This is a genomic window from Pseudonocardia cypriaca (assembly GCF_006717045.1).
GTDB lineage: Bacteria > Actinomycetota > Actinomycetes > Mycobacteriales > Pseudonocardiaceae > Pseudonocardia > Pseudonocardia cypriaca.
In genome coordinates this window covers 511,871-627,213 of sequence record NZ_VFPH01000003.1, presented here as the reverse complement: position 1 = coordinate 627,213, position 115,343 = coordinate 511,871, and the positions used below count along the sequence as shown (strand labels likewise).

The following is a 115,343-nucleotide window of genomic DNA, read 5'->3' as shown; positions in this document are numbered from 1 at the left end:
GGCGCGCATCGCGATGCCCCAGTTCGTGAACCGGAAGGCCAGGAAGAACGCCGTGATCAGCACCAACCCGACGACCAGCGCCACCAGTTGGGTGCTGAAGAGCGTGACGCCCCCCAGCTGGATCGGCTGGGCGTCCCACGGGGCGCCCAGGTACGGCACGGTGGTGCCGAGCCTGCGGAAGATGTCCTCGACGATCACGACGTCGACGCCGATCGTGAGCAGCGCGAGGCTGTCGGGGGTGGCGAACCGGCTGCGCGAGAGCAGCAACCGCTCCATCAGCAGGGCTGCGAGTCCTGCGCCGAGGATCCCGAGCGCGGCGGCCAGCGGGAATCCGAGCGTGTCGACGGTGACGGCGACGAGGTAGCCGCCGATCAGGGCCAGCGAACCGTGCGCGAAGTTGATCACCTCGGTGGCCTTGTAGATCACCACGAAGCCCAGCGCGAGCAGCGCGTACACCGCGCCCTTGCCCAGGCCGTTCACGAGGAGCTGGACGAAGGTGCTCACCGGGGCTCCTCCTCGTCGGCGGCGCCGAGGTAGGCGCGGACGACCTCGGGATCGCGCTGCACGGCCGCCGGCTCGCCGTCGGCGATGAGCCGGCCGAAGTCGAGCACGCTGACGCGGTCGGCGATGCCCATGACCAGGCCCATGTCGTGTTCGACCAGCAGCACCGATATGCCCAGCGCGTCGCGCAGGGCGCGGATGGTGCTCGCCATGACGGCGGTCTCCACCGCGTTGAGGCCGGCGGCGGGCTCGTCGAGCAGCAGCACGCGCGGCTCGACGGCCAGCGCGCGGGCGACGTCCACGAGCTTCGCCACGCCGTACGGCAGGGCGGACACGGGCGTGTGCAGCCGGTCGGCGATGCCCAGGAACTCGCAGATATCGGCTGCGCGCCGCGTGTGCACCCGCTCCTGCCGGGCGACCCACGGCAACCGCAGGCCGCCCGACAGGAACCCGCCGCGGGTGAGCGAGTGGCGACCCAGCAGGACGTTGTCCAGCACGGTCGAGTGTTGGGACAGCGCGATGTTCTGGAACGAGCGACCGATGCCCAGCCGGGCCATGCGGTGCGGAGGCATCCCGGTCAGGACGCTGTCACCGAGCCGGACCCGGCCGGCCGTCGGCCGGTAGACCCCGCAGATCACGTTGAAGCAACTCGACTTGCCCGCACCGTTCGGCCCGATCAGGGCGTGGACGGTGCCGGGGCGCACGGTGAACGACACGTCGTCGAGGGCGGTCACACCGGCGAAGCGCAGGCTCACCCCCTCGACCCGCAGCTCCGGGACGTCAGCGCGGTCGGTCAGCGGCTCCGTGCCGGCGCGAGCCGTGTCTGCTGTCATGACGGTGCCTCGCCGCTCGGCGGAGCGAAATGGAGGCGGTCCAGCACCGTCATGAGGTCCACCGCGCCAGCGTCCGTCCGGACAGCTGCCGCTCCGCCTCGCGTGCCTCGGCCGCCGCCTGCTCGGCCGACTCGGCATGCCCGCCGAGGTAGAGCCGCTGCACCTCGTCGCTCGCAGCCAGCTCCGAAGCCGGCCCGGCGAGCGCGACGCGCCCCACCTCCAGCGCAACGGCGTGGTCGGCCACCTGCAGGGCCATCGTCGCGTTCTGCTCGACGAGCACGACCGCCGTGCCCTGGGCGTGGATGTCGCGGACGATGGCCGCGATGCGTGCCACCATCTGCGGCGCGAGCCCGAGCGACGGCTCGTCGAGCAGGAGCAGCCGGGGCCCGGACATCAGGGCCCTGCCGATCGCGAGCATCTGCTGCTCGCCGCCGGACAGCAGACCGGCGCGCTGGCGTGCCCGCTCCACGAGCACCGGGAAGAGCTCGTGCACGCGCGCGCGGGCGGACGCGCGGGCGGCAGCCGACCTGGCACCGAGGCCGCCCGCGCGCAGGTTCTCCTCCACCGTCATCCGGGCGAAGACCTGCCTGCCCTCGGGGACCGCGACCACCCCGCGGCGGACGATGGCGGCCGGGTCCATCTGATCGACCCGCGTGCCGTCGACGAGGACCTCGCCCGAGGTGACGGCCCCGCCGTGCATCCGGACCGTTCCCGAGACGGTCCGCAGCAGCGTCGACTTCCCCGCCCCGTTGCCGCCCAGCACCGCGAGCACGCCGTTGCCGACCTCGACGTCCACGTCCTCGAGGGCGCGCACGGAGCGCCCGTAGCGCACCGACAGCCCGCGCACGTTCAGCATCGCGACCACACCCGCCGCGCGTGTGCCGCACCTCGTCGTAGCGCCACCCAAGGCCCCTTCGCCTCCGGCCGCCCTGTGGCGGCCGCCACATCGTGGTGTGGACGTTCCGGGCGAACCACCCCCACGTGGAGAGGGGTGGCCGGATGTTGACGACACGTTATCGACGAGTCGCGCACCGCACACGAGGAGCCACGCACCGTGCCGGCGCGCCCACCGGATCGCTTCGCCACCACAACGCCACAGCAGCCGCGTTCCGCGGAACGCCCCGCAACTCAGCTACAGGAGACCCGCCTCGCTCGCCTTGCCGATCGCCTCCACCCGGTTGCGGGCGCCCAGCTTGTGCAGCGCGGACTGCAGGTAGGTCTTCACCGTGTTGCGCGCCAGGCCGGTGGTCTCGGCGATCTCCGGGTTGGTCCGGCCCTGCGCGGCGAGGCGCAGCACCTCGTACTCGCGCCGGGTGAGCCCGCTGCGCGCCACGGCGGATCGGCTGGCGTCCTCGTCCCGCACCATCCGCGGGTCGCAGACCCGCTCGCCGCGCAGCACGCGGCGCAGTGCCGCCACGAGGTCGGTGACGGCGGCGTCCTTGAGCAAGGCGCCGTGCGCCCCGGCGTCGAGAGCTGCCTGCACGCCGTGGTGGTCGCCGTGCGCGGTGAAGACCACCACCCGTGCTGCCGGTACCGCCGCGCGCAGCCCCGACACCACCTCGGGCGCGAGCATGTCGGGCAGCCGCAGGTCGAGCAGCACCAGGTCGGGGCGCAGCGCCGCGGCCCGTTCGAGTGCCGCGCGCCCGCTCTCGGCCGACCCGACGACGACCAGCGCCGGCTCGTTGCGCAGCAGCAGCGCAACGCCGTCGCGGACGACCGGGTGGTCGTCCACCACCATGACCCGAGCCGGGCTCATCGCACGGCCTCGCCGACGCTCGGCCTGGGACACCGGTTCGCCGGCTCACGCTCGCTCATCGCGGCGGGCCCGGCACGAGCAGCCGAAGGGTCGTGCCGCCGTCCTCGTCGTGCACGAGGCTGGCCCGGCCACCGAGCCGGGCCGCCTTCTCCGCCAGCAGCCGGATCCCCAGGCCGCTGCCTTCCTCCGGCTCGGTCCCTTCGGCGTTGCGGGCGACGCCGTCGTCGGCCACCGCGACCTGGATCCCGCCGTCCACCTCGCCGAGGCTGACCACGACGGTTGCGGCGTCGGCGTGCTTCTCGACGTTGAGCAGGCCCTCCCGGACGGCGCTGATCAGGAGTGTCGTGCGTTCGGCGTCCAGGGGCGGGACGGGCCCGAGCTGCACGAACCGCGCCGGCACGCCGGTGCGTGCCTCGAAGCTGCGGCAGTGCTCCGCGATCTCGATCGGCAGGGCGCGCTCCGGGCTCGACTCGGCGAGGGCGAGCAGCGCCTCCCGGAGCGCGAGAGACGCAGCCGAGATGTCGGACTCCAGCCGGCCCAGCCGGGAACGCAGGACCGGGTTGTCCGGCAGCGTCGAGCGCAGGTCGCGGACCTGGGCGCCGATCGAGAAGAGCATCGCCCCGACCGAGTCGTGCAGGGCCGCCTGCATCCGCTGCCGTTCCGCGGCCACCGCGGTGGCACGGACCAGCGCTGCCCGGTCCGCGAGGCGCAGCGCGCGGGCCGCGTCGGCGGCCACCGCCTGCACCGCCCGGACGGCGTCGTCACCGAACTCGCCGGGGCCCCGCAGAGCCGCGTACGCCACCGCGACCGTGCGCGTGCTCCCCGGGCGGTCGTCCAGGACCGGCACCGCGAGCATCGCCGACATGTCCTCGCGGCTCACGAGCCCGTCGAACTGGTGGGTGATGCTGCGCGCCGTGACGTAGTCGCTGACCCGAACCGGGCGGCCCAGCGCCAGTACCCGGCCGCCGACGCCCTGCCCGCTCGGCACGGCGAGGTCCTGCAGGGAGTCGGTGCGGTTGCCGGCGAGCCACCTGATGACGGCCTGGGACGTGCCCTCGACCTCGGCGACGAACCCCGCTTCCGCCCCCGCGGCATCGCGGATCAACCGGGCGGTGCCGTGCAGCGCGAGCACCCGGTCGAGCACCGACAGCAGCCCGTCGCGCTCGGCCAGCAGCGTGTTGAGAAGGTGCTCCTGCCCGAGGACCCGCTCCGCCGCGGCTTCATCCCTCGACGCCATCCGCGGACGATGACACAGGTCACGGGCCTCCGACAGCCCCGAATGCAGAGGGGGTCATGCGGTCATGACCGTCGCCTGCCCCACCCGGGCACCCGGCGCGAGGACGCGTGCCTCCCGGTGCTCTTGTCGGGCACCGGAGGTGGGACGGGCGCGGGGGGAACCTGGCGGTCGCGCTCCCGGACGACCCGCCCGACGAGCACGCCTACGAGCGTGGCGACGGCGAGCCAGGCCGCGGCCACCACGATGATCCAGCCGAGTGTGCTGATGACCGCTCCCTGGGCGTGGGCGCCGTCAGTGTCCTACCTGTACGGACTTCCTGCACACCTAGGACACCGGACCGGGTGACCCAGATACGCGTACTCCGCCCGTTCAGCTCACGTCCGGCACAGCGGGTCCGAGCAGATCGTCGGCGTCGACGATCCGGTAGGCGTAACCCTGTTCCGCGAGGAACCGCTGCCGGTGCGCTGCGTAGTCGGTGTCGAGCGTGTCGCGCGAGACCACCGAGTAGAAGTGCGCCTGCCGGCCGTCGGCCTTGGGTCGCAGCAGCCTGCCGAGCCGCTGCGCCTCCTCCTGGCGCGACCCGAAGGTGCCGGAGACCTGGATGGCGACGCTCGCCTCCGGCAGGTCGATGGAGAAGTTGGCCACCTTGCTCACGACCAGCACCGGCAGCTCGCCGCGGCGGAAGGAGTCGTACAGCGCCTCCCGCTCCCGGTTCTTCGTGGAGCCCTGGATCACGGGGGCGTCGAGCACCTGCCCCAGCTCCTCCAGCTGCTCGAGGTACGCCCCGATGACGAGCGCGGGCTCGCCGGGGTGGCGGTCGAGGATGCCCTTCACGACGGCGAGCTTCGTGTGCGCCGTGGACGCCACGCGGTAGCGCTCCTCGGCCTCGGTGACCGCGTAGCCCATCCGCTCGTTGTCGGTGAGCGTGACCCGCACCTCGGTGCACTCCGCCGGTGCGATCCAGCCCTGCTGCTCGATGTCGCGCCACGGCGCGTCGTAGCGCTTCGGGCCGATGAGGGAGAAGACGTCGCCCTCGCGCCCGTCCTCGCGGACGAGGGTGGCCGTGAGGCCGAGGCGCCGCCGCGACTGCAGGTCGGCCGTCATCCGGAAGACCGGGGCCGGCAGCAGGTGCACCTCGTCGTAGATGATCAACCCCCAGTCCCGGGAGTCGAACAGGTCGAGGTGCTTGTACTCGCCCTTGCTCTTGCGCGTCATCACCTGGTAGGTCGCGATCGTGACCGGGCGGATCTCCTTGCGCTCGCCGGAGTACTCGCCGATCTCCTCCTCGGTGAGGCTGGTGCGCGCCACGAGCTCGCGCTTCCACTGCCGGCCGGCCACCGTGTTGGTGACGAGGATCAGCGTGGTGGCCTGGGCCTCCGCCATCGCCGCCGCGCCCACGAGCGTCTTGCCGGCCCCGCAGGGCAGCACGACGACACCGGAGCCGCCCGCCCAGAACCCCTCGACGGCCTCGCGCTGGTAACCGCGCAACGACCAGCCGTCCTCGGCCAGTGCGATCGGGTGCGCCTCGCCGTCGACGTAGCCGGCGAGGTCCTCGGCCGGCCAGCCGATCTTGAGCAGCGCCTGCTTGAGGTGGCCGCGCTCCGAGGGGTGCACGATCACCGTGTCGTCGTCGATGCGGGCGCCGAGCAGCGGCGCGATCTTCTTCTGCCGCAGCACCTCCTCGAGCACCGCCCGGTCGAGCGCGACCATGACGAGACCGTGGACGGGGGAGTGGGTGAGCTGCAGGCGCCCGTAGCGGCCCATCGTGTCGACGACGTCGACGAGCAGGGGCTGCGGGACCGCGTAGCGCGAGTAGCGGACCAGCGCGTCGACGACCTGCTCGGCGTCGTGGCCCGCTGCACGGGCGTTCCACAGGGCGAGCGGGGTGACCCGGTAGGTGTGGACGTGCTCCGGGGCGCGCTCGAGCTCGGCGAAGGGCGCGATCGCGCCGCGCGCCGCCGGGGCGTCGGGGTGGTCGACCTCGAGCAACAACGTCTTGTCGGACTGGACGATGAGCGGCCCATCGGTCATGAGCGGTGGTACTCCTTGCAGGCGAATGGTGCCCCCGGTGACGCTACTCAGCGTGCTTCGCAGGTCCATTCGGGGGAACGAATCGGCAATGGCCGACCTCGACGGATGGGGGCCCTCTGAACTCGGGCTATACTTCCCGGGCTCTGTCCGAGAGCACACGTGCGCCACCGCGATCGTACCGGGTCCGGTAGGTCAACACCCTTCCCCAGAGGGTGCGTGTCGGATCGGAGCGCGCACGATGCGGGCCGGGACACCCGACCGGTCCGCCCCCGACCTAAGGCGCGACGGATCGATCCGATGCTCTTGTTGCCCGGGCATCACGCCCGAACCCGGCCACCCACCGACCAGGGGCTGCAGCTCGTCCGGCCCGCACTCGCGAATACTTGCGTGTGCGTGCCAGAGTGCGGCAGATCGTCGCCGGCAATCCACAGGGGGACGTTGACGTGACCAGCACCGAGACCAGGCAACCCTGGTCCGAGCGGCTGAACCCGCGCAACTGGACGCTGACCGTCAAGCTTGTGGTTGTCGGGATAGTTCCCGCACTGCTCGCTCTGGTCCTCGGCGTCCTGCGCGTCTCCGACCAGGCGGGGGTAGCTGCCGAGCTCGGGCAGAGCACCCAGCTGCTCGACGTACGGGAGCGGGTGGCGAGCACCGCCGACGCCCTCCGCGAGGAACGGGACGAGTCCACGCTGTTCGTGGCGGGTGAGCGCAAGGGCGACCGCGGCGTCCTCGAGATCGGCTTCAACAAGAGCGAGGCCGAGGCCGAGGAGATGCTCACCGCACTGGAGGGTGCCGAGGGCCTCGAGTCCACGAGCCTCTCCGCGCTCGCGCAGACCAAGGTGCAGATCGGCCAGCTGCAGAACCTGCGGGCCGACGTCACCGACAACCCGGGCATCGGGGCCAGGCAGATCCTCGACCGCTACGGCGAGGTGGTCACGAGCCTCGACGTCCTCGACCGCGCCATGCTGCGCGAGGTGCGGACGCCGGGCACCGCAGGCCTCGCCGACGCGCTCAACGCCGTCAACGCCGCCCGCGAGCAGCTCGCCGAGCAGCACACGATCCTCGGCGCCGGCATCCGCGCGGGCAACCTGTCGCCCGCCGACGCCAACGAGGTCGCAACCGACACCGAGCTCGACGGGGCGTTCCGCGACTACCGCGCCGCGCTCACGGCAGAGCAGCTCGCCCGCTTCGGCAACTTCCTCGACGACGCCGCCAACGCCCAGCGCGAGCGGATCGAGGCGGCCATCGTCGCCACCCCGCCGAACCAGCCGATCGCGGTGCCTGCCTACGAGTGGGACACCGCCTACCACGGCTCCCGCGCCGCCGTCGACCGCGCAGGCGACCTCCTGCGGAACGAGCTGGTCGCGGCGAGCGTCGCGACCGAGGAGCAGGCCAGCAACCTCGCGGGCGTCAACGCCGTGGTCCTGATGCTCGGCCTCCTGGCGGGCATCGCGGTCGCCGTGCTCCTCGCCCGCGCCCTGATCCGGTCGCTGCGCGTGCTGCGCTCCTCCGCCCTCGACGTCGCCGAGCGGCGGCTCCCCGAGGCCGTCGAGCGCATGCGCGCGGGGCAGACCCCGGACGTCACCGTCGACCCGGTGCCGCTCGTCGGCCGCGACGAGGTCGGCCAGGTGGCCCGCGCGTTCGACGCGGTGCACGGACAGGCCGTCCGCCTCGCCGCCGAGCAGGCCTCCCTGCAGGCCGGCGTCAGCGCGATGTTCGTCAACCTCTCCCGCCGCAGCCAGGCGCTCGTCGAACGCCAGCTGCAGCTGATCGAGCAGCTGGAGAGCAACGAGCAGGACTCCGACCAGCTGGCGAACCTCTTCCAGCTCGACCACCTCGCCACCCGTATGCGGCGCAACAGCGAGAACCTGCTGGTCCTCGCGGGCACCGACCTCGCCAAGCGCAACATCGCGCCGGTGCCGATGGTCGACGTGCTGCGGGCCGCCGTGTCGGAGGTCGAGTCGTACCAGCGGATCGTCGTGCAGACCCCGCCCACGGCCACGGTCGCCGGGCGCGCGGCCTCCGACGTCGTCCACCTGCTCGCCGAGCTGCTGGACAACGCCACCAACTTCTCCCCGCCCGACTCCCAGGTGGTCATGAGCACCACCCGGGCCACCGACGGCTCCATCGTGGTCGAGATCGCCGACCGTGGCGTGGGCATGGCCGAGCACGAGCTGGCCGACGCCAACCAGCGCCTCGGCGGGCCGGCATCCGTCGACGTGTCCGCGTCGCGGCGCATGGGCCTGTTCGTGGTCGGTCGACTTGCGGCTCGCCACGGCATCAACGTCCGGTTGAGCAGCTCCACGGGCGGCCAGGGGTCGGGTCTCACCGCACTGGTCTCGGTCCCGGCGCACCTCATCCCGTCCATCGAGCCGGTCGAGTCGAGCCGCACCGCGGGTCTCCCGCTGGTCGCGGGTGCCGCGGGCGGGCGTCCCACGGTGCCACCGCAGCGCGGGGCCAACGGCACCGCGCGCAGCGGTGGGCTATCCGCGCTGATCGCGGGCACCGACGGCACCGCCAACCCCACCGGTGTCTTCGACACCCCGGTGGGCGGCGACGGCCAGCTGTTCACCCCGCCACCCAGCCAGGGCGGCAGCACGCCGCCCTCCCTGCCCAGCAGGCGCCCGGGATCCACCCTCCGCCCGGGCAGCCCGTCCGGGCCGGAGAGTGGCGAGAGCGGCTCCGACCCCGCGGACGAGCAGGCTCGCGAGGTGGCTGCGCAGGCCCGTCGCGACCAGGAGGCCGCGGCGGCACGGGCCGCGGCGGCGCGCGCCGAGGAACAGGCCGGCACGAAGCAGGAGCAGGCCGGCGCCGAGTCCCGCAACGGCCACCCCGTCGGCCTCACCGGCAGCCCCGACCAGCTCGGCGGCGCCGGGCAGGCCACCGGCGCCGAGCGCGACGCGCAGGCGGAGAAGCCGGTGAACGGGCACGGCGTGTCGCCCCTCGCGCCTTCCACCGGCTCCGAGCTGCCGCGACGCAGGCCGAGCCGGGGGCTGTCGCCGCAGCCCGCGGCGGAGCAGACCCCGTCCCAGCAGCCGGCCCAGCAGCAGCCCGCCCAGCAGCAGCCGGCGCAGCAGCAGCCGGCTGCCGAGGCGGGCCAGGCTCAGCCCACTGCCGCCCAGCCGCCTGCCGTCCAGTCCCGGCCGGGGCCGTCGCCCCGGCAGGCCGAGGCGGAGCAGCGGGCCGCGGCCGAGTGGGCCGCGCCGTCCCACCGGGAGCGGGAGAAGCCGGAGCAGCAGTTCGGGCGCGAGCGCCGCAGCGACGACGCGAACGCCGCGGTGTCCCCGCCCACGATGCCGATGCCCGTGGTGCGCCGTGGGCCGGCGGAGTCGCAGCAGACCCCGTCGCAACAGCCCGAGGCCCGGCCCACCGAGTCGCAGCAGCCAGCACCGCAGGAGGAGTCCGCGGCGGCAGAGGCGGCGCCCCAGCCCGCCGCACAGCCGGAGGACCTGGCGCCCCGGCAGCGGGACGTCCAGCAGCCCGTGGCTCAGCAGCCGGCTCCGCGGCCCACACCGCGGCCCACACCGCGGCCGTTCGCCCAGGCCGGCTCGGCGCCGGCCCATGAGCAGGCGCTGTCCAACCAGCCGGAGCGGCCGCCGGCGGACGCCGACGCGTTGTTCGCGCCCAACGTGCCGGTCATCTCGGAGCCGAACGGCCGTGGTCTCGGTGGCCGCCCGGAGGGCAGCGGGTTCGACCTCGGCGAGACCACGCCGATCTTCGAGGAGATCGCCTCTGCGTGGTTCCGCTCGAACCGGCAGATCCCGGTCGAGTACGAGCAGCAGCAGAACGGCACCCAGCAGCAGAACGGGCCTGCCCAGCCGAGCGAGTCCGCTCTGCCGAACCGCGCCGGCCGGCCCGAGACGGCGGCGGCGCCGACGCCGCCCCCTGCTCCGCCGGTCGCACCGCCTCAGCCCGCGCCGCAGCCCGTGCCCCAGCCCGCGCCCCAGCGCCTGCCGCGGCCCGCGCCGTCCCCCCGGCCGGCCCCGCCCCCGGTGCCGGCACCGCCGCCGCCGCCCACGGAGGAGGTGCCGATCACCCCGGCGCCCGAGCCTGAGCCCGTCGAGCAGGAGTTCGCGAGCTTGGCCGACGAGGGGTGGCGAGCAGCCAGCGGCGCGCTCGCGGAGCGCCAGGAAGAGCTCACTTCGGCCGGGCTGCCCAAGCGCCGGCCACGTGCGCGGCTGGTGCCCGGCAGTGCAGGATCTTCCGTACTGGCACCTCCCGCAGGTTCCATGCGCAGCGCGGAGAGCATCCGCGGCCGTCTCGCGAGCTACCAGCAGGGCGTTCGTCAGGGCCGCGAGAGCAGGATGCGCGGCGATCAGCAGCACAACGGTGGTACGGATCCCGCCAACGCGGGTGGTAATCACGACGAGGAGTCCTCATGACGGCGCCACAGATCCAGCCGAGCCGGTTCGGATGGCTGGTCACGAACTTCGCGGAGCGGGTGCCCGGCGTGGCACACGCCATCGTCGTGTCCGCAGACGGCCTTCTGCTCACCGCATCCGACCGGCTTCCACGGGACCGAGCCGACCAGCTCGCCGCGGTGGCGTCGGGTCTGGTCAGCCTCACCCAGGGTGCGGCGCGCTGCTTCGACGCAGGCGGTGTGGTCCAGACGGTCGTCGAGATGGACCGCGGCATCGTGCTCCTGATGTCGATCAGCGACGGTTCCTGCCTCGCGGTGCTGGCGTCACCCAGCTGTGACATCGGCCTGATCGGATATGAGATGACGTTGTTGGTCGACCGGGTGGGTCAGCTGCTCACGCCCGAGCTGCGCGCCGAACTGCAGGGCACGTTCGGCCGCTGAGCGCACCTGGTTGACCACTCGTCGCAGCCACCGATCGGCAGGAAGCAGGTGAATGTTCTTGTGAGCGAGCTTGCGAGCGAATCAATGTCACTGCGCCTGCGCGAAGCGCTGCCTGAGTATCGGGGGATGGCGGCCGGCGGAGCCGGCGGGGCGGGTACGCACAGAGAGGCCATGCGATGAGCTCGGGTCCCGATGACGAGCGCCGGCAACCTCCGGAGCCGACTTTCGCCGACGTGATGAACGGCTTCAGCTTCGACGCCGGTCGTTCATCGCGCCGACGGCGATGGGGTCGTAAACGGGGTGCCGACGTCGACGCTCCTGACAGCGCCGTTGCCGACGCTTCCGCTTCAGCGGCAATGGCCCTGCCGCAGCCCGCGCCGGTCCAGCAGGCACCGACGGGGCAGTCGCCCACCGCGCCGATCGATCTGCGCGGGGTCCCGGTGGAGCAGGGCGGGGTGGAGGCCGGAGCCTCGGCCGTCCGGCCGTACGCGTGGACCCGTGGCCGCACGAAGTCCGGCCTCGACCTGGCCATCGAGGCGCTCGTCTCCACCAGCCAGCGAGCCAAGGACCAGATGGGCCTGCTGCAGATGGAGCACCGGGCCGTCGCGGAGCTCTGCGAGCAGACGCGATCGGTCGCAGAGGTCGCGGCGCTCCTGTCGATCCCGCTCGGCGTGGCCCGGGTGGTGCTGGGTGACATGGTCGGGCTCAACCTGGTGACCGTGCACCAGACCGCGAGCAGCGCCGGCAACGAACCGGACCTCGCACTGATGGAAAGGGTGTTGAGTGGACTCCGTCGGCTCTAGTTACCCCAGCCGGCCTCCGATCGCGACCGCGGCCACGATCTCCGCCAAGATCGTGGTGGCAGGCGGCTTCGGTGTCGGCAAGACGACGTTCGTCGGCTCGGTGTCCGAGATCATGCCGCTCACCACCGAGGCCGTGATGACCGAGGCCAGTGCGGGCGTGGACGACCTCGCTGCCACGCCGAACAAGCAGACCACCACGGTGGCGATGGACTTCGGTCGTGTCTCCCTCGACGCCGACCTGATCCTGTACCTGTTCGGCACGCCCGGACAGCACCGTTTCTGGTTCATGTGGGACGACCTCGTGCGCGGGGCGATCGGCGCGGTCGTGCTGGTCGACACCCGCCGGCTCGCCGACTCCTTCGCGGCGATCGACTTCTTCGAGGACCGTGGGCTGCCGTACATCGTCGGCCTGAACTGCTTCGACGGGCTGCTCCAGCACCGCATCGAGGACGTGCGGGAAGCGATGTCGATCGACCACAACATCCCGATCGTCAGCTGCGACGCGCGCAACCGGCAGTCCACGAAGCAGACGCTGATCACGTTGGTGGAGCACGCCATGCACCACCGCATGCACGCAGGCGCTCGCTAATCCAGATCGGCTCTCACGCTCGAGAGCACTGCTCTTGACGGGCAACACCGCGTGGGAGAGACTGCTCTCATTCGAGAGCACTGCTCTCCCGCGCTGAGGAGCCCGCATGACCGTCCGGACCACCCCTGTCGTCGGCGACCGGTCGAGAACGGCGGGCGCCGGCGGGGCCTTCGTGGCCGCGGGGTCCCTGTTGTTGCTCTACCCGGCGCTGCGTCCGTGGGCGGACGTCACCGCCGAAGGGACGCCGGCGGCGTTCACCTCACCGGCCTGGGTCCCGGCTCACCTCGCGGCGGTCGTGGGGTTCGCCCTCATCGCGTTCGCCCTGTTCGTGGTGCAGGCCGCCCTGGCCGGTAGCGGCGGCGCTCGCGTGGCGAGGTGGGCCGCGGTGCTGTGGGCCGCGGGTGCGACGTTCGTGCTGCCGTACTACGGCGGGGAGGCGTTCGTGCTGCCCGTCATCGGCGAGCGCATCGTCCGCACCGGCGACACCTCGCTGCTCGAGCTGGCCGAGGGGTTCCGGATGGGACCGTGGCCCGCCACGACGTTCGTCGCCGGGTTGCTGCTGCTCGCCGCCGCCGGCGTGCTCGTCGCGGTTGCGGTGGCCCGCTCCGGCGCTTTCCCGCGCTGGGCAGGCGTTCCGTTCGCGCTCGCGTTCGCGCTGTACCTCCCCCAGTTCTTCGGGCCGCCCGCGCTGCGGATCGGGCACGGTGTCCTCGTGGCGGCCGGCTGCCTGGTCCTCGCGGTCGCGGTGCGCCGCTCAGCCGTCCTCGACCAGCGCGATGCTGGTGATGCGGTGTAGCGGCACGCGATGCACGTCGCCGCTCACCGTGTCCCGGCCCTCCACCACGCCCGCTCCGACGGAATGGGGCGCCAGCACGCGCTCGCTCGCCACGCCGTGGGCGTCGACGAACCCGATCCAGACGCTGCGGTGTGCCGCAGCCGCCGAGCGGAGCAGGTCGAGGGTCGAGCCGTTGGCGGCCGCGGCCCCTCGGCGGACACCCGCCATCGCGTCACCCGCGCGCATCCGCGACACCAGGGCCGCGAGCTGCTCGGCGTCCGGTTCGGGCGGGCCGCTGCGGCCCGTGGCGCGGCGGCGGGGGGACGTGCGGCGGCCGCGGTCGGTCAGGTCCAGCACGGCCCCACCGGTGTCCTCCGCCGCCGGGCTGAAGCCGGCGGCCCGCAGCCCGTCCAGCACCTCGACGAGCGGTAGCGAGGAGACGAGCACGGTCGGGGCGATGCGCCGCAGCTCGAGCGCGCCCGTGCTGGGGTGGGCGAGCACCTCGGAGACGAGCACCTCGTCGTCGGAGCGCAGGAACGACGATGCAACGCCGCCGCGGAGCTGCCCGTGCCGGCGTGCCACGTCGTCGACGAGATAGGTGAGGCCCTGCGGCACGGGGGTGGCCGAGCGCTTCGCGAACAGCTCGTGCAGGTCGGCGGCCGAGCGCCCGGCGTCGAGCGCGCGGCGGATCGTGGCTTCGGTGAAGCGGTACACGGTGGCCCCGCCCGCCGACTCGACGTCGGCCACCAGGTCCAGCTCGCGCGCCAGCGCGGTTTCCAGCGGGCCGGGGGCCACGGCCGTGAGGTCGGCCTGCAGGAGGACGTGGTCGACCGGTTCGGGCAGCGTGACGCGCAGGGCGGCCACGAGCCGGTCCGGGTCGGTGAGCAGAGCGCGGCCCGGCCCGGTGATGGCGTCGAGGGCGACCACCCCCAGCACAGTGGCCTCCGCAAGCACCCATGCGACGAGCTCGTCGCGCAACCGTCCACCGCGCCGGGGGGCCCGCCAGGCGAGCAGGTCGGCGAGCGCCGCGGCCGACGCGGGTGCGGTGCCGGGCGGGAGCTCTGCGAGGCCGGCGAGCACCCGGCGCCGGTCGCGGGGCGCGAGCGGGCGGCGGACGCCGTCGGAGAGCGCCGAGATCGCGCGGCCGGCATCGTCCTTGCGGCCGATGAGGCCCGGCAGCCGCGGCAGGTCGAGCCAGGTGCGCGCGATGGTGGACCAGCGGATCTCCGGTCCGCCGGCGGCCCACACGTCCGCGGTGGTGGTGGGCACCCAGTCGGGAGCCACCCCGTCGCTCTCGCCCACGAGGTCGGCGCCGAGGGCGAGCTCGACGAACAGGGCCGCGGTGGCCTCGTCGGTGTCCATCTCACGTGCGGCCCGGCGCAGCTCGCGCACGCCGAGGCCGCCGGAACGCAGCACGGGTGGCGGTGTGTGGGCCCAGAAGGCGATGAGCAGGTCGAGCCGGCGCAGCACCTCGAGCGCGGCGCCACCGGCCGTGCGGTCGACCAGGTCGGCGCGGCGGTCGATGGCGCCGATGTCCGGGGGCGCGACCGGGATCTGCCCCATGGGGCGCTCGCCGCGCAGCGCGAGGCCCACCTGGCGGGGCAGCTCGACGGTCTCGGAGTCGACGCGCAGCAGCAGCCCGCGGGCGAGCAGCCGCCCGACCGGGCTGTCCGGGTCGGTGCCCGACCGGCTGCGCCCGATCGGCGGGCCGGTGGCGAGCGCCTCCAGGACGCGCCGCTCCTCGGGCGTGACGGCGGCGAGCAGCTCAGGCAGCGCGGACGACCCGGCCGGCCCGGAGGCGGGCCGGCCGAGGCCGCCGGGATGCCGCGGCACCACCTCGCGAGCGGCCGGCACGAGCGAGAGCTCGCCATCGGGGCCCCAGAGCAGTGCGCGGTCGCGCAGCGCCCGGAGCGCCCCGTCGAGCGTGGCGGCGGGCAGGTCGGGGCCGAGGAGGCGGGACAGCTCGGTGGCGGCGACGGGCGCGGTGTCCGCGTCGGCCACGACGGCGGCCTCCAGGACGGCCAGCGTGACGCTGTCGAGGTCGTCGCAGGCGCGGTGCACGGAGGCGCGGACGCCTGCGCGGGTGGCGAGCACGACGAGGTCCGCCGGCGGCGGCACCGACAGGTCGGGGCGCAGCCGCAACAGCGTGGAGAGCATCTCGTCGTCCTGGGCGCGCAACCAGTCGACCAACGGCACGGGCATCGCTTCCACGGTAGTCCGCGACGGCGCGGCGATCGGTACGGGATACTGCTGATGACCACCGATAACGAGGAGGACACCGTGGCCGAGCGCTCGCGCCGGATCGACCCGACGTGGCCGGACCTTCCCGACGGCGCGCACCCCGTCTCCGAGCTCGCCAGCCCGGTGCAGGGCTCGCTCTCCCCGTTCGGGGACGTGGAGTTCCCCCTCGACGAGGTGCCCTACGTCCACCCCCAGACGGAGATCAACCGATAGCCCCCGCCGGGCTTCTGCTGGCCGCGGGCGCCGGGCGCCGGATGGGCCGGCCGAAGGCGCTCGTCCCGCTCGGCGGCGAGCCGCTGGTTCGGCGGTCCGTCCGCGTGCTCGACGACGGGGGCTGCGCGCCGCTCGTCGTGGTGCTCGGAGCGGCCGCCGATGACGTCCGGGCGCTGCTGCCCCCCAGCACGCACGCGGTGGTGGCCGCGGACTGGGCCGAGGGCATGGGTGCCTCCCTGCGTGCCGGGCTCGCCGCCGTCGACCGGCTCGACCCGGTGCCGGACGCCGTGCTCGTGCACCTGGTGGACCTGCCCGGCGTCACCGCGGCGGCCGTGGCGCGGCTCGCCGCCCTCGCCGAACCCGCCGCGCTCGTCCGAGCCGCGTACGGCGGGCGGCCGGCCCACCCGGTGTTGCTCGGACGCGACCACTGGCCGGGCGTCCGCTCCGCGGCCACCGGCGACTCCGGGGCACGCAGCTACCTCGCCGGCCACCCGGATCTCGCGCTCGTGGAGTGCGGCGACCTCGCCGCCCCCGACGACGTCGACACGCCCGAGCAGCTGGCCCGCTACGAGCGGACCTGACTCCCGGCACATCGGATCTCGTCCGCTGTCACATCTTGTCGGCCAGCTCGTCGGCGGCTTCGACGGCGATGTCGATGGCTCGGGCCGCGAGTGGCGATCGCGTGCGATGGGCGGGCCAGTGCAGGTACAAGGTGCGGGCGGGCGATGGCTGCAGCTGGTGGATGCTGAGCCGGTCGTCGGACCACACGTCGGCCCCGTGGAGGGCGAGCCACGGCAGCACCGCCGAGCCGATGCCCGCCCGCACCATCGACAGGATGGCTTCGTGGCCGGTGGTCCGGAACACGATCCGTGGCCGCGCACCGTCGCCGGCGAGCGCCCGCTCCAACCATCTCTGGTGGAAGGTGGGAGGCCAGGCGACCATCGGAGCACCGTCGAGCAGTTCGACCCCCACCGGGCCATCGGGGTACGCGCCGATGCCTGCCACCAGGAGGTACGGCTCGTCGAGCAGCTCGACGTGCTCGACGTCGCCTTCGATCCGGCCGTCGTAGAACAAGAGGTCGAGATCTCCGATCTGCGGCTCCTCCGGTGCCACCTCGAAAAGCCTGATGTCGCAGCCGGGGTGCTCGTCCAGCAGCCGGCGCACGACGGCCGGCAGGATCAGGTTGGTCACGCCCTGGAAGGTGCCGATGTCGATCCGGCCGCTACCCGCCCTGAAGCGATCGACGGCGTCGGCCAGCGCCGCTGCCTTCGTGAGCAGATCGCGCCCGTGGGCCAGGACCACCTCGCCGAGGGGAGTGATCCGCACCGGCCTCGGGCCTCCGGGCCGGTCGAAGACGGCACCACCGACCGCCTTCTCCAGCGCGGCGATCTGCTGGCTCACCGACGACTGGGTGTAACCGAGCCGGGTGGCCGCTCGCCCGAACGTTCCTTCCTCGGCGATGGCGGCCATCGTCCTGAGGTGGCGCAGCTCGACGTCGCCCATGGCAGCAGAGCATAGCCGATAGCGATCGACTCGATCGGAAACGATCGCTTTTCCAGATGCACTTGCGGTCCTATGGTCATCGACATGACGACCTACGGCACAGCGGGGACATCGGTGGAGCGCCACAAGCAGTTCGTCCAGGTCAACGGGGTCGACCTGTGCGCCGAGACGTTCGGGGACCCGGCCGATCCGGCGATCCTGCTCATCATGGGCGGCGGAGCCTCGATGGACTGGTGGGAGGACGAGTTCTGCGAGCGGCTGGCGGCGGGGCCGCGATTCGTCATCCGGTACGACCACCGTGACACCGGCCAGTCGGTCGGCTACGAGCCCGGCTCCCCCGGGTACACGGGCCGGGACCTCGTCACCGACGCGGTCGGGCTGCTCGACGCCTTCGGCCTGGACCGCGCCCACATCGTCGGTCTGTCGATGGGCGGTGGGATCGCCCAGGCCATGGCCGTCGACCACCCCGGCCGGGCGGCGTCGCTCACCTTGATGTCGACGAGCGCGGGCGGCGATGATCTCCCGCCGATGTCCGCGGAGCTCCAGGCGGCCTTCTCCGGGGCCGTGGCCGAGCCCGACTGGACCGACCGGGCGGCCGTGATCGACTACCTGGTCGAGGACGCCCGTCTGTACGCGGCCCCGTCGCGCACCTTCGAGGAGGAGGCCATGCGCGCACTCCTGAGCCGGGTCTACGACCGCACCGCCAACATGGCCTCGGCCATGAACCACTTCATGGTCGACGGCGCCGGCGGGTCGCGGGAGGATCTCGCTGCGGTGACCGCTCCGACCCTCGTGTTGCACGGCACCGAGGACCCCTTGTTTCCGTCCGAGCACGGGCGTGCACTGGCGAAGGCCATCCCGGGCGCTCGGCTGGTGCTTCTCGAACGGACCGGCCACGAGATCCCCGAGGTGGCCTGGGACACCGCGATCCCCGAGATCCTGCGGCACACCGCCGGCTAGAGCGTGTCGGCCGTTCGTCCCTCGTCCAGGACGGTCACCTGCTCCGGGACGACGTCAGCACGCACGCGGCCGAGCGGTCCCGGAGCAGGGGTGGGTCAGAGGCTGAGCCGCTGGCCCGGGACGAGGGAGTTCGGGTTGCCCTTCAGCGCCGGGTTCTTCTCGACGAGCGCCTTCCAGCCGCCGGCGACCTTGTTGGCCGACGCGATCCGGCCGAGCGTGTCGCCGCGCTTGACGACGTAGTCGCCGGTCGTCTTGGTCTCCTGGGCCGCCAGGCGGATCTGCTCGCCGGAGTCGCCCGACTTGCGGGCGGGGGCGGCGTCGCGCTGGGTGGAGGACAGGCCGCGCACGCCCGTCTTGCGGGAGCAGGTCGGCCATGCGTCCCAGCCCTGCTTGGCGAGCACCCTCTCGGCGACGACGATCTGCTGCTCGCGCGAGGCCTGGTGGGCGCTGGAAGCGAACTCCTTGCCGCCGAAGCCCCGCCACGTGGACGGGGTGAACTGCAGCCCACCGTAGAAGCCGTTGCCGGTGTTGATGTTCCACCGGCTGCCGCTCTCGCACTGCGCGAGCTTGTCCCACGCCGAGTCGGGAGCGGCGTTGGCCGGAGCAGCGACGAGCAACGGGGCGCCTGCGACGGCGCCTGCGACGGCGGTACGGGCGAGGGTTCGACCGGTCCTGCTCGGGGCACGGTGTCGGCCGCGGTAGCGGGCCATTGGGCAACTCCGCGCGCTGCGCATCCGGACGACGACCGCCGGGGAGCTGGCGGTGCGGCCTGCTTCGACCGCGGTCCGTTTCCTGTCCCACGCTTCGTGTGGGGGCGGGGGCCGGGATCGCCGGACAGGGGAGCGCTGCGATTCCCGGGGTCCGTCCGGATCTGGGGCACCCGGCCGAACCGAGGAGGGACGTTACGTCCGGTTCCGCGGATCTGAAACCCCCGCGGCCGGCTCCCAGATGGTGGGACCGGTGCATGAACGGACGCTGAACACGCGATCAGCGCAGGTCAGTCCGGACACCGGCATCAACGTCCAAGATATTTTCAGGTTGTCAAGTAGTGACGCAGATCACCTCTCGGGCCGGTCTCGGCCCGGTCACGTTCAAGGTCGTAGGGTGCCTGTCGTGGACCTGACCCACGTCGACGCAGCCGGTGCGGCCCGCATGGTCGACGTCACCGGCAAGGAGGCCACCGCGCGCACCGCCGTGGCCACCGGACGGCTGCGCACCACCGCCGAGGTGGTGGACCTGCTGCGCCGCGACGGGTTGCCGAAGGGCGATGCGCTCGCCACCGCCCGGATCGCCGGGATCATGGGCGCCAAGCGCACGCCCGACCTCGTCCCGCTGTGCCACCCGATCGCGCTGAGCGGCGTGGTGGTCGACCTCGAGGCAGATGGTGACGAGGTCCGGATCCGGGCCACCGTGCGCACCACCGACCGCACGGGCGTCGAGATGGAGGCGCTGACGGCCGTCGCCGTCGCCGGTCTCACGCTGCACGACATGGTGAAGGCCGTGGACCCGGCGGCCGTCCTCGACGCGGTTCGCGTCGAGCGCAAGGAGGGCGGCAAGACCGGCACCTGGACCCGTCCCGAGGACCGGTCGTGACCCCGGAACGGCGGGCGCGGGTGATCACGGCATCCAACCGGGCGGCGGCAGGTGTCTACGCCGACCGCGGCGGCCCGGTGATCGTCGAGTGGCTGCGGGAACACGGGTACGCCGCCTCGGACCCCACGGTCGTGCCGGACGGCGAACCCGTGGGCGATGCGCTGCGCGCAGCCGTCGCCGACGGCGTGGACGTCGTGATCACGACCGGCGGCACCGGCATCTCGCCGACCGATGCCACACCGGAGGTCACGCGGGCCGTGCTCGACTACGAGGTGCCGGGACTGGCCGACGCGATCCGGGCCGCGGGTGCCCCCGCGGTGCCGACGGCGGTGCTGTCGCGCGGGTTGGCCGGCGTCGCCGGGCGCACACTGGTCGTGAACCTGCCCGGATCGACAGGTGGAGTTCGGGACGGCCTCGCCGTGCTGGCCGGGGTCCTCGACCACGCCGTCGACCAGCTGCGAGGAGGGGACCACTGATGACCGGAACCGGAACCGGGGCAGCCGTGCTGCGCGCCGAGGTCGGAGAGGCCCCGCTCGACGTCGCGGAGCACGCGGCGCTCGTCGACCAGGCCGCCGCGGGGGCGGTGGTCACGTTCGCCGGGGTGGTGCGCGACCACGACGGCGGACGGGCCGTGCGCGGCCTGGAGTACAGCGCCCACCCGACGGCCGGGAAGATCGTCGCCGACGTCGCGGCGGACGTCGCGGCCAGGTCAGCCGGGGTGCGGGCGATCGCGGTGAGCCACCGGATCGGCCCGCTGGTGATCGGCGACGTGGCGCTGGCCTGCGCCGTCGCCGCCGATCACCGGAAGGAGGCCTTCGCGGCCTGTGCCGAGCTGGTGGACGAGGTCAAGCGACTGCTGCCCGTCTGGAAGCACCAGCTGTTCGCCGACGGCACCGACGAATGGGTCGGATCTGCCTGAGCGGCGTCGTCGGCACGATCAGTCGCGGCCCCGCAGGCCGAGCTTCTTCGAGCAGGACGGCCAGGCCTTCCAGCCCTGGTTCGCGAGGACGCGCTCCGCGACCGCGATCTGCTGGGCCTTGCTGGCCTGGTGCGCCATGCCCTTGCCGCCGTGAGCGCGCCAGGTGCGGTGGTTGAACTGCAGTCCACCGTAGTAGCCGTTCCCGGTGTTGATCTTCCAGTTACCACCGCTCTCGCACTTGGCGAGCTTGTCCCACGTCGAACTCGGGGCCGCGTTCGCGGTCCCGGCGACGGCGATGGGGGCGCCGACCGCAACTGCACCGACGATGGCCAGACGCAGCAGCTTTCGGCCCAGGCGGGAATCGGGTCGAGAAGTCATTTCGGTGTCTCCTGATCGCACCGTCCGAGACGAACGTGCTCGTCAGCGGGCCGTGCGGAGCTCGCTGATCACGTCCTGGCGATCATGAATGGCCCGGGGGGAAACCATCATGAATGCCGTGCTCGGTCCAGTCCCGCCTTTGCTCGACGGACCGGAACCGCGGGACTGGGGGTGGTGCGACGGTTCCGGATGCATTTTTCGATCGAACCTTCCGGCTCGACCGGTCGTTGACGCTACGAGCCGGGTCCCGGAAATCGTCAAACGCTACGAGCGTGAGCAACGTCACGTTAACTTCGCGATTGGGTGAACGGGGATCGGATATGCCCTGGTCAGGACTAGTCTGATCACGGCCCGATCACGGCGAAAGTATTATCTCCAAACCGGAAGTATTACCGATTACGTCACGTCTTCTGGTGACTCACCGTGATCGTCGTGTGACTGAACGAGCATGACCGGGCTCACCAGTAGTGGCTGGCCGCCGGTCCGTCCGTCATGCTGGAACCGTGACAGAACGCCCCTCGAATCCCGCGGGGTCGCCCGCGGAGCTGGCGGCGGCGCTGCGCTCCACCGGCTACCTCGCCGACGACGGACTCGCCACCGCCGCTTACCTCGCCATGCAGATGAACCGTCCGCTGTTCTGCGAGGGGGAACCGGGCACGGGCAAGACCGCGCTGGCGCAAGCCCTCGCCCAGGTGCTGGGCGCCGAGCTGATCCGGCTGCAGTGCCACGACGGCATCGACGCCTCCCAGGCGCTATACGACTGGGACTTCCCCCGGCAGCTGCTGCACCTGCGCGCCCTGGAGGCCGCCGCGTCGGCCACGGGCGAGACCCTCGACGCCGACTCGGTCGAGGCGTCGCTCTACGACCCCCGCTTCCTGCTCGCCCGCCCGATCCTGCGGGCCCTGCAGACCAGCCCGAGCGTGCTGCTGATCGACGAGGTCGACCGCGCCGACGACGAGTTCGAGGCGTTCCTCCTCGAGGTGCTCACCGAGCACGCCGTCTCGATCCCGGAGGTGGGTGAGGTCAGGGCGAAGGAGCCACCGCTCGTCGTACTGACGTCCAACCGCACGCGCGAGGTGCACGACGCGCTCAAGCGGCGCTGCCTCTACCTCTGGCTGGACCACCCGGACCTGCAGCGCGAGATCCAGATCCTGCACTCGCGGCTGCCCGGTCTGCCCGAGCGGCTCGCCGCCCAGGTGGCGGGCGCTGTCCGGAAGCTGCGGCAGTCGGACCTGCTCAAGCCGCCCGGCGTCGCGGAGACGATCGACTGGGCGCGGGCGTTGCAGCTGGTCGGCGCCCGCCACCTCGACGTCGACTCCGCGGCCGCCACGCTCGGCGCCGTCCTCAAGTACCGCGAGGACGCCGACCGCATCCGCGTCCAGCTGGACACCCTCCTCGCGTCCTGAGAATGGGACCCACGGTCACGCCGCAGCCCACGGACCCGCTCCCCGGGCTCGTGGGGTTCACGGTCGTCCTCCGCAACGCGGGGCTCGCCGTCACCACCGACCGGGTGGCGGCCTTCCTCTCCGCGCTCGACGCACTCGACGTCACCGACCGGGCGCAGACGTACTGGGCCGGCCGGCTCACCCTCTGCTCCGACCCGGACGACCTGCCGCGCTACGACCAGGCGTTCGCAGGCTGGTTCGAACCGGGGCGGGGTGGTCGCACCCAGGTGCGCGACGAGCGACCGCCCCCGCCCCCGCGGCTGGCCGCGCTGACGCCGGAGGACTCGGGGAGCGGCGACGAGGGTTCGGACTCCCCGCAGATCCACGCCAAGGCGAGCGGCACCGAGATCCTGCGCCACCGCGACCTCGGTGAGCTCACCCCGGCCGAGCGCGAGCACCTTCGCCGGCTGATGGCGCTCCTGCGACCGGAGATGCCCCAGCGGGTGTCCCGGCGGCTGCGCCCGTCCAAACACGGTGGCACCGATCCGGGACGCACCCTCCGGGCCGCCCTGCGCAACCACGGTGAGCTGCGTGAGCTGCGCAGGCGCGACCGGTCCCGGCGCTCTCGCCGGGTCGTCCTGCTGCTCGACGTCTCCGGCTCGATGGAGCCCTACGCCGACTCGCTGCTGCGCTTCGCGCACGTGATGGTCCGGCGCGCCCCCGGGGCGGTGGAGGCCTTCACCCTCGGCACCCGGCTCACCCGCGTCACCCGCGAGCTGCGGATGCGCGACCCGGAGCGGGCGCTCGCCGCCGCGGCGAAGGCGATCCCCGACTGGTCGGGCGGCACCCGGCTCGGCGAGGTGCTGCGCGCGTTCGTCGACCGGTGGGGGCAGCGCGGGGCGGCGCGGCGGGCCGTGATCGTCGTGTTCTCCGACGGCTGGGAGCGCGGCGAGACCGACGTGCTGCGCGAACAGATGAGCCGGCTCAGCCGGTTGGCCCACCGCGTGGTGTGGGTGAACCCGCACGTCGGCAAGGACGGCTACGCGCCCGTGCAGGGTGGAATAGTCGCCGCCCTGCCGTTCTTGGACGACTTGTTGGCGGGCCACAGCCTGGCCACCCTGGAACGACTGCTCGAGGTGGTACGAGATGCGTGATGTCGTTGATCAGCTCGAGGGCTGGTGGAAGAACGGGCAGACCGCGGCCCTCGCCACCGTCGTCGGGACCTACAGCTCCGCACCGCGCCAACCGGGCGCATCGATGCTCGTCGGGCCGGGCGGTGAGGCCGTCGGGAGCGTCTCGGGCGGATGCGTCGAGGGCGCGGTGTACGAGCTCGGCCAGCAGGTGCTCGGGGACGGCCGTCCGGTGCTGCAGCGCTACGGCGTGTCCGACGACGACGCGTTCGCCGTCGGCCTCACCTGCGGCGGGATCATCGACATCTTCGTCGAGAAGATCGACCGCACCACGTACGACCAGCTCGGCACCGTGGCCGACGCGATCCGCTCCGGCTCGCCGGTGGCCGTCGCCACCGTCGTCGCCGGGCCGGCGGAGCGGCTCGGCAAGCGGCTCGTGATCTGGCCGGACCGCTCCGAGGGCGGCACCGGCTCCGACCGCCTCGACGACGCCGTCCGCGACGACGCCCGCGGCCTGCTCGACGCGGGCCGCAACGCGATGCTGCACTACGGCGTCGACGGCCAGCGCCGCGGAGAGGGCCTCGACGTGTTCGTCGAGTCGTTCGCCCCGCCACCCCGCATGATCGTGTTCGGGGCCATCGACTTCGCCGCAGCCGTCGCCAAGATCGGCAGCTTCCTCGGCTTCCGGGTCACCGTCTGCGACGCCCGGCCCGTGTTCGCCACCGCCTCCCGGTTCCCCGGCGCCAACGAGGTGGTCGTCGAGTGGCCGCACCGCTACCTGAAGGCCGAGGCGGAGGCGGGCCGGATCGACCGGCGCACCGCTCTCTGCGTGCTCACCCACGACCCCAAGTTCGACGTCCCGCTGCTGGAGGTCGCGCTGCGGCTGCCCGAGGTGGGCTACATCGGGGCGATGGGCTCGCGGCGCACCCACGACGACCGCATCGCGCGGCTCCGCGAGGCCGGGGTGACCGACGAGGAGATCGCGCGCATGTCCTCCCCGATCGGCCTCGACCTCGGCGCCCGCACCCCGGAGGAGACGGCCGTCTCCATCGCGGCGGAGATGATCGCGCTGCACTGGGGCGGCGCGGGGTCCCGGCTCGCCGAGCGCGAGGGTCCCATCCACACGAGCTGAGCCACACCGATACCGCGACTCGCGCGCACCCAGACCGCGACTCGCGCCTTGGGCCGCCGGAACACCTGCCGCCCGGCCCGCGTTCTCCTCGTGCACGCAAGACGTGCAACGCTGTAATCGCGAGGAGGTCGTCATGGACGAGCTCGACTCCTACTCCCGAACCGTGAGTGCCGTGGCGGCCGAGCTCACCGGGCGCGTCGCCGCGGTCCGCACCGGCCGCGGAAGCGGGTCGGCCGTCGTGGTGCCGGGTGAGGGGATCCTCGTCACGAACGCCCACGTGGTCGGCGAGGCACGCAGCGGTCGCGCGGACTTCATCGACGGCACCCAGACGCCCGTCACCGTCGTCGGCACCGACCCGCTCTCCGACCTGGCGGTCCTGCGGGCCGACCGCCCGGGCGACCTCCCGCCGCCCGTCCGGCTCGGCGACGCCGACCGGCTCGTCGTCGGCCAGCTCGTCGTGGCCGTCGGCAACCCGCTCGGCCTCGCCGGTTCGGTGACGGCAGGCGTCGTGAGCGCGCTCGGCAGGGCGCTGCCCACCCGCAGCGGCAGCGCCGGACGGGTGGTCGAGGACGTGATCCAGACCGACGCCGCGCTCAACCCGGGCAACTCCGGCGGCGCGCTCGCCGACTCGCACGCCCGGGTGGTCGGCATCAACACCGCGGTCGCGGGGGTCGGGCTGGGACTCGCGGTACCGGTCAACGCCACCACCCGCCGGATCGTGGAGACGCTGCTCGCCCACGGCCGGGTGCGGCGGGCCTACCTCGGCGTGGTCGGGAGCCCGGCGCCGGTGCCCGCGTCGGTGGCGGAGAAGTACGGGCGCAAGAACGGGCTGCGGCTCGCCGAGGTGATCGGCGGCAGCCCCGCTGCTCGGGCCGGGCTGCGGGCGGGCGACCTCGTGCTGGACGTCGGCCGCACGCCCGTCCAGGACGCCCAGGGCATCCAGCGCCAGCTGTTCGGCGACGCGATCGGTGTGCCGCTCCCGGTCACGGTGCTCCGCAACGGGGCGATGGTCGACGTCGTCGCGGTGCCGACCGAGCTCGGCTGACCGTGTCAGCGAACCTGGCCGTGCTCCCACGCCCAGGCGGCGATCTCGACGCGGTTGCGAGCGGAGAGCTTGGTCTGGATGTTCGTCAGGTGGGTCTTCACGGTCGAGAGCGAGACGAACAGCTCCGCCGCGATCTCGGCGTTGGTGCGGCCGCGGGCCACGGCGCGCACGACGTCCAGCTCGCGCGGTGAGAGCGGGTCGGGCAGCTGCGGCGTGCGCGCGACCGGACGGGCGGCCAGGTGTTCGAGCAGCCGCACCGTGACCGACGGGGAGACGAGCGCGTCACCCGCCGCCGCGGCCCGCACGGCCTCGACGAGCAGCCGAGGTCCGGCGTCCTTGAGCAGGAAGCCGCACGCCCCTGCGCGGAGCGCGCCGTAGACGTACTCGTCGAGGTCGAACGTCGTGACGACGACGATGCGCGGCGGCTCCGGGTCTGCGGTGAGCACGCGCGTGGCTTCCAGGCCGTCGAGCTGCGGCATGCGGATGTCCATCAGCACGACGTCCGGGCGCAGCTCCCGGGCGAGCGTGACGGCGTCGACGCCGGTGCCGGCCTCGCCGACCACATCCACCCCCGGCTCGGCGGAGAGGATCAGCCGGAAGCCGGTTCGCACCATCTCCTGGTCGTCGGCGAGCAGGACCTGGATCACCGGGCCCCTCGCAGCGGGAGCCGCACCGACACCGTCCAGACGCCGGGCGCGGTCGGGCCCGCGGAGAGCGTGCCGTCGAGGGCGGCGACCCGTTCGCCCATCCCCACCAGCCCGAAACCGCCGCCGGGCCGCCCGCTCCCGGGAGCGGTGGAAACACCGTCGTTGCGCACCGACACCAGCAGGGCCTCCTCGCGGATCCGGACGTCCACCTCGACCGTCTCGGCCTCGGGCGCGTGCTTGCGGACGTTGGTGAGAGCTTCCTGCACGACCCGGTAGCCGGTGGCGGCCACCCCGGGAGGCAGCACGGCGTGCTCCAGCCCGGGGTCGGTGGTGAGCCGCACCAGACGGCCGTCGGGGTCGAAGCGGTGCGCGAGCATGCGCACCTCGGCCAGCTCGGCACCGGGGGTGCGCGCGCCTTCGGCGTCCTGCCCGCGCAGGACACCGACCATCCGCCGCATCGCGGTCAGGGCGTCGGTGCCGGCGTGCTCGATCGCGGCGAGCGCGCGGTCGACGTCGTCGGGGGAGGTCCGGGCGACCACCGCCGCGGCCTGCGCCGCCACGACGATGCCCGTGACGTGGTGCGCCACGACGTCGTGCAGCTCGCGGGCGAGCTCCATCCGCTCCGTCGAGCGGACGTCCTCGACAGCGGCCCGCCTGCGGGTGTCGATCTCCCGCAGCACCAGCCCGATCGTGACGGCGCCGCCCCATCCGAGCGCGGACAGCACGCCGTAGCCGGTGGTGGCGGAGTCGGTCACCCGCATGATCGGCGAGCCCACGATCGCCACCGCCGCGGCCGCGGTGAGCACGAGGGCCAGGCGAAGCGGGCACCGCTGCAGGACGGTGATGACGAGGACGGCGAGCGCGAGCTGCTCGGTGAACGCCAGGTCGGATGTCGCTTGCGGGACGGCCGGGAACAGCGCGTGCTGCGCCGCGCAGAGCAGTGAGATCGCGAGCGACAGGCTGATGGCGATCGAGGCGGTGGGTACCAGCCGGGCGCCGGGCCGCCTGCGCAGCAGCACGACGAGCGGCACGCCGACGGCTGCGACGAGGGTGCCGTACGGGCCGGCGATCAGGGCCACCGCGAGGTCGATCATCAGCCAGAAGCCGTACGCGGCCAGCTCGGCGACCAGGCCGGCGTGCCGCCGGATCCAGCGGAGCAGGCGGATCACGGAACCGAGCCTATTTGCCGCTGTCGCCGATCTCCCTCGGCCGGAAGTACGAGCCACCCGCGCGGACTTCCGTCCTGCGGCCGAGGCGCCGATCCGTGCCGTCCCGAGATCGTGTCGGCATGGCACAGATGATCGTGGCGTTCCTCGGAACGGCGGCATGGGTGAGCGGGGTGCTCGTCCTCGTGGTGATGGCGGTGCTCCCGTTCCTCGAGAACCTCGCCGACGGGAGCCGGCGGTGAGCCCACCCGCGCTGCGCGGGATCCGGCTCACGCACGGCTTCGGCGCGACGCCCGTGCTGCGGGGCGCCGATCTCGTGGTGCACCGGGGTGAGGTCGTCGCCGTGACCGGGCCGTCCGGATCCGGCAAGTCGACGCTCCTGCACTGCCTCGCCGGCATCCTGCGCCCGGACGACGGGGAGGTCTGGCTGGGTGCCGACCGCATCGACGGGTGGTCCGAGGCGCGGCGCACGGCCCTGCGGGGATCCCGCCTCGGCTTCGTGTTCCAGTTCGGGCAGCTGCTGCCGGAGCTGCCCGCTGTCGAGAACGTGGCGCTTCCGTTGATGCTCGGCGGGGTTCGGCGCGGCGACGCCGTGGCCAGGGCCGCGGCCTGGTTCCCCGCGCTCGGCCTCGACGGGCTCGAGCAGCGCAGGCCCGGGCAGCTGTCCGGCGGCCAGGAGCAGCGGGTGGCGATCGCCAGGGCACTGGTCACGGACCCGGAGGTCGTGTTCGCCGACGAGCCGACAGGGGCGCTCGACACCGAGACGGGGCGCGTCCTCGTCGACCTCCTCATCGGGCTCGCCGCCCGGACCGGCACCGGCTTGGTGATCGTCACCCACGATGCCGATGTCGCCGCCCGCTGCCACCGGGTGATCGTCCTGCGCGACGGCCGCACCGACCCGGCGGCCGTCCACGCCGTCGTGACCGGTGGTCCGCGGTGATCGCGCTCTCGATGCGGCTGCTCCGGCTCGGCGGACGCCGCGCCGTGGCATCGGCGGCGCTGGTCGGGATCGGGATCGCCATGGGCACGGCCCTGCTCGCCGTCGCGCTCGGCGCCGTGCACGGCTGGGATGCCCGGGAGGAGCGCGCGGGGTGGCGCACCGGGGACGTCGTGGCGGGAGCCGGTGCGCCGGTGGCGTTGCTGCGGACGACCCTCGACGCGGCGGCCGGCCGGGTCGTGCAGCGGGTGGACGTCGCGGCGCTCACCCCGGACGCCCCGGCCCCACCGGGCCTGCCCCGGATCCCCGGGCCCGGCGAGGTGTGGTTCTCACCCGCGCTCGCCACGCTCGCCCGCGAGCTCCCACCGGACCAGCTCGCCGCCCGGTTCCCCGCGCCGGCCGGGACGATCGGCGACGCCGGCCTGACGGGGCCGGGCGAGCTGGTCGCCGTGGTCGGCCGCACACCCGCCGAGATACCGGACGCCGTGCCCGTCACCGCGTTCGGCGCCTCCGCATCCGACCTGCTGATGGTCTACCGCCAGCTCACGTACGTGGCGGCGGCGCTGCTCGTCTTCCCGGTGGCGAGCCTGCTCGGCGCGTCGGCGCGGCTGACCGCGGCGCGGCGCGCCGAGCGGCTGGCGACGCTGCGCCTGCTGGGCGCGTCCACGGGGCAGGTGACGGTGGCCGCCGTCGCCGAGGTCACGCTGATCGCGGCCGCGGCGGCGGTGGCGGGGATCGGGCTCCAGTGGGTGGCCGCGCCCGCGCTGACGGCGATCGATCTCGGCGGGAGCGAGTGGTTCGCCGCCGACCTTCGCCCCGGACCCGCCACGGTCACCGGGATCGTGGCGGGCGTGGCGGTCCTCGCGATGCTGTCCGCGCTGGGCGGCATGCGCGAGGTCGTGATCGGACCGCTCGGCGTCGCGCGCAGGCAGCGCCCCGGCTCGGCGCGGCTCCTGCGGTTGCTCGGCCTCGCCGCCGGTGTGGTCGTGTTCGCGGCCGCGAACGGCGCCCGCCAGGTGGCGCCTGCCGCGATCGTCGGGCTCGTCTTCGGCGTCGGCGTCCTCGCGATGTTCGGCGCGGTCTCGCTGATCGGGCCGCTCGTGGTGCGGCTGCTCGGCTCCGGGATGGTGCGCTCGGCACGCACCCCGGCCGCGTTGCTCGCCGGCCGCAGACTGCTCGACGACCCGCGCGGCGCGTTCCGGCCCGTCGCCGGCGTGACGATGGCCGTGTTCGTGGCGGGGTTCCTCGCTCCGCTGACGGCCTCCGTGCCGGAGGCCGCCTACGGGGACGACGATGCCCTGCGCGTCGTCTCGTCCCGACCGGTCGCCGACCTCGAGGCCGCGGTCCGGCAACAGCTCGCCGAGCGCGGGCTCCCGGCCGAGGTCGGGCCGGCCGACGTCCACGCGGACGCCGGCGTCGTCGTCATACCGACCCCGCCTGCTGACCGCGACGCCGTGCGGACCGCGCTCTCGTCGCTCGCCGACCGACCCGTCCTGACCGAGCGGGAGGCGGATGCCGCGGGCGTGCAGCTCGTGGCCGATCTGCGGACGGGCGCGCTGGTGGTGCTCGCCGGAACGTTCCTCATCGCGGCCACCGCGACGGGCACCACGGCCGCCGCCCGCGTGCTGGACCACCGGCGCGGCCTGCGCCTGCTGCGTCTCGCCGGCACCCCCCTCGCGGTGCTCGACGCCGCCCGCCGGGCGGAGACGGTGCGCCCGCTGCTCGTGCTCGGTGGCATCGCGCTCTCGATGGGGCTGCTGTGCGCGTCCCCGTTCGCGGCGGCGTCCGGCGTGCTGGAACCGTCGGGGCTCGCCGTCCTCGCCGCGACTATCGCCGGGGGCATCGGGCTCGTGGTGGCGGCGTCGGCGGCGTCCCGCCCGCTGCTACGCAGCGTGACGACCGAGGCCGGTCGCGAGGACTAGATGTACTGACCACAGACGTTGGTCGAGGGCGTGTGACGACACGAGTTGACTGATCTTGAACGGCGAGGACCTCCTGCGGAGGGTGTGGAGCTGTCTCACGGCATCCGCACCACGACCACAGGAGGTCCCCGTGGTTCACGCTAACGCTCCGCTGACCGAGAAGCACCGGCTACGCCTGGCCCAACTCATCGTCGATGACGGCATGCCGGTCGCGCATGCCGCCGTGCGGTTCCAGGTGGCCTGGCCGACCGCGAACCGGTGGGCCGAGCGCTACCGCGAGCACGGCGAGGCCGGGATGGCAGATCGGTCCAGCCGCCCGCACCACAGTCCGACCCGCACAGCCCCGGCACAGGTCCGTGCGATCGTCCGGGACCGGATGCGGCTGCACCTGGGACCGATCGAGATCGGCGCCCGCCGCGGCATTCCGGCCTCCACGGTGCACCGGGTGCTGACCCGCTGCGGGCTACACCGCCTCACTCACCTCGACCGGGTCACCGGCGAACCCGTCCGTCGCTACGAACACCCCCACCCCGGCGACCTGCTCCACGTCGATGTCAAGAAGCTGGGCAACATCCCCGACGGCGGCGGCTGGCGCTACGTGGGCCGCGCCCAGGGCAAACGGCATCGCGCCGCGACACCGGGCAAGCCCTGCAGCGCGCATGGCAGCAAGAAGATGGGCACCGCGTATGTCCACACCGTGCTCGACGACCACTCCCGCCTCGCCTACGCCGAGGTCCACGACGACGAGAAAGCTGTCACCGCTGCCGCGGTCCTGACACGGGCCACCACCTGGTTCGCACAACGAGGTGTCACCGTCCGGCGCGTGTTGTCCGACAACGGCGCGGCCTACCGTTCCCACGCCTGGCGCGACACCTGCCGCGACCTCGGCATCACCCCGAAACGGACCCGGCCCTACCGGCCCCAGACCAACGGCAAGATCGAACGGTTCCACCGCACTCTGTCCAACCGCTGGGCCTTCGCCCGCCACTACACCGGCGAGTCGCAGCGCCGAGACGCGCTACCCGGCTGGCTGCACGAGTACAACCATCACAGGCCCCACACCGCCGTCGGACGTCGAGCGCCGATCAGCCGCTTGACCAACGTCCCTGGGCAGTACAACTAGATCTTCAGCCGCGGTCGCGGTTCACTTCCGCCATCCGGCCGATCGAGAAGAACCACGACCGGTCGTGCGCGTGCGCGAGATCGGCGAACAGCGCCTCGGTCTCCGGATGGCCGCGGCCGAGGAGCGCCGCCGCGTCCGCGGTGGCGCGCTGGAGCTCGGCGGTCGCCTCAGCGGGCCTGCCGAGGAGGGCGAGGCAGCCGGCGAGGTTCGCGCGCAGGGCGATGACATGTTCGTGGCGCGGGCCGTACCTCCGCTCCGCGTCGTGCAGAGCCGCGGCGAGGAGAGCGAGCGCCGGCTCGACATCCCCGGACGCGGCGCGCGCGAGCGCATGCCCGAGCCGGGAGGTCAAGGTGTCGGGGTGGCTGGGGCCGAGGGTCTCGCTGCGCGCGGCGGCCACGCGCTCCGACAGTTCGACCGCCTCGTCGATCCGGCCCACCACCCGGTAGGCGGTGGCGAGCGCGTCGACGGCCGTGAGCGTGCGGGGGTCGGACGGGCCGAACGTTCGGGTGCGGTCGCCGACGCTCGCCGCCAGCAGATCGAGACCTCTCTGCCACGCGCCTGCCGAGAAGCAGATCGCGCCGAGGTTCCCGGCGACCGTCAGCGTGGCGGGATCGCTTTCCCCCAGTCCGACGAGGCAGCCTTCGAGGGCCTCCTCGATGAGGGGCACCGCCTCCTCGGCGCGCCCCGCGCGCCAGAGGTCGACGCCTGCGGCGTGGCGGGCAGCGATTTCGGGTGCGCCTTCGCGCACCTGGCCTGAGCCTCGGCGACTACGCGTCCAGGGCGGCATCCGTCGTCCTCCTCTCCTCCACCCGATCACGACCCCGAGACGGGCGCAACGCCGGGGGTGCTTCGCCGCCCATTCCCGCGCTCCATCCGTCGGCACGAGCCATATCGGTGACGCGCCCGGCGGTGGGCGGTCGGTGCGGCAACGACGGATGTTCACCGATTCTTGCGCATCCGGTTGAAATCGTTCCGCCCTCCTCGGGGAGGAGGGTGGTATATGCCCCTCCCTGCGTGAACACGGGCGCCTCGATGGCATCGCACGGAACGAGCCGGCGCCCTTCCCGTGGTCGCTCGTTCGGCCCCCGCCACACCCCGGCAGGTCCGCGCGCGTCCGGCCAGCACGATGCCGCGCGTCGCGCCTCCTCCTGCATTCCGGTTCCAGACCCGGCGGCCGGAAATTCCCCTCGGGACTCGCGCGGATCCACGCGCTCGTCCCGGCGCGCTCGTGCGGCGAACCCCGTCGCGGGCTACGAGGCGGGCGGGCCGCCGAGCCCGCGATCCCCACACGGGAGAGGCCGTCCCGGGCCGAGCCGGAGCTGCGGCGAGATGCTCGAGGGCGAAGTCAAGACTTGGGGCTCGACGAAGTTGATGAACGTCTGGTAGCGTCCGCATGACTTCCTCCTATGGGGGAGGTTGCGATCGTGGATCTGCTTGTTGCTGACGTTGCGCGACGGGCGGGCCGGGGTCGTAGGGCACTGCCGGGCGTGAGTTCCTCCGTCTGGTCGTGGGTCGCTGCCTCAGGCGCGACGTGCGTGATCTGCTTGTTGCTGTGTGTCTTCTTCCGGTCTGTGGCCCTTGCGCCGCGGGCTTGATCCCCCTCAGCAGTTGGTTCGTCACCCCAACCCCTTGGAGTCGTAGCTCATGTCCCGGTACTCCGCGTACGACGGTGAGGCCGCCGGCCTCCCCGTGTGCGCTGGTGCCGTGCGGCTGCGGCTCTCCGCGATGGACCGCCTCCTGTGGATCATGCGGTGGGTGTTCGGGGTGGCCGGCGCCACGGTGGTGCTGTGGATCGGTGCGGCGTTCCTCGCGACGCCCGCGTCTGCGGCGGCGGTGGTGCCGGCGATGGCCGTCCAGCAGAGCCTGATGAAGGGAGGTGCAAGCAGCAGGCAGGGTGGCGACGGCGATGGCGACTCGGGCGGCGGGTCGGACAAGAAGTCCGGCAAGAGCGAGAAGAAGTCCGAGAAGTCGGAGAAGAAGTCCGATAAGAGTGAGAAGAAGTCGGACGACAAGTCCGAGAAGAAGTCGGGCAAGAAGGAAGAGAAGTCCGACAAGAAGGACGACAATAAGTCCGAGAAGTCGGAGAAGAAGTCCGACAAGGATGAGAAGAATTCCGAGAAGAAGGACGAGAAGTCCGAGAAGAAGTCGGACAAGTCCGAGGAGAAGTCCGGCAAGGACGAGGAGAAGTCGGACAAGAAGTCCGATGAGAAGCCGGGCAAGGGCGAGAAGGCTGAGAAGTCGGAGAAGCCCGGGAAGTCCGAGAAGAAGAAGGACCGCGAGGAGTCCGACCGGCCGCGTGAGCGTGCGGAGTCGGGGGAGCGCGACGCCGGCGAGAAGGACGAGGCCGAGGCGCGCTCGGGTTCGGAACGCGACGAGGGCGAGCGCGGGACGAGCCGCGAGCGGGACGACTCGGCCGACCAGGAACAGACGAAGCGCGAGGAGCGCGGCGAGACCGCACGCGACGGCGAGGGCTCCAAGCGGGACCGCTCCGGGCGTGCCGACGCCGACGGGTCGACCGCGGAGCGGGCCCGTGCCGACGCGGACGAGCGCGCCGGGAGCCGCGACGCCGACGGCGAGGACGACGACAAGGCCGGCAAGCGCGCGCGCGGCGGAGCCGGCTCGAAGGACGACGAAGAGGCCGAGCGCGGCGACGGCAAGGGTGTCGGCGAGGGCGTGCGCGAGGCCGTCCGGGAGCGGGTGCGCGAGGCGCTGGGTGAGGCGCGGGACAAGTCCGAGAAGGCCGGGGAGAAGGCTCGGAAGGCGGCCGAGCACGCCGTCGAGGATGCCCTCGGCGACGGCGACGAGGCCCGCGCGCGCACCGCTGACCGCGAGGACGGCGACGGCAAGAAGGACGCGCGCGAGAAGAAGGACGGCCGCGCAGTGGCCGACGGCGACGAGGACGCCGGCGCTGACGGTGCGGGCGCCGATGAGGCGCGGCGGTTGGCGAAGGAGCTTCGCGGCCGGGCGTCGAAGGCCGGCGACGACATCGAGGGCGCGGTACGGCGCCTGGCGAAGGATCTTGCCGGGAAGGCCGAGGACGCGCGGTCGGAGCGGGACCGTGACGGCGACGAGGCCGGTGAAGGCAAGCGCGCGGCGAAGAAGGGCGACACCGGGGAGCGGCTACGCAACGTAGTCAAGGAGCTGTCCGAGCGGGCCCGCGAGCGCGGGGGCGAGAAGGCGGAGTCCGGCCGCCGGGAGGCGCTGGCGGAGCTCGTGGAGCGCGCCGCTGGTTCGGGCAAGGACGACGACGGCCGTGCCGATCGTGGTGATCGCGCCGAGGGTGTGGCTCGGTGGGCGCACGATCTGGTGGAGAAGGCACGGGCCGGGGAGCGGTCGGAGAAGAAGAAGTCCGGTTCGGGGGAGCGCGCCGAGGAGTGGGCGGAGCTGGCCGGTGAGATCGCCGAGAAGGTCGGCTCGCGTCGTGGCGACGGCTCGGATGAGGCGGTCTCGGAGAAGGTCGGCAAGAAGGCGGAGCGGGTCTCGTCGGAGTTGCGGCGTGCGGTGTCGGAGCGGATCGAGTCCGCGCTGGCCGGCGACGACAAGAACAAGGGCAAGAAGGATCGGCGCGGCGATGTGCGGCGGCTGGTCGAGCGGGCCGGTGAGCTGGCCCGCGATGTCGCGGAGGGCAAGGTCGACGGGGATGTCGGCAAGACGGTCAAGGGCCTGGTGCGGGACGCCGCTGAGCACGCGGGCGTCTCGAAGCAGGACGTGGAGCGGGTCGAGGGTGAGGTCCGCAAGGCCATCGCCCGCGGCGCCAAGACCGAGGCAAAGGATGGGAAGGCCGCGGCGAAGCTGTTGGCGTCGGGTGATGAGGGTCAGGTGAAGAAGGCCCTGGCCGGGTTGGACGCCGACGAGCGCGAGCAGTTGTGCGGCGGGGATGGTTGCTCGTCGCGTGAGGTGTCGAAGCTGTCGTCGCGGGAGTTGTCCGACACCCGTTCCCGCGCGCCCCCACGCGATGAGGATGACGAGGACGGGTGGGAGTCCGAGGATTCGTCGGAGCGGACCGAGCGGGTGCTCGAGGACCGGATCAAGGTCGACAGCAGTGAGAAGAAGCTCGAGCAGACGAAGAAGGATGTCGCGTCGGGCAAGGCCAGCAAGGCTGACTACGACAAGCAGGTCGCCGCGCACCAGAAGTTGCAGCAGCAGTACGAGTCGGAGCGCGCGGAGCTGTCGCAGGACCGGGCGGAGTTGGTCGACGAGGTCGTCGATGGGCACAAGAAGCTCGATGACGGTGAGAAGAAGCTGAAGGCCGAGGAGCAGAAGGTCGCCTCGGGTGAGGTGAGTGCGGCTGCGCACAAGAAGAACGTGAAGGCGTTCGAGAAGCAGCGTGATGAGGTTTACGAGTCGACCGACGAGTTGATGGATGCCACCGACCGGCACGTGGAGACGGTGTCGGAGGACGACCTGGACGGTGAGGGTGCCGCTGCGGGTTGTGGTTCGGATGGGGCGTTCACCGCGTGCGGGTCGGCCAGTGAGTCCGCGGATGGGAAGCGGGACTCGGAGCGGAAGGTGTGCCTGTCGGGGGTGTCCTCGGGGTGTGGCGCGTCCTCGTCGGCAGGTGACTCGAAGGCCGAGGCGTCCTGTGACACCACTGGCTGTGGCAGCAACGCGTCCAGCCGTGGCGCCGACGGCGAGATCACCAAGGCGTCCGCCAGGTGCGACGGCGACCCGGGCGCGTGTGGCCAGTCCAGTCGGGCTGATCGGGATGGTGCGTCGGCGGAGTGTGAGTCCGGCGGCGGAGGCTGTCGTACGGATTCGTCCGGGCCGGCCCGTGAAGGGGCGGCTCCGGGCGGGGCGGAGCGGCGGACGGCCGCGCAGGCGGCGTGCACCGGTGCGTGTGGCACCGACTCCTACGCCGACCGCGAGGGCGCCGAGGCCGGCTGTGACACCGCGGGTGGCAGCTGTGACAGCAGCAGCACCGGGTCCGGTAGCGAGCGCCCGGCGGCGCAGGCGGCCTCCGCCGCCGCGGAGGACAACGACCAGGCGCGCCGGCAGGGCAGCAGCACCGCGCACTGCGAAGGCGCGGGTGGGTGCGGCACGCGCAGCAGCGTGGACCTTGGTGACGAGGACTCCACCGACGAGGTCGTTGCCGATGCCGGGGTGGACTGCACGGGCAAGTGCACCGGGTCGGCGAGCAGCACCACCGACGCCGGCCACAAGACCGGTACCGACACCACGGCCGCGGGCAAGGCGGCGGCTACGGCTGCCAAGCAGGGTGGGCCGGAGTCGGCCACCAACGGTAAGGCGGAGTGCACGGTCTCTGGTGGCGGCTGCTCGACCCGTAGCCAGTCCGGCGCCGACGACGAGGACTCGGCCGGTAGCGCGGGCCGCAGTGACGCGGTGGTCGAGGTCGACTGCGGCGCCGGGTGCAGCGGCACCGGCACCACCAGCACCGCGGGCAGCGGCCGTGGGGTGGCGGCGGGGGCGGAGCGCAAGAGCTCGGGTACGGCGTCGTGTGAGTCGGCGGGCAGCGGCTGCCAGGCCTTCAGCAGCACCGAGGTGGACAGCCAGGCCGGCGAGCAGGACGACTGGCGGGCAAGCCTGTCCGGCACGGTGCGGCCCGCGTCGCTGACCGACGGCGATGCCACCGCGTCCAGCTCGGCCGGCGCGAACCTGGACTGCGACACCGCGGGCTGCAGCGGGAAGGCGTCCAGCGCCACCACCGGCACCGTGACCGGCACCCCGGCGACCGCGGGTGCGGGTGCGCCGGTGCGCACCACCAAGGCTTCCTCCTCCTGTGAGGCGAAGGCCGGCGGCTGTGGGGTCGAGTCGAACTCGCAGGTGTCGGATCGGACCGGGGAGGCCTCGTGGGACGAGCTGACCGGCACCGTGAAGCCGACCACCCGGGAGTTGACCGCCGCCAGCACGGCCGGGGCCGAGACCGTGTGCGCGGCCGCCAGCTGTGTGGCGTCGGGTAAGAGCAGCACCTCCGGTGGCGCCTCGGGTGATGTGAAGGGTGTGCGGGACTCCACCGGCACCTCGTCGTGCACCGCGCACGGCGCCGGCGGGAGCTGCTCGACCGCGGCGGACACCACGGTCGCCGACCGGGACCCGGCCGAGGCCGACCCGGCGTCCGGGGTGGCGGTGGTGTCGGGTCCGGTGAGCGTGTCCCACGCGACCGGCTCGGTGCACTGCTCCGGTGCGGCCACCGAGTGCGGCGGCAGCGCGAGCTCCTCGACCAGTGCCCGGGACACCGGTGTCTCGCCGCACGCCCGCGGCACCTCCGCGACCACTGAGTGCACGGTGACCGCAGGTGGCTGTGCCGGGGAGACTTCCTCGGCCGCCTCCAGCGCGCCGGACTTCGTTGCGGTGGACCCGAACACGGGCAAGCCGCTGCCGGGCCAGTCCCTGTCGGGTCCGTCGTCGACCTCCACCTCGTCGGCGAGCCTGGCCTGCGACGCGGGCACGGCGTGTTCGGGTTCGGTGCGCACCACCACCACAGCGTGGGATGGTGCGGTGGCGAACGGGACGCCGCGCACGTCGGAGGGCAAGGCCTCGTGCACTGGTGGCACGGGTGGTTGCCAGGTGCAGTCGGTGTCCACGGCGTCGAGTGGTCCGGGTGCGGCGCTGGCCCTTGCGGGGGCGCCGGCCGAGGGCACAGCGCAGCAGGTCAACACCGCCCGGATGCCGGCGGGTCCCTCGGCGGCGTCGGCCGCGGGTGCCTCCCTGCTCTGCGAGGGGCAGGTGGCCTGCACGGGCAAGGTGGCCAGCTCGGCGTCGGCGACCGACCCGTCGGTGTCGCCGGATGCGCGCGGTTCCCGTTCCGAGGGATCGTGTGAGGGTGTCTCGGGTGGGGTGTGCCAGGCGGTCACCAACTCCGGTGCCTCGTCCGGTCCGGATGCGAATGTGATCGCGCCGTTGGTGCAGGCCCGTTCGACGGCGAACGCGACGGTTTCCTCGGAGACCACGGGTGACCAGGCTCCGGCGGAGGAGCAGAAGGCGCCGGCGGGTCAGGACCAGCCGGTGACCCCGCCCGCGCCGACCGCGCCGGGTTCGTCCGCGAACTCGGGTGGGCCGACGGTTCCGGGTGCGTCGAGCTGGTCGATGGCCTCGGCCACGATGGACTGCGCCGGTGGCACGGTGTGCAGCGGCACCGCGCGGACCTCGGCCACCGGTGAGGACGGACCGGCCGCGATGAACGGTCAGGGTGGGGCGCGTGGTCCTCCGGGGACCGGAACCTCCACCTCCAGCGGCAGCTGCACCAGCACGCAGAGCGGCTGCCACGTCCAGACCGACTCCTCCGCAGGCTCCGGCCAGGTCGTGGCCGACATGGTCGCGGAGCAGCAGAACGACGCAGCGAAGCAGGCTGAGACGCAGGCCACCGAGGCCGAGCGGCTCGCCGCGCAGGCTGCGAAGGTCGCCGCCCGCCCGGGTGCGACCGCCGCACAGAAGAAGACCGCCGCCGACGCCGCCAAGAACGCGGCCGAGGCACGCAAGACCGCCACCGAGGCCGCGAAGCTGGCCGCTAAGCCGGTGACCGACGCGCCGGCAACGCTGTCGCAGTCGAGCGCGATCGGTCAGTGCGCCGGTGCCGGCTGCACCGCCGCCACCACGGGTGGCACGAGCGGCGCGCCGGGTCGTACGCACACCGCGGGCAGCTGCACCGCCGCCGCGAACGGGTGCCTCGTGGCGAGTGACGCCGCAGCGTCCACCTTCCGCGACTCCGGCCAGACCACCGGAAGCGGCAAGGACGCCAAGAAGGTCCCGGGCTCCTCCGGAACCGCCCATGCCAGCTCCCAGCTCGTGTGCCCCGAGGCCGGTTGCACCGGCAAGGTCACCGGGAACGTCAAGGCCGTCGCGGGTCCCGAGGGTCAGCGCAGCACCAGTACCGCTGACGGTTCGACCGGCTGCGACGGCACGGCCGCGTGCCAGGCTCAGATCAGTGTCGCCTCAGCCACCGCCGTCACCGCGCCGGGAGCCAAGGCCGAGCAGCGGTTCGCCACCACAACCGCTTCGGTGGCCGCCGCCTGTGACAACGGCACCAAGGCCGGCTGTGCCACGCGCACGACGTCCGAGACGAACGCGGTCAGCAGCGGCGAGATCCGGGGCAGCGCCACGGCCACCTGCAAGGCCGCCGGCAGCTGCCAGGCCGTGACGGGCGGACTCGTTGCCGAGAATGCCGCTCAGGTGACCGCTCAGTGCACGGGTACCGGCTGCAAGACCCACACCGAAGGCGCCGCCCGTGCCGCGGTGCCGGGCGGCACGAGCTCGGCGGTCTCGCGCAGCGACTGCACCGCTGCCGCCGACGGCGGATGCACCGGCTCCAGCCTGGTCGGTGCGAGCAAGGACGGCGGTGCGCAGGCGTCCGCCACCTGCGAGGGCAGCGAGGGCTCCGCATGCTCCTACTCCGCTCGCAGCGAAGCCCACGCCGCGACCGGGGGGAACACGGCAGTCGCGAAGGCCACGTGCGGCGACAACGCCGGCGGCGGCTGCACGACCACCGCTGCCGCCCAGACGACCGACGAGGTGGCGGTGGCCGCCGCGGGCTGCGAGGGCAGCAAGGGATCCGGCTGCCGCTACTCCTACCGTGCGCACAGTGCGGCCTCGGCCACCGGCCCGGGAACCAGCGCGAACGCATCGGCGACCGGCCATGGTGCCGGCACCTTCGGCGGCGGCCAGGCGATGACGACCGCGACGGCGCAGGCGGGTCCCGGCTCCGCGGCCGCGTCGGCGTCCTGCACGGGCACCGCCGGCACGAACTGCACGCACTCGTTCTCGGCGACCGCGTCGGCGTCGGCCTCGGCGCCCGGAGCTTCGGCGAATGCCTACGCTCGCGGTTCCGGCGGTGGCGGCATGGGTGGCGGCGGCGTCATGGTGTCGGCGTCTGCGCAGGCCAGCGCGGGTTCTGCGTCGGCTTCGGCGTCGTGCATGGGCTCGGCGGGCACGAACTGCACGCACTCGTTCTCGGCGACCGCGTCGGCGTCGGCCTCGGCGCCCGGAGCTTCGGCGAATGCCTACGCTCGCGGTTCCGGCGGTGGCGGCATGGGTGGCGGCGGCGTCATGGTGTCGGCGTCTGCGCAGGCCAGCGCGGGTTCTGCGTCGGCTTCGGCGTCGTGCATGGGCTCGGCGGGCACGAACTGCACCCACTCGTACTCGGCGACCGCGTCGGCGTCGGACTCGCACCCGTCCGGGTCGTGGGCCAAGGCGTACGCCCACGGCTCCGGCGGTGGCGGCATGGGTGGCGGCGGCGTCGGTGTGATGGCCTACGCCGTCGCAGGCGACGGCTTCGCCAACGCAGGTGCGTCCTGCTCCGGAGCGGCGAACTGCACCGCTACCTACTCCGCGCACGCCGAGGCGTACGACGAACTGAACACGCCGTACGGCAAGTACATCGCGGAGAAGTGGGCGACCTGCTCCGGCTCCGGCAACGGCGGCTGTGGCGCCTGGGCAGTGGCCATCGCCGGCCCCGACGGTGTCGCCGAGGCCGGATGCAGCGGGGATGGCTCGTGCTCCACGGGCGGACGCGGCGCCGACTTCATCCCGGCCAAGCCGGTCGACACCAGCGGGCTCGGCATGGCCGTGGACAAGAACGGCAAGCCGATCAAGATCGAGGACGTCGACCCGAACCACGACGCCGTCGAGGTCACGCCCGGCGAGAACGGCCAGATCGTCATCAAGATCAAGCCGAAGGGCCAGGACGAGCCCACGACATACACCTGCCAGGCCCCGTGCAGCAAGACCATCGACGGGATCACCGGCGGCAACGACAACGGCCAGAGGAACCCCCACGGGGACTACTACGGGTCGATGCCCGTGGCGGGTCGCCCGAACAAGCGGCACGAGGTGCGCGGCGAGAACGGCGTCGGGATGGCCCAGGACGCCGAGGGCAACGCCGAGGCGTGGGCGCGCGGCAAGGGTATGGCCGTCGACGGGCGCAGCGGCGACAAGATGATCTTCACTCGCAAGGCCGCTGCCGAGGAGGGACAGAACAACGTCCGGTTCTCGAACACGAAGGGTTCTCCGTTCACGTCCACGTGCAACGGCGGCTGCGAGTGGACCTCCCCGACCGGTGAGCACCTGACGATCGACGGCAAGTGGGGTCAGGTCCAGGCGCAGGACGCCAACGGCAGCCCGGCGCAGATCAAGTTCATCGGGCCGGGCCACTTCACCAACAAGCAGGGCGACATCGTCCACGCGGACAACAAGGGCGCGAACGTCGGCGTCACCGACATCATCGGCCGCTCGCGCGACGGAAGCCCCGGGATCTACTCGGTGAAGAACACCACCGGCTACATACAGTACGTGGACCCCAACTACAAGGGCGAGGACGGCAAGAACGTCTACAAGATCCAGATCACCGGCGGCGACCTGAGCCAGGGGATCAAGGGGACCACTCCGGACAAGGACGGCAAGGGCGGCTCCCTCTGGTGCGAGGGCGACTGCGTCCGCACCATGCCGGGCTCGTTCAACGACGGCGCGAACGGCAAGCCCATCTACGACCCGGTGACGGCGTGCAAGAACTGCCGCATCACCGAGCAGCTGCCGACCGGCACCGGCCGCTTCCCGAACGGCTACGGCAGCGTCGAGCTGTTCGACGACAGCAACGGCGGTCCGGTCTCGCGCTACACCCCGTGGGGCGACAAGCAATCCTGCACGGCCGGTGACTACTGCGGGTTCACGCAGTACAACCGCAGTGCCGACGGCCAGGGCGGCGGCGCGATCTGCAACGCGTCCGGCGCAGGCGGTGGCTGCTACGGCTTCAACAAGGAAGGCGACATCCAGAACGCCACCGTCAAGGTCGACAAGGACGGCAAGCCGTACACGGACGCCGAGGGCAACCCGATCGGTGTTCGCACCGGGCTGCTCTACCGCGACAAGGACGGGAAGCACGCCGGCCGCTTCTGCGCGGAGGGGGGCGACTGCAGCGGCTCGGGCTCCGAGTTGATCGAGACCCCGAAGGCGACCATCGCGTCGATGGTCGCGGTGCTCGACCCCAGCCTGAAGGTCACCGACGAGACCGCGAAGGACCTCTCCGAGGTCACCGGCCCGGACGGGCAGAAGTTGCTGGACCGCAAGCCGGATGACCGGCGGCCGCTGAGCCAGAACGAGATCGACCAGCTCAAGGCGGCCGGTCGCGAGGACCTGATCACGGCCCACAACCGGGACATCGGCGAGCTGTCCCGGACCCAGCTCGACGGCGCCCAGATGTCCATCCTGGACGACACCGTGACCCAGAAGGACATGGGTCCGAAGTACAAGGAGCTCGAGCCGAAGATCGACAAGCTGGCCGGGCTGACCGAGAACGCACTCGAGGGCGACAACCACATCGACGCAGGCGAGTGGGCCGAGATCGATCCCCTCCGCAAGGAGATCGATGACAAGGCACCGGGCATGCTGGAGAAGTGGCTGCCGGCGCAGGGCCGGCTGCAGGCGATGCGTCACGCGTCCTGGTCGATGGACGACTTCACCGCCGCCAACCAGGCCGTGGGCAACAACCGCCAGCTGATCGACAAGCTGGTGCCGGGCTACGACCCGTCGAAGGCGCCGACGCCCGGCCAGCAGGACGAGGCGATCCGGATCGTCGCCGAGCAGCAGAAGAACGTCGGCAACGCCCAGCTGGCGATGCAGTCCGCGATCGGGGAGCGCAGCCAGAACCTGAACGACCGCGTCGCCAGGTACAACGCCGCCTTCCAGCGGATCAAGGATCGCGGCGGCCCGACCGTCGGCGAGTCGATCTGGCTCCAGGGCGAGTACCAGTCGATCAACCGCGAGAAGGACGCGATCACCGCGATCGCACGACCGTTGCAGGCCGACATCGACGCCAAGGAGAAGGTGCTCCGGCAGACCGACCTGGCCTACGCGGACGCCTCCGGCAACCCGGCATGGGCAGGCGACCTGCACGGTGCTTTCGACCGGCACAACCGCGTCAACAACCTCTACCAGCGACTCTCGGTGTCGCCGCAGAAGCGCCAGCAGACCTTGTCGGAGACGTTCGGGACGCTCACATCGCTCACCGAGCTTCAATACAACGCGGTTCGCGACAAACCGTTCGCGGCGCCCGAGAATTACAAGCCGGGAAACAGCATCGCGCCGAACGAGAGTTTGATGGGCGGGAGAGCTCTGCCCTCGACCATGTTGCAGGATTTCCGCTACATCCACACGGCCGCCAAGTTCAAGGCCGATTGGGACACCTACCAGGGCCCCTTGCGCAAGATCATCGACGAGACGATGAAGCTCGATGCGCAAGCGGCTGCGGCCGCGTTCGGGCGCACCCCGAAGACGATGGAGGCCGAGCGGCGTCCGCAGGAGATCGACCGCAGCTTCGCGGCCATCTACGAGGAGCTGGGTGGTGACCGCAACGAGAAGGCCCGTGAGCAGGCCAACAGCGTCCTGAAGGCCATCGGTGAGAAGGCTGGGGACGGCAGCAAGGTCGAAGCGATCCGGATGCCGTACTACCAGCCCGACACCGAGAACCAGGACGGCGGGTGGACCACCGTCACCCTGTTCCGGGTGAAGCAGGACGACGGCAGCTACCGCTACATCGACGCGACCGGTGCGCACTTCGGCAGCCTCGACGACTTCCGCAACAACAACGAGATGCTCGCCGAGGACGGCACGCTGATCGCGCCGTCGGACCTCGGTATCGAAGGCGTGGACAAGCACGGCCGGCTCGACAGCACCGGCGAGCGTGCCACCGACTGCGGCTGTGAGCTCAAGACCCAGTCGGGCAGGCACATCTCCGGCTGGGACAAGGCCAAGCACTGGGTCGTCGGCGGGGCGATGGTGGTCGGTGGCGCATTGCTGTGGGTCGGCGGTGGCTTCGCCACGCTGGCGACCCTGGGTCTTGCGTCGCCGCTCGGGGCCGCGGCGGCGATCGGTGGAACCGCGTTGATCGCGGGTGGGATCGCCTACACGACGTACGACGTGGCGTCCAACATGATCAACCGCAGCAACCACGGCCAGTCCAACAGTTGGTCCAACCCCGCCGCCCGCGCCGACTACATCGGCGCGGCGGGCAACCTGCTGGCTGCGACCGGCATGGGCATCGGGATCAAGGCCGCCTTCAGCGGCGCCGCAAGAGCCACCGCCGCGGAGGCGGCGGCCGGAGCCGCGAGTGCAGGTGCGAGAGGAGCAGCGGGCGCCGGCACGTCGTTCTGGGGGCGGACGTTCAGCGGGAAGTGGGCCACCGGCGCGCCCGGATGGCAGGGGACGTGGACGGCCGCGCACCAGGCGTACAGCCCGGGGATCAAGGCGATGGTCAACGGCACGGCCTCCCGGGCCGCCTACGCCCACAGTGCCTTCAACTGGGCAGGCTTCGGTGTCTTCGGTTACACGGCGGTCGACGGCACGATCTCGTACCACAAGAACAAGCGCGACATGACCCCGGCGCAGCGGTCCGAGGCCGTGTCCGGTCTCTGGGCGACCTGGTCGATGATGGCCGCGCCGCTCGCGATCGGCACGATCGGCATGGTCACCAAGACCCGGTTCCCGGTCGGGCTTGCCCGTTCCGGCAACACCACCACTCCGCCTCAGGGCGACGCGCCGCCGGGGACCCCGCCGGGTGGCTCGCCTGCCACCCCACCCGGCAGCCTGCCGCCCGGACCGCCCAAGCCCGCCGCGCCACCGCCGGCCAATCCCGGCACGAGCGGATCCGGGTCGGGCTCGGGCACCGGCTCGGGTGCGAGCGGTGCCGGCAGCGGCTCCGGTCCCGGCGGCAACGGAGCCACGGGTGGGTCCGGTACCGGGTCCGGCGGCACGTCCGAGGGCTCCGCGCCCGCAGGCACCGGACGCGGCTCCGGCTCCAACCCCGGAGCCGGTGACCCGCTCAACCGCGGCGGGTCGCGGACCGGATCGTCCACGGCGCACGAGGCGACGGGCGTGCGCGGGGAGCAGGCCCGGCCGGGCACGGATCCCGCCGCCGCGGTCGACGGTGTCGGCGGCCGCGGCCAGCAGCCGGCCGACCCCGCCACGATCTCGCCGCGTGGCACCACCCGCGGTGACACGGGTGAGTCCGCCAACCCGCGGCCCGCGGGCGAGGGCGCGACCGAGGGGCCGGGCGCCCGTCCGGTCGAGGACGGCGTCGCCGGGCGGGTCCGGGCCGGCGAGGAGGCTCCGGCCCCCGCCGAGTTCGCCGCCCCGGCCGGGGCGCGGCAGGCGCGCGACGCCGCTGACACCCCGGCACGGCAGCAGGCGGATCGGCAGGCCGCCGAGATCCGGGCGCAAGCGGATCGCGACGCCGCGGTGGTCCGGCAGCAGGCCGACCAGGAGGCCGCGGCGGTGCGGGCACGCGCCGACCAGGAGGCGGCTGCGGCCCGGGCAACGGGTGACAAGGAGTCCGCGGCGGTTCGGGACCAGGCGGACCGGCAGCAGATCGCTGACGGCCCGACTCGGGCGGCGCAGGACGAGGCCGGCATTCGGGCCCGCGCGGAGGAGGACGTCGCGGCGATCCGGGCCCGCGCCCAGCAGGACGAGGCCGCCATTCGGGCCCGTGCCGAGCAGGACGCCCTCGAGGTGCTGACCCGGGCCGAACAGGATCGGCCTGTCGCTCCGGCGCCTGCTGAGCAGGAGGCGGGCATCGCTGGACCGCGCACGGCCGGGGAAGGTGCGATGGGCAACCTCCCGGCCCGCCCGCAGGGGCGGTCCGTCGCTGGTGAAGCGTCCGGTGACGGGATCGCAGGCGTCGCCGCGGGTGCCCGGCCGGGGAGCAACCCGATGGGCGGGTCCGAGCCGGTCGCCGGCCTCGAGATCGCGCAGCCCGGCGGGCAGCAGCTGCCCGCGCCTCCGCGGGCCGGGCCGGACCTGGCGCCCCCGGGGTCCGAACCCGTCGCGTCCCAGGGTGTCGGGCAGACCGTTCGGCCCGACCAGGCCCAGCCGGCGAGCCCCGGAGCCCCGGGCGCCCCTGGCGCCCGGGACCCACCGGCCGCCGTGCCCTCCAACCCGACCGGCCAATCCGCGGCCGCGGGCGCCGTCGCTGAATCGGGCACCGGTCCGATCGCCGCGTCCACGACGGCCACGGGCGGCAAGGAAGGCGCCGTCACCGCCCAGACCGGGCCGAGCGCGAACGAAGCCGGTTCCAGCGCCCCCGGTGGTGGGCACCGCGGCACCACCACGACCTCCGGCCCCCGCGATGCCGCCGACGGCATGAGCAGCGGGGCCGAGAAGCCCGCCGCGCCTGCACCACAAGAACCACAGAGGCTTCCGCCGAACCCGGGCGGCCCGGAGAACCCGGCCTTGCCGGTCGGGCGAAGCAACGAGAACGCCGGGTCCGGTCGCGGCGATCTGCCTGGCCCCAAGCCGGGTGGCACCGGAGCGGGTGCCGGCCCGGATCCCGCCGGGCGTCGCTCCGTCGACGGCCGGCCCGAGAAGCCGAGTGCCGGTCAGGTACCAGCGCCGGACCACGATGCCAAGACCGCGTCCGGGATACCGCCCCCACCGGCCGAGTCCGCGACCACCGGTAAGGCCGGCGACGCCGGCCGAGTGGAAGTCGCTCCCACCGAGCCGGTCGGCATCGGGCGGGACGCTGCAGGCAGCGGACAGCCGCAGGCGGGCAAGGACGCCGTCGCGCCGGACGCTGCCGGTCGGGACAACGTCGGTGTGGAAGGCGCTCGCAACGTCGAGGCGCCGATCGAGAGGACGGAGGCTGGACAGGCACGGTCGGCGGGCCAGAAGCACAACCCGAGTGAGGAGATCCACGACCAGGACGGCAACACCGAGCACTCCCTGAACCGCGCCTCCTCGGCCGCGGAGCAGAACTCCGAGGCCAAGCGGGGAGCGGCAGAACCAGCGGGTGAGCCCGTTGGCACCGAAGCAACGAAGACCGGTTCCGGTCGCGAGGGCGAGTCGGTCGCTACGGCGTCCGAGCAGCCCACCCGGCCGGGTGGCGGCACGGCTTCGCAGACGGTGGGCAAGGCGCCCACGGCCAAGAAGCTGACGCGAGCCATGCGCGGTATGCCCACGCGCAAGGCGAGCGAGGTCGCCGGTGAGATCCGCAGGGGTCTGACGCGCAAGCCGATGACCGAGCAGGAGCTCGCCGACCGGATCCGTCAGCAGGAGGACCTGGGCGACTTCGAGTACTTCGTCGAAGCCGACCCGGCCAGCGGCGAGCAGATCGGGTTCGTCCGGCACTACCGGCACGGCCGAGCGAGCGAGAACGGCCTCCGGATGTCCTACGACGCCTCCACCGAGTCGTCGAAGGGGAGGAACGAGCACGACGACGCCTTCGAGGCGGGCAACCGCGCGATGGAAGAGGTCGTCGACGGGCTGCTCGACCCCGAGCGCGGTGCGGACGCCGAGAGCGGCCCACGCATCACCGAAGAGCCCGGCGGCGGCGCGTACGGTCCTGACCCGGCCTTGGCCGCCCAGGTGCGCGACGCGATGTCGGCCAGGATCGAGGCCAAGAAGGGCTACACGGCCCCTGCCGAAGAGCTGGCGCGGGAGCTGGGCGTTCCGGAGGCGCAGATTGAAGCTGCGCTGCAGGGCGCGGGCGACGTCTTCTACTACAAGCCGACCGGCGAGGACGCGGGGCGGGTCGCCGTCGTCGGAATGCGCGGTGCCGAGGCCCTGTCCGAGGCGGACCTGGCCGCGGTGCAGCGCCACATCCGGAAGTTCGGCTGGCGCACCACGAAGTGGCTGCGGGACCGGTACCAGGAGCTCACCCGGCAGGTGTCCAGCGGCGAGCGTCGCATCGAGGACGTCGAGCTGGAGTGCCTGGGCCTGGTGTGCGAGGCCTCGGCCCGGCCGAGCAAGCCGGGGCTCCAGGACGGCAAGGTCGTGCGCCCGGACCAGGTGGCCGGCGCGCTCGCGATGGTTCGCGGTTACGTCGTGGAGATGCGGACCGGCGAGGGCAAGACGCTCGCCGGCGCGGTCGCAGCGCTGGTGCGGGCGACGGACGGCAAGGGCGTGCACTGGCTGACCACCGACGACATCTCGGCGGGCAAGGCCGTCGCCGAGGTCAAGCGGGTCGGTGGGCGGCTCGGCGCATCCGCGGAGCTGGTGACCGACACGCGGACCCCGTCCGGGAAGCGGGACGCCTACCAGGCGGACGTGACGGTCGGCACGGCCGAGATCGTGTTCGACCTGCTGCGCGACCGGTCGGGCATCCCACAGTTCGACAAGGCAGAGCTGACCACCCTTCTCGAGCAGGCGCGGGGCGGTGACCGCGCGGCGCTGGCGAAGCTGCGCGACCTGACCCGCGATGCGAAGAAGCCGGTGCAGAACGGCCGGGGCGGGTTCCTGATCTTCGACGAGGTCGACCTCTTCCTCGTCGACGACGCGAACATGCGCTACCGGATCGCCGACGCGATCCCGGACACGGACGCACCGCTCGTGGACCTGGAGTACGCCTACAACATCGCCGCGCGGCTGGATGCGGGCAACGGTGACGGGACCGCGCACGTCAAGATCGAGTGGGATGCGCACGGCGGCACCGCGAAGGTGACCGCGAAGGGCCTCCAGTTCATCGAGCGCCTGCCGGCCGATCGCGGCGGCCGGAAGCTGGCGGAGAACGACCCGCTGGTGAACCGGATCAACCAGGCCTTGACGCACCGTCACGTGCTCAACGAGGGCGGCCGATCCCCAGGACTGGACTACGTCGTCACGCCCCACCCGGCCACGGGCAAGCACATGGTCGTGCTCGTCGGCAAGTACCGCCGCCCGCTGCCGGGGCGCCGCTTCAACAACGGCCTGCAGGAGGCCATCGAGTACGCCGAGTCGCTGAACCACCCCGATCTCGAGATCGGCAGGCCGTCCCGGACGGTCGCCTCCATGAGCATCCGCGAGTTCATCGGCGAGCGGGACAGCGCGGGGATGACCGGTGTCATCGGCGAGACCGAGGCCGCGTTCCGGCAGCAGTACGACAAGGACGTGATCTACCTCGAGCCGCACAACGGGGTGCACCGGATCGAACTCGGCCCCGTCGACCACCCGAACCGGCAGTCGGCCCGCGAGCGCGTGGTGGCCGACGCGGTGGCGGCCCACGCGGAGGGGCGCCCGGTGTTGATCGACGTCCCCGACGCCACCGAGGCGGCGGTCATCTCGCGGATGCTGCGGGAGGCGGGGGTCGCGCACCGCACCCTCACCGCGGAGAACATCGGCAGCGAGGGTGTCATCACGGCCGGGGCCGGCCGCGAGGGCGCGGTGACGGTGAGCACCATGAGCAACCGCGCCACCGACATCCTGCTCGGTGGCGACGTGGCGTGGATGACCGTGCGCGAGATGAACCGGCTCCACCCGGGCTGGAGCCGGGACAAGGCGCGCTACCGGGCCGAGTACGAGGCGGTGTACGCGCGGGTGGCGGCCCGCCAGAAGGTCGAGGCCGCAGAGGTCGATGCGCGCGGCGGGCTTGCGGTCATCGGCCTCGGCGAGCAGGTGTCGGCGCGGGCCGATGGCCAGCTGCGCGGTCGCGCCGCCCGGAACGGCCAGAACGGCAGCGCCGTCATCCACCGCTCGCCCGAGGACCGGGTTCTGCAGCGCCGGGCGAACCAGCGCCATGAAGCGGTGCGGGACGTCACGGGCGACCTGGCCGAGTCCGTGGACCTCGACGGCTTGGACGCCCTGTTCCGGGTCGCCCGCCACGAGAACGAGGTCAAGACGCTCCTCGAACTGGAGTTCGCCACCTCGGCCGCGGACAGGGCCGGCAAGAACGAGTCCAAGGCCGAGGTCAAGCTCGCCAAGCAGGTGCTGGCGGGCGACGAGGTCGCGAACCTCCCGGTCCTTTCCGGTGACGTCGCCTTCGACCTCGCGCACCTGGAAGCGGCCCTGCTGGAGGAGCCGGTCGCGGGGCTCTCGGACGAGCAGAACACCGAGGTCCAGCAGCTGGCGAAGCGGTACGTGGACGACGCCGACCCGGCGGCCGCGCAGCGGCTGGCGGATCTGATCCCCCAGCGGACCTGGGTGCCGTACCAGTACACCCAGGACGACCTCGCGGGTGCGCTCGAGCGGCAGGAGAGCATCGCCGCCGAGCTGCGTGCGTTCGAGCGGAACGTCGAGCTGCGCGGGAACCTCGGGCTGGACCGCCCGACCTTCGTCGCGACGCTGGTCGTGGCCGCGCAGGTGCTGGCCCAGCGGGAGGAGGAGCGGAAGGCCGGGGCCGACGCCGAGGAGGCGCCGATCCGGGTCGGCCCGGCGGACCGGCTGCGGCTGACGGCGCTGAGCGACCGCGAGCTGCGGGCGCTGTTGGACTACGCGGCGGGTCTCGCGGAAGCGGAGATCGCGCGCCGGCTCAACGAGCAGATCCTCGACCGGCACGCGGCCGTCCAACCGCACCAGGTGGCCGGGTTCATCGAGAGGATCGGCGAGAAGCTGACCCGCGAGTTCCGCAACAACGCGCTGCTCGGCGGCCAGGAACCCGCAGGACGGGGCGTGCGCACCGAGGCGGCCGAACGCGACGCGATCATCGCCGAGACCGTCGCGCTGCCGCTGCTCGCCGAGGCGCTGGGGCTGGACGTCGAGGACGTGCGGGACCTGGTGCGCAACGAGGTCGTGGCCGCCGCTGCCGGGATGAGCGTCCAGGAGCTGCTGCAGCGGGTTCGCAACCAGGTCGTCCTGTTCGGGCAGGACCGCTGGGACCTGATGGAGCTCTGGGAGTCGGTGCCCGAGGAGTTCCTGGCCCAGGCGGTCGGGCTGACGGTCGAACAGCTGCGGGAGCGGATCGACGACCGGCTGGCGGCCACGGGGCTGGACCCGGCGGATGCGCGGGATGCGGTGCGGGACGAGGTCCTCGCGGAGACGGCCGGGATGAGCATCGAGGCCCTGCGGCGGGCGGTCCGCGACGAACTCGTGGACGATGCGGACTGGCTGAGCCCTTCGGACATCGTGGAGTGGCTGCCGGAGCAGGTCATGGCCCAGATGGCCGGCCTGGATCTCCACCAGCTGCACCGGCGCATGCGCGACCGCACGATCGCGCGGGCGGAGGCCGAGCTGGGGGCCACGACGCTGCGCCAGGCGGTCGAGACGATGCTGCGCGACCGGGGTGCGAACACCGGTCTGTGGCAGCAGGTACGCGACGCGCTGCGCGCGGTGCAGGACTTCGACCTGCACCCGGCCGAGCGGGCGGCGCTGTGGCAGCGCGCGGACCGGATCGAGGAGTTCATCACCCACCTGCCTGCCCGGCACCAGGAGCGGGTCTACCGGGTGCTGGTCGGGACCGGGATCACCTCGCTGGCGCAGCTGGCCGCGCTGTCCCGCGACCAGCTCGCCGACCTCGGCCTGCCGGCCGGCACGATCCGGGCGATCCGCCGGACCATCGCCCAGCTCGGGGCCCGTGGCGCGGTGCCGGGGCACCGGGGAGACACCCGTGACCGGCACGTCGCCGCAGAGCTGGCCCGAAACCTGGAGTGGGGCCACGAGGAGCTGCTCACAGCGCTGCACATCGCGGCGGGGCAGGCTCGTGACCCCAACCGGGCGGCCACGTTCGGCTGGACGTACCGGATGCGGCTGGGGAGCGGGGTCGCCGAGCTCGCGGTGCTCGCCGACGGGCTGCCGGAACCCGCCCGTGCCCTGCTCGTGCGGGCCCGGGAGGGCACGCTCACCGAGCCCGAGCTGGCCATGCTCGTCTCCTACGGGTCCGGCTCGCTGCGGATGGCGCAACCGGCCCAGGCCCGCCAGGTGGGCGAGATGAGCCAGCACGTGGCTCTGCTGGTGCTCGACGCGCACGTCGGGCGGCACGGGCAGGCCCCGATCGGGCCTGCGCCGCAGCAGCGGCGGTTCCCCGCTCGCGTCGCGGCGGGAGCGGGCACGCTGACCGGCGCCGCCGGAGCCGGACTGGCGGTGCTGACCGGCACGGGCGCGCTCGGCATGATCGCACTGGGGCTGGCCGGAACGGCGCTGGCCGGCGCGGTGGTCGCCATCGTCCACCTGGTTCGCAACCGCGGCCCCCCGGCCGAGGGGCGCCTCCCGACACCCACCGCCAGCGGCATGGCCGCGCGGCGGTGGACGGACCGGGTCCTCATCGGCAGTCCGCTGCTGATCGTCCCGGTTGCACAGCGCCCGGCGCTGATCACGCTGGCCGGCGCGGCCCTGATCGGGTTGCCGCTGTTCCTCGGCGGCGTTCCCGGGGCGGGCCTGCTCACCCTCGGCGCGGCGATCGTCGCCGGCATCCGGCTGTTGAACGGCCTGCTGCAGGTGCTGAAGGCCCGACTGCCGATGCCGGCGGGCAAGCGCGCCGGGAGGTCCGGTCCCGCCGGCCTCCAGCCGGACGTGCCGCGCGGGTTCACCGGTGCGCTGACGACGGCGAGCCCCGTGCTGGGCACGGCCGTGTGGCTGGCGCTGACGGGGCACGGCTTCGTCGCCCCGCTGCTCGTGGTGATCGGCGGGGTGGCCGCCGCGACGGCGATCGTGGCGATGCACCGCATGGGCGCGTCGCAGCCGCGCGGTTCGCCGGCCATGGCGCGGCGGATCGGCACGGCCGCCCTCGTCGCGACCACGTTCCTCGGCATCCCGGCGGCTGGGCTGTGGTGGGTGCTCGAGCACGGGCTCACGCACCCGGTGACGCTGGTCGGCGGCGGTGTGCTCGTCGCGGCCGCGATCGTCCAGGTCTACCGCTGGACGCACCCGGCACCGCGCGGTTCGCCGATCCCGGGCCGCCTGGCAAGGCGGATCGGCACCGGCGCAGCCTCCGCTGCGTTGCTCGGCGTGCTCGGCCTGTCGATGGCGGGCGCACTGGCGCACCAGCCGGAAGCGCCGGTGCGCGACCAGAACCCGGTCGTGCAGCTCGACGTGACCAACGTCAGCGCGGGAACGGTGCTGAACCTGCCGGCACCGGCCGCTCAGGGCGCGCCGGACCGGGCCGGGCGCGAGGTCGCCACGCAGCCGGGCGACACCGTGGCGCGGCTCGCCGACGGCCTGGGCACCGACCCGGCGGCGGTGCGGGCGGCCATCCGCGCGAAGAACCCCGACCTGGCCCTGCCGGCGAGCGATCTCGCTCCGCTGCCCGTCGGGACCACGTTCACGGCTCCCACCGGGACCGGGAACACCTGGAAGACCCAGAGGGACGACAACCTCACGTGGATCGCGCACCGGTTCGGGCTGCGCGACTGGACGGACATCGCCGATGCCAACCGGGACCGGCTCGCCGGGCGGGACGAGGACCTCATCCACCCGGGCGAGAACTGGAAGGTGCCCGGCGCGCCGACGCCGACGAACCCGACGCCGACGAACCCGACGCCGACGAACCCGACGCCGACGAACCCGACGCCGACGAACCCGACGCCGACGAACCCGACGCCGACGAACCCGACGCCGACCAGCCCCGCCCCGACGACCGGGCCGACGACGGGCGCACCGACCACGGGTGCCCCGACGACGGCGCCCACCGCCGGACCGACGACATCGCACACCCAGACGCCGACGACCGGGCCGAGCACCGGTAGGCCGTCGGCGTCGCAGACGACCGGCCCGTCGGCAACGCAGACACCGGGTCCGAGCACCGGCCCGACCGGGCAGCCCGGCATCCGCGGCCCGCCGCCGGCGATCGGGCAGATCCTGTTGCTCGCCGCCGGTGGGTTCCTGGCCGCGGTGGCGGCATGGTTCGCGCTTCGTCCGTTGCTGGGCCTCCTGCGCCGGAAGCTGGGCGGGGCGTTCGGCTGGACCACCGGTCGTGGCAGCGGGCCCGAGCCCACTGACGCCGAGCTGGCCTACCAGCGTGCCCTGGACGACAGCGCGAAGGCACAGACCGAGCTGGCGAAGGTCTCCGGCTGGGTGCCGTGGCTGGTGATGTGGGTGCGCGCCGACGGCCTGCGGAGCGAGCTGCTGGTCTACAAGCAGGTCGGCAAGGCGGTCGGTATGGACTGGCGGGAGGTCCGGGCGCTGGACCGGCAGCGGCATCGGCCGGGCCCGCAGACGGCGGGCGGACCGAACCCGCCGGCGCCGCTCGCTCCGGAGATCCTGGAGATGAGCCCGACCCAGGCCCTGAACGCGGTCCGGGCAAAGGTCGAGCAGCTGGCCGCGAAGGCGGAGACGGCGACCGTTGCCCTGGGCGTGGCGAAGGCGGACCTGGACAGGGAGCGCGCCGCCGCCGCCACGAAGGCAACCGGTACGCCGGGTGGCGCCGCGAGCGGCCTGCGCAAGCCGCACGGCTCGAAGCTCGACGAGTCGACGTTCCGCCGCTGGCTGGTCGGCGTGCGCATGAGCGGTGACGAGCGGGCCAGGCTGGCCGACGAGCTGCGCTCCCAGACGCTGCCCACCCAGACCGGGCTGCCGGCCGAGCTGATGCCGCTGTGGCAGCAGGCCGCCGCCGAGCTGGTGGACGGCGTGCGCGACGGGCCCGCCCTGTCCGAGCTGCTGGCGCGGTACCCGCGTGGTCCGCCGTCGGTGGAGTTCCACTGGATGTTCGCCCCGATCGTGGACCGGAGCACCGGGCTGGTCGCGGACGCCGGGCACAAGCGGAGCGGCGACGGCACGCTGCACGTGTACGTCAGCGACACCGGGACGGCCGCGGGCGTGCTGCACGAGCTGGTGGAGGCGCTGTTCGCGCCGTGGGCAGGCTTCACGCCCGCGCAGGCGCACGCCATCGCGGTGCTCGCCGAACGCGGGGTGGTGGACGCGGCGCAGCAGGGCGGCTCCTGGCTGACCGCGCGCGCCCGCCGCGAGATCGAGCAGCTCGCACGCGAACGTCGCATCGACGCGCTCACCGTGCTCGTGCGCGGGTACGACGACGTGCGCCGCGGCATCCTCGAGGAGTTCGAGGGCCAGCCCGCCTGGCGCAACCTGCTGCTCGGCTACGCCGACGAGTTCCACACGCTCGCCGAGGAGACGCTGCGCCCGCTGGTGGACACCTACCTCCGCAACCGGAGCTGGGCCAGGGCCAGGGCCTTCCTGCCGAGCATCAGGCGCACGCTGGTGGCGGCGGTGAATGGCGCCGCCGCTGACACCGGTCTGGACGCGGCCGCGGACGAGTTCAACCGCGCCGCCGAGCAGCTCGACAACGCGGTGAACGCGTGGACCGGTCGTGCCGACCTGGCGGCGTTCGCGGTCGCGGCGCTGCGCGCGGCGGACGCGACGCTCGCCGAGGACACGGCGATCGAGATGGCCCGCGTGCTGCTGGACCTGCCGGCTTCCGTGGTGGCGCACGCCGTCCACGGCGGTCGCGCGGCCGCGCCGCCTGCGCACTGGAACCCGGAGGTCGCGGCGGCCGAGCAGCTCCGCGCCATGATGGACACGCGCCGGGGTGCCTTGGAGGACAGCAGCGAGCGGGTGGACCGGACGCTGCGGGTGTTCGGCGACACGCTCGTCCGCGAGGACCCGACCGGGGCCGACCCGGGCTTCTACCAGGTCGTGGCGGGCGCGGTCGTCGAGGCGTCCGGGCGGGGCATGTCGAACTTCCGCATCCACAAGTCCACCGGGATCGACTTCGCGACGGTCTCGGCGATGACGGGCCGGATGGAGCCGAACCCGCGCGAGCGGATGCCGATCGTCGACAAGTTCATCCAGACCTACGTCGCGATCTGGGCATGGGCGAACCCGCAGGCCGCTCCGCCGCGCGAGTACCGGGCGGCCGCGAACTCCATCGACACCCGTGACCTCGGGGAGCTGGAAGCACGGCTGGTCGCACTCGGCGTGGAGGAGCGGGCCGCGGCCCTCGTCGGCAAGGAGCGCCGCGCCCTCGGGCTGCTGTGGGACACCCACCTGCACCACAACGACTACTCCGACCCGCGCTACACCCGCATCGCCAGCCAGCTGGCCTACATGCGGGCCGCGGGCATGCAGGGCGTGGTGATCCTCTCGCCGATCCCGCAGCGCGGCCGTGGCGTCTTCACCGCGGGCTCGGGCTCCTTCTACTACGCGCAGATCGGCGTGGTCCGCCTCGGCGTCACGTTCGGCGTGCCGATGCTGACCATGCACGGCAAGTTCCCCGACGTCCGGCTGTTCGACGGCGTCCGCGACCTGCGCAAGAAGGACGAGGACCTGGGCTGGCGGGCGATCCCGGGCATCTCCGGTGCCCGGGTCGACATCCCGGGCGCGCGGGGCTACCTGCACGCGATGCTGATCACGCACCCCGACCTGGCGTACGCCGTGGCCGAGACCACCTTCGCGAAGGAGGGCGTGACCCGCCTGCTGGGCCGTCAGGCCGCGCACGTGCTCAACCCGGACTACCTGGCGTACGCCGGCAAGCTGATCGACGCGGCCCGGCACGTCAAGCGCTCGCTGGGCAAGCACCACATCAGCCGCAGGTACCTGGTGGAGCTGGCACCGGGCCTGGCCGAGGTGTTCCCGGCCGGCGGTGGCGGCACCACCCTCGACCCGGTCGCGCTGCTCGAGCGGCTGAACGAGAACCGGCACCAGCTGGAGCAGCTGCTCAACGAGGTCTCGCTGCCGAGGAAGGCGAAGAGCCTCGCCCGCGCGGCGGCGAAGGCGTACCGGTCCGACACCGGCGAGCTGCAGATGTACAGCCCGCACACCGAGGAGCTCCTGCGGGCGTCGCAGGAGACCGGCCAGATGGTGATCATCCACAACGACGCCGGTCTGGCCCGGTTGGGCATCGACGGTCTCTACAAGGCCGGGCAGACCGACGAGCGCTACCTGATGCCGCTGATCGGGCTGCTGCGCAAGTACCCCGGGTCGAACGTGGTGATGGCCCACCTCGGGCTCGGCAAGTGGACCACGTTCTCCGACACGCACCTCGACGTCATCGACTGGATCCTCCAGACCTTCCCGGAGGAGCAGGTCAACTTCGACGTGTCGTGGAACGACCTGGCGCAGCACATCAAGGCGAGCGCTGCGACCCGCAAGCGGTTCGTCCAGCTGGTACTGGCCCACCCGAAGCGGTTCCTGTGGGGCTCGGACTCGGTGAAGGCGCCGACGCCCGACAACTACGAGCGGCACTACCACGACATGACGCCGCTGTTCGAGGAGATCGAGTCGAAGCCGGGCGGCGAGCGGGCCGTCCAGCTGATGCTGCACGGCAACGCCGCCCGGGTGCTCGGCAACGCCCGCCGCCGCGGCGAGCAGTGGGCGTACAACGAGATCACCTCGGGCAAGTGGACGCCGTTCCTCGACGCGCTGCCCGACAACCGCAGGCAGTTCGTCCTCGACTGGGCCGATGACCAGAGCGGTGCCGGTCGGGTCGCGACCCGCCGTGCGGACGGCGCGATCGTCGCGGACGGCCCCGGCAACTGGCGCGAGCACGAGCAGATGCAGTCGTTCCTCCGCTGGCACTGGGCTGTCACCGGCAAGGTCGTCGCGGGCAAGGACACCCTGCGTCTGCGGTGGCGCGCGCTGCGGTTGATCGCACTCGACGCGAAGATCGTGCTCAGCGAGCGCCTCACCCAGCTGGCCCTGTGGTGGAAGGAGCGCGGCGGGCTGCGCCCGGCCGACGACGCCGCTGTGCTCGGCGTGGACTACACACCCGAGGCGATCGTGGCCGCCCAGCAGGTCGACGTGATCACCGGCACCAGGGCGGGCGGCCCGGACCGTCGCGAGTGGATGGACAAGGTGCTGGCCGACGTGGACGGCACCCAGCGCGACGCCAACGCCACCGAGCGCAAGCTCGGCGAGCTGCGCAAGGAGCTGCGCAAGCGGTTCCGCGTCAACCTCGCGATCGGTGTCGGCCTGATGGCCACCGGGGCGTGGCTGGCCTGGTTCGGACCGCTGCCGGAGCTGGTCCCGGCTGGCGTGTTCGCCATCTCGAACAGCATTGCGTTCATCGCCCGCGGCACGATCACCGTGACGCGGACCGGGCACGGCCAGCAAGCGCGGGTGTTCGGCGAGTCGATCATCGAGCGGGGGCGCATCGACCTCAACGTGATCGCCTGGCAGGCCAACCTGATCCGCAAGTACCTGCCCGACGAGCTCACCCGCGTCGTGGGCAGGTCGGACCCGGACTTCGTGGCGGCCAAGCTCGCCGAGTTCGACCGGCTCACCGACGAGTTCCTCAGGCTGGCTGCCGCGATCCGCTACGCGCCGCTGAACGGGGTCTCGGTGGCGGCCCGGCAGAAGCTCGCGGTGGCCGAGTACTCCACCTACCAGGACCGGATCAGCCGGTTGATCGGCGCGACCGCCAACTCGATCGTCGGGCTGAACCCGCACTCCGGGATCACCGGCCGGCTGGTGCACACCACACTGGCGACGACGTTCGCGGTCAACCTGATCGGGCACCTCGCACTCGCGGTGACCGCGGGTGACCCGCTGACGTTCATGGTCAACGCCGCGTACGCCGTGTCCGACGCCATCTTCGGGCTGCACGCCGTGGCGGGTGCCGCGAGCGGCTGGGCCGGCTACGACATCAGCACCCACCCGTGGTTCCGGTTCATGGTGCAGGTGCCCGGCTTCCTGGTGCTGACGACGGCCAACTTCCTGCTCGGCATCCAGTTCGCGGTCGACGGCCACATCATCCCGGCGCTCTCGGCGATGGTGCTGACCTTCACCACCGCGTACGTGCTGAACCGGGGCGTGGCGCTGGAGCTGAACCTGGGCCGCCGGGCCCCCAAGCGCGGAGCCGCGGCGAACTTCATGATCGGCTCGTCGCTGATCGCCCTCGGCCTGATGAACCTGAATGCAGGAAACGTGGAGGTGCAGCTGATCGGGCTCGTGATCGGGGCCTCGGTGCCGATCGTCATCGTGGTCCGCGGCCTGGTGGAGCGGTTCGCCGGCCTGATCCCGCGCCGCGAGGTGCCGGCCCGGTCGCTGCCGGGCCGCCCCGGTGGCCCGCCGTCGTCGGGGCCGCGTGGACCCACCGGGCCGACCGGACCCAGCGGGCCGACCGGACCCAGCGGGCCGACCGGGCCGGGCGTCGGTCCGGCGGGGCCGGGTGCCGGGCCGGTCGCCGGCCGTGCGCGTCCCGGGCGGGTCGCACGCGTGGCGGCGGCCGCGGGCGTCCTCGCGGTGCTGCTGCTCGGCGGCCCGCTCGACAACGGCGCGGCGAAGGGTCCGCCGCCCACGGCGCCGTCGACGAGCGCGCAGGCCACTCCGGGTGCGGGCCAGACCACGGCGGTGGCGCCGAGCACGGCTGCGCCGAACACACCGGCGAGCGGGACGGCGCAACCGGTCGGCTCCCCCGCGACGGCCCACCCGCAGAGCGGCCGGCCGACGATCCGTGCGCCGCCCGCGACCGGGGAGCCCTCTCCGTTCGGCCGGATCCTGCTCGTCGTCGGCGCGCTGGCCGGTGCGGTGGCGGCGTGGTTCGGGCTGCGCGCGTGGTGGCGGCACCGCGCTGCGCGCGGCGGGCCGGCCGGCGTGTCCGACCCGGACCTGGTGATCCGCCGGGCCACCGAGGCCGACATCGATGCGGTGGTGCAGCTGCGCCTCGAGCGGGCCGACTGGCTCGCCGCGCGCGGCTCGGACCAGTGGACCGGCGGCATCACGCCGAGCACCTGGCGGGCAAGGGTCGCGGAGTCGGTGCGGGCCGGGCGGACCTGGATGGCCACCACCCGCGACGGCACGGTGCTGGGCACCATCGCGATCGACTTCGAGGCGACGCCCGGGATGTGGACCGCCGAGGAGCTGGCCACCGCGGTGATGGTGCACCGGCTGATGGTCAGCGTCGACGCCGCGGGCCAGGGGGTGGGTGCCGCGCTGCTCGCGCACGCCGACCAGATCGCCATCGACTCCGGCCGGGAGTGGGTGCGGCTCGACGCGTGGACGACCAACGCCGAGCTGCACCAGCTGCACCTGCGGTTCGGGTTCACCTACGTGCGCACCGCAACCGGCGTCGCCACCCGGTCGGCCGCGCTGTTCGAGCGCAGGGTCGGGGTGGCCCGGCCGTTCGAGCACACCGCGGCCGGCCGCGGGCACGGCCACAGCCACGGGCACGACGAGCCCGAGGTGCCCGACGTGGCCAAGGGCACTCCGGTCGAGCGCGAGTGGGCACGGCTGGGGCTGGCGAAGGCGGCCTGGATCGCGCTGCCGGTGCTCGCCGTGGCCGCGGCGGCCGGCGTCGTCATCGGCGTCCTGACCGGCTCGGGAGCGGTGCTCGCCGACGCGTTCCACAACCTGTTCGACCTGATGCCCGGCCTGCTGGCGATCGCGGCGGCGCGGATCGCGGCGAAGCGGTTCGACACCGCCGCGGACCGGTCGATCGGGATCGCCATCCTGGTCAGCGGGGTGCTGATCGGCGTCGACGCGATCACCGGGACGCACCACCTGACCGGGTCACCGTGGTGGGTCGTCGGTGGCGGCGTGCTGGGTCTGGCCGCCAACGGGGTGGGCTTCTGGCTCTACAAGAACACCGGCAACAGCACGGGCAAGGCCTCCGCCGCGCACGCGCTGTCCGACGCGTTCGGCTCCTTCGTGGTCGTGCTCGGTGGCGTGGCGGCGCTGGTCGGCCTGCCGGCGGCGCTGTCCGACCAGGTCGCCGCTGCCGTCGTGGCCGGGCTGATCGTGCTGATGGGCGTCGGGGTCACCACCGGCCGGGACGTCGACCTGCTCGAGCTGCTGCGCCCGATCAGGTGGCTGCGCGAGATGGGTGGCGCCGTCGCCGACCTGGTCAAGATGATCGACAGTGGGTTGGCGCACCCGCTGCGGCACCTGCGCAGCGGTGGCCGGGAGGCGTACCGGTGGTGGGCCGAGTACCGCGTCCGCCGGGTGATGCGCGGCGACGTCATCGCGCTGCCCATCGACGACCCGCGGCTGGCCCGGATCCGCGGGATGCGCGAGGCCGTGGCACTCAGCGAGCGGTTCACTGTCGTCGGTGACCTGGTGGTCCGCGTGTGGAGCCTCTGGCACCGGCCGGTCGACCACACCGTGATCGCCCTCGGGCCCGACGAGTTGATCGCGCTGCGCCGCGACGCCGCGCTGCACGCCCTCAACAGCGGGCTCTCCGCGCGTCAGGTGGGCAGGCTGCTCGGCCTGCCGCGCCGGGAGGTGGCCCGCTGGGTGGAGGCCGGGCGGGTGCCGACCCCGGCCGCGCTGGCTCACGAGGATGCACTCGCCCGCAGCGACGAGGCCGTGCTCCGGCTGCACGAGTTCACCCACGGCTCGGTGCCGTGGCTGGTCAGCAAGCTCCGTTCCACCGGCCGGCGCAGCGAGGCCGACGTCGTCAAGGCCGTGGCCGCCGCGCTGGGGCTCGGCGAGGACGTGGTGGCCGCGATCTCCCGCGACCCGGACCTGACGCTGGACCCTCCGGGTGAGCCGCTGGCCCCGGACATCCTCGAGATGACTCCGAGCCGCGCCCTGCGCGCGGTCGCGGCGCACCGCAGGCACCTGGAAGCCGCGGTGCGGAGCACCACCGAGGCGGTGCGGTCCACGCGCGCCGCGCTGGACGCCGAGAACGCCGCGGGCGGCGGCGTCGTCACCGGCGGTGCGCCGCCGGCCTCCGGGCTGCGCAAGCCGCACGGCTCCCGGATGGACGAGACCGGGTTCGCCGGCAAGCTCCGCGGCCGGGGCCTGTCCCCGATCCGGCGAGCCACGCTGGGCGACCAGCTGCGTGCCGGTGGCACGTTGCCCGTCGGGCCAGGCGAGCCGAGCGACCTGGTCGGGCTGTGGCGGCAGGCGGCCGCCGAGTACCTGGCGGGGGAGTTCGACGGCCCGGCGTCGTCCGAGCTGCTGCGGCGGAACCCGGCCGCCCCGCGGGCACCCCCTGCGATCGCGTTCCACCGGTTGAAGCGGCCGATCGTGGACCGGCGCATGGGCCTGTCCGCCGATGCGGGGCACAGGTTCAGCCCGGACGGCACGCTGCACATCTACGCCGACGATGCGGCGGGCGTGCTGCACGAGCTGGTCGAGGCGCTGTTCGCGCCGTGGGCCGGGCTCACGCACGAGCAGGCGCACACGGTCGCGGTGCTGGCCGAGCGCGCCGTCGCCAACCCGGCTCAGCGCGACGGTGAGCTGCTCACAGCCCGCGCTCGCCGGGAGCTCGCCCAGCTGGTGGCCGACGGCCGGGCCGACGTGCTGACCGTGCTCGTCCACGAGTTCGAGCAGGTGCGCGACCACACCCTGGTCGCGTTCGCCGGGCAGCCGCGCTGGCGTCCGGTGGTGCTGCGCTACGCCACGGAGTTCCACAACCTGGCCATCGCTGCCCGGCAGGAGGCCGTCGACCAGCACCAGCGGCACCAGCGGCGGATCCGCCGCCACGGATACGCCCCGTCGGTGAAGCGGCAGTTGACGACGGTGGTGGACACCCACAAGGCGGGCGTGGACGGCACGATCGACGCCTACCAGGCGGCCGTCACCGACCTGCGGGACCACCTGGAGCGCTGGAAGGCCCGCCGCGGCTGGGTGACGTTCGTCGTGGCGGCCCTGCGCGACGCCGACCCGGCCTTGTCCGAGCAGACGGCGATCGCGCGTGCCGCGGTCCTGCTCGAGCTGCCGGTCGTGGTCACCGAGGCCGCCGTCGCCGTCGGCAGGCCGTCGGTGGCGCCGCCGGGGTGGACCGCGGGCACGAACGTGACCGACCTCCTGACCGCACTGATGCGGGCTGCGCACGACGGCCTCCACCACGCCACGACGCGGGTGGACGAGAAGCTGGTCGAGGAGGGCGACGCCCTGGTCGCCTTCTACGACGCGGTGGAGGACGCCGTCGTCACGGCGTCCGAGAACGGCATGTCGAACTTCCGGATCCACAAGGCGACCGGAATCCCGTTCGACACGGTCGCCGAGATGACCCGGTTCCCGGAGGCGAACCCGGGCGAGCGGCTGCGCTGGGTGGACAAGTTCATCCCGGCCCGGGCCGCGCTGTGGGCGCGTTGGCGCACCCTGGTGACCGGCGCCCCGCCGGTGGCCGCGGAGTACGGGGCCTCCGCCGCGTCGATCGACACCAGCGACGTCGAGCTGCTGCGCGAGCGGCTGGTCGAGCTCGGGGTCGAGCGGAGGGCCGCCGAGCTGATCGGCAAGCAGCGCCGCGCGCTCGGGCTGCTGTGGGACACGCACCTGCACCACAACGACTACTCCGACCCGCGCTACGTGCGGATCGAGAACCAGCTGAAGATGATGCGCGGTGCGGGCCACCAGGGCGTGGTGATCCTCTCGCCGATCCCGCAGCGGGGCATGGGCCTGTTCACCGCCGGGTCGGGCAGCTTCTACTACGCCCAGATCGGCGTCTACCGGCTGGGCATCACCTTCAACATCCCGATGCTCGCCATGCGCGGCAAGTTCCCCGACGTCCGGCTCTTCGACAGTGTCCGGGGCCTCGACTCGAACCTGCGCTGGCGGGTGGTGCCGGGCATCTCGGGGGCACGGCTGGACATCCCCGGAGCACGCGGCTACCTGCACGCGATGCTGATCACGCACCCGGACATGGCGTACGCGGTGGCCGAGACCACGTTCGCGAAGGAGGGCGTGACCCGGCTGCTCGGCCCGCAGGCAGCGCACGTGCTCAACCCCGCGTACCTGGACTACGCGGGCAAGCTGATCAAGGCGGCCGAGGTCGTCAAGAAGTCGCTGCGCGGCGGGCTCATCACCTTCGCCCACCTGCGCGACGTGGCGCCGGGGCTCGTCGAGGTGTTCCCGGCCGACCACGCCGGCACCAGCCTGAACCCGCTGGAGCTGATCGAGCGGCTCAGCGCCAATGTCGGCGGCCTGCGGATCCTCCTGGGGGACCTGTCGAAGCACCGGCTGGCCGACACGCTTCCCGATTCCGCGCCCGACATGTACTCCCCGCACACCCGCGAGCTGCTGCAGGCGTCGTCGGAGACCGGCCAGATGGTGATCATCCACAACGACGCGGGCCTGGCCCGGCTGCGCGCGGACGGTCTCTACAAGGCGGGCCTGCCCGACGAGCGCTACCTCGTGCCGCTGCTCGGGCTGCTGCGCCAGTACCCGAACGCCAACGTCGTGCTCGCGCACCTCGGCACCGGCAAGTGGACCACCCTGTCGGAGAACCACCTCGAGGCCATCGACTGGGTGCTGCGCACCTTCCCCAAGGAGCAGGTCAACTTCGACGTCTCGTGGAACGACCTCGCCCAGCACATCTACGCCAGCGAGGCGATCCGCAAGCGGTTCGTGCGGCTGGTGCTCGGGCACGAGGACCGGTTCCTGTGGGGCTCGGACTCGGTGAAGGCACCGACCGAGGACAACTACGAGCGGCACTACCACGACATGACGCCGCTGTTCGAGGAGATCGAGTCGAAGCCGGGCGGCAGGCGGGCCGTCCAGCTCATGCTGCACGGCAACGCCAACCGGGTGTACGGCAACGCGCGCCGCCGCGGCCAGCAGTGGGCCTTCGACGAGATCACCTCCGGCCAGTGGGACGACTTCCTGCGTGCCCTCCCCATCAGGCGGGAGCAGTTCGTCCGCGCGTGGGTGGAGGAGCAGCGCGCCGCCGGGCGGACGAACGACGCGGACCACGTGCTGATCGGTCCCGGCCATTGGCACGCGCACGAGCAGATGCGCTCGATGCTGCGCTGGCACCACGCGGTGACCCCGGACGTCGTGGAGGGCCGCAACACCTTCGGCCTCTACAAGCGGGCGCTGCAGCTGGCGGCCTCCGAGCAGGTCGCCAAGGTGGCGGGCCGGCTGGACCGGTGGGCCGACGCGTGGCTCGACCGGCAGGGCCTGCGCCCGGCGGAACGGGCCACGGCGCTCGGCGTCGACTACAGCGTTCAGGCCATGGTGCTCGCCGCGCAGGTCGACGCCGCCACCCGCACCACCGCGGGATCGCCGGACCGCACCGAGTGGATGGACGCGGTCAGGGACGACGTGGAAGCCACCCAGAAGCAGGCGGTCCAGAGCGAGCGGGACATCGCCGAGATGCGCGCGACCCTGCGCAAGCGCTTCCGGCTCAACATGGCGATCGGCGGCGCGCTCATGGTCGCCGGCGTGGTGATGGCCTTCGGCCCGGTGACCGCGCTCGCCCCGACAGGGGCCCTCACCATCACCAACAGCGTGGCGTTCATCGTGCGCGGCGCCATCACGCTGACCCGCACCGCGCACACCCAGCAGGCGCGGGTGTTCGGTGAGTCGCTCATCGAGCGCGGCCGGGTCGACCTGAACGTGATCGCCTGGCAGGCGCACCTGATCCGCAAGAACCTGCCGTACGAGCTCGAGCCGGTGCCGGGTCGCGGCCGCGAGGCGCACCTGCGCCACGTGCTGGACGAGTACGACCGGCTCACCGAGGAGTTCATGCGCCTCGCCGCGGCGCTGCGCTACACCCCGCTGCTGCCCGGCGAGAGGGTCTCCGACCGGCAGAAGCTGGCGATCAAGGAGTACTCGATCTACCAGGACCGGATCAGCCGGTTGATCGGGGCGACCGCCAACTCGATCATGGACATGAACCCGCACTCCGGACGGTTCGGCCGGGGGCTGCACACCACGCTCGCGACCACGTTCCTCGTCAACCTGGTCGGGCACATCGCGCTCGCCTCCACCAGCAGCGGGCTCGCGTTCTGGGTCAACGCCGTCTACGCGGTGGCCGACACCGCGTTCCTGCTGCACGCCGCCGCATCGGCGGCCAGCGGCTGGGCCGGCTACGACATCGGCGGGCACCCCCGGTTCCGGTGGATGGTCCAGGTCATCGGCTTCCCGGTGCTGACGGTGGCCAACCTGCTGCTCACCGTCCAGTTCGCGGTCGACCTGAACGTCCTCTCCGCGGTGTCCGCGGCGGTGCTCACCGGCACCACCTACTACGCCTCCCGGCTGGGTGTGGCTCTGGAGCTGTCGCTCGGCCGCAAGGCCCCCAAGCGCGGCGCCACCGCGAACTTCACGATCGGCGCCTCGCTGATCGCGCTCGGGCTGATCGGCCTCAACCCGGACAACCTGGCCGTCCAGGTCGCGAGCCTGGTGTTCGGGGCCTACGGGCTGATCACCTTCCTGGGCGTCGAAGCTCTGCGCCACGTGAGGACGACCGACACGTGGGAGCGGCAGATCAAGCCGAGGCTGCCGTTCTCGGCGGCGCGCCCGCGTGGCCCGCCGCCCGGCTCCGCCGGCGGTCGGCGCGGCGGCGCGCTCGCGGTGGAGCCGCTCGGCCCGGCCGGCGAGGGGTTCGAGGCCGCGCTCGGCACGGCCACGCCGACCCCGCTGCTGACTCGTGACGGCGGCGCGGGCGGTCTGCTGGTGCTCGCGGCGGAACTGCGTGAGCGGGGTGTCGGCGACGAGACGTTGCGCAACGTCATCGCCTACACGTTCCGGGGGCGGGTGTACGTCACCGACGAGCAGCTGGTGGTGATGCGGAGGCTGCAGGCGAAGGGTCTGTTGCCGGCGGACTTCCTGGAGCGGGTGCTCGCGCACGAGCACGCGTACCGGGTGAACCGGCCGGGCGCGGACGCGTCCGGCGAGGAGTTGGCGGCGTGGCGGGAGCGGCGCCGGGGCAGCGCTCAGCGGTTGGCCGGGCAGTGGCTGCGCGCGCTGGCGGCCGAAGCCGAGGCCGTCCTCGTACGCCACCCGGTGCTCGCGGCACTGGGCACCGACCCCCTCCCGGTGACCAGCGACCAACCCGCCGCCGCGTACGGCGAGTACTACGGCAACCCCGGCTTCCGTTCCTCCGAGGAGGACCAGCGTCGCTACCTGGCCGACCCGCCGGTCAACTCCGCACGCGCCGCGAGCGTCCACCTGCTGATCGACACGATCCATGCGCGGGGTGCGCTCCGCGACATACCGCGGGCGGACCTGCACGCGATGATCGTGTACCTGACGGCGTTCTACGCCGAACCCAATGCTGCGCTGCGCTCAGGCGACCCCGAGCAGATCAGCCGCCACGACGCCTTCATCCGGGCCGCGACCTCCGGGTTCAACCAGCTGAACGCCGTCAGCGGCACCTCCGCCTACCGGGGCATCTGGCTGTCCCAGCGGGACATCGCCCGGCTGCCCGAGACCCACCCGGTCGGCGGGCTCGTGGTCGACCCCGGGTTCGGTAGCACGGAGATCCCCAGGTACGCGCCGCCGGGCGCTGACCCGACCGCCGGGCTGCGCACTGCGTACTACAGCGAGATGCCGGTCACCATCGAGGTCCGTTCGCGCACCGGCCGAAACTCCTCCCGGGTGATCGAGTGGTTCGCCGGGGGGCGCTTCCACGAGCTCACCTTCATCCCCGGTTCCGCATTCGTGGTCCGCGATCTGCGGCTGACCCGCCTCGACAACGGCGCATACCTGGCGCACATGGTGTGGGAGGACGTCAGCGACCTGTCCCCACAGGGCGGCCGGACCCTGCGTGGGCTGCACGGCGAGCTGATCGGTGAACTGGCCGTGCTGCGCGCGTTCATCGCTCGCGCCGAAGCGCACCCGGTATCGCGCGCGGAGGCACGCCAGGTCCTCGAACGCGCCGAGCGGGCGCTCGCCACCGATCTCCCCCGGGAAGAAGCCGCGGCGACGCATGACTGCGCGCAATGCGGCGAGGTGGTCGCGCACGACCACCGGTTCTGCGAGCGGTGCGGCGCGCGGCAACCGTCCGGTGGTGCGCTGGCGGTGGAGCCGTTGGGTGCGGCTCGCGACGGTTTCGAGGCGGCGCTGGGTGCGGCGCGGCCGGTCCGGCTGCTGACTCGTGACGGCGGCGCGGGCGGTCTGCTGGTGCTCGCGGCGGAACTGCGTGAGCGGGGTGTCGGCGACGAGACGTTGCGCAACGTCATCGCCTACACGTTCCGGGGGCGGGTGTACGTCACCGACGAGCAGCTGGTGGTGATGCGGAGGCTGCAGGCGAAGGGTCTGTTGCCGGCGGACTTCCTGGAGCGGGTGCTCGCGCACGAGCACGCGTACCGGGTGAACCGGCCGGGCGCGGACGCGTCCGGCGAGGAGTTGGCGGCGTGGCGGGAGCGGCGCCGGGGCAGCGCTCAGCGGTTGGCCGGGCAGTGGCTGGACGCGCTGGCGGCCGAGCAGGCGAGCCTGCGGACGTCGGCGGCCGGGGGCATGGCCGAGCTGACCCGGATCGTCGACTCGGCGCTGTCCGCGGCGGCCGAGCACCGGCCCGGCCGGGGGTCGGCGGCAGCGCGCTCCGAGCTCACGGACGCCACGACGCGAGCGGCCCTGCTCACCGAGCAGCTCGCCGAGGTCGCGGACCCGGGGGTGCGCGCGCAGCTCGCCGGCGAGCTGGCCGTGATCGTGCGGCGGCTGGACGTGGCCCGGCGGATCCTCATGATCACCGACGACCCGTCGCTCGGCTCGTCGCCGAGCACGCTGTTGTGGCTCACCGCGTTGGGCGTGCTGCGGGACGTCGCCGCCGAACCGGTCGCCGGGGCGGAGGCATGGCGGACCACGCTGGTCGTCCGGCTGTTCCAGGCGCTGCGGCGGCCGTTCGCCGCCGCGGGCGACCCGGTCTGGGCCGCGGTGGCGGACCTGCCGAGCTGGGTGGCCGAGGCGCTCGGCAGGCCGTACTGGCTGGACGGGTGGTGGGCGCGCAAGGCGGCCATGCGCGACCGGCTCGCGCTGGCGCTGCTGATCGCGGCCACCGGCGGGTCGCAGTGGCTGGCTGACCTGCCCAAGCGCCGTCGCGGCGCGGCCATGCTGTCGGACCTGACCGAGTCGTTGCTCGGCACGACCTGGGGCCCGGCGCTCGACGAGCTCCTCGCGAACGCGCCTGACGCCGCCTGGGGCCATGACCGCAAGCTGTACCTGGGCGCGTGGCTGAGCCTGGCGCGCACCCTCGCCCGCCTGGACGGGGTTCTGGCGGCGCAGAACCTGACCGAGGACGTCCGGGCCGATCTGCACCTGCTCGCGCTCGGGAAGCCGGAGAAGGAGGCGAAGCGGGCTGCCTCGCTCACCGCCTACGAGCGGCAGCTGCGCGGGACCGTCGCCCGCGGGATCGGGAACCTCCTGCGGGTCTGGCTGTCCGGATCGCGGGCGATCCCGATGAAGCCCGGGGACATGCTGTGGAACGCCCTGGTGGAGTACAGCGCGGTGAGCAGGCATGACCTGGAGCAGCTGCTGGTCCGCTACTTCGCGGTCGTCCACCGCGGCGGGACCGCCGCGGAGGCCGCCGCGGTCGCCTGGAGCTGGTGGCACGATCTGCTCACCGTCCGGCTGGGAGGGGTGCGCCCGTGGGTGGCGCGCGAGCACGCCCCGGCCGCACTGCGCCGGACGATCGGCCGTCAGCACGTGCTGATCGAGGTGTCCACCGACCCGGTGGAGGTCCTGCACCTGGGCTGCGGGTTCGGCAACGCCTGCCAGCACCTGCTGTCCGGGGTGGAGCGGGAGTTCGCCCAGGAGAACGTGCTGCACCCGCGGATCGCCGTGATCTACGCGCGCGAGCTCGACCAGCACGGGAACATCGGTGGCCGGATCGCCCGGCTCGCGGTGTTCGTCACCGACGGCGAGATCCTCGCGCTCAGCCACGTCATGGCCGACCGGGAGGCGCGATCGGCGGAGCTCGCGGCTGCGTTCACCGAGTTCCTCACGGGATGGGCCACCGAGCTGGGCGTGGACTACCTCGTGCAGACCCGCCCGACCACCTGGTACGAGCCGCGCCTGCTGCCTGCACCCCGGGGCGCGGTCACCCGGATCCGTACCGTGCAGCTCCACCCCTACGGCAAGTGGAGCGGCGCCCGGACCGACCTCGACGCGAAGGCCACGGCGCAAGGGATCTCCGCCGACGTCTTCGCCGCGAGCCCCGGCTCGCCGGTGACCATCCCCGGCCACCGCCGGCTGCCCAGCACCTTCGACGAGACGTTCGAGGTGTGGTCCCCGCCCACGGCGCCGCCGACCACCCGGGTCCGCCCCGACACCGTGGCGTGGATGCTGCGGGAGGCGCGCGACCAGATCGTGCTGGCCCACGACCTGCTGAGCGACCCGAACGCCGACGAGTACGACCTCGAGCAGGCGGCGGAGCTGCTCGCCGACGCCGAGGCCGGTCTGGCCGACGTGACCGCGGTGCCGAGCGGCGGCCGCCAGGCCGGCCACACCGTCACCCGGTACCTGCTCGACGTCACCCGCGCGCTCGCCGAGAACCAGGCGGACCGGGTCGCCCGGCTCGACGCCGAGATCGCGGGCCGGCTGGCCGACCACCTGCGCACGGCGGGCGAGCTGGTGCTGGCCGAACGGTTCCGGTCCTTCGAGCCGGCCGTCGCGGTGCACCCCGCGCTCGTGCAGGCGATCGCAGCCGACGATCGGTTGGAGATCACCCTGGGCGCCGGGGACGCCGTGGTGGTGAGGCTCGCCGACCGGGCCGGGTTCACCCCGACCATGCAGGGCGAGCGCGACCTGTGGCGGCTGGCCGGCCAGGGCGTTCCCGCGCCGCTGCTGGTGGCCGACGACTTCCCCGCATCGACCCCGCTGCTCGACGCCCGGCTCGGCTCCTTCGAGCTGATCGAGCAGCTGTGGCGGGCCGCGGGTGCTCCGACGTTGACGACGGGCCCACTGCGGGTCCACCAGGTCGCCCGCGACGGCCTCGTGTTCTCCCTGATCGTCGAGGGTGACGAGCTCGTGCGGCTGCTGGTCGTCGAGCAGGCGGTGGCCCCGACCACCGAGCGGCACGCGTGGCGGACCCTCGCCGCGTCCCTGCCCGGCTTCCCCAACCCGCACGGGCGCCGCGGTGGCGTCGACGGCGCCGTCGAGCTCGGCACGCCCGAAGCCGTCGCGCTGATGGGCACCGGGACGCGCGTGCGCTGGGAGCTTCGCGCCGACGGCAGCCTGTGGCTCGTGCCCGGGCCGAGCACCGAGGCGCTGGTGCCGGCCGCCGGCACCGCGGTCTTCACCACGCCGGACGGCCCGCTCGTCGGCACCGAGCTGACCGTGCTCACCCGGCAACCGCGCACGTACGGCGACACCGGCGTCGAGAACCGGCTGCTCGGCCTCCTCGTCTCGTCGGCGTTCGTCCGCTACGGGCTCGCGTTCACCGGTGACCAGGCCGGCCAGGAGCACCCGGGTTCGCAGCTCGACGCGAATCCGGATGCCCGCGGCGGTGGTGACGGCGCGGCGATCCACGGCGGCTTCCTGCCCGGTGACGAACCGCTACTGCGGTCGCTGCTCCGGGAGGCGCTGCGGCGGGGCATCGCGAAGCCGGTGGACCCTGCCGAGCTGCCGGGATCCCCGCGTGGCCCGCCGGCCCGGGTGCTGCGGGTTCCCGGAGCGCTCCTGCGGGCACGCGGCCTGGTCCGGGTGGCGGATCACCTGGGCGCCTACACCCTGCACACCGCCGACGGCCCGGTGATCGTCCTCACCAACGAGATGTTCGCGCGGTTGCAGGCCGCCGGTCTGCTCGCCGAGATCCTGCGGACCGAGATCGACGACCGGGTGCTCGGCCTGCGCGACGAGGAGGCGCACCAGCGGCACGTCGACGCGGTGATGGGGCGGTTGCCCCGGCCCGCGAACGCGGAGCCCACCGCGCGCGAGGTCGAGCGGTTGACCGGCGAGGTCGTGGCGCTGCTGCGAACGAGCCCGGAGGGCGTGCTCAGCGTGCGCTACGTGGAGCGCCGGTTCGCGCTCACGCGCAACACGCTCCACTACGTGGTGTGGGTTGCCGGAGGCGACCTGTTCGTGTCGGACGACGGTTCGCGGGTGGCGCTGACCGAGGTGATGCGCGAGTGGTGGCTGGACCACGGGTTCCGAACCACCGACGCCGAGCGTGCCGAGTACCGCGAGCAGCTCGGCAAGCACCGCGTGCGCCTCATGAAGCGCGGGTTGGTCGCCCCGTCGCTCAGGCGGTTGCTCAGCTGGCACCCGGAGCTGGCCGCAGTGCCGTGGGAGGACCTGATCGCGGGCCGCGACTACACGAGGTGGGGTTCCCGGTTCAACCGGGCGCTGCGCTCGCTGAACGTCACGGAGCTGGCCAAGTGGACCGTGCACATCCGGACGTTGGTGTCCGGGCTGAACCAGCTTCCGTTCCGCGGTTGGGTGAACCGGGGTGTGCACTTCGAGAGCGTCGGTGCGGCAGCCCGGTACGCGGAGCGCTACGTGCCCGGTCGAACGGTGACCGAGTCGCAGATCGTCAGCGCCAGCAAGCGCAAGGGCTACACCCCCACGGTCAAGTTCCGGATCTTCTCGGTCACCGGCGGCTACAGCGGGTTGATCTCCAGCGTGCCCGCGCACCAGGAGGTGACGTTCCGACCCGGCACCACCTTCCACGTGCTGCGCAAGCAGCAGGACCGGCGCGGGCGGTGGACGATCCTCCTGGTCGAGGACGGCCCCGAGGGGCCGTACGCGCCGTGGCCGGGGATCCGCGACGAGGCCCTGCGCGACGCCCTGGCCGCCCGCATCGGCCGCGGTGGCAAGTACCGGTCCCTCTACCACATCGCGACCTTGAAGGACCCGCTCGAACGTCTGCTCATGAAGGTGGAGAGCGGGTCGGCGCGCCACTACGTCCTCTTCGCGGGGGCGATGGCCGCAGCCGTTGTGGTGCTGACTTCAGTTGTTCCGCCGCTGGTCATCGGATTCCCCGTCTACGTCGCGGCGCACCGGCTCGCCCGCGGGGTCGGTCAGCTCGCCCATCGCTGGTGGCTGATGGGGAGCCGCTGGATGCGGACCCGATCGCAGCGGCCTGCAGGCGTGCTGGATCAGGTGATCGGCGCCGGCCCGTTCACCGAGAACGAGCGAGAGAGGATCACCGCCGCACTGCCGAGAGCGTGGAACCTGGCTGCAGGCAAGGCGTTCGGAGGAGCGGGTGGGACCCGCACGTTGTTCCAGGCGGAGCGTTGGGTGTTCCGGCCACTGCGTGCACGGCTGCGCGGCTGGGAGATCCGCGTGGTGGCGCCCATGAATCTGATGCGAGCCCTGGCGGATGACGGCCTCGACACGAAGACGGCCGTCCGACTCGCCCGCCGGATGGTGGTGTCCCTGGACGCCACTTCCGCGGTGGCATACCTGACCACCGACATGGTCGGCGCGACCGTTCGGCACACCAAGGAGTACCGCCTGCTGGGCAAGCATTGGTGGGCCGATTTCCTCACGATGCTCGCCGAGCAGGGAGCCTCGGGGACCGTGCCGCGCGAGGGCCCACCCGTCGAGAGCCTCGACGGTTTCCTGGGCCTCGTCCGGTCCCGGATCGCCGCACCCCCTGCCCCGCCGGCCGTTCGCGCCACCACGCGCGTCGGAAGGGGGAAGTGGACCCCCTGCGCCGCGTGCGACCAGCTCCACTGGGGGCCTGATGGCGCGGCAGGACTGTTGCTGGTGCACCACGCGCCGGACGGGACGCCGTGGGTGCTGCTGCAGCACCGGGCAGGCCGGAACCAGAACGCGGGGACGTGGGGCCTGCCGGGCGGGGCCCGTGATCCGGGCGAGACCGCCGGTCAGACGGCGGTCCGGGAGACGCTGGAGGAGACGGGGCTGCGTCTCGGGCGCGACTACACCCTGGCCGGGCGCAGCTACGTCGACGATCACGGCAACTGGTCCTACGTGACGGAGCTCGGTCACGCCGACTCGCTGGTCGCTCCGAGGCTGTCGCGGAAGGCGCGTGGTGAGAGCGCCGAGGTGCGCTGGTTCCGCCACGCCGAGGTGCCCGCGCTGCCGCTGGAGCCAGGGCTCGCCGCCAGCTGGCCGGCCGTGCATGCCGTGTTGGTCGGCAGCGGTCCGGGGGGCGGTGGGGCCGTCACCGGCGGCCTGGTGGCGGTCGGGGCGGCCGGAGCGGCGCGGCGGGCGATGCCGCGCGTGGCCGAGGCGTTGTACCAGGCCGGACAGCCGTTGGACCGGAAGCGGTACCCGGGCCGGCCCCGTGGGCCGCCGGTGAACGTCCGGCTCGTGCCGGCTGCCCAGCGACCGGCAGCGGCCGCGGGTGTGGTCGCTTTCGGCTACCGGGCGCGCGGGGTGGTGCTGATCTTCGAGGACGTCTTCGCGGAGATCGAGGAGCACATCGCCGCGGACCGTCTCACGGTCGGCTGGTGGAACCACCTGCTGGAGCACGAGCGGGACTTCCACCTGCTCCGCGACGAGGACACCGGGCAGCGGCACGACGACGACGCCGACCCGATCGCCCGCGACTTCATGGTGGCGGGGGTACGGGCGCGCGATGCCGCGGAGCGGCGGTTGGTGGTCGCTCCGGAACGCCCGTCGGACCTGACCGAGCAGGACCGGTGGCTGTCCGCGCTGGACTCTGCGGGGTTGCCGGCCGAGTGGTACCAGGAGGTGCGGTTCCCCGGGGTCTCCTACACCGCGTTCACCGGGCCGAAGATCGGCGTGCTGGCCGAGGCCATGGCCGCGTTGCGCGTGGGCGGCGTGCTGGTCATCCAGACCGGGACGCGGGTCGTGCCGCACCTGCCGGAGATCACCGACACGCTGCGCCGGCTCGGCGCCGGCTCGATCGAGATGAGGATCCGGCCGCACCGGATCGTCGTCGTGAAGGCCACGCCGACCGACCCGGCCGCCCGCCTCGCGGTGCATGAGCTGGCCGCTCGCCGCGCCGGAAACGGGCCGCGGGCCGGTGAGGAGCCGACCCGGACCAGGTTGGTCCGCCCGGCCGCGCAGCCGTCCCGGCCGGACGGGCCGCAGCGCACGCTCGCCGGACGCATCCTCCAGGTGTTCGGCCGGACTTCCCGTGACTGGGCGCCGCCACGTTGGCTGAGCGACGAGCTGGGCGTCGCGGAGGACGTCCTGCTGGCCGCCGCCCGCCTCTCGCCGCACCTGCTGCTGGTGCCGGCCGAGCTGGGCGGCGCGAACATCGTCGTGGTGGATCAGGACGCGGTGAGCGCCGGGTTCCGGGGCGGGCTGCTCGACGACCACCCTGCGCTCGAACTGGTCGGCGTCCCGGGGCGGCTGGTCGTGGACGGCCGGCAGATCGAGGCGACCGAATCGGGTTGGGGCCGGACGAACCTGGCCCACTTCCTCGACCGGCTCACGGCGCAGATGGCCACCTGGATGCTCGTGGACGGCACCGGAACCGCCGCGCGCGGCCAGGCGCTGGCGCTGCTGGCGTTGGCGTGGTCGATGGGCGAAGGCCCGGCTGCCCGTTCGGGTGACCTCATCCTGCGCCGGGTCGACCTGGGTGCGCCGGTGGCGCGCCTCGTCGACGGCGCGACGACCGGTGTGCTCGACGTCCTCACGCTGCGGCTGGGACCGGGCCGGGAGTTGTTGCTCGAGGTGGCCCCGGTGACCGCCGGCGCGGATCACGGTCCCGCGTTCGCCGGCGGGTACCCCGCGGGGTCGATCGTCCGCGTCGGCACCGACCGCGGTGCCACCATCGGAACCGGCGTCGTGGTGCGCCCCGCAGCGCCCGGCCGGCCGGCGCAGGTGCTCACCGCGCTGCACGTCGTGCACGCCTACCTGCAGCGCTACGCGGGCGAGCTGGTCGTCAACGGCAGGCGGGTGAGCAATCGGACGACCCTGGCGCTCGACGAGTACGGCACCGACCGCGTGCTGGCGGCTGCGGCGGTGGAACGGTTCGGCCACCACGTTCCCTCGGTGGACACCGTGGATCTCGCGCTGCTGGAGGTGCCCGACCTCGACGCGCACGCGGTACCGGTGCGCCGTGGGCCGGTAGGCCCGGGAGAGCGGCTGGCCGTCTCCGGGTTCCCGCAGACCCACGAGCTCACCACGCAAGGCCCGGTCGCCAGGACCGAAGCCGGACACCTCGCCGTCGAGGTCCTGTTCGGCAAGGGTGTCTCCGGCGGTCCGGCCATGGACGCCGACCACCACCTGACGGGCATCGCGTCCTTCCGCCCGCGGGACGACAGCCGCCTGCACCTCGTCGGTCCGGCGCTGATCGGGGCGTTCCTGAGCCGAGCCGGCCCCAAGCTGGACGGCCTCGGAAGGGCTGGCGGAACCGCCGCTCACGGCAGCGGTGGCCTGGTGGCGCTCGGGCCCCAGGAACGCGCCCGGCTGGCGATGCTCGACTCGGCGAGCCGGTTGAACGCGGTCGCCCGCGCACTGGACCGCGAGCGGTTCCGGCACCTGCCGCGCGGCCCGCCCGGGGTCGAGGTCCTGGTGGTGCCGGCCGGCCTGCGCCCGGCGGGGGCGCACGGCGTGATCGCGTTCGGCTGGCACGAGCGCGGCGTCGTGCTGGTCTTCGAGGAAACCCTGGCCGAGATCGACGCGCACATCGCGGCCCGCAGGTTGCCGGCGAGCTTCTGGACGCGGCTGCTCGTCCACGAGCACGACTTCCACCTCGCCGGTGCGAAGCACACCGGGCTGCGGCACGGGCTGCACGCGGCAGGTGTTGCGGCCCAGCTGGTTCTGGCCAGGGTGCTGGCCCGGGTGGCAGGCCTGGTGTCCGGGTTGCGCCGGTGGGTGATCGCGTCCGGCATGGCCGCAGCGATCGGGCTGAGCGCCCCGGCCGCCGCGGCGGCCGCTCCCGTCGAGGTCCCGGCGCTGCACGTCGCGGCCTCGACCAGCCGGACCGCCGCCACTGCGGACGAGGCCCGGTTCTCGGTGTCGACGCCGGCCGGTGCGGGCCGGACCATCCGGACCCAGCCGGCCGACACGGTCGCCCGGCTGGCGGACGGCCTCGGCACGACCCCGGCCGCCGTGCGAACCGCGCTGCAGGCCGCGAACCCCGAACTGCGGCTGCCGGCGAGCGACGACGCCACGCTGCCGGCGAGCACGCACTTCCGCGCCCCGGACGGCAGCGGCACGACCTGGAAGGTCCAGCCGGAACGGAACCGCGAGTGGGACAGCCTGGATCGGATCGCCACCCGCTTCGGCCGGCCCGGCTGGACCGAGATCGCCGACGCCAACCGCGAGGAGCTGGCCGGCCGGGATCCGAACCTCGTCCACCCGGGCGAGACCTTCGAGGTGCCGGGCGCGCCCGCCGTGCAGCCGACGGAGCCGCAGCCGACGGAGCCGCAGCCGACGGAGCCGCAGCCGACCGATCCCCGTCCGACGGATCCCCAGCCGGGTGAGACCGCTGACCCGGGCCGGTCGGCCACACCGGAGCCGACGGCCACGGCGCCACCGGCAGGCGAGGCTCCGCCCTCGTCCGCACCGGACCAGCAGCCGTCGACCCGTGCCTCGCCGCTGGCGGTGGTGCTGGCGTGGTTGGCCGCCGCGGTGGCCGCGCTGGTCGCAGGCGCCGGGCTGGTCGGCAGGTGGCTGAGGTCCGGACCCGGCCTGTCGGCCGGCTGGTGGCGCGACCGGATCGGCTGGCCGGGCACGGGCGGCGCATCCGCGGGCCCGGCGGGCCCGGCGGCGTGGCTGCGCGAGCAGGCCGGACGGTGGCGCACCCGGCTGCACGTCGGTACCGCGAGCGCCGGCCTGCCCGGCTGGCTGCGAGCCCGGCAGGGCCAGCTGCTCGGCCTGCACGTGGGCGTCGGGATGACGGTCGCGATGGCGGCCACGTACGCCACGTTCGACATCGCGGCCACCTACGCGGTGCCGACCGCCTCGACGCTGCTGCTGGCGTTCGCAGGCTGGGGGGTCGGTGGGCTGTCGTTGCTGGTCAACGCCCTGTTCGGCAAGCGGCTCGGGGTGAACGCCGCGCTGGGCATCGGGCTCGTGGCATCGGGGGCGCTGGCGGCCATCGCGGTGGCGCCTGCCGACTTCGGCGTGCTGCTCGTGCTCTACGGGCTGGGCGGGACGATGATCTCGGCCTCGGCGATCTTCCAGGCGGCGCTGGCGCGCCACCCGCAGGAGCCGTCCGCGGCCCAGGCCCGGCAGGACCGGGTGCAGACCTGGTCGTCGGTGGGCCGGGCCTGGCTCCCGCTGGCCGTGGCCGGATCGGTGTTCGTGTTCTTCGGCTGGCGCGGTGCCGCGGTGGTCCTCGGCGTGCTGACGGCCGTGCTGAGCGTGGCCACCTGGGTGGCGCTGCGGGGCGGTCTGGCACCCCCGGCCGCGGCCGGTTCGGTGTGGCGGCAGGCCCGCGACAGCGTGACCGCCGCGGCGAAGCGGGCGTGGCGCGCGCCGGTGCGGTTCCTGGTGTCAGTGCCGCTGCTCGGGTTCCTGATCGGGTTCCCGATCGGCTGGATGCTGGGCGCGGTCTCGCCGATGCTCAAGGTGCACATGCCGTGGCTGGACGCGCAGTTCGTGGTGTGGGCGGCCGCGATCGTGACCTTCCTGCACCGCTACGCCGCGGTGTGGGCGAACGGCCGGTGGGCGAGGGCGAAGACGACGCGGCCGTGGATGGGCACGCTGGTGGGCGCCTCGCTGCCGATGGTCACGGTGCCCCTCCTGGTCGGCGCGTTGCTGGCCTGGCCGCACCCGGCCACGTCGGCCGTGCCGCTGGTCGGTGTGTTCGTGGCGGTCAGCATCGCCTTCCAGCTGCCGATGGGGCCGGCCACACAGCTGACGCGCGGGGTGCCCGGCACCAGCCGGTTCCTGGTGGGCACGCAGCTGGGGGCCGCCGCCGGGGTGGGGCTGACCCAGCTCGTCGTTGCCGGGCTCGCCCCCGGCGGGCTCGGCGCCGCCACCGCCGGGCCGGTCGAGCTCGTCCTCGGCGCAGGCTACGTGCTGGTCACCGGCCTCATGATCGTCGTCGCCCGCCTCGTGATCCGGTTCAAGGTCGGGTCGATCGCTCCGCTCGAAGCCGCGATCGCCGGGCAGGCGGGCACCGCGGAAGCCGCCGGGATCATGGCGGTCCTGGAGGGCCACGGCATCCTCAACCTCGGTGACCTGGTCACGTACAGGGCCGACGAGCTGCGCGCCATCGGCCTGACCGGCCCGCAGGTCGTGCTCGTCGAGCGCGGGCTGGCCGAGCTCGGCCACAGCCTGCGCGGTCCCCCACCCGCCGACCCGTCCGCACCGTCGAACCCGTCCGGCCCGCACGGGCCGTCCGGCCCGGGAGGCGGCGCCGGGCCGGCGGCGAAGCTCCTCGCGAAGGCGCGCGGTGCGGTCGCCCGTCTCGTCCGGATCGCGGCCGGTCTGGTGAAGCTCCCCGCGCCCGACCGGCGGGAGCGTTCGGGTCGAGGAAGTCGGGCGCTGTTCCTGGCGAGCGCCGCGCTCGGCATGGGGGTGACCGCGCTCGGCGCCTACGCGGTGACGGTGTGGTCCGAGGCGTTGCACCTGCCGCCGGGACAGCTGCTGTCGCTGGCACTGGTGGGGAACCTGGCCGGGCTCGTGGGGCAGCTGGTGCTCAGCTCCCGGTGGCCGAACCTGTCGGTGCGATGGCAGATGGTCGGGTCGCTCCTGGGCGCTGCCGCGGCGTACGTGCTGTTCACCACGGGCGCGGGTGGGTTGCACGCGGGGGCGTTGCTCATCGGCCTCGCCTCGTCGGGGTGGACGGTCATCAGCACGGCGGCCTACTCGTGGAACGACGCGTACACGGCGGAGCGGGAGAGCGCGGGCGAGCACGTGCGGCTGGCCGGCAGCGCCAACGCGGTGGTGCTCCTCGGATCAGCGCTGATCACGTGGCTCCTGCTGAGCATGCAGGGCGCGGTGGCGCCCATCGCCCTCGACGTGGCGGCGTGGCTGTCGGCGGCGTTCGCCCTGGTCGCGGCGGCCGGGCTGTGGATGACCGCGCCCGCCCGCGTGGTGCCGACCGGGGAGCGGGCGGATGAGGGCGGTGCCGGCCGGCTGACGTCGCTCAAGGGGTTCACGTTCTGGCTGAGCCTGACGTTCGGGCTGACGGTGGCCCCGACGATCCTGTTCGACGGGAACTGGCGCGAGGTCGTGGGCAGCTCCTCGCCGGTGTTGCTGACGCTGCTCAGCCTCGGGCTGGTCTCCGGTGGGGTGCTGGGCACGATCGCGGGCAAGCGGATCGAGCGCAAGCCCGGCGCGTTCATCGTGGTGACCGCGGTGTCGCTGGTGGTGGGCGTGCTGGCGGCGTTCGTCGGGCAGCAGTTCTTCGGCGGGCAGTTCCGCACGCACGGCATCGGGGTGGCCGCGTTCGCGGCCGAGGCCGGCGCCACCGGGATGATCCTGGGGATCTTCGAGCTGGTGCGGAAGCGGGTGCCGGCAGCGAAGCAGGCGCGGGTCATCACGACCGCGACGCTGACGAAGTTCCTGTTCAGCATCGCCGCTTCCCAGCTCGGCGCGCCCGCATGGCACGCCGCGCGGTGGTCCGGGGTCACCTGGCTGATGTTCCCGATCGCGCTCGCCGCGCTGGCGTCGGCGGTCGTGTTCGTGCACCGCTACGGCCGCGACCCGGACAGCGGCGCGTACCAGCTCGACGGCGGGCGCCTGCCTGCCCTGCGCTCCGTCGTCGAGAGGCTGCGGAAGTGGCTCCCGCGGGTAGTCGCGCCGGTGCCTGCGTTCGTGCGGGCCGTCCTGCGCCATCCGCGCATCGGGTGGGTGGTCGTCTTCGGCGCGATCGTCGTGGCGGTCAGCCACTCCTGGGCGGTGCCGGCGGGAGTGGCCGTTGCCGCGGTGGTGCCGATGGGCCCGGGCCGGACGCGCCGGTCGTGGTCGTTGCACGAGGTGGTCACCGCGATCGGCGACAGCGGGGCCACGATCACCGACCTCGCGGGGGCCGTCGACCTCGGCAGGCCGTCCCTGCAGGCACAGGTCGACCGGCTCGTCGAGTGGGGCGTGGTGCAGGTCGACGGGCGCAACCACCGACGGCACGTCCTCCACCCGGACTTCGCCGCGTTGCTCCGCGACGTCAAATATCTGGACGAGGGCAGCACCACCGGCACCCCGGACTACGTGGCTGCGCTCAGCACGTTCGCCGACTGGTTGGCCACGGGCACCGACCTGAGCTCCGGCCGCCACGCCCTCGAGGTCAAGGCCTCCCTCGACCGGCTGCGCCGCATCCCGAGCAGCCCCGTCCACGGCCTGTCCTACCGCAACGGCGCCGACGACTCCGGCTACACGTGGCACGACCTGCTCGTCGAACTCGGCAGGTCCTCCCGGCCGACCCTGCCGCAGCTCACCCGGACCCAACTCGGCCGGGTCCACTCGGTCGACCACGACGCGCTCGCGATGGGGCTGACCGTGCTGGCGTCGCTCAGGATCACCGACCCCGGCACGCGCGGTCGGCAACGGACCCACTCGCTGCGGCCCGAGGCCGTCGCACTGCTCGGCAACCCCGCGCTGCGCCGCGTGCTCCGAGCCGCTCCGCTCAGGCTGGACCAGCCGATCGCGCCGATCGTCGGTGCGTTCCGCAGGCTCGGCGCGCAGCCGGTCCGGTCGTACACCGTCCGCGACCTGCTGAACCTCTTCCGCGACGGGCCCCGGAGCGTGGCCGAGCTCAAGGCGGGCTTCCCCGGTCCCGAGCCGACCCTGCGCCTCTGGCTGAGCCGGCTCGTCGACTGGGGCGTGCTGGTGATCGCGGACGAGCGGCGGCCGATGACCTACGCGCCGGCCAGGTCGACCACCAGCTGGCTGCGCGACGCGCGCGCGGTCCGGGAGATCGCCGACCCGCGCCACCGGAGCGCCCTCATCACCTTCAGCAACCTGCTCGACACCGTGTCCCCGCGGGACCAGAGCGAGGTCCGTGCCCTCGCAGGCGTCGTCGCGCGGCTGCACCAGCTCGGCACGCCCGTCACCGTGCACCGGCTCCTCGCACTGCTCGCGGGAGGCGTCACGCTCGAACAGCTGCGCGCGGCGACCGGACTCGACGGCGCCACGCTCGGCGTCCGGCTCGACGATCTGCGCGATCTCGGACTCGAGGAGCGTGCCGGGCGCTCGCCCGAGGTGCACCGCCCGTCCCCGCTGGGCACCGCGTTGCTGCAGGCGATCGAGGACCTCGGCGGAGCGGGCCTCACCGACGCAACCGACATGGAGATCGCGGAGTACCGGGGCCTGCTCGTCAACCTCGGCCTGATCCTGAAGACCACGACGGACCTGCGCGGAGCCGAGCTCCACACCCCGGTCCGCTACCTCCTCACGAGGCTCCGGGCGGTCCGCGGCAACCCGCTCGCAGTGGCAGAGCGGGCCGGGGGGAGCGCCGGCGCCGCGACCGGTACGGCCCGCACTCGCCGAGGAGGTGGGCTCGGCAGAGCATTGACGGTCGGCGCGATCACGAGCGCCGCGATGCTGTTCCCCGAGCTGACCGGTGGATCCGGTACCGCGCACGCTGCAACCAGCGCGACCCATCCGGACGGCTTCTGGGTGTTCGCGGGCGATGGTCCGATCGGCGTCGTCGCGGTGGCCGCTGTGATGAGCGGCCTGCTGGTGGCGGCCGACACGTGGCTGGCGCGGGCAGGCATCGGCCCGCGGGGACCGCCGGTCCTGCGGTGGGTTCGAAGGGTCCTCACCGAGGTGCGCGGGTCGGCCGCCTCCGTGCGGCTGCATCGGGCCGAGGACCTGATCGATCGCGCCGCCGCGTTGCCGCTCGCCGAGTGGTCAACCGCGGCCGAGCTGCTCGCGAGCGCCGAGGTGGACCTCGATCTCGGCAGGTACTGGCGCCTCCGCGAGCACGGTGGCGAGACCGAGAGGTTGCGGGCGCGGCTGGTCGAACAACGCCGCCTGATCGCCGAGCACCGCCGTGACCACGACCCGGACGTCGACGTCGCGCTCGGCCCGACCTCGGGCACGCCCGTCTCGACACCGGCCGGTGCGTGGCACGCCATGCTGGGCTGGGCGCGGATCGCGCTCGGCTATCTCGGGATGGCCCTCGAACCGGTCGTTCCGTTCTGGAGTCGGCCCGACGGCCCGCTCAACCGCCCGGTGCGGATCGACCACGCCGAGCCGGCGGGTGCACAGGTTCTCGCCGCGATCGACGAGTTCGAGCGCCTCGCCGAACAGCTGCCGCTCGCCCCGGCCGTTCGTGGTCACCTGCCCGCGCTGCTCGGGGACATCCGGGCGCACAGCGTCTGGGAAGCCCGAGGTCTGGTCCGCTGGAGCCTGCTCACGCGGGGTTCCGTGTCCGCGACGGTGCAGTGGTACCGGCCCGATCGCTCCGGCCCTTCCGCTCTGCGGATGCGCGTACCAGAGGAGGTCCTGAGAGCCACGGCCCACGAGGTGCTGGAGGCGCTGCGCGCGCTGGGCATCGCGAGCGGTCTCGCCGATGCCATCCCGGTCGCGGTACGCCTGGTGGTCTGGCACGAGCTCTTCCACGTGATCCAGTTCGCCGATGGGCTCGCCGCCGGTCGTCCGCTCGAGAACACGGCGGTGCTCGCCCTCGCCGAAGCCGCCCTCGTGGGACAGACCACCGCCGAGATCATCGTCGAGACGGAGCGGCTCGCACAGGGTGGCGCCGAGATGCTGCTCGCCGAGCACCTCTCCGACCACTACCCCCTCACCCCGGCCCAGGCCCAACGGTGGTCGAAGGTCCTGCACGAAGCCATGTTCGGCTTCCTCTACGAGGCGGACGGGAAGCTGCGGGACGACGCGCCGGCCGACATGGCCCGCTACGCGACCCACCACGATCCGTACCTCGTGCGCTCCCGCCTTGCGCTCACCGCGCGACTCCATGAGGCCCCGGAAGGACCACCGGTCGGCGCGGTCGGGTCGCCGCAGCTCGTCAAGCGGGCACCCGGGCGGCGGGGCCCGGGCACCGATGGCGACACCGCGGGCTCGCCGCGGTGGGCGTTGGTGCTCGCACGGGGCGTGGTCGTGGTCATCGTTGCGGGGTTGGCGCTGGTGGGGGCGCCGGGGATCGCGGCGGCCGACACGGCCGGGGTCGTGATCGGCGGATGGGTGGCGCCGACGTGGCTGGTCCACGTGACCCTCGGCCTCGGGGCGTGGCTGGTGTGGGCCGGCGGGATCGCGCTCGCATCGAGGTTCTCCCGCGCGCCGCCGGCGGTGCGTGACCGGCTGGCCCGCACCAACCACGTGGCCGCGCTCGTCGGGTCGCTGCTGCAGGTCTGGCTGGTGGCGTGGGGGCTGCCGGTCTTCGGCGTCGAGCCGGGTGTGGGGCAGCTCGCCGTGGCCCTCGGGCTGTCGGCGCTGGCCGGGGTGGCGGGTTCACTGGCACGCAGCAGCTCGTGGGGGCGCAAGGCGGTCCCGTACACCGGGCTCGCCGCAGCCGTCGAGTTCGCGGTCGCCGCGGCGGTGGTGGGGTTGGCCTGGGCGGAGCTGCCGCTGTTCGGCGGGCCGCCCGTCGCCTGGCAGGCCGGGCTCTACCTGGGGTGGATCGCGGTCTTCGGGACCCTCGGTGCGCGGTCGAGCGCGAGGAAGGTCGCGCGCGACCCGCAGCCGCGGGGATACCTCCCGGCGCGCACCCGGTTGGCTGCCGCGGTGGTCTTCACCGCGAACGTCCTCGTGATCGCGGTGGGGACCGCAGGCCTGGTGACCTTGCTGCGGATGATCGACCCCGTCCACGAGCTGCTGAGCGCGCTGTTCGGCTGGGTCCCGCACTGGCTGCGGTGGGCGCTGCTCGCCAACTCCGCTGTCCTGGGCGGACGCGAGCGCGCCGCGAGGTTCCTCCGCGCACACCGCTCGGAGCCCGGCGCCCGCGACGTCACGGCTGCGGCGAACCCTCGTCGATGGCGCGGGCCGGGCAGTGCGATGACGGTGGTCGGGCTCGCCGCCGGGGGATTGCTGTTCCCCGAGCTCATCGGCGGGCCCGATGCCGCCCACGCAGCCACCGGTCACGCCCCCGCGACGGGAACGGACGGCGCCTGGGCGTTCCTCGGCGGCGGGCCGGTCGGCGTGGTCGTGCTCGCCGTGGCGGCGGGTGTCCTGCTGGTCGCGGTCGACGCGGGGCTGGCCCGGGCCGGGATCGGACCGCGCGGACCGCCGATCGTGCGCTGGGTGCGCCGGATCCTCGGCGGGTCCCGTCGGATCGGCACCCCTTCCGGGCCCCGTCGAGCGGGGGAACCGATCGATCGCGCCGCCGAGCTGTCGGCCGACGAGCTGCAACACCTGGCAGCGGTGCTCGGCCGCCCCGAGGTCGTGTTCGATCTCGACCACCCGCGCCCGGGCGACGCCGTGGCGTCACCGTCGGTCGGGGAGGCCGCGATGGACCGGGTGGCGGCGGCCGCCCGCCGCCTGTCCGAGGCGCAGCCCCGCTGGTACGCGGATCTCGCCGCGCTGGCGCTGCTCGTCGACCCGCGGGCCGTCCGGAGCCTGGACTGGCACTCGGAGGTGATCGAGCTGCGCACCGCGCTGTACGAGCTGTTCGCCGATGCCGGACCGGCTGCCACCGACCTGTGGGCCGCCCACACGGGCTTGCGTGAGGCGCTGACCGAAATCCCGGGGCTGGGCACGCCGACCGCCGCGGAGGAAGCCCTGCGGGACGCGATGAGCGAAGCGCTCGTCGACGAGCTCGGCGTCCTGCGCGCCGCGGGCGTCGCGGACGCGCTCGTTACGGCGATGATGGAGTTCCGGCTGACGTGGCAGCTGTGGCTGATCGCTTACCAGGACCTGTACGACGCGAACATCGCCCTCTACATCCAGCGGGACGTCGATCAGGTGATCCGCATATGGCGGGAGTACGAGACGGCGCTGAACGAGGCGCTCGCCGATCCCGGCCCGCTCACCGGGCGATTTTCCGAGTTGCATGCCCATGCGAGGCGGCTGCACGACGAGATGACCCTGCGCCAGCGGGCCGCCGGCGCCCGGTTCGCCGACGAGCTCGACCGGGCGGTGGAGTCGCGCCGGGGACCGGCGAGCGGGGCCGTGCTGATCGGCGAGTGGGGTACGGGCCGGCAGGACCGGTGGGATGGGCTGCTGCCGCAGCTGGAGGTGCTCGCAACCCTGCACCAGCACGACCCCGGGAACCCGCGGGCGCCGCCCGCGATCCTGGAGATCCCGCTGAGCGAGGCCGCGCTCGACCTGCTGCGGGCCGCGGAACTGGCCGATCTGCCAGGGCGGCTGGTCGGCTACTACTGGGCCGACCGGGACGTGGTCGTGGTCTTCGCGCCGACCCTGCACCGGCTGCGCGTGTCGGATCTGCTCGATCGGCTGCTGGCCCACGAGGACTTCTTCCACCGCCAGGGCCGCCTCACCGAGCGCAACGAGGCGGGGCTGACCCACGACGAGGACGAAGCCGAGATCATCCGGCTCCTGGCGAGGTTCTCCCGGCCCGGGATCGTCGGAAGCGGGTGGGCGCAGGCGATCCCGTTGGCAGCCACCCCGCACGCTGCCGCGCAGGCCGGCGCCGACGGCGGAGCTGCCGTCGTGAAGGCGATCCTCCTGTTCGCGGCCGCCTACGGGGTGTACCGGCTGGCGAAGGCGGCCCGTGCGTGGATCGGCCGGATGTTGCGCGCGATCGGCGAGGCGATCGTCGCAGCGTTGCGACGGCCGGTGGACGCCGCCGCCGCATGGGGCGGCCGGCAGCTCACCCGGCTGCGGTGGCTCCTGCTCGGCGCGGGCGTCGGCTGGGTGGCCGCCGCCACCGGACACGGCCTCCTCGCGGCCGCGGTCGGGCTGCTGGTCGCGGTCGGGCCCGGGCTCGCGGTGCTGCTGTTCGTGGTGTGGCCCGAGTTGCGGGGCGGCAGGCCCGTCGAGTGGGTGCGCCACCTCGCGCAGGCCTGGTACCAGCTGCGTCCACCCTGGCAGGTCGGGATCGGACTGCTCGTCGGCGTAGCGCTGTGGACCTTCCCGGGTGGTGATCCCGGTGCCGCCGCGATGGCCGCGGCCGTGCCGTTCGGGAAGTTCGGCGGTGACCCGCGGGGCCCGGCACCCGAGGACCGGCGGGTCGGCAGGGCTTTGCGGACCTCGCTGGGGACAGCAGCTCTCGCGGTGGTCGCAATGGCCGGGGCGCACACGCCTGCCGTCGCCGCGACATCGGCCCCGACGCCCGGGACCTCGACCACTGAGGTCACTGTGGAACCGGGCGACACGCTGTGGCAGCTGGGCGACGGCGCCCCGGGCGTCGAGGCGATCGTGCGGCTGAACCCGGACCGGTTCCCGAGCGTCGCCGGCCGCGACCTCATCCACCCCGGCGAGGAGCTCACCGTCCCGGCCGAGGAGCCGCGGCAGGAGGCGCTCGCTACGCCCGAGCGCCCTACCGGGCCCGAGAACACCGCCCCGGTGGCGCCGATCCCCACGCCGAGCGACGGAGTGACCGAGGCGCCCGCAACCGGTGGTGACCGCCTCCACCGGGGAATCTGGTTCGGCGCGGGGCTGGCCGCGACCGGGCTGGTGGTGCTGCTGCGACGGTGGGCAACGGCCAAGCGGGAGCGCGCGTGGGCGGAACAGGTCCGCCGCTGGGACGACGTCCCGGCCGCCGGTCCGGGAGCGGGCCCTGCGCTGCAGGCCGTGTTCCGGGCGCTGCAGGCCGATGCGGGCGTGCGGCTGCGCGATCCGGGGTCCCGCGCGGACCGCACGGCCGACGAGCTGGCCGGAACCGGGCAGTTCCGGATCGAGGAGCGGGCCGGCGGGCGGGTGCTCATCCCGGCGGAGGGCTTCGCCGAGCTGTGGGCCCGGGCGCCCGAGGAGCTGCGGGCGGCGCTGGCCCGCAACCTGCCCGCCGCGCTGGGCGGCCTCGGCGGACCGACGGCCGAGCTGGTCGCCGCGGCGCGCGACGCCTTGCGCGAGGCGATCTGGGACCGCGCCGAGGTACGCCCGGGGCTCCTCTCCCGGATACCGCTGTGGATGCGCTCGGACGGCGCGGCGCTGCGGGAGCGGTTCGCGGACGTGCGCCCCGTGAGCCGGGAGATCGATCGCCTGGCCTCGTCCGCTCGGGCACCGCGGCGGCAGCTCGCGGTCGTCGAGCGTCGAGCTGCGCTGGATCAGGGCGCACGGCGCGGGCAGCTGGCACGGCTGACCCACCGGCTGCCCCCCGACCTGCGCGAGCTGACCACGGACGACGCGCGGGACGTCCTCGCGGCGCAGCTGCGGGAGATCGAGGAGCGGATCACCGCCGGGCAGGAGGCCGAGCGGGCAGCCGTCCGGCAGGCGGTGGACTCGGCAGCCGCGGCCGGGTACGCGCGCCGGGACGTCCTCGCCGCGCGGGACGCCGCGGTGTTCGGCTGGTCCCGGTTCATGGCATCCCTCGCGGGGTGGCTGCAGGCGTTCGCCGGGCAGGTCCCGAACGCGCCGTCGATCTCGTCGACGGAGTTCGCCGACCACTACGACCGCTCGGCGGCGTGGGTGACCGGGCAGGCGGCCGCGGGGCGGACGGCCACGGCCGTGACCAGCCTGTCGGCGGCGCTCATGGGGGACCGGCTGATCAGGAACATGGGCCCGACCGTGGCCATCGGCGCGGCCGGGACCGTCGCGCTGCTCGTGCTCGGGTTCGTGCCGGCGGCGGTGACCTTCATGCCCGCGATGGTCACGATCGGCGCGATGGGCACCGCGGGGGCGCTGGCTCGCGGCCGGATGGACCGCTACCACCCGGTGACCCGGGAGATGAAGGACACCCGGCAGGCCCGCTTCGAGACCGCGTCCCGGGTGGGCGCGTTCGTGCTGCCGGTCGCGATCGGGCAGGGCATGGTCGTCGTCGGGTTCCAGGCCACGATGCGGGCGCTCGCGGTCGTGGCAGCCGCGTTGACCGCCGGGTTGTGGGTGCTGCTGCGCGGCGAGGGCCGGAACGCCGTGCCGCGTGCCCCGCCGTCGGTGTGGACGTCGGTCGTGGGTGGCATCCGGCAGCTGGTCGGCACCCCGCACGGGCTCGTGCGGGCGGTGCTGTCCATCCACCTGCTGACCGTCCTGACCGGCCTGTACGCCACCGCGCTCGGTGCGCAGATGGTCGACCAGCTCGTGCTGATCAACGACCCGGAGCAGGCGGCGTTCGGCACGACCGCGCTCGCGGTGAGCGTGCTGATCACGGTTCGCGGGATCACGACCATCTTCACCGGGCCGCGCTGGAAGACGCTCAAGCCGCTGCTGGGCCGGCCGGGAGCGATCGCGAAGGCACTCGGTCGGGACGTCGAGGTCGGGCCGCTGGACGAGGCGCGACTGCTGCGCGGTGCGACGCTGCTCCCGGCGGTGCTGGCGATCCCCGCGGCGTGGCTGGTCCTGATGCCCGGGCTGCTCCCGCTCGGGCTGCTGTTCACGCTCAGCGCGGTGGTCGCGGCGTGGACGCGGATGCCCCTGCCCCGATGGGCGGAAGGACCGACCGCGGCGGCCCTGAGCAACACGGCGAAGGCCGCCAGTGTCGCTCTCGGCGGCGCGATCTCGGCCGCGTGGCTCGGCCGGTACTCGGCCCTGGTCCGCGAGCGGGTCGCAGCCGGCCTGCCGTACGCCGACCTGGTGACGGCCGCCAACCGGCGGCTCGCGCTCCTGGTCGTCCCGGTCGTCGTGGTCCCGGCCGTGGTGGCGCACCTGATCGGGAAGCTGCGCGTCGGCACCCTCGACGACCTGCGAGCCGCCCTGGAGTCCACCGGAACGGACGTCGCGATGGCCGGCCGGATCGTCGCCGCACTCGCCGCCCACGGCATCAACGACATCGGCGCCGCGCGAGCGCTGTTCCTCCACGAGGGCTGGACCCCGTGGTGGGGACGCGGCTGGCGCCTCGGCTCCCGCGCCGCGCGCCGGGCATCCGTCGGGCTGCCGGACGACGAGCACGCGGCGCTGGTCGTGGCACTGGGGAGCGCGGGTTCGACGGCGGGGCCCCGCGGCCCGGGCCGGGTGTGGGTGCACCGGCTGCGGCACTCCGCAGCGCGGCTGATCGCGTGGCCGGACGGGGTCGCGCGGGCCTGGGGAGCGGCCGCGTCCCGGCTCGGTCGGGCCGCGCACGGGTGGACGCACGGACCGCTGCCCGGCCGGCTGATCGCGATGACCGCAGGCGCCGTCCTCGCCGGGCTGGCGCTCGCGCTGACCCACGACCCGAACGCGGGCGCGGTGCTCGCGGTGGCAGCGGTCCCCGGCCTCGGCGGCGGTGGGAGGGGTGGCCCGGCCGAGCGGCGCGGCGTCGTGATCGCGCAGTCGGAGCGGGGGCTCGTCGTCGTCACCGATCCGACGGCGGTCGCGCAGGTCCTGGGGGAGGTGCGCCGGTCCTGGGACCGGGGCGAGCTCGCGCATGCGGACCCGCGCGAGCTCAGCCCGCGCGGGTTGTGGGCGGCGGCCGGGTTCTCGCCGTTCCTCGCAGGGAGCCTGCCGCCACTCACCGTCCACGGGCTGGGTGACGTGCGCGTTCTCTACGTCCTCCAGGTCGATCGCCTCGCCGTCATCGCGCCGAGAACCGCGTACGCGGCCGTGCTCAGCCGGTTCGACGAGCCGACCCGGATCGCGCTCGAGCACGAGATCCTGCGGGGGCTGTACGGCGCGAACCCCGAGACGGGCTGGCGGCCGGTGGCGCTGGACGTCGACCTGCCGGAAGGCGGGCCCGCGGCTCCTGCTCCCTCGCCGCTGTCCGCGGGGTACGTGGCAACGCTCGGCAGGAAGTTCGGCCGGGCGACCGCGGTGCTGGTGAGCACCGATCGTGGATGGCTGGTGGTGCACCCGCGTGGCCCGGACCGGCTGGACCGCACCCTCGACACCGCGGCCGCCTACCGGGTGATCGGCGCGCCCGCCGTGCCGACGTGGCCCGCCGTGATGGCCGAGGACGTGGTGAACGGCAGGGGAGCGGTGGTGCTGCGAGCGGGCCAGCGGGTGGAGGTCGGTCAGTACCGCGGTGGCCGGGAGGCCGACCTCGACGAGCAGCTCCAGCGCGCTCAGATCGCTCGCCTGCACACCGCCGCAGCGGCGCTCGGGGACATCGACCTGCGCGGCGTGAAGCTGGCCAACCTCGTCCGGGACCGGGCCGGGAACGTCGGGCTGATCGACTTCGACGCAGGTCTGAAGCTGGATCGCGAGGCCGCCGAGGCCCACGTCCAGATCGTCGTCGAGGGCGCGCCGTTCGAGACCCGGACGGCCCGGGAGGTCTTCGGTGTGCTGACCGAGGCCGATCTGCTCGCCGGGTACCAGCACGTCGTCGAGCGCCGCGCCGAGTTGACGGCGGTGATCCGCGATCCGGTGCGGCGCCTGGTCGTCGGAGCACGACTGGATTGGATGAGCCAGGTCGTGCGCACCGGACGGCTGCCCGGCTGGCTGCGCGGGCAGCTCGCGGAAGCGCGGCGGGCCGCGGCGACCGCGTACCCGGGTGCGGAGCGGCTACCCGACCACGAGTACCGGCTCGGCTTCGGCGGCGAGCAGACGCGGCTGCTCACGCAGGCGCTGACTCGGATGCGGCAGGAACGGCCGGTGGCCGGGTCGCGCGGCTCGGTGGGCAACCGCGACCCGCCTGCGGCGGGGTTGCGCGATGGCGAGTCGCTGTTCGTCTTCCCGGCCGAGGGGCTGGCCTCGGAGCTGCGCAGCCACGTGTCGGAGCGGGAGGCGGCCGATCTCGTCGAGCGGCTGGTGACGTTCGCATGGCACGACGACGACGGTCTCGTCATCGCGATCAGCGAGGACCGGCTCGCCGAGCTGGAGCGCCTCGGCGCGCTCGCGCCGGTGGTCGACGGAGCGCGCAGCCGGGCCCCGCCCCCTGCCGACCTGCTCGAGCGCCTGCGCTCCACGGATGCCCACGACCCGGCGTTCTGGCGGCTCGCAGGCCGGGTTCTCGAGCTGATCGTCCGGGACGGCGTCGGCGGAGAGGGGCGCGCGGCCGCGCTGCAGCGCATCGCCGGGACGCTCATGGCCGGATCGCTCCGAGGCGGCCGCGAGCTCGCCGACGACTACCTGCGCTGGGTCGCGCCGCGTCTCGGCTCACCGTCCTGGCTCGCGAAGTGGTGGCCGACAGCCAGCCTGCCGGCCCGGGTCGCGCTCGGGGTCCTCGTCGCGCTCGTCGGCGCTCCGCGGTGGTTGCGCGAGCTGCCCAAGAAGCGGCGCGACCCGCGGGATCTCACGCGGCTGGTGCGGCTGTGGGCCGACCGCGACCTCGCCGAGCACGCGCGTGCCCTCACCGACGTCCTGCGCGCCGCCTCGGCGGCGCGGACGCCCGAGAGCGAGCGCCACGGGTCCTGGCTCAGCCTGGTCCACGCCGCGGTGGTGGTCGCCCTCCACTCGGATCCTGGACGATCCGCACGCGTACTCGAGGCGCTCACTACGCTGCCCGAAGCGCTATCCGCGGCAGGTCCGCACGCCAACGTCGTGGCCCTGATGGCCGACGCCACGGCCGCCGTTCAGGCGATCGGGACCGGAGTGGCACCGCGGCCGTCCATGCAGATCTGGACACCACCCGCTCCGGACTCGCTGACCGAGCGGCCGAGCACCGCCATGTCGGGAACCGTGACGCTCTACCACGGCACGACCGACCGCGGTGCCGACAGCATCCGCAGCAGGGGTGTCGACCTCTCCGTCCAGCGTGATCGCACCGATTTCGGCACCGGGTTCTACACGACGCCCGATCATTGGGATGCCCGGCGAATGGCGCGGAAGCGTGCACAGGCACACGGCGGAGTCCCCGTTGTTCTCCGGTTCGACGTCCCGGCCGAGTTGCTGAACGAAATGTCCGGGATCTGGTTCCCAAGGGCGAGCCGCGAGTACCAGGAGTTCGTCCGGATGATGCGGCTCGAGGGGCGTCGACACGCGTTCGACTGGGTGCGGGGACCGGTGCTCTACAGCGTCCGCGACTTCCTGGCCGGCGGCGAGGTCAACGCCTCCGGCGACCAGGTCTCCTTCCACACGCCACAGGCGGCGCAGGTACTCGCCGCGCAGCTAGTCGGGGAGCGCCCGGTGCGGCGGGCCGGTCCCAACGGTTTCGAGTGCCGGTGCGGCGAGAACCATTGGGGAATCCACGGTGCCGCGGGGCTCCTGCTCTGGTACCGCGACAGCGCCGGGGCGGACTGGTTCCTGCTCCAGCAGCGGGCGCGCGGCGACTACGCGGGGACATGGGGTCTGCTCGGCGGCGCCCGGGAGGCGCACGAGTCGGCCGAACAGGCGGCGATCCGGGAAGCCGCCGAGGAAGGCGGCCTCCACCCGGGCGCATACGTCGTGCTCGGCTCGTTCCTGGACGACCACGGCGGTTGGGGATTCACCACCGTCTTCGCCGCGGCCCACTCCAGGGACATCGAGTTCCGACGGAATCGGGAGACCAGCCGGCTCGAATGGATCCGCCGGGACTGGGTCCAGGCGCTCGACCTGCATCCCGGCCTGGCTGCCACGTGGAACGAGCTGATGCGGGTGTTCCCGGGGAGTTTTGCGTGAGCGCACGGCCGAACAGGGAGGAGAACCGGATGAAGATCGAGCTCAGCCGATCCGTTCCCGAGACCGACGCGGCGCACGTCCTGCGCGTCGAGCCGGTGGAAATCCCGGGGCAGCGAGCTGGCGGGCGCTCCGCCCCGGAGGTCGGGGCAGGTCAGGGTCCCGGGACGGTTCGGGCTGTCGGGCCGGCCCCGCACGGCGTTGCAGGCCGTGGAGCTGCCCGAGAACCCGCCCGCGGAGGTCGACGCCGTCGTGAGCATCGAGACGCGGTCGAGCCGCGGCACCGCGTTCGTGATCCGCAACGACGGCCGGCACGCCGACCTGGTGACCAACGAGCACGTGATCGGTGCGGCGACGGCTGGCCGAGGAGGCCGACCTGCGGCTCGTCCGGATCAACTCGTCGGGGTTGCCGGTGACCCCGCTCGAGATATCCGCGGCCGGCACGCTCGAAGCGCTCGCGCTGTCCGTCGGCTACCCGCACGGCGGCGTTCCGCGGTTCGTCTGGCCGGTGAGCCCGGTGCCGCTCCCGGCGGTCGGGATTCGGCCGGCTCGTCCTGCGCGCCGGGACCGCCGAGCTGTGGACGCCGTGGCGCGTGCAGCGCGGCAACTCCGGTGGACCGGTGCTCATGCGGGAACGCGGCAGGCTGCGCGTCGCCGCGGTCACCTACGTGCAGCACGACGGGCGCCGTTCGCGGGGCAGTGCGGCCCAGATCCCGGCGCCCGTCCTGCGCGCGTACGTCGCGGCGGTGGAGCGGTCGTGACCCGCTCAGACCTCCAGCGGCTCCAGGACGAACACGGGGATCTCCCGGGTCGTCTTCTTCTGGTAGTCGGCGTAGTCCGGGTAGGCCGCGACGGCCCGCTCCCACCAGATCGCCTTCTCCTCGCCGGTGACCTCGCGCGCCTTGAAGTCCCGCGACTCCGTGCCGTCCTGCAGCTCGACGTGCGGGTCGGCCTTGACGTTGTAGTACCAGACGGGGTGCTTCGGCGCGCCTCCCAAGGAGGCGACGATGGCGTAGTCGCCCTCGTGCTCCACGCGCATCAGTGGGACCTTGCGCAACTTCCCGGTCTTGGCGCCGCGCGTGGTCAGCAGCACCACGGGGCGGCCTTTGATGTCGACGCTCTCCGTGGTCCCGGTCTCGAAGATCTTCTCGGTCTGTTCGCGGACCCATCCGGTCGGGCTGATCTCGTACTCACCTTCGAGTGGCATGTGGGGCTCAACGACGCGCCGCCGCCGGATCTTCCCCTCGCCCGTCCGTTCGGGTTACGGTCGAGGCAGACGGGAGCTCGCAGCAGCGGGCTGAGAGGGCGGCTGGTGCGCCGCCGACCGCAGGAACCTGTCCGGGTAATGCCGGCGTAGGGAGGCGAATATGGCTGAGTCCACCGTGGGCACCACACCCCCGACCGTCATGACGATCGCGGGCACCGACTCCGGCGGCGGCGCCGGCGTCGTGGCCGACCTGCGGGCCATGGCGGCCTGCGGGGCGCACGGCTGCGTGGCCGTCACCGCGGTCACCGTGCAGAACACCCTGGGCGTCACCGGCGTCCACACGATCCCGCCGGAGGTCGTGGCGGCCCAGATCGAGTCGGTCGCAGGCGACATCGCTCTCGGCGCGGTCAAGACCGGGATGCTGGCCGACACGCCGATCATCGAGGCGATCGTCGACGCCTGCGACCGCGTCGGCATCGGCGGCGACGGGGTCCCACTGGTCATCGACCCGGTCGCGGCCTCCATGCACGGCGACCCGCTCCTCGCCGACGCGGCCCTCGACGCCTACCGCACCTTGCTCTTCCCCCGCGCCGTGCTGGCCACGCCCAACCTCGACGAGGTGCGCCTGCTCGCAGGCGTTGACGTGCACGACCGCGCGGCCCAGTACGAGGCGGCCAAGGTGATGCACGGGTTCGGCCCGCAGTACGTCCTGATCAAGGGCGGGCACCTGCAGGAGGACACCGACGTGTGCGTCGACCTCCTCTACGACGGGCACACGTTCACCGAGCTGCCCGGCCCGCGCTTCGACACCGGCAACACGCACGGGAGCGGGGACAACATGGCGTCCGCCATCGCGTCCTGGCTCGCCCGCGGCGTGCCGGTGCCCGAGGCCGTCGCGCTCGGGAAGCGCTACGTCGTCGAGGCCGTGCGGCACTCGTACCCGCTCGGCGGGGGCCACGGCCCGATCTCACCGCTGTGGGCGGTCCGGCCCTGGTGGGAGCAGACCGACTGAGAAGTCCGGCACAACTGAACACACCGCGGGAGCTCGTGCGCGCAACGGGCTGAGAGGGCATGTGCAGCCGACCGCAGAACCTGTCCGGGTAATGCCGACGTAGGGAGAAGAACAGCGATGACCGCTGTCGCGCCGTCCGTCACGACCGGCCCCATCAGGGGCTCGCACAAGGCGTATCTCGATGGACCGGACGGGCTGCGCGTCCCGGTCCGCCGCATCGAGCTGTCCACCGGCGAGCACCACGACGTGTACGACACCTCGGGCCCGTACACCGACGACACCGCCCCGATCGACCTCGCCGCGGGCCTGCCACCGCTGCGCGCCCCGTGGATCACGGCCCGCGAGCCGGGCACCCAGCTCGCCTACGCCAGGGCCGGCCTGATCACGCCGGAGATGCGGTTCGCCGCGATCCGGGAAGGCGTCGACGCCGAGCTGGTGCGGTCCGAGGTCGCCGCGGGCCGCGCGGTGGTCCCCGCGAACCGGAGGCACCCGGAGTCGGAGCCCATGGTGATCGGGAAGCGGTTCCTGGTGAAGGTCAACGCCAACATCGGCAACTCCGCCGTCAGTTCCTCGATCGAGGACGAGGTGGAGAAGATGGTGTGGGCCACGCGCTGGGGCGCCGACACCGTCATGGACCTCTCGACCGGCAGGAACATCACCGAGACCCGCGAGTGCATCCTGCGCAACTCACCCGTCCCGATCGGCACCGTGCCGATCTACCAGGCGCTGGAGAAGGCGGGCGGGGATCCCGCGAAGCTGTCGTGGGAGCTCTACCGCGACGTCGTGGTCGAGCAGTGCGAGCAGGGCGTCGACTACATGACGGTGCACGCGGGCGTGCTGCTGCGCTACGTGCCGCTCACCGCGAAGCGCGTCACCGGGATCGTCTCCCGGGGTGGCTCGATCATGGCGGCCTGGTGCCTCGCCCACCACCGCGAGTCGTTCCTCTACACCCGTTTCGAGGAGCTCTGCGACATCCTGCGCGCCTACGACGTCACGTTCTCCCTCGGCGACGGGCTGCGGCCCGGTTCGATCGCCGACGCCAACGACGAGGCGCAGCTCGCGGAGCTGCGGACGCTGGGCGAGCTCACCGCGGTCGCGCGCTCCAAGGACGTGCAGGTGATGATCGAGGGGCCCGGGCACGTCCCGCTGCACAAGATCGACGAGAACGTGCGGCTGGAGGAGGAGTGGTGCGGCGGCGCGCCCTTCTACACCCTCGGCCCGCTCGCCACCGACATCGCGCCCGGCTACGACCACATCACCAGCGCGATCGGCGCCGCCCGGATCGCCCAGCGCGGCACCGCGATGCTCTGCTACGTCACGCCGAAGGAGCACCTCGGCCTGCCGGACCGCGACGACGTGAAGACCGGCGTGATCACCTACAAGATCGCCGCTCACGCCGCCGACCTGGCCAAGGAGCACCCGCGCGCCCAGGCCCGCGACGACGCGCTGTCGGCGGCCCGGTTCGAGTTCCGCTGGCTCGACCAGTTCCACCTCTCCCTCGACCCGGACACCGCGCTCGCCTTCCACGACGAGACCCTGCCCGCCGAGCCCGCCAAGACGGCCCACTTCTGCTCCATGTGCGGGCCGAAGTTCTGCTCGATGCGGATCACGCAGGACGTCCGCGACTACGCCGAGGCCAACGGCCTGACCACGGTCGCGGCGATCGAGGCCGGGATGGCGGAGAAGGCGGAGGAGTTCACGGAGTCCGGCGGCCGGATCAACCTCCCGCTGGCCTGAGGGATGTCAGCAAAGCCACCTTGCTGACGCGTGACGTCAGGAAGGTGGCTTTGCTGACACGGGCGACGGCTACGGCTGCAGGTCCTGCACGGCGCGGATCTCCGCGTCGCTCGTGACCGTCTCGTCGGGGAACGAGTGGTGCTCGTGCGCCACCAGCCAGCGTCCGTTCTCCTTGCGGAGGCCGAACGTGATCCGCAGCCGGTGCTCGGGGTTGGCCGCGTGGTGCTCGGCGGTGCCGCAGCGCAGCAGCGCCCACGCGAACGCGACGTCCTCGCCCGCCGTGACGTCGAGCTCGACGATGTCGAACGTCGCCCCCTGCGCCTGCCACTCGAAGAAGCCCGGCCACGTGTCGCGATAGGCCTCGATGCCGCGGACGCCCTGCTGGGGCGGCGGCACGTCGAACATCACGATGTCGCCGGGGTGGTCGGCCAGCACCTCGTCGAGGTCGCCTGCGTGCACGGCGGCCGCCCACCGCTCGATCAGCTCTCGGATCTCTTCCTCATCGGTCTTCATGCTCGGTCAACCCCGCGCGGCGCGCGAACTCATCGCTCGATCCGCCCCGGGAGCCCGAAGCGGGAGAAGTCGGCCTCCAGGAACGACACGACCTCCTGCACGACGCCATCGCGCACCGTGAGTACGTCGAGCCCCATCGGGACGAACGCGGTGCCGTCCCACGAGTAGGTCGCGAACGCCGGCATGCCGTTGGCGCTGGTCGGGAGGAATCGCCACCGGTCGGTGAGCGGGCCGGTGACCAGGAACTCCCTGATGGCGTCCCGCCCGGCGTACCACTCCGGCAGCGGGGGCATCGAGAAGCGCGCGTCCTCGGCGAGCATCGCCACGATCGCCTCGACGTCGCCCGCCTCCCACGCGGCGGCGTACCGACGGGCCAGCTCGGCCGTTCCCGGCGCGTCCCGGTCCGGTGCGGGTTGCGCCCGCGGCAGGCGGGCGCGCTGCAGCGCGCTGTTCACCGCCGCGACCGAGGTGTCGAGCAGGTCGGCCGTCTCGGCGGCCGAGTAGCCGAGCACCTCGCGGAGCAGGAGCGCGGCGCGCTGCCGGGGCGGCAGGTGCTGGAGGGCCACCAGGAACGCCAGCTCGACGCTCTCCCACGCGACCAGCCGCTCCGCCGGGTCCAGGTGGTCGGCGTAGGACATCAGGCCGTCGGGCAGCGGTTCCAACCAGCGCACCTCCTGTGCCTCGCCGGGCGTCACCGCGGTCGGCAGCTCCCGGCGTGCGGTGCGCCCGAGGAACGTCAGGCAGCGGTTGGTGGCGATCTTGTACAGCCACGCGCGCACGGACCGCTCGCGGTCGTCCAAGCGGGGCCGGAAGCCGGGCCACGCCTGCCACGCCCGCAGCCACGTCTCCTGCACGATGTCCTCCGCGTCGGCGAGCGACCCGAGCATCCGGTAGCAGTGCGCGGTGACTTCGCCGCGGAACGGCGCGACGGCGGCGGTGAACTCGGCCTCGACGATGGACGGCACGCAACCATGGTGGGCCAGCAGTGAGCAGCCTGCTGCGGTGTGCGACCGACCTGGCCGATTGATCAGGTTCCACGCCGCGGAAGGATCGCCGCAGCGCGGGCGGTGGGACACATCGGAGGTCTAACATCCCGGGCGATGAGCATCATGGGCACGCGCGTTGTCCGCACAGAGGATCCGGTGTTCCTCTCGCGGGGAGCGACATACACCGACGACCTGACCGACGAGCGGTTGACCGGTGCACTGCACCTCACGCTCGTCCGGTCCCCACTGGCGCACGGCCGCATCACCGGGATCGACGTCGAGGCGGCCAAGGCCGCGCCCGGCGTCGTCGCGGTGTTCACCGCCGCCGACCTCGACCTCTCGCCCGCGCTGCTGTTCCCGGCCGCGAACCGGGCGATGGTCCGGCCGTTCCTCGCGGGTGACCGGGTGCGGTTCGTGGGGGAGCCCGTCGCGGCCGTCCTCACCGAGCACCCGTACCAGGGGCAGGACGCGGCCGACCTGGTGGAGGTCGACTACGACCCGCTGCCGGCCGTGATCGACCTGAAGGAGTCCCTCGCGGACGAGGTCGTGCTGTTCGAGGAGGCGGGCACCAACCTCGCGCTCGCGTTCGACGACCAGGAGTTCGACGAGCACCTGTTCGACGACTGCGAGGTCGTCGTCACGGACGAGATCGTCAACCAGCGCCTGGCGGCCTCTCCGCTGGAGACGCGCGCCGCCGCGGCCGCATGGGGCGACGACGGGCGGCTCACGCTGTTCGCGTCCTCGCAGAACGCGCAGATGGCCCGTGACGAGGTGGCGGGCTGGCTCGGCATCGAACCGGCGCAGGTCCACGTGATCCTGCCGGACGTCGGCGGCGGGTTCGGCGCGAAGATCGGTGGCGACCCGACGTTCGCGCTGGTCGCGTGGCTGGCGAAGCAGGTCGGGCGGCCGGTCCGGTGGACCGAGACCCGCTCGGAGAACATGACCGGGATGCTGCAGGGCCGCGCCCAGCTGCAGACGATCACGATCGGCGGGCGCCGCGACGGCACCGTCCTCGCGTACCGGCTCGACGTGCTCGCCGACGCGGGCGGCTACCCGGCCGTCGGCGTGTTCCTGCCGTTCTTCACGCGGCAGATGGCGCCGGGCGTCTACGACATCCCGAAGGTGGAGTCGCGGGCCCGGGTGCTGGTCACCACCACGACTCCCACCGGCGCTTACCGCGGCGCAGGCCGCCCGGAGGCGACGGCGGCGATCGAGCGGGCCATGGACCTGTTCGCCGCCGAGATCGGCATGGACCCGGCCGAGGTGCGCAAGCGCAACGTGGTGCCGCCGGACAAGTTCCCGTTCACCACGAAGGGCGGGGCCACCTACGACACCGGCGAGTACGAGAAGGCCATCGACCGGGTGCTGGAGGCCGCCGGGTACTCCGACCTGCGGGCCGAGCAGGCGGCGCGGCGGGAGCGCGGCGACGTCGTGCAGCTCGGCATCGGCGTCTCGGCCTACGTCGAGATCACCGGCGGCGGGGAGTTCCGCGAGGACGCCTCGGTCGAGGTGCACCCCGACGGCGCTGTGACCGTGCTCACCGGCACCTCCCCACACGGTCAGGGGCATGCGACGGCGTGGGCGATGCTCGCCAGCGAGCACCTGGGCATCCCGATCGAGAAGATCACCGTCAAGCACGGCGACACCGACCTCATCCCGCGCGGCGTCGGCACGATGGGCTCGCGGAGCCTGCAGACCGGCGGCGTCGCGGTGTACCAGGCGGCCGGCCAGCTGGTGGAGATCGCCAAGCAGCGCGCCGCCGACCTGCTGGAGGCGAGCGTCGACGACCTCGAGGTCGTCGACGGCCGCGTCACGGTGAAGGGCACCGGCACCGGCGTCGATCTCGCCGACCTGGCCGCGAAGGAGCAGCTGCGCGTCGACACCGCGTTCGACAGCGGGGCCGCCACGTTCCCGTTCGGTGCGCACGTCGCGGTGGTCGAGGTCGACACCGAGTCGGGCAAGGCGGTGGTCGACCGGATCGTCACGGTCGACGACGCGGGCCCGGTGCTCAACCCGCTCCTCGCGGAGGGGCAGCGCCACGGCGGCATCGCGCAGGGCATCTCACAGGCCCTGCTGGAGGAGGTCGTCTACGACGCCGACGGCAACCCGCTCACGGCCACGTTCGCCGACTACGGGTTCCCGTCCGCGGCAGAGCTGCCCAGCTTCACGCTGGTGAGCATGGAGACGCCGACGCCGCTGAACCCCATCGGCGCGAAGGGCATCGGCGAGGCGGGCACCATCGGCGCCACGCCGGCCGTGCAGAGCGCGGTGATCGACGCCGTGTCGCACCTCGGCGTCCGCCACATCGACATGCCGACCAGCCCGCTGAGGGTGTGGGAGGCCATCCGGGCTGCAGGGGGTGTGAAGTGACCGAGAAGGTCCAGATCACGGTCAACGGCGAGGCCACCACCGCGGACGTCGAGCCGCGGCTGCTGCTCGTGCACTACCTGCGCGACGTGGTCGGGCTCAAGGCCACCAACATCGGCTGCGACACCACGTCCTGCGGGGCGTGCACCGTGCTGCTCGACGGCGAGTCGGTGAAGTCGTGCACGGTGCTCGCCGTGCAGGCCGACCAGCAGTCGGTCACCACGATGGAGGGGCTCTCGCCCGATCCGGAGCACCTGCACCCGGTGGCGGCGGCGTTCCGCGCCGAGCACGGACTGCAGTGCGGTTTCTGCACGCCGGGCATGGTGATGGCCGCGGCCGGCCTGCTGGAGGAGAACCCGCACCCCACCGAGCGGGAGGTGCGCGAAGGCCTGGAGGGCAACCTCTGCCGCTGCACCGGCTACCACAACATCGTCCGGGCCGTGCTGGCCGCGGCGGGGAAGGACCCGGCAGAGGCCGAGGACTCGCCCGCCGAGCTCGCAGCACCCGGCTTCTCCACCGGGAGCGGCTCGTGATCCCCGTCGGCTTCGACTACGCCCGTCCCGACTCGGTCGACGCGGCGCTCGCCCTGCTCGCCGAGCACGGTGAGGACGCCACGCTGCTCGCGGGTGGCCACTCGCTGCTCCCGGTCATGAAGCTGCGGCTGGCCGCGCCCGAGCTCGTGATCGACATCGGCAAGCTCGCGGAGCTGCAGTACGTCCGGGTCGACGGCGACGAGGTCGTGATCGGCGCGGGCACCCGGCACCGCACGATCGAGACCTCGGACGTGCTGGCGGCCGAGTGCCCGCTGCTGCCCGCCGTCGCCCGCACGGTGGGTGACCCGCAGGTGCGCCACCGCGGCACGCTCGGCGGCTCGCTCGCCCACGCCGACCCGGCCTCCGACCTCCCCGCCGCCGTGCTCGCCCTCGGTGGCACGGTGGTGCTGCGCAGCCCGCGCGGCGAGCGGCAGGTACCGATCACCGGCTTCTACACCGGCGTGTTCTCCTCGGTGAAGGAACCGGACGAGCTGATCGTCGAGGTCCGGGTGCCGCGCACCGGCGGAGCGGGCTGGGCCTACGAGAAGTTCACCCGGCGCGCGAACGACTGGGCCATCGTCGGGGTCGCGGTCGTCGACGGCCGGGTGGGGCTGGTCAACATGGGCTCCACCCCGCTGCGGGCCTCGCAGACCGAGGCCGCGCTCGCGGACGGCGCCTCCATCGAGGACGCCGCGGCGCTGGCCGATCAGGGCACCGAGCCGCCGACGGACCTCGGCGCCACGGCGGAGTACCGACGACACCTCGCGCGCGTCCTCACCCGCAGGGCCCTCACGACTGCCGCCAACGGGTGACGCACATCCGGGCCAAAGTTTCCCGGATATGTGCGTAGCTGCCCCGGACGGGGGAAAGACTTCGGTATGGCCCCCGACGAGGCTGATGCGCTCGGCGACGTCCCCCGCGTTGTCGCCGGCCGCTACGAGCTCGGGTCGGTGCTCGGCGCAGGATCGTCTGCCGTCGTGCACCGCGCCCGTGACCTGCGGCGCGGTGTCGAGGTAGCGATCAAGTGCTTCCGGCCGGGCGGCTCGGAGCGAGATCTGAGGCAGCAGCGTCAGGAGATGGCGCTGCTGGCACGACTGGACCATCCGGGACTCGTCCGTCTGCACGACGGTGGACTCGTGGACGAATGCCCGTTCGTCGTCACCGACCTGGTCGAGGGGCCCACGCTCGCCGAGCGGATCGCCTCGGGCCCGCCGCTCGCCCCGGGTGCGGTGCGTCGTCTCGGCGCCCACCTCGCCGACGCGCTGGCCTACGTCCACTCGGCCGGCATCGTGCACCGCGACGTGAAGCCGGCCAACGTCCTGCTCGGTGACGGCGGGCGCCCGCGCCTCGCCGACTTCGGCATCGCCCGGGCGCTCGAGGCCACCGCGGCCACCGCGGACGGCTGCGTCGTCGGCACCGCCGCCTACCTCGCCCCCGAACAGGTGCGCGGGGAGCACGTGGCCCCGGCCACCGACGTCTACGCGCTCGGCCTGGTGCTGCTGGAGTCCCTGACGGGGCGGCGGGAGTACCCGGGCGCCGCGGTCGAGTCGGCCACCGCCCGGCTGTACCGCGCTCCGGCGGTGCCCGAAGGGCTGCCCGCCGGGCTCGGGACCGTTCTGAGGGCGATGACGCAGGACGACCCGCGGCGTCGGCCCCCGGCGGCCGCCGTGGCCGCCGCGCTCGCGGCCGACCCCGCTTCACCCGCCGCTGCTCTGGGGCTCGAAGCGCCTGCCCGGTCCCGGGTGGGCGGCCACGGGCGGCATCGGGTGGGCCGCCCCGGCGCTCGACCGGTCTCCCGGATCGCGCTCGCCGCCCTCACCACGGTCGTCGCGATGCTCTCCGCCGCTGCCGCCGCGCCCGCCACCCCGCCGACCCCGATCACGGCGGTGGCGGACGTCCACGACGCGATCCCCTTGTCGGCGCGGATGCGCTGAGCTGTCCCCCGTACCGACGAACGGCGCGTTCGTCGGTACCTATCCGACGAACGCGCCGTTCGTCGGAAAAGGGGCTGCAGTACTAGCCGACCAGGCCCGCGTCCTGGGCCGCTATCGCCGCCTGCACCCGCGAGCGCAGGCCCAGCTTCGTCAGCACGCGGGAGACGTGCGTCTTCGTCGTCGCTTCGCTGATCACCAGCTCGGCCGAGATCTCCGCGTTGGACAGGCCGCGGCCGAGGCAGGCGAGCACGTCCAGCTCGCGCGGGGTGAGCTCGTCGAGGCCGGGCGGCCGCACCGGCTTGCGCGCAGGTGCGCCGAGCCGGGCGATCACCCGGCGGGTGATCTCGGGCGCGAGCACACCGTCGCCCTTCGCCACCGCGCGCACGGCGGCGAGCAGCGCCGGTGCCTCCACCGACTTCAGCAGGAAGCCGGCCGCGCCGGCCGCGAGCGCGGAGTCGACGTACTCGTCGAGGTCGAAGGTGGTGAGCACGAGCACCTCGCACACCGACTCGGCGATGAGCCTGCGGGTGGCCTCGATGCCGTCGATGCCCGGCATGCGGATGTCCATGAGCACGACGTCCGGCTTGCGTTCGCGGGCCGTGGCGACGGCGGCGAGCCCGTCGGCGGCCTCCCCGACCACCGTGATGTCCGGGGCGGAGTCGAGGATCATCACCAGTCCGGTGCGGATCGCCGCCTGGTCGTCGGCCACGACCACGCGCACGGGTTCGGCGCTCACCTGGACGCCCCGGCCGGAGCGGGCACCGGCAGCACGGCATGCACGCGCCAGCGGCCGCCGTCCGCCCCCGCCGTGACGGTGCCGCCCACGGCGTCCGCCCGCTCGTGCAGGCCGAGGAGCCCGGTGCCGGTCCCCCCGCCGGCAGGCGCGCCGGGCACGAGGTCGTTCTCGATCTCGATCACCAGTTCTCCGTCGTGGTCGTCCAGGTGCAGGCGCACCCGGCTGCGCGGGGCGTGCTTGGCCGCGTTCGTCAGCGACTCCTGCACGATGCGGAACGCCGCCAGGTCCACCGCGGCGGGCAGCGCGGCGACGCCGCCGCGGGCGTCGTCGACCTCGATCCGCAGGCCGGTGCCTGCTGCGGACTCGAGGAGCGCGTCGAGCCGGTCGAGGCCGGCGGGCGCCGTGCGCGGGTCGGCGTCGCCCGCGCCGTCGGCCCGCAGCAGGCCGATCATCGTGCGCATCTCGGCGAGCGACGCGACGCTGTCGCGGCGCACCGACTGCAGCACCCGCCGCAGCACGGCCGGGTCCGGGTCCGGCAGGTTGAGCGCCGCCTCGGACTGGATCGCGATGCCCGAGAGCTGCCCCGCGATCACGTCGTGCAGGTCGCGGGCCATCCGCGCCCGCTCGGCGGCCACGGCGGCGGCCCGGTCCAGCTCGGCCATCCGGGACGCCTGCTCGGCGCGTTCCCGCTGCGCGTCGGCCTGCCCGCGGTGCAGGCGCACCTCCCGCCCCCACAGCACCGGTACCGCGAGCACCAGCCCCAGGTTGAGGATGACGAGCACGGCGGCGCGGCCACCTTCGAACACCAGGCTGACGAGCGCGGCGCCCCCCGCAACGGCCGCGGTGGCGCCGGCCACCCTCAGGCTGAGGCGCTCGGACGTGTGGAGGACCGAGCAGTAGAGCAGGTCGCCGAGGATCAACATCATCGCGAGCGGCACGGTGCCCAGCTGCACCATCCCGAGCAGTGCCACGCAGGCGATCGCGAGCCCGAGCACGGGCCGGACCCGCCGCTGGGTGTGGCCGATGGAGGCGACGGAGAGGAGCCCCAGCAGGGCCCACGGCGACGGCTCCGGCGCGTCGCTCCAGCGGACGGCGACCTCGGGGACGACCAGGTACAGCAGCCCGCCCAGCGTGAAGTAGCCGACCACGTAGAGCGCGTCCTCGAGCTGCTCGCGCCCGGCCGGCCAACCCTTCACGCGGCCATTGAACACGTGCCGGCCCGCGGTCCGCGTCGATCGAAGGTGGTACGTCCGCGTAGATCAGGTCGTGGGAGTCCGGCGGACCAGGACGTGCAGTGCCACGGCGATCGCGGTGGTCACCGCGGTGGTCAGGAGGGCTGCGGCCGTCGAGGACGTCGGGAACAGCCCGGACGCCGCGTTGTTCGCGGCGTGCACCGCCACGGCCGCCGCGACGCCGCCGCGCAGCCGCTCCGACACCACCCAGATCGTGTAGCTCATCGGCACGAACGTCACGAAGAACAGCAGCGCCTGCACGCTGCCGAGCCCGATCTCGGCTTGCGTCGTGCCCGTGAGCAGGAACAGCGGTGCGTGCCACACCGCCCAGACGAGGCCGAGCAGCACCGCCGTCGGCACCGGCGCGAGCAGGCGGCGGAGGCGCGGCTGCGCGTATCCCCGCCAGCCGAACTCCTCCGACAGCGGCCCGGCGACGAGCACGTACCCGATCACCAGGAGCGGCCCGCCGACCGTCGCCGCTCGGCCGCTCGCGACCGCGAGGTCGAGCGTGCCGTCGACGAGGGCCCCGGCGACCGCGGGTGCCGCCCCCAGCAGCAGCGCCGGCGGCAACCAGAGCCCCACCGCGCCGAACGGGTTGCGCCCGCGCGGGCGGCGCCTCCCGCAGCACCAGAGCAGCAGCGCGACCACCGTCGGGCCGAAGGAGCCGACGACGAAGAGCAGCTGGGTCAGCGGCTCAGCGGTGTCGCCCCCGGCGAGCAGCGCCGCGCCCCACGGCAGCCAGCTGACGGCGAACGTGGCGGTGAGGAACAGCAGGAGGTCGGTCTTCGTCCGCTGCCGTCCCGGGAGGGGGAGCGTGCTGGTCATGGACGCAGACGCTATGGACGCCGGGTTCACGCGTCCCTGGCGAGGACCCCCGTGATGGGGTGGGGCACACCCCCGGCCGCGCGTCTCACGAGGGCGGCTGACGACCCACCAGACCGGCGCGTCCCGGGTCGGGTAGCGCCGCACGGTCTCGGGAACAACTTTGCGAATTGGCAAGAAACCGTGCCGATCCGTCGTCTCCCGCCCAGAGTGGGCGGCATGTCCTACGACGTGATCGTGATCGGCGGGGGAGCCGCTGGGCTGGCCGGCGCCACGGCCCTGCTCCGCTCCCGGCGCTCGGTGCTGGTGGTGGACGGTGGCGAGCCCCGGAACGCGCCGGCCCACGGGGTGCACAACTTCCTGACCCGCGACGGCACGCCGCCGGGTGAGCTGCTGGCGGCAGGGCGCGAGGAGGTCGTCGGCTACGGCGGGGAGCTGGTACGCGGAAGCGTGGTCGGCGTCGAGCCGGGTTTCCGGGTCCACCTCGACGACGGGCGCACGGAGACGGCCCGCCGGCTGCTCGTCGCGACCGGCCTCGTCGACGAGCTGCCGGACGTGCCCGGGCTGGCGCAGCGGTGGGGCCGGGACGTGCTGCACTGCCCGTACTGCCACGGCTGGGAGGTGCGCGACCAGGCCGTCGGGGTGCTGGCGACGGGGCCGATGGCCGCGCACCAGGCGATGCTGTTCCGGCAGCTGACCGGCGACGTCACGGTGTTCCTCCACACCGGGCCCGATCTTCCCGCGGAACAGTGGGAGCAGCTCGCCGCGCTCGACATCGCCGTGGTGGACGGTGAGGTCGCCGGGCTCGAGGTCGTCGACGACCGGCTGGCGGGCGTTCGCCTGGTCTCGGGCCGGACCGTCGCGCGCGAGGTGCTCGTCGTCGCACCGAGGTTCACCGCCCGCGTACCCCCGGTGCCGGGCCTGGTGGCGGAGGAGGTGCGGATGGGGGACCACGTCGTCGGCAGCGCTGTGCCCGTCGGGCCGGGTGGCGCCACCGCCGTGCCCGGCGTCTGGGCGGCCGGCAACGTCGCCGACGTGCAGGCGCAGGTGATCGGGTCCGCCGCGGCCGGGCTGATGGCCGGTGCGGCGATCAACATGGATCTCATCGCCGAGGAGGCCCGTCGGGCGGTCGATGCCCGTGGGCGGCTCAGCCCGGCAGCGTCGGCGCGGTGAACGTGCCGTCGTCGCCCGGCCGGTAGGGGAGGGTGGCCGTCACCGCCGTCGTCGGGATCGGGCCGTAGGCGTGCGGGAAGCGCATGGACTCCGGGTCGCCGGGCACGCCGGGCTCCCAGCGGACGTCGACGTGGACGCGGGCCGGGTCGATCACGAGCAGCAGCACGTCCGGCCGGCCGCGGAAGAGCCGGTTTGCCGGCAGCGTGACCTGCTCGGGCGTCGAGAGGTGCACGAACCCGACCTCGGCCAGCGATGGCGGGGCCACGGCACCGGCCGCCCGGGCGGCGTCCCACTCCTCGGCGGTGCACAGGTGCAACAGGACGTTCGACTCCACCCGCGCAGTCTGCAGGGCCTTGTCTTTGGCACGACGTGTCAATTAACGTCCGTCACATCCCAGCCACCCGCCGTCAGGAGGATGCGCATGTCGCCCACCAGCGAATCCCAGGCTGCTGCCGAGGAGCCAGTGGTCGAGGAGACCCTCGTCGAGGAGGTCTCCATCGACGGCATGTGCGGCGTCTACTGACGTGACCGGGGACGCCTCGGGCTTCGACCCGGCGCGCCCGCACCGCTGCAGCCCGCGGGTGGCGCTGCGCCCCGAGCCGTTCGGGGCGCTGGTCTACCACTTCGGCACCCGCAGGCTGTCGTTCCTGAAGACCCCCCAGCTCGTCGAGGTCGTCTCCGGGCTGGAACGGCACCCGGACGTGCACTCCGCGCTCGACGCCGCGGGCGTCGAGACGGCCCAGCGCCCCGCCTACCTGCGGGCGCTCGCCGGCCTGGCCGCCAACGGAACCATCGAGGAGCGCCCATGAGACTGGTGGACCACTTCCAGTACGGCCTCAACTCCCCGATCTGCCTCACCTGGGAGCTCACCTACGCCTGCAACCTGGCGTGCGTGCACTGCCTGTCGTCCTCCGGGCGCCGCGACCCGCGCGAGCTCAGCACGGACGAGGCGAAGTCCGTGATCGACGAGCTGCAGCGGATGCAGGTCTTCTACGTCAACATCGGCGGCGGCGAGCCCACCGTCCGCTCGGACTTCTGGGAGCTGCTCGACTACGCCGTCACCCACGACGTCGGCGTCAAGTTCTCGACCAACGGGATCAAGCTCGACGAAGCGCGGGCCAGGCAGCTCGCGGCCACCGACTACGTCGACGTCCAGATCTCGCTGGACGGGGCCACCCCCGAGGTCAACGACCACGTGCGCGGCCCCGGTTCGTACGCCACCGCGATCCGGGCGCTGGAGAACCTGGCCGCAGCGGGGTTCGGGCAGCCCAAGATCAGCGTGGTCATGACCCGGCAGAACGTCGACCAGCTCGACGAGTTCAAGGCGATCGCGGACAAGTTCGGCGCGCAGCTGCGCATCACCCGGCTGCGGCCGTCCGGCCGGGGCGCCGACGTGTGGGACGAGCTGCACCCCACGGCCGCGCAGCAGCGGCAGCTCTACGACTGGCTGGTCGCCCACGGCGAGAACGTGCTCACCGGCGACTCGTTCTTCCACCTCTCCGCCTACGGCGAGGCGCTGCCCGGGCTCAACCTGTGCGGGGCCGGGCGGGTGGTCTGCCTGATCGACCCGGTCGGCGACGTGTACGCGTGCCCGTTCGCGATCCACGAGAACTTCCTCGCGGGCAACGTCCGCTCGCCCGGCGGGTTCCAGGGGGTGTGGCGCGGCTCGGAGCTCTTCGCCGAGCTCCGGCAGCCGCAAACCGGCGGCGCGTGCCGCAGCTGCGGCTTCTACGACTCCTGCCAGGGCGGCTGCATGGCTGCCAAGTTCTTCACCGGCCTCCCGCTCGACGGACCCGACCCGGAGTGCGTGCGCGGCTTCGGCGAGCAGGCGCTCGCGGCTCGTGGCGCCGACACGGTGATCCCGAAGTCGGATGTCGACCACTCCCGGTCGGCACCCCGCAACTCCCGCGGCCCCGTCCCGGTCTCGATCGGGATGCGCCCGGACCGGGCATGCGACGAGAACCCGCTCGCCGGCCTGCGGGTCGGAACCTGACGAACGGCGCTGTCGTGCCACTGAGGCCTGCGCGCTTGCTTTGCGGCGCGCACAGCCCTCAGACATGCATGGGCGTCGGAACCCATCCGACGAACGTGCCGCTCGTCGGAACCCATCCGACGAACGCGCCGCTCGTCGGATGAATCTCGGTGATCGGGTGTGGCCCGAGGTGCGCGCCGCCACCCTGCTCGTCCCGCTCGGAGCGCTGGAGCAGCACGGGCCGCACCTGCCGCTCGACACGGACGCCCGCGTCGCCGCCGCCGTCGCTCGGCGGGCCGCCGCCTCCGGCGACGCCCTGCTGGTCGCCCCGCCCCTGGCCTACGGGGCCTCCGGCGAGCACGAGGGCTTCCCCGGCACGCTGTCGATCGGGCACGAGGCGCTGCGTGCGGTCCTCGTGGAGCTCGGCCGCTCCGCGTGCCGCTGGGCCTCGCGGCTCGTGTTCGTCAACGGGCACGGCGGCAACCTCCCCACCGTCCCCGACGCGGTGGCGCAGCTGCGCCACGAAGGCCGCGATGCAGCGTGGTGGCCGTGCGTCCCGGCGGGCGGGGATGCGCACGCCGGGCGCACCGAGACGTCGATCCTGCTCGCCCTCGACCCCGGCTCGGTCCGGATGGACGCCGCCGAGCCGGGCGCGACGGCGCCGCTCGCCGAGCTGCTCCCCGCCTTGCGCGCGGGTGGCGTGGCGGCGGTGAGTCCCAACGGCGTGCTGGGCGACCCGACCGGTGCGAACGCGCCGGAAGGCGAGCGACTGCTGGCCGAGATGACCGCCGCGCTCCGCACCTGCCTCGCCCGGTGGCGGGCCGACCCGACCGGCCGGCTGACCTGACGAGTAGGCGCTCAGGCCGCCTGCGCCGGAGGGACGGAGTCCTCGAGTGGATCGGCGAGGTGAACGATCATCAGGTACAGCCGACGTTCCAGCAGCCGGTCGATGTCCTGCCGCGCCGCCTCCCTGAACCTGGGAGTGAGGTTCGAACGAGGCCCCATGTGCTCTCGTCGCTCGGCGAGGTGCAGATCCACGCTGGCGATGTCCGGGCAATGGAAGCGGTAGCCGGGCAGCACGCTGCTGACCGTGTCGGCCGGATCGGGATCGTCGGTTCCGTACAGCATTGGCATACCTAGGGAGCGAGGTTGCGGAGGAGCGGCTCCAGCCTGCGGACGCCGTGTTACGCCTCGTTCAACGAGGCATGTCGTCCGCGAAAAGGTGATGATTGGAGCTTCGCGGCGGACAGGCGATCACATTGCGTGACATCGACCTGCGCCGCTGCCCGTCAGGGCGTTGTCACCACCGCCGGTATCGCACCCCTCCAGGTGCACGTCGTGCGCGCGCCGTCCGTCCAGCCGACCGACACCTCGCCGCCCTCCACCGTGACCCCGGGTGCGGTGGTCTCGGCCGCGCCGGTGAGCGTCGACGCGGTGACCAGCAGCTCCCCGGGCACCACCGTGCCCCGCAGGGTGGGCACCAGGGCCCACGCCCCGTAGGCCGTGCCCTGCGGGGCCCGCTGGACCTCGGCGGCGGCGAAGCCGTGGCAGCCGACGAGCCGGGCGGCCGTCGCGCCCGTCCGCAGGGTGACCGAGGCACCGTCGACCTGCAGATCGAGGTCCTGCGGGGTCGCGGCGGCGAGCGCCCATCCCGTCACCGTGACGGGAATGCCGGCCGGCACGGAACGGAGCCGGTGGACGTGCACCTCCCACGCGCCCCGCGCGACGACGAGGCTCTCGATCCGGCACTGGGGGAGCACCGGCCCGCCCGCGACCGGTGGGCCGCCGGGGAAGGCGGGTGGGCCGGGGAACTGCGGCTGGTGCCAGGAGGCCACCCAGTCCGGCCCGCTGCCGATCGGGTGGATCCGCCGCCGCACGCTCTCCCGGCCGCGGACGTGCAGCGCGATGTGGTTGTCGGCGGCGTTGCGGACGGCGGTGGGCCCGGTGCGGGTGGAGTAGGCGAGCCGGGCGTAGAGCGGATCGGGCTCTCCGCCGTCGGCGTCCCACGGGTTGATGTGGTCGCTGCCGTGGTTGTGCACGCGGACCATGCCGTCCGCCTCGGTGGTCTGCACCAGCCAGCCGACCGACGGGATGACGATCGCGCGGTCCGGCCCGGCCGACGGCGGCGGCTCCTCGACCGCCGTCCACAGCGGCGCCGACTCCGGCAGCAGCAGCCCGACGAAGCCCTTGCTCGCCCAGTACGGCGACGCCGGCCCGGAGTAGGTCTGCAGCGTGGCCGCGTGCGGGCCGTGCCAGCCGCGGGAGAAGATCCCGTCGGTGAGCGCGCCGCGGTCGAGGAAGTAGCGCAGGCCCGCCGACAGGATCCGCCGGGTCTGGCCGGGGCGCAGCGGCGTCCACCCGACCACCTCGCCCAGCGCCACGGCCGACAGGGTCGCGGTGCGGTAGGTGAGCGAGCGGCCCTGGTGGAGCGGGGCGCCGTTTACGTCGAAGGTGGCGGCGAACGAGCCGAGGAACTCCTCCAGCCGGGGACCGAGCCGCTCCAGCTGCGCGGTGTCGCCGCGCAGGTGCGCGACCAGCACCGGGTAGAGGTGCATCGCCCAGCCGATGTAGTGGTCGAAGGCGCGGCCGTCGCCGTCGCTGTACCAGCCGTTGCCGCGGTACCAGACCTCCAGCAGGTCGAGCGCGCGGTCGATGGCGCGGGCGGTCTCGGCGTCACCGCGGCCGACCTCGTCGAGGAAGGCGGCCACGGTCATCGGGAACAGGTACCAGTTGTTCGGCGCAGGCTCGTTGCGCAGCGCTCCGCGCAGCCAGTTCTCGAGCCGGTCCTGCTCGCCGTCGTCGAGCAGGTCCCAGGTCCAGCGCCGTGCGGCCAGCAGGCCGAGCGCCACCGACGCCGACTCGACCATCGGCTGCCCGCCCGGCCCGTGCGAGCCGATGGGCGGCCACGCGTCGGGGCCCGCCGGCCCAGGCCCGCTCACGAGGCCCTCGCGGTAGGGAGCCAGTACGGTGCCGTCGTCGTCGCCGGCGGCGCGGAACGCCGCGAGCAGGAACGTGCGGGCGAATCCCTCCAGCCCGTCGGAGACGACGCCCGCCTTCGCCGGCGCGCCCGGCAGGTCGATCCGCCCGCCCCGGGGCGAGCGGTAGCGCTGGACGGCGGCGAGCAGGTCGTCGGCGACGGTGACCCAGTGCTTGCGGGTCCAGCCGGTGTCCGGGCTCAGGTCGTGGTACTCGGCGGGAATCGGGGGTCTCCTCTTCTCAGGCGGTCAGCGGCAGCAGCTCGCGGCGCACCGGGTGGGCGAACGGGCGGCCGGCCGCCCACCGCTCCACCTCGTCGGCCGCGGCGTCGGCGAGTCGGCGCAGCTCGTTGCCCTTGGAGCCGGCGACGTGGGGGGTGAGCACCACGCCGTCGCAGTCCCAGAGCGGTGAGTCGGCGGGCAGCGGCTCCGGGGTGGTCACGTCGAGCACGGCGCGCAGCCGCCCGGAGAGCACCTCGCGCTCCAGGGCGGCGTGGTCGACGAGCCCGCCCCGCGCGGTGTTGAGCAGGGTGGCGCCGTCGCGCATGAGCGCGAGCAGCCGGCCGTCGACCATGCCCCGGGTGCTGAGCAGGAGCGGCGCGTGCAGCGACACCACCCGGCCGCGGGCGAACAGCTCGTCCAGCCCGACCGGTTCCGCGCCGAGGCTCCGGACCTCGGCGTCGGCCGCGTACGGGTCGTGCAGGAGCACGTCGAGGTCGAACGGCCGCAGCAGGTCGGCCACCCGCCTCCCGATGAGCGACGCCCCGAGCAGCCCGACCGTCGCCCGGTAGTTGCCCGACTCCGGGAAGAGCGCGTTCCAGTCCTGCTGCACGCGCTCGGTGCGGAACCGGCGCGCGATCTCGGGCACCCGCTTGCCGGCGAGCAGGATCATCGCCACGGCGTACTCGGCCACCGGCACGGCGTTGGCCGCGGCCGCCGAGCTCACCACGATGCCCCGTTCCCAGCACTCCTCGGTGACGTGCTGGCGCACGGTGCCGGCCGTGTGGACGACGGCCCGCAGCCGGGGCGCCGCGGCGAGGACGTCCGCGGTGATCGGCGCGCAGCCCCAGCCGGTGATCAGCAGCTCCACGTCCGCGAGGTCGGCGCCGTCGAACCCGTCGAGCACGACGTCCGGGTCGATGTCGACGGCGGCCGCGATCCGTTCCACCGCGGCCGGGTGGAGCAGCTGGCTGGCCGTCCTCGTGGCCATCGCGAAGGCCGCGCGTGCCACTACTTCACGCTCCCGGCCGTCAGGCCCGACCGCCAGTACCGCTGCAGCATCAGGAAGGCCACGACGAGCGGGATCAGCGCGAGCAGCGAGCCGACGATGACGATCGGGTAGTACTCCGGCGTGATCGTCGCCTGGCTGTTCCACGAGTAGAGCCCGAGGCTGAGCGGATACAGCTTCTCGTCGGACAGCATCACGAGCGGCAGGAAGAAGTTGTTCCAGATCGAGGTCAGCTGGAACAGGAACACGGTCACGAAGCCCGGCCCGAGCATCCGCAGCCCGATGCGGAAGAAGATGTGCAGCTCCGACGCCCCGTCCACCCGAGCCGCCTCCAGCACCTCCCCGGGCACGTAGCCGGTGGCGAAGATCCGCGCGAGGTAGACGCCGAAGGGGTTGAACAGGACCGTGAGGAAGACGGCCCACATCGTGTTGGCGAGCTCGAGCCGGGACGCGATGAGGTACATCGGCAGCGCCAGCACCGTGCCCGGGATCATCACGCTGATCAGCACGAGCGCGTAGAGCTGCTTCTTCCCGCGGAACGAGTACTTGTCGAAGACGTAGCCGGCCGCGGTGCTGACCAGCGCGCCGACGGCCGCCCCGATCACCGCGTACAGGATGCTGTTGGCGTACCAGCGCAGGAAGAGCCCGTCGTCCTCGTCGAGCAGCGCCTCGATGTTGCCGGCGAGGTCGAAGTTGGCCACGTCGAGCAGGTTGCTGCTGAACAGGGCCTCTGCGTTCTTGGTGGCGGCGAGCAGCAGCCACAGCAGCGGCAGGAGGGCGTAGAGCGTGCCCGCGGCGATCACGACGTTCGTCGCGATCGTGCCCGCGCGTGTGCCCCGCCGGACGCGGCCTCCGAGTTCGGTCGTCGTCATGCCCTCGCTCCTCGGGAGCTGTAGCGCGCCACCGCGTAGGACAGGAGGCAGCACAGGACGAGCAGCAGCACCGACGCCGCGGACGCGAGGCCGTAGTTGCTGCGGTTGAAGGCCGCGTCGAAGATGTACATGTTCGGCGTGAAGCGGTTGCCGATCAGCGGTGTGGACTGCGCGAGCAGCATCGGCTCCGTGAACAGCTGCAGCGTGCCCACCAGCGTGAACATGCCGACGGTCACCACCGAGGCCCGCACCATGGGCACCTTCACCCGCAGCGCGGTGCGCACCGCGCCCGCGCCGTCCACCGCAGCGGCCTCCATGACTTCACGGGGCACGGCCTGCAGCGCGGTGTAGAAGATCACCGTGTTGTAGCCGAGCCCGCCCCAGAGGGCGATGTTGACCATCGACGGGATGAGCAGCGTCTGGCCGAGCAGGTCGACCTGGATGTTCAGGTCGTACAGCAGGGCGAGCACCGGGCTGATCCCCGGGGTGTAGAGGTAGAGCCAGATGATCGCGGCGATGATGCCGGGCACGGCGTGCGGCAGGAAGAGCGCCGTCTGCGCGAACTGGCGCGCCCTGGCCAAGCCGGAGTCGAGCAGCAGCGCGAACGCCAGGGAGCCGACCACGAGGATCGGGATGAACAGCACGATGTAGGCGAGCGTCACCCCGATGCTGCGCAGGAAGCTCGGGTCGGTGAGCACCACGACGAAGTTGTGGAGCCCGACGAACACCGTGCGCCCGTTGCCGAAGCCCAGCCCGGAGTGCAGCTGCGAGAAGACGCTCAGGTAGATCGCGTAGGCGGCCGGGACGACGAACACGCCCAGGCAGAGCGCGGCGAACGGGGCGAGCAGCACCACGACCGCCCGCTGCTGGCCGGGCACTCGGGTCTCGCTCGGACGCCTACACTGCTTCGCCGCCTGCGTTGCGACGGGCGGGGTCTCGATCGTCGCGGTCATCGCTCGTCCACCGCCAGTCCGAGTGCTCGCATGTCGGGCAACGACTCCTCCT

55 protein-coding genes and 1 pseudogene (2 of these 56 running past the window's edge) are annotated in these 115,343 nt (G+C 73.4%); 30 read left to right on the top strand and 26 right to left on the bottom strand.

The window, feature by feature from the left end:
* From FB388_RS34625 to FB388_RS34600, 6 genes are all read right to left on the bottom strand, one after another.
* Nucleotides 1-504 carry the 5' portion of a branched-chain amino acid ABC transporter permease gene (locus FB388_RS34625; protein ID WP_142106894.1) on the bottom strand. The gene continues 375 nt to the left of window position 1, outside the view, so the window shows 504 of its 879 coding nt (coding positions 1-504); it begins with the start codon at nt 502-504; the stop codon falls past the left edge of the window.
* Nucleotides 501-1,334, bottom strand: coding sequence for an ABC transporter ATP-binding protein (locus FB388_RS34620; RefSeq protein WP_142106893.1), 834 nt, complete (start codon nt 1,332-1,334; stop codon nt 501-503). The genes FB388_RS34625 and FB388_RS34620 overlap by 4 nt, the downstream gene beginning before the upstream one ends.
* A 49-nt stretch (nt 1,335-1,383) precedes the next feature.
* A complete protein-coding gene (locus FB388_RS34615; RefSeq protein WP_142106892.1) occupies nt 1,384-2,190 on the bottom strand; it encodes an ABC transporter ATP-binding protein in 807 nt (268 codons plus the stop codon).
* A 276-nt stretch (nt 2,191-2,466) separates the two neighbouring features.
* Nucleotides 2,467-3,090, bottom strand: a complete 624-nt coding sequence (locus FB388_RS34610) for a response regulator (RefSeq protein WP_142106891.1) — start codon at nt 3,088-3,090, stop codon at nt 2,467-2,469.
* A gap of 55 nt (nt 3,091-3,145) precedes the next feature.
* The gene (locus FB388_RS34605) at nt 3,146-4,327 is read right to left on the bottom strand and encodes a GAF domain-containing sensor histidine kinase (protein ID WP_142106890.1); all 1,182 of its coding nucleotides are present in this window, start codon (nt 4,325-4,327) and stop codon (nt 3,146-3,148) included.
* Between the two features lie 369 nt (nt 4,328-4,696).
* Nucleotides 4,697-6,358, bottom strand: a complete 1,662-nt coding sequence (locus FB388_RS34600) for a DNA repair helicase XPB (RefSeq protein WP_142106889.1) — start codon at nt 6,356-6,358, stop codon at nt 4,697-4,699.
* Nucleotides 6,359-6,801: 443 nt separating this feature from the next.
* Between FB388_RS34600 and FB388_RS34595 the strand changes: the two genes are divergently transcribed.
* The 5 genes from FB388_RS34595 to FB388_RS34575 all read left to right on the top strand — a co-directional run bounded on the left by FB388_RS34595 (nt 6,802) and on the right by FB388_RS34575 (nt 13,347).
* Nucleotides 6,802-10,740, top strand: a complete 3,939-nt coding sequence (locus tag FB388_RS34595) for a sensor histidine kinase (protein ID WP_170225971.1) — start codon at nt 6,802-6,804, stop codon at nt 10,738-10,740.
* Nucleotides 10,737-11,159, top strand: coding sequence for a roadblock/LC7 domain-containing protein (locus FB388_RS34590; protein ID WP_142106887.1), 423 nt, complete (start codon nt 10,737-10,739; stop codon nt 11,157-11,159). Before FB388_RS34595 ends, FB388_RS34590 begins: the two co-directional genes overlap by 4 nt.
* A gap of 356 nt (nt 11,160-11,515) precedes the next feature.
* Entirely contained in the window at nt 11,516-11,962 is a 447-nt protein-coding gene (locus FB388_RS34585) for a DUF742 domain-containing protein (RefSeq protein ID WP_246122688.1), read from the top strand.
* Entirely contained in the window at nt 11,943-12,551 is a 609-nt protein-coding gene (locus FB388_RS34580) for a GTP-binding protein (protein WP_142106885.1), read from the top strand. The genes FB388_RS34585 and FB388_RS34580 overlap by 20 nt, the downstream gene beginning before the upstream one ends.
* 106 nt (nt 12,552-12,657) lie before the next feature.
* On the top strand, nt 12,658-13,347 hold the full coding sequence (locus FB388_RS34575; protein ID WP_142106884.1) for a hypothetical protein: 690 nt from the start codon (nt 12,658-12,660) through the stop codon (nt 13,345-13,347).
* Here the strand turns inward: FB388_RS34575 and FB388_RS34570 are convergent.
* Entirely contained in the window at nt 13,306-15,528 is a 2,223-nt protein-coding gene (locus tag FB388_RS34570) for a helicase-associated domain-containing protein (RefSeq protein ID WP_142106883.1), read from the bottom strand. The genes FB388_RS34575 and FB388_RS34570 overlap by 42 nt on opposite strands.
* Nucleotides 15,529-15,579: 51 nt before the next feature.
* Here FB388_RS34570 and FB388_RS34565 point away from each other — a divergent pair, with 51 nt between their 5' ends.
* The gene (locus FB388_RS34565) at nt 15,580-15,780 is read left to right on the top strand and encodes a hypothetical protein (protein ID WP_142106882.1); all 201 of its coding nucleotides are present in this window, start codon (nt 15,580-15,582) and stop codon (nt 15,778-15,780) included.
* Between the two features lie 41 nt (nt 15,781-15,821).
* A complete protein-coding gene (locus FB388_RS34560; protein WP_246122687.1) occupies nt 15,822-16,361 on the top strand; it encodes a nucleotidyltransferase family protein in 540 nt (179 codons plus the stop codon).
* A gap of 28 nt (nt 16,362-16,389) precedes the next feature.
* Here FB388_RS34560 and FB388_RS34555 read toward each other — a convergent pair whose 3' ends face one another.
* Entirely contained in the window at nt 16,390-17,283 is an 894-nt protein-coding gene (locus tag FB388_RS34555) for a LysR family transcriptional regulator (protein WP_142106881.1), read from the bottom strand.
* Nucleotides 17,284-17,367: 84 nt separating this feature from the next.
* Between FB388_RS34555 and FB388_RS34550 the strand changes: the two genes are divergently transcribed.
* Nucleotides 17,368-18,243, top strand: a complete 876-nt coding sequence (locus FB388_RS34550; protein ID WP_142106880.1) for an alpha/beta fold hydrolase — start codon at nt 17,368-17,370, stop codon at nt 18,241-18,243.
* Nucleotides 18,244-18,338: 95 nt separating this feature from the next.
* On the opposite strand, the gene FB388_RS34545 is transcribed toward FB388_RS34550, so the two are convergent.
* A complete protein-coding gene (locus FB388_RS34545) occupies nt 18,339-18,953 on the bottom strand; it encodes a LysM peptidoglycan-binding domain-containing protein (RefSeq protein ID WP_142106879.1) in 615 nt (204 codons plus the stop codon).
* A gap of 403 nt (nt 18,954-19,356) precedes the next feature.
* On the opposite strand from FB388_RS34545, the gene moaC reads away from it, so the two are divergent.
* Nucleotides 19,357-19,836, top strand: coding sequence for a cyclic pyranopterin monophosphate synthase MoaC (gene moaC, locus FB388_RS34540; RefSeq protein ID WP_220257732.1), 480 nt, complete (start codon nt 19,357-19,359; stop codon nt 19,834-19,836).
* Nucleotides 19,837-19,856: 20 nt separating this feature from the next.
* Nucleotides 19,857-20,755, top strand: a pseudogene (locus tag FB388_RS40985) (molybdenum cofactor biosynthesis protein MoaE).
* Nucleotides 20,756-20,773: 18 nt separating this feature from the next.
* Here FB388_RS40985 and FB388_RS34525 read toward each other — a convergent pair.
* Nucleotides 20,774-21,133: a transglycosylase family protein gene (locus tag FB388_RS34525; protein WP_142106875.1), complete on the bottom strand. Its 360-nt coding sequence runs from the start codon at nt 21,131-21,133 to the stop codon at nt 20,774-20,776.
* Between the two features lie 503 nt (nt 21,134-21,636).
* Between FB388_RS34525 and FB388_RS34520 the strand changes: the two genes are divergently transcribed.
* From FB388_RS34520 to FB388_RS34505, 4 genes are all read left to right on the top strand, one after another.
* Complete coding sequence (locus FB388_RS34520; protein WP_142106874.1) at nt 21,637-22,539, top strand: AAA family ATPase; 903 nt, start codon at nt 21,637-21,639, stop codon at nt 22,537-22,539.
* 2 nt (nt 22,540-22,541) lie between these two features.
* On the top strand, nt 22,542-23,672 hold the full coding sequence (locus tag FB388_RS34515) for a vWA domain-containing protein (protein WP_142106873.1): 1,131 nt from the start codon (nt 22,542-22,544) through the stop codon (nt 23,670-23,672).
* Nucleotides 23,665-24,780, top strand: a complete 1,116-nt coding sequence (locus tag FB388_RS34510; RefSeq protein WP_142106872.1) for an XdhC family protein — start codon at nt 23,665-23,667, stop codon at nt 24,778-24,780. The genes FB388_RS34515 and FB388_RS34510 overlap by 8 nt, the downstream gene beginning before the upstream one ends.
* A gap of 133 nt (nt 24,781-24,913) precedes the next feature.
* Complete coding sequence (locus FB388_RS34505; RefSeq protein ID WP_142106871.1) at nt 24,914-25,825, top strand: S1C family serine protease; 912 nt, start codon at nt 24,914-24,916, stop codon at nt 25,823-25,825.
* A 5-nt stretch (nt 25,826-25,830) separates the two neighbouring features.
* Here FB388_RS34505 and FB388_RS34500 read toward each other — a convergent pair whose 3' ends face one another.
* Nucleotides 25,831-26,472, bottom strand: a complete 642-nt coding sequence (locus FB388_RS34500) for a response regulator (RefSeq protein WP_142106870.1) — start codon at nt 26,470-26,472, stop codon at nt 25,831-25,833.
* Nucleotides 26,469-27,641, bottom strand: coding sequence for a sensor histidine kinase (locus tag FB388_RS34495; protein ID WP_142106869.1), 1,173 nt, complete (start codon nt 27,639-27,641; stop codon nt 26,469-26,471). Before FB388_RS34495 ends, FB388_RS34500 begins: the two co-directional genes overlap by 4 nt.
* Nucleotides 27,642-27,876: 235 nt before the next feature.
* Between FB388_RS34495 and FB388_RS34490 the strand changes: the two genes are divergently transcribed.
* The 3 genes from FB388_RS34490 (at nt 27,877) to FB388_RS34480 (ending at nt 31,620) form a co-directional block, all read left to right on the top strand.
* A complete protein-coding gene (locus FB388_RS34490; RefSeq protein WP_246122686.1) occupies nt 27,877-28,578 on the top strand; it encodes an ABC transporter ATP-binding protein in 702 nt (233 codons plus the stop codon).
* The gene (locus FB388_RS34485; RefSeq protein ID WP_142106867.1) at nt 28,575-30,497 is read left to right on the top strand and encodes an FtsX-like permease family protein; all 1,923 of its coding nucleotides are present in this window, start codon (nt 28,575-28,577) and stop codon (nt 30,495-30,497) included. Before FB388_RS34490 ends, FB388_RS34485 begins: the two co-directional genes overlap by 4 nt.
* 130 nt (nt 30,498-30,627) lie before the next feature.
* Entirely contained in the window at nt 30,628-31,620 is a 993-nt protein-coding gene (locus FB388_RS34480) for an IS481 family transposase (protein ID WP_142107709.1), read from the top strand.
* Nucleotides 31,621-31,624: 4 nt separating this feature from the next.
* Here FB388_RS34480 and FB388_RS34475 read toward each other — a convergent pair whose 3' ends face one another.
* Nucleotides 31,625-32,368 carry a tetratricopeptide repeat protein gene (locus tag FB388_RS34475; protein WP_170225970.1) on the bottom strand — a complete coding sequence of 248 codons (744 nt, stop codon included), beginning with the start codon at nt 32,366-32,368 and terminating at the stop codon, nt 31,625-31,627.
* Between the two features lie 896 nt (nt 32,369-33,264).
* Here FB388_RS34475 and FB388_RS34470 point away from each other — a divergent pair.
* Complete coding sequence (locus FB388_RS34470; protein ID WP_142106865.1) at nt 33,265-93,042, top strand: GNAT family N-acetyltransferase; 59,778 nt, start codon at nt 33,265-33,267, stop codon at nt 93,040-93,042.
* Nucleotides 93,043-93,632: 590 nt separating this feature from the next.
* Entirely contained in the window at nt 93,633-93,800 is a 168-nt protein-coding gene (locus tag FB388_RS39740) for a hypothetical protein (RefSeq protein WP_170225969.1), read from the top strand.
* A gap of 5 nt (nt 93,801-93,805) precedes the next feature.
* Here the strand turns inward: FB388_RS39740 and FB388_RS34465 are convergent, their stop codons facing one another.
* Nucleotides 93,806-94,246, bottom strand: a complete 441-nt coding sequence (locus tag FB388_RS34465) for a nitroreductase family deazaflavin-dependent oxidoreductase (RefSeq protein ID WP_142106864.1) — start codon at nt 94,244-94,246, stop codon at nt 93,806-93,808.
* A 160-nt stretch (nt 94,247-94,406) separates the two neighbouring features.
* Here FB388_RS34465 and thiD point away from each other — a divergent pair, with 160 nt between their 5' ends.
* Together thiD and thiC are read left to right on the top strand one after the other, a co-directional pair.
* Nucleotides 94,407-95,258, top strand: coding sequence for a bifunctional hydroxymethylpyrimidine kinase/phosphomethylpyrimidine kinase (thiD, locus tag FB388_RS34460; RefSeq protein ID WP_142106863.1), 852 nt, complete (start codon nt 94,407-94,409; stop codon nt 95,256-95,258).
* 117 nt (nt 95,259-95,375) lie between these two features.
* Nucleotides 95,376-96,995 (top strand): phosphomethylpyrimidine synthase ThiC, encoded by a 1,620-nt coding sequence (gene thiC, locus FB388_RS34455; protein ID WP_142106862.1) that lies wholly within the window; start codon nt 95,376-95,378, stop codon nt 96,993-96,995.
* 69 nt (nt 96,996-97,064) lie between these two features.
* On the opposite strand, the gene FB388_RS34450 is transcribed toward thiC, so the two are convergent.
* Nucleotides 97,065-97,508: a YybH family protein gene (locus FB388_RS34450; RefSeq protein WP_142106861.1), complete on the bottom strand. Its 444-nt coding sequence runs from the start codon at nt 97,506-97,508 to the stop codon at nt 97,065-97,067.
* A 29-nt stretch (nt 97,509-97,537) separates the two neighbouring features.
* Nucleotides 97,538-98,473, bottom strand: coding sequence for an RNA polymerase subunit sigma-70 (locus FB388_RS34445; protein WP_142106860.1), 936 nt, complete (start codon nt 98,471-98,473; stop codon nt 97,538-97,540).
* A gap of 135 nt (nt 98,474-98,608) precedes the next feature.
* On the opposite strand from FB388_RS34445, the gene FB388_RS34440 reads away from it, so the two are divergent.
* The 4 genes from FB388_RS34440 (at nt 98,609) to FB388_RS34425 (ending at nt 103,328) form a co-directional block, all read left to right on the top strand.
* Entirely contained in the window at nt 98,609-100,864 is a 2,256-nt protein-coding gene (locus FB388_RS34440; protein WP_142106859.1) for a xanthine dehydrogenase family protein molybdopterin-binding subunit, read from the top strand.
* Entirely contained in the window at nt 100,861-101,394 is a 534-nt protein-coding gene (locus FB388_RS34435) for a (2Fe-2S)-binding protein (protein WP_142106858.1), read from the top strand. The genes FB388_RS34440 and FB388_RS34435 overlap by 4 nt, the downstream gene beginning before the upstream one ends.
* On the top strand, nt 101,391-102,206 hold the full coding sequence (locus FB388_RS34430) for an FAD binding domain-containing protein (RefSeq protein ID WP_142106857.1): 816 nt from the start codon (nt 101,391-101,393) through the stop codon (nt 102,204-102,206). Before FB388_RS34435 ends, FB388_RS34430 begins: the two co-directional genes overlap by 4 nt.
* Before the next feature lie 66 nt (nt 102,207-102,272).
* A complete protein-coding gene (locus FB388_RS34425) occupies nt 102,273-103,328 on the top strand; it encodes a serine/threonine-protein kinase (RefSeq protein WP_142106856.1) in 1,056 nt (351 codons plus the stop codon).
* Nucleotides 103,329-103,410: 82 nt separating this feature from the next.
* Here FB388_RS34425 and FB388_RS34420 read toward each other — a convergent pair whose 3' ends face one another.
* The 3 genes from FB388_RS34420 to FB388_RS34410 form a co-directional block, all read right to left on the bottom strand.
* Complete coding sequence (locus FB388_RS34420; RefSeq protein WP_142106855.1) at nt 103,411-104,064, bottom strand: response regulator transcription factor; 654 nt, start codon at nt 104,062-104,064, stop codon at nt 103,411-103,413.
* Nucleotides 104,061-105,260, bottom strand: a complete 1,200-nt coding sequence (locus FB388_RS34415) for a sensor histidine kinase (protein WP_142106854.1) — start codon at nt 105,258-105,260, stop codon at nt 104,061-104,063. Before FB388_RS34415 ends, FB388_RS34420 begins: the two co-directional genes overlap by 4 nt.
* Before the next feature lie 63 nt (nt 105,261-105,323).
* Nucleotides 105,324-106,121 carry a CPBP family intramembrane glutamic endopeptidase gene (locus tag FB388_RS34410; RefSeq protein WP_142106853.1) on the bottom strand — a complete coding sequence of 266 codons (798 nt, stop codon included), beginning with the start codon at nt 106,119-106,121 and terminating at the stop codon, nt 105,324-105,326.
* Nucleotides 106,122-106,337: 216 nt separating this feature from the next.
* Between FB388_RS34410 and FB388_RS34405 the strand changes: the two genes are divergently transcribed.
* Nucleotides 106,338-107,291 carry an NAD(P)/FAD-dependent oxidoreductase gene (locus FB388_RS34405; protein WP_142106852.1) on the top strand — a complete coding sequence of 318 codons (954 nt, stop codon included), beginning with the start codon at nt 106,338-106,340 and terminating at the stop codon, nt 107,289-107,291.
* On the opposite strand, the gene FB388_RS34400 is transcribed toward FB388_RS34405, so the two are convergent.
* Nucleotides 107,266-107,625 carry a DUF952 domain-containing protein gene (locus FB388_RS34400; RefSeq protein WP_342787953.1) on the bottom strand — a complete coding sequence of 120 codons (360 nt, stop codon included), beginning with the start codon at nt 107,623-107,625 and terminating at the stop codon, nt 107,266-107,268. The genes FB388_RS34405 and FB388_RS34400 overlap by 26 nt on opposite strands.
* 87 nt (nt 107,626-107,712) lie before the next feature.
* Here FB388_RS34400 and mftA point away from each other — a divergent pair, with 87 nt between their 5' ends.
* The 4 genes from mftA (at nt 107,713) to mftE (ending at nt 110,110) form a co-directional block, all read left to right on the top strand.
* Nucleotides 107,713-107,814 carry a mycofactocin precursor MftA gene (mftA, locus tag FB388_RS34395; RefSeq protein ID WP_075955157.1) on the top strand — a complete coding sequence of 34 codons (102 nt, stop codon included), beginning with the start codon at nt 107,713-107,715 and terminating at the stop codon, nt 107,812-107,814.
* Between the two features lies 1 nt (nt 107,815).
* A complete protein-coding gene (mftB, locus tag FB388_RS34390) occupies nt 107,816-108,100 on the top strand; it encodes a mycofactocin biosynthesis chaperone MftB (protein WP_142106851.1) in 285 nt (94 codons plus the stop codon).
* Entirely contained in the window at nt 108,097-109,284 is a 1,188-nt protein-coding gene (mftC, locus tag FB388_RS34385; RefSeq protein ID WP_142106850.1) for a mycofactocin radical SAM maturase, read from the top strand. Before mftB ends, mftC begins: the two co-directional genes overlap by 4 nt.
* Before the next feature lie 139 nt (nt 109,285-109,423).
* Nucleotides 109,424-110,110 carry a mycofactocin biosynthesis peptidyl-dipeptidase MftE gene (gene mftE / locus FB388_RS34380; RefSeq protein ID WP_142106849.1) on the top strand — a complete coding sequence of 229 codons (687 nt, stop codon included), beginning with the start codon at nt 109,424-109,426 and terminating at the stop codon, nt 110,108-110,110.
* An 11-nt stretch (nt 110,111-110,121) separates the two neighbouring features.
* Here mftE and FB388_RS34375 read toward each other — a convergent pair whose 3' ends face one another.
* From FB388_RS34375 to FB388_RS34350, 6 genes are all read right to left on the bottom strand, one after another.
* The gene (locus FB388_RS34375) at nt 110,122-110,343 is read right to left on the bottom strand and encodes a hypothetical protein (RefSeq protein ID WP_142106848.1); all 222 of its coding nucleotides are present in this window, start codon (nt 110,341-110,343) and stop codon (nt 110,122-110,124) included.
* Nucleotides 110,344-110,552: 209 nt separating this feature from the next.
* Entirely contained in the window at nt 110,553-112,442 is a 1,890-nt protein-coding gene (locus FB388_RS34370) for a DUF2264 domain-containing protein (RefSeq protein WP_246122861.1), read from the bottom strand.
* A 37-nt stretch (nt 112,443-112,479) separates the two neighbouring features.
* Nucleotides 112,480-113,469, bottom strand: a complete 990-nt coding sequence (locus FB388_RS34365) for a hydroxyacid dehydrogenase (protein ID WP_246122685.1) — start codon at nt 113,467-113,469, stop codon at nt 112,480-112,482.
* A complete protein-coding gene (locus FB388_RS34360; RefSeq protein WP_142106846.1) occupies nt 113,469-114,338 on the bottom strand; it encodes a carbohydrate ABC transporter permease in 870 nt (289 codons plus the stop codon). The genes FB388_RS34365 and FB388_RS34360 overlap by 1 nt, the downstream gene beginning before the upstream one ends.
* A complete protein-coding gene (locus tag FB388_RS34355) occupies nt 114,335-115,291 on the bottom strand; it encodes a carbohydrate ABC transporter permease (protein WP_142106845.1) in 957 nt (318 codons plus the stop codon). Before FB388_RS34355 ends, FB388_RS34360 begins: the two co-directional genes overlap by 4 nt.
* Nucleotides 115,288-115,343 carry the 3' end of an ABC transporter substrate-binding protein gene (locus tag FB388_RS34350; RefSeq protein ID WP_246122684.1) on the bottom strand. The gene runs 1,246 nt beyond the window's last position, so only the last 56 of its 1,302 coding nucleotides appear in the window; the start codon falls outside the window, past its right edge — the gene reads right to left on this strand; the stop codon is at nt 115,288-115,290. The genes FB388_RS34355 and FB388_RS34350 overlap by 4 nt, the downstream gene beginning before the upstream one ends.

Coding starts and splice junctions, on each gene's coding strand:
- FB388_RS34355 (WP_142106845.1), bottom strand. CDS start 115,291: ATGACCGCGACGATCGAGACCCCGCCCGTCGCAACGCAGGCGGCGAAG.
- mftC (WP_142106850.1), top strand. CDS start 108,097: ATGAGACTGGTGGACCACTTCCAGTACGGCCTCAACTCCCCGATCTGC.
- FB388_RS34515 (WP_142106873.1), top strand. CDS start 22,542: ATGGGACCCACGGTCACGCCGCAGCCCACGGACCCGCTCCCCGGGCTC.
- FB388_RS34510 (WP_142106872.1), top strand. CDS start 23,665: ATGCGTGATGTCGTTGATCAGCTCGAGGGCTGGTGGAAGAACGGGCAG.
- thiC (WP_142106862.1), top strand. CDS start 95,376: ATGACCGCTGTCGCGCCGTCCGTCACGACCGGCCCCATCAGGGGCTCG.
- FB388_RS34555 (WP_142106881.1), bottom strand. CDS start 17,283: ATGGGCGACGTCGAGCTGCGCCACCTCAGGACGATGGCCGCCATCGCC.
- FB388_RS34505 (WP_142106871.1), top strand. CDS start 24,914: ATGGACGAGCTCGACTCCTACTCCCGAACCGTGAGTGCCGTGGCGGCC.
- FB388_RS34425 (WP_142106856.1), top strand. CDS start 102,273: ATGGCCCCCGACGAGGCTGATGCGCTCGGCGACGTCCCCCGCGTTGTC.
- thiD (WP_142106863.1), top strand. CDS start 94,407: ATGGCTGAGTCCACCGTGGGCACCACACCCCCGACCGTCATGACGATC.
- mftA (WP_075955157.1), top strand. CDS start 107,713: ATGTCGCCCACCAGCGAATCCCAGGCTGCTGCCGAGGAGCCAGTGGTC.
- FB388_RS34440 (WP_142106859.1), top strand. CDS start 98,609: ATGAGCATCATGGGCACGCGCGTTGTCCGCACAGAGGATCCGGTGTTC.
- FB388_RS34565 (WP_142106882.1), top strand. CDS start 15,580: ATGACCACCGATAACGAGGAGGACACCGTGGCCGAGCGCTCGCGCCGG.
- FB388_RS34620 (WP_142106893.1), bottom strand. CDS start 1,334: ATGACAGCAGACACGGCTCGCGCCGGCACGGAGCCGCTGACCGACCGC.
- FB388_RS34600 (WP_142106889.1), bottom strand. CDS start 6,358: ATGACCGATGGGCCGCTCATCGTCCAGTCCGACAAGACGTTGTTGCTC.
- FB388_RS34590 (WP_142106887.1), top strand. CDS start 10,737: ATGACGGCGCCACAGATCCAGCCGAGCCGGTTCGGATGGCTGGTCACG.
- FB388_RS34585 (WP_246122688.1), top strand. CDS start 11,516: ATGGCCCTGCCGCAGCCCGCGCCGGTCCAGCAGGCACCGACGGGGCAG.
- FB388_RS34470 (WP_142106865.1), top strand. CDS start 33,265: ATGTCCCGGTACTCCGCGTACGACGGTGAGGCCGCCGGCCTCCCCGTG.
- FB388_RS34615 (WP_142106892.1), bottom strand. CDS start 2,190: ATGCTGAACGTGCGCGGGCTGTCGGTGCGCTACGGGCGCTCCGTGCGC.
- FB388_RS34610 (WP_142106891.1), bottom strand. CDS start 3,090: ATGAGCCCGGCTCGGGTCATGGTGGTGGACGACCACCCGGTCGTCCGC.
- FB388_RS34550 (WP_142106880.1), top strand. CDS start 17,368: ATGACGACCTACGGCACAGCGGGGACATCGGTGGAGCGCCACAAGCAG.
- FB388_RS34575 (WP_142106884.1), top strand. CDS start 12,658: ATGACCGTCCGGACCACCCCTGTCGTCGGCGACCGGTCGAGAACGGCG.
- mftE (WP_142106849.1), top strand. CDS start 109,424: ATGAATCTCGGTGATCGGGTGTGGCCCGAGGTGCGCGCCGCCACCCTG.
- FB388_RS34410 (WP_142106853.1), bottom strand. CDS start 106,121: ATGACCAGCACGCTCCCCCTCCCGGGACGGCAGCGGACGAAGACCGAC.
- FB388_RS34605 (WP_142106890.1), bottom strand. CDS start 4,327: ATGGCGTCGAGGGATGAAGCCGCGGCGGAGCGGGTCCTCGGGCAGGAG.
- FB388_RS34545 (WP_142106879.1), bottom strand. CDS start 18,953: ATGGCCCGCTACCGCGGCCGACACCGTGCCCCGAGCAGGACCGGTCGA.
- FB388_RS34525 (WP_142106875.1), bottom strand. CDS start 21,133: ATGACTTCTCGACCCGATTCCCGCCTGGGCCGAAAGCTGCTGCGTCTG.
- FB388_RS34450 (WP_142106861.1), bottom strand. CDS start 97,508: ATGAAGACCGATGAGGAAGAGATCCGAGAGCTGATCGAGCGGTGGGCG.
- FB388_RS34570 (WP_142106883.1), bottom strand. CDS start 15,528: ATGCCCGTGCCGTTGGTCGACTGGTTGCGCGCCCAGGACGACGAGATG.
- FB388_RS34465 (WP_142106864.1), bottom strand. CDS start 94,246: ATGCCACTCGAAGGTGAGTACGAGATCAGCCCGACCGGATGGGTCCGC.
- FB388_RS34360 (WP_142106846.1), bottom strand. CDS start 114,338: ATGACGACGACCGAACTCGGAGGCCGCGTCCGGCGGGGCACACGCGCG.
- FB388_RS34560 (WP_246122687.1), top strand. CDS start 15,822: ATGGGCCGGCCGAAGGCGCTCGTCCCGCTCGGCGGCGAGCCGCTGGTT.
- FB388_RS34405 (WP_142106852.1), top strand. CDS start 106,338: ATGTCCTACGACGTGATCGTGATCGGCGGGGGAGCCGCTGGGCTGGCC.